Annotated in this window: 105 protein-coding genes, 1 pseudogene and 3 riboswitches (1 of these 109 only partly in view); of the genes and pseudogenes, 61 read left to right on the forward strand and 45 right to left on the reverse strand. The window is 72.6% G+C overall.

All coding sequences use genetic code 11. From position 1 onward, the window contains the following. Positions 1–317: biotin/lipoyl-containing protein (locus tag ACPA54_RS18985; RefSeq protein WP_423531314.1), on the reverse strand; the 317-nt coding region annotated here is incomplete at its 3' end. Between the two features lie 51 nt (positions 318–368). Next, the gene (lpdA, locus tag ACPA54_RS18990; RefSeq protein WP_345674627.1) at positions 369–1,757 is read right to left on the reverse strand and encodes a dihydrolipoyl dehydrogenase; all 1,389 of its coding nucleotides are present in this window, start codon (positions 1,755–1,757) and stop codon (positions 369–371) included. 204 nt (positions 1,758–1,961) lie between these two features. On the opposite strand from lpdA, the gene ACPA54_RS18995 reads away from it, so the two are divergent. Next, positions 1,962–2,291 carry a hypothetical protein gene (locus ACPA54_RS18995; protein WP_423531316.1) on the forward strand — a complete coding sequence of 110 codons (330 nt, stop codon included), beginning with the start codon at positions 1,962–1,964 and terminating at the stop codon, positions 2,289–2,291. Positions 2,292–2,412: 121 nt separating this feature from the next. On the opposite strand, the gene ACPA54_RS19000 is transcribed toward ACPA54_RS18995, so the two are convergent. The 4 genes from ACPA54_RS19000 to ACPA54_RS19015 form a co-directional block, all read right to left on the reverse strand. Next, a complete protein-coding gene (locus ACPA54_RS19000; RefSeq protein WP_423531318.1) occupies positions 2,413–3,921 on the reverse strand; it encodes a leucyl aminopeptidase in 1,509 nt (502 codons plus the stop codon). Between the two features lie 168 nt (positions 3,922–4,089). Next, the gene (locus ACPA54_RS19005; protein WP_423531320.1) at positions 4,090–4,875 is read right to left on the reverse strand and encodes an adenosylcobinamide-GDP ribazoletransferase; all 786 of its coding nucleotides are present in this window, start codon (positions 4,873–4,875) and stop codon (positions 4,090–4,092) included. Next, complete coding sequence (gene cobT / locus ACPA54_RS19010; protein ID WP_423531322.1) at positions 4,872–6,011, reverse strand: nicotinate-nucleotide--dimethylbenzimidazole phosphoribosyltransferase; 1,140 nt, start codon at positions 6,009–6,011, stop codon at positions 4,872–4,874. Before cobT ends, ACPA54_RS19005 begins: the two co-directional genes overlap by 4 nt. Positions 6,012–6,033: 22 nt before the next feature. Further along, entirely contained in the window at positions 6,034–7,344 is a 1,311-nt protein-coding gene (locus tag ACPA54_RS19015; RefSeq protein WP_423531324.1) for a bifunctional adenosylcobinamide kinase/adenosylcobinamide-phosphate guanylyltransferase, read from the reverse strand. Between the two features lie 187 nt (positions 7,345–7,531). On the opposite strand from ACPA54_RS19015, the gene ACPA54_RS19020 reads away from it, so the two are divergent. After that, positions 7,532–7,735 (forward strand): hypothetical protein, encoded by a 204-nt coding sequence (locus ACPA54_RS19020; protein WP_345674603.1) that lies wholly within the window; start codon positions 7,532–7,534, stop codon positions 7,733–7,735. Positions 7,736–7,859: 124 nt separating this feature from the next. Here ACPA54_RS19020 and ACPA54_RS19025 read toward each other — a convergent pair whose 3' ends face one another. From ACPA54_RS19025 to ACPA54_RS19035, 3 genes are all read right to left on the reverse strand, one after another. Further along, entirely contained in the window at positions 7,860–8,858 is a 999-nt protein-coding gene (locus ACPA54_RS19025; RefSeq protein WP_423531326.1) for an aldo/keto reductase family protein, read from the reverse strand. Positions 8,859–8,888: 30 nt separating this feature from the next. Further along, complete coding sequence (locus tag ACPA54_RS19030) at positions 8,889–9,680, reverse strand: class I SAM-dependent methyltransferase (RefSeq protein WP_423531328.1); 792 nt, start codon at positions 9,678–9,680, stop codon at positions 8,889–8,891. A 63-nt stretch (positions 9,681–9,743) separates the two neighbouring features. Further along, positions 9,744–10,334 (reverse strand): DUF3043 domain-containing protein, encoded by a 591-nt coding sequence (locus ACPA54_RS19035; protein WP_423531330.1) that lies wholly within the window; start codon positions 10,332–10,334, stop codon positions 9,744–9,746. 258 nt (positions 10,335–10,592) lie between these two features. Between ACPA54_RS19035 and ACPA54_RS19040 the strand changes: the two genes are divergently transcribed. Together ACPA54_RS19040 and pspAA are read left to right on the forward strand one after the other, a co-directional pair. Further along, positions 10,593–11,432 (forward strand): PspA/IM30 family protein, encoded by an 840-nt coding sequence (locus tag ACPA54_RS19040; protein ID WP_423531332.1) that lies wholly within the window; start codon positions 10,593–10,595, stop codon positions 11,430–11,432. A gap of 2 nt (positions 11,433–11,434) precedes the next feature. Continuing rightward, positions 11,435–11,713, forward strand: a complete 279-nt coding sequence (gene pspAA, locus ACPA54_RS19045; RefSeq protein WP_423531334.1) for a PspA-associated protein PspAA — start codon at positions 11,435–11,437, stop codon at positions 11,711–11,713. 119 nt (positions 11,714–11,832) lie between these two features. Here pspAA and nadA read toward each other — a convergent pair whose 3' ends face one another. Beyond that, positions 11,833–13,026: a quinolinate synthase NadA gene (nadA, locus tag ACPA54_RS19050; protein WP_423531335.1), complete on the reverse strand. Its 1,194-nt coding sequence runs from the start codon at positions 13,024–13,026 to the stop codon at positions 11,833–11,835. A gap of 230 nt (positions 13,027–13,256) precedes the next feature. Between nadA and ACPA54_RS19055 the strand changes: the two genes are divergently transcribed. Further along, complete coding sequence (locus tag ACPA54_RS19055) at positions 13,257–13,607, forward strand: HesB/IscA family protein (RefSeq protein ID WP_423531337.1); 351 nt, start codon at positions 13,257–13,259, stop codon at positions 13,605–13,607. A 156-nt stretch (positions 13,608–13,763) separates the two neighbouring features. Here the strand turns inward: ACPA54_RS19055 and ACPA54_RS19060 are convergent, their stop codons facing one another. Further along, positions 13,764–13,982 carry a hypothetical protein gene (locus tag ACPA54_RS19060; RefSeq protein WP_423531338.1) on the reverse strand — a complete coding sequence of 73 codons (219 nt, stop codon included), beginning with the start codon at positions 13,980–13,982 and terminating at the stop codon, positions 13,764–13,766. A gap of 241 nt (positions 13,983–14,223) precedes the next feature. Here ACPA54_RS19060 and ACPA54_RS19065 point away from each other — a divergent pair, with 241 nt between their 5' ends. Beyond that, on the forward strand, positions 14,224–15,204 hold the full coding sequence (locus ACPA54_RS19065) for a carbohydrate kinase family protein (protein WP_423531339.1): 981 nt from the start codon (positions 14,224–14,226) through the stop codon (positions 15,202–15,204). Positions 15,205–15,259: 55 nt separating this feature from the next. Here ACPA54_RS19065 and ACPA54_RS19070 read toward each other — a convergent pair whose 3' ends face one another. Further along, positions 15,260–16,672, reverse strand: coding sequence for a cysteine desulfurase/sulfurtransferase TusA family protein (locus ACPA54_RS19070; RefSeq protein WP_423531341.1), 1,413 nt, complete (start codon positions 16,670–16,672; stop codon positions 15,260–15,262). 234 nt (positions 16,673–16,906) lie between these two features. On the opposite strand from ACPA54_RS19070, the gene ctaC reads away from it, so the two are divergent. The 5 genes from ctaC (at position 16,907) to ACPA54_RS19095 (ending at position 22,973) form a co-directional block, all read left to right on the forward strand. Continuing rightward, on the forward strand, positions 16,907–17,794 hold the full coding sequence (ctaC, locus tag ACPA54_RS19075; RefSeq protein ID WP_345674592.1) for an aa3-type cytochrome oxidase subunit II: 888 nt from the start codon (positions 16,907–16,909) through the stop codon (positions 17,792–17,794). After that, the gene (ctaD, locus tag ACPA54_RS19080; protein WP_345674591.1) at positions 17,791–19,503 is read left to right on the forward strand and encodes an aa3-type cytochrome oxidase subunit I; all 1,713 of its coding nucleotides are present in this window, start codon (positions 17,791–17,793) and stop codon (positions 19,501–19,503) included. Before ctaC ends, ctaD begins: the two co-directional genes overlap by 4 nt. Continuing rightward, positions 19,500–19,898 (forward strand): cytochrome c oxidase subunit 4, encoded by a 399-nt coding sequence (locus ACPA54_RS19085; protein ID WP_345674590.1) that lies wholly within the window; start codon positions 19,500–19,502, stop codon positions 19,896–19,898. Before ctaD ends, ACPA54_RS19085 begins: the two co-directional genes overlap by 4 nt. A gap of 308 nt (positions 19,899–20,206) precedes the next feature. Then, entirely contained in the window at positions 20,207–21,493 is a 1,287-nt protein-coding gene (locus tag ACPA54_RS19090) for a L,D-transpeptidase (protein WP_423531344.1), read from the forward strand. A gap of 247 nt (positions 21,494–21,740) precedes the next feature. Continuing rightward, complete coding sequence (locus ACPA54_RS19095; RefSeq protein ID WP_423531346.1) at positions 21,741–22,973, forward strand: L,D-transpeptidase; 1,233 nt, start codon at positions 21,741–21,743, stop codon at positions 22,971–22,973. A gap of 58 nt (positions 22,974–23,031) precedes the next feature. Here the strand turns inward: ACPA54_RS19095 and ACPA54_RS19100 are convergent, their stop codons facing one another. From ACPA54_RS19100 to ctaE, 6 genes are all read right to left on the reverse strand, one after another. Next, positions 23,032–23,574 carry a hypothetical protein gene (locus tag ACPA54_RS19100; protein ID WP_423531348.1) on the reverse strand — a complete coding sequence of 181 codons (543 nt, stop codon included), beginning with the start codon at positions 23,572–23,574 and terminating at the stop codon, positions 23,032–23,034. A gap of 204 nt (positions 23,575–23,778) precedes the next feature. Next, on the reverse strand, positions 23,779–24,357 hold the full coding sequence (locus ACPA54_RS19105; RefSeq protein WP_423531350.1) for an RNA polymerase sigma factor: 579 nt from the start codon (positions 24,355–24,357) through the stop codon (positions 23,779–23,781). A 145-nt stretch (positions 24,358–24,502) separates the two neighbouring features. Next, positions 24,503–26,137 carry a cytochrome bc1 complex cytochrome b subunit gene (gene qcrB, locus ACPA54_RS19110; protein WP_345674585.1) on the reverse strand — a complete coding sequence of 545 codons (1,635 nt, stop codon included), beginning with the start codon at positions 26,135–26,137 and terminating at the stop codon, positions 24,503–24,505. Next, positions 26,137–27,180, reverse strand: a complete 1,044-nt coding sequence (gene qcrA, locus ACPA54_RS19115; protein ID WP_423531353.1) for a cytochrome bc1 complex Rieske iron-sulfur subunit — start codon at positions 27,178–27,180, stop codon at positions 26,137–26,139. Before qcrA ends, qcrB begins: the two co-directional genes overlap by 1 nt. A gap of 14 nt (positions 27,181–27,194) precedes the next feature. Then, the gene (gene qcrC / locus ACPA54_RS19120; RefSeq protein WP_345674583.1) at positions 27,195–27,998 is read right to left on the reverse strand and encodes a cytochrome bc1 complex diheme cytochrome c subunit; all 804 of its coding nucleotides are present in this window, start codon (positions 27,996–27,998) and stop codon (positions 27,195–27,197) included. Between the two features lie 64 nt (positions 27,999–28,062). Further along, the gene (gene ctaE / locus ACPA54_RS19125) at positions 28,063–28,683 is read right to left on the reverse strand and encodes an aa3-type cytochrome oxidase subunit III (protein ID WP_345674582.1); all 621 of its coding nucleotides are present in this window, start codon (positions 28,681–28,683) and stop codon (positions 28,063–28,065) included. A 386-nt stretch (positions 28,684–29,069) separates the two neighbouring features. Between ctaE and ACPA54_RS19130 the strand changes: the two genes are divergently transcribed. The 4 genes from ACPA54_RS19130 (at position 29,070) to ACPA54_RS19145 (ending at position 32,910) form a co-directional block, all read left to right on the forward strand. Beyond that, on the forward strand, positions 29,070–29,480 hold the full coding sequence (locus ACPA54_RS19130; RefSeq protein WP_423531356.1) for a hypothetical protein: 411 nt from the start codon (positions 29,070–29,072) through the stop codon (positions 29,478–29,480). A gap of 131 nt (positions 29,481–29,611) precedes the next feature. Continuing rightward, on the forward strand, positions 29,612–30,031 hold the full coding sequence (locus ACPA54_RS19135; protein WP_345674580.1) for a response regulator: 420 nt from the start codon (positions 29,612–29,614) through the stop codon (positions 30,029–30,031). Positions 30,032–30,157: 126 nt separating this feature from the next. Next, entirely contained in the window at positions 30,158–31,240 is a 1,083-nt protein-coding gene (gene trpD, locus ACPA54_RS19140) for an anthranilate phosphoribosyltransferase (protein ID WP_423531358.1), read from the forward strand. 95 nt (positions 31,241–31,335) lie between these two features. Beyond that, positions 31,336–31,450, forward strand: a riboswitch (SAM riboswitch). A gap of 47 nt (positions 31,451–31,497) precedes the next feature. Next, positions 31,498–32,910 (forward strand): aminotransferase class V-fold PLP-dependent enzyme, encoded by a 1,413-nt coding sequence (locus ACPA54_RS19145; protein ID WP_423531360.1) that lies wholly within the window; start codon positions 31,498–31,500, stop codon positions 32,908–32,910. Positions 32,911–32,969: 59 nt separating this feature from the next. Here the strand turns inward: ACPA54_RS19145 and ACPA54_RS19150 are convergent, their stop codons facing one another. Genes ACPA54_RS19150 through ACPA54_RS19160 form a run of 3 tightly spaced genes read right to left on the reverse strand, consistent with a single transcriptional unit; the run spans position 32,970 to position 34,968 of the window. Beyond that, complete coding sequence (locus ACPA54_RS19150; RefSeq protein ID WP_345674577.1) at positions 32,970–33,257, reverse strand: Lrp/AsnC family transcriptional regulator; 288 nt, start codon at positions 33,255–33,257, stop codon at positions 32,970–32,972. Positions 33,258–33,295: 38 nt separating this feature from the next. After that, positions 33,296–34,162: a rhomboid family intramembrane serine protease gene (locus tag ACPA54_RS19155; RefSeq protein ID WP_423531361.1), complete on the reverse strand. Its 867-nt coding sequence runs from the start codon at positions 34,160–34,162 to the stop codon at positions 33,296–33,298. A 59-nt stretch (positions 34,163–34,221) separates the two neighbouring features. Further along, positions 34,222–34,968: an exonuclease domain-containing protein gene (locus tag ACPA54_RS19160; protein ID WP_423531363.1), complete on the reverse strand. Its 747-nt coding sequence runs from the start codon at positions 34,966–34,968 to the stop codon at positions 34,222–34,224. 137 nt (positions 34,969–35,105) lie between these two features. Between ACPA54_RS19160 and ACPA54_RS19165 the strand changes: the two genes are divergently transcribed. From ACPA54_RS19165 to ACPA54_RS19185, 5 genes and pseudogenes are all read left to right on the forward strand, one after another. Then, a complete protein-coding gene (locus tag ACPA54_RS19165) occupies positions 35,106–35,351 on the forward strand; it encodes a hypothetical protein (RefSeq protein WP_345674574.1) in 246 nt (81 codons plus the stop codon). A gap of 254 nt (positions 35,352–35,605) precedes the next feature. Beyond that, positions 35,606–37,204 (forward strand): NYN domain-containing protein, encoded by a 1,599-nt coding sequence (locus tag ACPA54_RS19170; RefSeq protein WP_423531365.1) that lies wholly within the window; start codon positions 35,606–35,608, stop codon positions 37,202–37,204. Between the two features lie 680 nt (positions 37,205–37,884). Next, positions 37,885–38,042, forward strand: a riboswitch (cyclic di-AMP (ydaO/yuaA leader). Between the two features lie 11 nt (positions 38,043–38,053). Continuing rightward, positions 38,054–39,133 (forward strand): C40 family peptidase, encoded by a 1,080-nt coding sequence (locus ACPA54_RS19175; protein ID WP_423531367.1) that lies wholly within the window; start codon positions 38,054–38,056, stop codon positions 39,131–39,133. Positions 39,134–39,223: 90 nt separating this feature from the next. Continuing rightward, entirely contained in the window at positions 39,224–40,627 is a 1,404-nt protein-coding gene (locus ACPA54_RS19180) for a gluzincin family metallopeptidase (RefSeq protein WP_423531369.1), read from the forward strand. 312 nt (positions 40,628–40,939) lie between these two features. Beyond that, positions 40,940–41,917 (forward strand): annotated as a pseudogene (locus tag ACPA54_RS19185) (M48 family metallopeptidase); the annotation flags it as partial. On the opposite strand, the gene ACPA54_RS19190 reads toward ACPA54_RS19185, so the two are convergent. Beyond that, the gene (locus ACPA54_RS19190) at positions 41,898–43,196 is read right to left on the reverse strand and encodes a glycosyltransferase 87 family protein (RefSeq protein WP_423531371.1); all 1,299 of its coding nucleotides are present in this window, start codon (positions 43,194–43,196) and stop codon (positions 41,898–41,900) included. The pseudogene ACPA54_RS19185 and the gene ACPA54_RS19190 sit on opposite strands and share 20 nt — an antisense overlap. Before the next feature lie 34 nt (positions 43,197–43,230). Here ACPA54_RS19190 and ACPA54_RS19195 point away from each other — a divergent pair, with 34 nt between their 5' ends. Beyond that, the gene (locus ACPA54_RS19195) at positions 43,231–44,397 is read left to right on the forward strand and encodes a glycosyltransferase family 4 protein (RefSeq protein WP_423531373.1); all 1,167 of its coding nucleotides are present in this window, start codon (positions 43,231–43,233) and stop codon (positions 44,395–44,397) included. Positions 44,398–44,424: 27 nt separating this feature from the next. Here ACPA54_RS19195 and ACPA54_RS19200 read toward each other — a convergent pair whose 3' ends face one another. Next, a complete protein-coding gene (locus ACPA54_RS19200; RefSeq protein WP_423531375.1) occupies positions 44,425–46,227 on the reverse strand; it encodes an AMP-dependent synthetase/ligase in 1,803 nt (600 codons plus the stop codon). A gap of 205 nt (positions 46,228–46,432) precedes the next feature. Between ACPA54_RS19200 and ACPA54_RS19205 the strand changes: the two genes are divergently transcribed. The 7 genes from ACPA54_RS19205 to ACPA54_RS19235 all read left to right on the forward strand — a co-directional run bounded on the left by ACPA54_RS19205 (position 46,433) and on the right by ACPA54_RS19235 (position 52,365). Beyond that, the gene (locus ACPA54_RS19205) at positions 46,433–47,203 is read left to right on the forward strand and encodes a metallophosphoesterase family protein (RefSeq protein WP_423531377.1); all 771 of its coding nucleotides are present in this window, start codon (positions 46,433–46,435) and stop codon (positions 47,201–47,203) included. Positions 47,204–47,356: 153 nt separating this feature from the next. Further along, entirely contained in the window at positions 47,357–47,842 is a 486-nt protein-coding gene (locus ACPA54_RS19210) for an SRPBCC family protein (RefSeq protein WP_345674566.1), read from the forward strand. Between the two features lie 25 nt (positions 47,843–47,867). Beyond that, complete coding sequence (locus ACPA54_RS19215; protein WP_423531380.1) at positions 47,868–49,091, forward strand: ArsA family ATPase; 1,224 nt, start codon at positions 47,868–47,870, stop codon at positions 49,089–49,091. 102 nt (positions 49,092–49,193) lie between these two features. Beyond that, entirely contained in the window at positions 49,194–49,844 is a 651-nt protein-coding gene (locus ACPA54_RS19220; RefSeq protein WP_423531382.1) for a DUF5304 family protein, read from the forward strand. A gap of 86 nt (positions 49,845–49,930) precedes the next feature. Beyond that, a complete protein-coding gene (locus tag ACPA54_RS19225; protein ID WP_423531384.1) occupies positions 49,931–50,869 on the forward strand; it encodes an ROK family glucokinase in 939 nt (312 codons plus the stop codon). A gap of 73 nt (positions 50,870–50,942) precedes the next feature. Then, positions 50,943–51,743 carry a class I SAM-dependent methyltransferase gene (locus ACPA54_RS19230; RefSeq protein WP_423531386.1) on the forward strand — a complete coding sequence of 267 codons (801 nt, stop codon included), beginning with the start codon at positions 50,943–50,945 and terminating at the stop codon, positions 51,741–51,743. A gap of 34 nt (positions 51,744–51,777) precedes the next feature. After that, positions 51,778–52,365 (forward strand): TetR/AcrR family transcriptional regulator, encoded by a 588-nt coding sequence (locus ACPA54_RS19235; protein WP_423531388.1) that lies wholly within the window; start codon positions 51,778–51,780, stop codon positions 52,363–52,365. 178 nt (positions 52,366–52,543) lie between these two features. On the opposite strand, the gene ACPA54_RS19240 is transcribed toward ACPA54_RS19235, so the two are convergent. Then, positions 52,544–53,047, reverse strand: a complete 504-nt coding sequence (locus ACPA54_RS19240) for a hypothetical protein (RefSeq protein ID WP_423531390.1) — start codon at positions 53,045–53,047, stop codon at positions 52,544–52,546. A 122-nt stretch (positions 53,048–53,169) separates the two neighbouring features. On the opposite strand from ACPA54_RS19240, the gene ACPA54_RS19245 reads away from it, so the two are divergent. From ACPA54_RS19245 to ACPA54_RS19260, 4 genes are all read left to right on the forward strand, one after another. Beyond that, positions 53,170–54,027 carry a helix-turn-helix domain-containing protein gene (locus tag ACPA54_RS19245; RefSeq protein WP_423531392.1) on the forward strand — a complete coding sequence of 286 codons (858 nt, stop codon included), beginning with the start codon at positions 53,170–53,172 and terminating at the stop codon, positions 54,025–54,027. Continuing rightward, on the forward strand, positions 53,997–54,194 hold the full coding sequence (locus ACPA54_RS19250; protein ID WP_423531394.1) for a DUF397 domain-containing protein: 198 nt from the start codon (positions 53,997–53,999) through the stop codon (positions 54,192–54,194). The genes ACPA54_RS19245 and ACPA54_RS19250 overlap by 31 nt, the downstream gene beginning before the upstream one ends. Before the next feature lie 187 nt (positions 54,195–54,381). Continuing rightward, on the forward strand, positions 54,382–55,095 hold the full coding sequence (locus ACPA54_RS19255) for an endonuclease/exonuclease/phosphatase family protein (RefSeq protein WP_423531396.1): 714 nt from the start codon (positions 54,382–54,384) through the stop codon (positions 55,093–55,095). Between the two features lie 44 nt (positions 55,096–55,139). Further along, positions 55,140–56,135 carry a 2-hydroxyacid dehydrogenase gene (locus ACPA54_RS19260; RefSeq protein ID WP_423531398.1) on the forward strand — a complete coding sequence of 332 codons (996 nt, stop codon included), beginning with the start codon at positions 55,140–55,142 and terminating at the stop codon, positions 56,133–56,135. Positions 56,136–56,151: 16 nt separating this feature from the next. Here ACPA54_RS19260 and ACPA54_RS19265 read toward each other — a convergent pair whose 3' ends face one another. Continuing rightward, positions 56,152–57,045: a hypothetical protein gene (locus tag ACPA54_RS19265; protein WP_423531400.1), complete on the reverse strand. Its 894-nt coding sequence runs from the start codon at positions 57,043–57,045 to the stop codon at positions 56,152–56,154. Positions 57,046–57,047: 2 nt separating this feature from the next. Beyond that, positions 57,048–57,920, reverse strand: a complete 873-nt coding sequence (locus tag ACPA54_RS19270; RefSeq protein WP_423531401.1) for an alpha/beta hydrolase — start codon at positions 57,918–57,920, stop codon at positions 57,048–57,050. Positions 57,921–58,117: 197 nt separating this feature from the next. Here ACPA54_RS19270 and ACPA54_RS19275 point away from each other — a divergent pair, with 197 nt between their 5' ends. The 4 genes from ACPA54_RS19275 (at position 58,118) to ACPA54_RS19290 (ending at position 61,851) form a co-directional block, all read left to right on the forward strand. Next, the gene (locus tag ACPA54_RS19275; RefSeq protein WP_423531403.1) at positions 58,118–59,005 is read left to right on the forward strand and encodes a lysophospholipid acyltransferase family protein; all 888 of its coding nucleotides are present in this window, start codon (positions 58,118–58,120) and stop codon (positions 59,003–59,005) included. 118 nt (positions 59,006–59,123) lie between these two features. Next, positions 59,124–60,278 (forward strand): MacS family sensor histidine kinase, encoded by a 1,155-nt coding sequence (gene macS, locus ACPA54_RS19280; protein WP_423531405.1) that lies wholly within the window; start codon positions 59,124–59,126, stop codon positions 60,276–60,278. 126 nt (positions 60,279–60,404) lie between these two features. Beyond that, on the forward strand, positions 60,405–61,085 hold the full coding sequence (locus ACPA54_RS19285; protein ID WP_423531406.1) for a response regulator: 681 nt from the start codon (positions 60,405–60,407) through the stop codon (positions 61,083–61,085). Positions 61,086–61,242: 157 nt separating this feature from the next. Continuing rightward, on the forward strand, positions 61,243–61,851 hold the full coding sequence (locus ACPA54_RS19290; RefSeq protein WP_423531408.1) for a Uma2 family endonuclease: 609 nt from the start codon (positions 61,243–61,245) through the stop codon (positions 61,849–61,851). Positions 61,852–61,860: 9 nt separating this feature from the next. Here ACPA54_RS19290 and glpK read toward each other — a convergent pair whose 3' ends face one another. Continuing rightward, complete coding sequence (gene glpK, locus ACPA54_RS19295; protein ID WP_423531410.1) at positions 61,861–63,333, reverse strand: glycerol kinase GlpK; 1,473 nt, start codon at positions 63,331–63,333, stop codon at positions 61,861–61,863. 196 nt (positions 63,334–63,529) lie between these two features. Here glpK and ACPA54_RS19300 point away from each other — a divergent pair, with 196 nt between their 5' ends. Beyond that, positions 63,530–64,555, forward strand: a complete 1,026-nt coding sequence (locus ACPA54_RS19300; protein WP_345674549.1) for a 6-phosphofructokinase — start codon at positions 63,530–63,532, stop codon at positions 64,553–64,555. Beyond that, positions 64,555–65,118: a TIGR03086 family metal-binding protein gene (locus tag ACPA54_RS19305; RefSeq protein ID WP_423531412.1), complete on the forward strand. Its 564-nt coding sequence runs from the start codon at positions 64,555–64,557 to the stop codon at positions 65,116–65,118. Before ACPA54_RS19300 ends, ACPA54_RS19305 begins: the two co-directional genes overlap by 1 nt. Positions 65,119–65,210: 92 nt before the next feature. Here ACPA54_RS19305 and ACPA54_RS19310 read toward each other — a convergent pair whose 3' ends face one another. Beyond that, positions 65,211–67,109 (reverse strand): anthranilate synthase family protein, encoded by a 1,899-nt coding sequence (locus tag ACPA54_RS19310; RefSeq protein WP_423531414.1) that lies wholly within the window; start codon positions 67,107–67,109, stop codon positions 65,211–65,213. Between the two features lie 425 nt (positions 67,110–67,534). On the opposite strand from ACPA54_RS19310, the gene ACPA54_RS19315 reads away from it, so the two are divergent. The 3 genes from ACPA54_RS19315 to ACPA54_RS19325 all read left to right on the forward strand — a co-directional run bounded on the left by ACPA54_RS19315 (position 67,535) and on the right by ACPA54_RS19325 (position 71,007). Beyond that, the gene (locus ACPA54_RS19315; protein ID WP_423531416.1) at positions 67,535–68,899 is read left to right on the forward strand and encodes a class II 3-deoxy-7-phosphoheptulonate synthase; all 1,365 of its coding nucleotides are present in this window, start codon (positions 67,535–67,537) and stop codon (positions 68,897–68,899) included. A gap of 93 nt (positions 68,900–68,992) precedes the next feature. Further along, entirely contained in the window at positions 68,993–70,012 is a 1,020-nt protein-coding gene (locus tag ACPA54_RS19320; protein WP_423531418.1) for a threonine aldolase family protein, read from the forward strand. Between the two features lie 239 nt (positions 70,013–70,251). Next, positions 70,252–71,007 (forward strand): polysaccharide deacetylase family protein, encoded by a 756-nt coding sequence (locus ACPA54_RS19325; protein WP_423531420.1) that lies wholly within the window; start codon positions 70,252–70,254, stop codon positions 71,005–71,007. Here ACPA54_RS19325 and ACPA54_RS19330 read toward each other — a convergent pair. Beyond that, positions 71,004–71,324 (reverse strand): (2Fe-2S)-binding protein, encoded by a 321-nt coding sequence (locus ACPA54_RS19330; RefSeq protein ID WP_423531422.1) that lies wholly within the window; start codon positions 71,322–71,324, stop codon positions 71,004–71,006. The two genes, ACPA54_RS19325 and ACPA54_RS19330, sit on opposite strands and share 4 nt — an antisense overlap. A gap of 123 nt (positions 71,325–71,447) precedes the next feature. Next, entirely contained in the window at positions 71,448–71,927 is a 480-nt protein-coding gene (bfr, locus tag ACPA54_RS19335; RefSeq protein ID WP_423531424.1) for a bacterioferritin, read from the reverse strand. 131 nt (positions 71,928–72,058) lie between these two features. Here bfr and ACPA54_RS19340 point away from each other — a divergent pair, with 131 nt between their 5' ends. After that, positions 72,059–72,664 carry a sulfite oxidase-like oxidoreductase gene (locus ACPA54_RS19340; RefSeq protein WP_345674541.1) on the forward strand — a complete coding sequence of 202 codons (606 nt, stop codon included), beginning with the start codon at positions 72,059–72,061 and terminating at the stop codon, positions 72,662–72,664. A 46-nt stretch (positions 72,665–72,710) separates the two neighbouring features. Here the strand turns inward: ACPA54_RS19340 and pknB are convergent, their stop codons facing one another. The 4 genes from pknB to thiO all read right to left on the reverse strand — a co-directional run bounded on the left by pknB (position 72,711) and on the right by thiO (position 77,195). Continuing rightward, positions 72,711–74,777, reverse strand: coding sequence for a Stk1 family PASTA domain-containing Ser/Thr kinase (gene pknB, locus ACPA54_RS19345; RefSeq protein WP_423531792.1), 2,067 nt, complete (start codon positions 74,775–74,777; stop codon positions 72,711–72,713). A gap of 130 nt (positions 74,778–74,907) precedes the next feature. Further along, the gene (locus tag ACPA54_RS19350) at positions 74,908–75,702 is read right to left on the reverse strand and encodes a thiazole synthase (RefSeq protein ID WP_423531426.1); all 795 of its coding nucleotides are present in this window, start codon (positions 75,700–75,702) and stop codon (positions 74,908–74,910) included. Between the two features lie 66 nt (positions 75,703–75,768). Beyond that, the gene (gene thiS, locus ACPA54_RS19355) at positions 75,769–75,987 is read right to left on the reverse strand and encodes a sulfur carrier protein ThiS (protein ID WP_345674539.1); all 219 of its coding nucleotides are present in this window, start codon (positions 75,985–75,987) and stop codon (positions 75,769–75,771) included. Then, positions 75,984–77,195 (reverse strand): glycine oxidase ThiO, encoded by a 1,212-nt coding sequence (gene thiO, locus ACPA54_RS19360; protein ID WP_423531428.1) that lies wholly within the window; start codon positions 77,193–77,195, stop codon positions 75,984–75,986. The genes thiS and thiO overlap by 4 nt, the downstream gene beginning before the upstream one ends. Beyond that, positions 77,194–77,306, reverse strand: a riboswitch (TPP riboswitch). Its footprint overlaps the gene before it by 2 nt. Before the next feature lie 123 nt (positions 77,307–77,429). Between thiO and ACPA54_RS19365 the strand changes: the two genes are divergently transcribed. From ACPA54_RS19365 to ACPA54_RS19395, 7 genes are all read left to right on the forward strand, one after another. Beyond that, complete coding sequence (locus tag ACPA54_RS19365) at positions 77,430–78,635, forward strand: NAD(P)/FAD-dependent oxidoreductase (RefSeq protein WP_423531430.1); 1,206 nt, start codon at positions 77,430–77,432, stop codon at positions 78,633–78,635. Between the two features lie 73 nt (positions 78,636–78,708). Next, a complete protein-coding gene (locus ACPA54_RS19370) occupies positions 78,709–79,074 on the forward strand; it encodes an Rv2175c family DNA-binding protein (RefSeq protein WP_345674536.1) in 366 nt (121 codons plus the stop codon). Beyond that, entirely contained in the window at positions 79,071–79,718 is a 648-nt protein-coding gene (gene thiE, locus ACPA54_RS19375) for a thiamine phosphate synthase (RefSeq protein WP_423531431.1), read from the forward strand. The genes ACPA54_RS19370 and thiE overlap by 4 nt, the downstream gene beginning before the upstream one ends. Before the next feature lie 114 nt (positions 79,719–79,832). After that, the gene (locus tag ACPA54_RS19380; RefSeq protein WP_423531433.1) at positions 79,833–80,354 is read left to right on the forward strand and encodes a guanyl-specific ribonuclease; all 522 of its coding nucleotides are present in this window, start codon (positions 79,833–79,835) and stop codon (positions 80,352–80,354) included. Then, positions 80,351–80,794, forward strand: a complete 444-nt coding sequence (locus ACPA54_RS19385) for a barstar family protein (protein ID WP_423531435.1) — start codon at positions 80,351–80,353, stop codon at positions 80,792–80,794. Before ACPA54_RS19380 ends, ACPA54_RS19385 begins: the two co-directional genes overlap by 4 nt. Next, entirely contained in the window at positions 80,791–81,009 is a 219-nt protein-coding gene (locus tag ACPA54_RS19390; RefSeq protein WP_423531436.1) for a hypothetical protein, read from the forward strand. Before ACPA54_RS19385 ends, ACPA54_RS19390 begins: the two co-directional genes overlap by 4 nt. Beyond that, positions 80,993–82,090, forward strand: coding sequence for a hypothetical protein (locus tag ACPA54_RS19395; RefSeq protein ID WP_423531438.1), 1,098 nt, complete (start codon positions 80,993–80,995; stop codon positions 82,088–82,090). Before ACPA54_RS19390 ends, ACPA54_RS19395 begins: the two co-directional genes overlap by 17 nt. Here ACPA54_RS19395 and ACPA54_RS19400 read toward each other — a convergent pair. Further along, positions 82,026–83,135: a polyprenyl synthetase family protein gene (locus tag ACPA54_RS19400; RefSeq protein ID WP_345674531.1), complete on the reverse strand. Its 1,110-nt coding sequence runs from the start codon at positions 83,133–83,135 to the stop codon at positions 82,026–82,028. The two genes, ACPA54_RS19395 and ACPA54_RS19400, sit on opposite strands and share 65 nt — an antisense overlap. Before the next feature lie 262 nt (positions 83,136–83,397). On the opposite strand from ACPA54_RS19400, the gene metF reads away from it, so the two are divergent. After that, positions 83,398–84,321 (forward strand): methylenetetrahydrofolate reductase [NAD(P)H], encoded by a 924-nt coding sequence (gene metF / locus ACPA54_RS19405; protein WP_423531440.1) that lies wholly within the window; start codon positions 83,398–83,400, stop codon positions 84,319–84,321. Here metF and ACPA54_RS19410 read toward each other — a convergent pair. Then, positions 84,248–84,667 carry a hypothetical protein gene (locus tag ACPA54_RS19410; protein WP_423531442.1) on the reverse strand — a complete coding sequence of 140 codons (420 nt, stop codon included), beginning with the start codon at positions 84,665–84,667 and terminating at the stop codon, positions 84,248–84,250. The genes metF and ACPA54_RS19410 overlap by 74 nt on opposite strands. A 162-nt stretch (positions 84,668–84,829) precedes the next feature. Between ACPA54_RS19410 and ACPA54_RS19415 the strand changes: the two genes are divergently transcribed. Further along, positions 84,830–85,912, forward strand: a complete 1,083-nt coding sequence (locus ACPA54_RS19415) for a hypothetical protein (protein WP_423531444.1) — start codon at positions 84,830–84,832, stop codon at positions 85,910–85,912. 36 nt (positions 85,913–85,948) lie between these two features. Here ACPA54_RS19415 and ACPA54_RS19420 read toward each other — a convergent pair whose 3' ends face one another. The 5 genes from ACPA54_RS19420 to ACPA54_RS19440 all read right to left on the reverse strand — a co-directional run bounded on the left by ACPA54_RS19420 (position 85,949) and on the right by ACPA54_RS19440 (position 92,660). Further along, positions 85,949–87,403, reverse strand: a complete 1,455-nt coding sequence (locus ACPA54_RS19420) for a phytoene desaturase family protein (RefSeq protein WP_423531446.1) — start codon at positions 87,401–87,403, stop codon at positions 85,949–85,951. Positions 87,404–87,526: 123 nt separating this feature from the next. Further along, on the reverse strand, positions 87,527–88,975 hold the full coding sequence (locus tag ACPA54_RS19425; protein ID WP_423531448.1) for a M1 family metallopeptidase: 1,449 nt from the start codon (positions 88,973–88,975) through the stop codon (positions 87,527–87,529). A 68-nt stretch (positions 88,976–89,043) separates the two neighbouring features. Further along, positions 89,044–90,903: an LAGLIDADG family homing endonuclease gene (locus ACPA54_RS19430; protein WP_423531450.1), complete on the reverse strand. Its 1,860-nt coding sequence runs from the start codon at positions 90,901–90,903 to the stop codon at positions 89,044–89,046. Beyond that, a complete protein-coding gene (locus ACPA54_RS19435; protein ID WP_345674524.1) occupies positions 90,900–91,097 on the reverse strand; it encodes a hypothetical protein in 198 nt (65 codons plus the stop codon). Before ACPA54_RS19435 ends, ACPA54_RS19430 begins: the two co-directional genes overlap by 4 nt. Positions 91,098–92,303: 1,206 nt before the next feature. Continuing rightward, positions 92,304–92,660: an arsenate reductase family protein gene (locus tag ACPA54_RS19440; RefSeq protein WP_345674523.1), complete on the reverse strand. Its 357-nt coding sequence runs from the start codon at positions 92,658–92,660 to the stop codon at positions 92,304–92,306. A 377-nt stretch (positions 92,661–93,037) separates the two neighbouring features. Here ACPA54_RS19440 and ACPA54_RS19445 point away from each other — a divergent pair, with 377 nt between their 5' ends. The 6 genes from ACPA54_RS19445 to ACPA54_RS19470 all read left to right on the forward strand — a co-directional run bounded on the left by ACPA54_RS19445 (position 93,038) and on the right by ACPA54_RS19470 (position 102,193). Then, the gene (locus tag ACPA54_RS19445; protein ID WP_423531453.1) at positions 93,038–93,451 is read left to right on the forward strand and encodes a DUF6504 family protein; all 414 of its coding nucleotides are present in this window, start codon (positions 93,038–93,040) and stop codon (positions 93,449–93,451) included. Between the two features lie 1,624 nt (positions 93,452–95,075). After that, positions 95,076–95,498: an SAV_6107 family HEPN domain-containing protein gene (locus ACPA54_RS19450; protein ID WP_423531454.1), complete on the forward strand. Its 423-nt coding sequence runs from the start codon at positions 95,076–95,078 to the stop codon at positions 95,496–95,498. A gap of 182 nt (positions 95,499–95,680) precedes the next feature. Next, entirely contained in the window at positions 95,681–99,310 is a 3,630-nt protein-coding gene (locus tag ACPA54_RS19455; RefSeq protein WP_423531456.1) for a DNA polymerase III subunit alpha, read from the forward strand. A gap of 52 nt (positions 99,311–99,362) precedes the next feature. Further along, positions 99,363–100,094, forward strand: a complete 732-nt coding sequence (locus ACPA54_RS19460; RefSeq protein ID WP_345674520.1) for a methyltransferase — start codon at positions 99,363–99,365, stop codon at positions 100,092–100,094. Positions 100,095–100,219: 125 nt separating this feature from the next. Further along, positions 100,220–101,452, forward strand: a complete 1,233-nt coding sequence (gene dinB / locus ACPA54_RS19465) for a DNA polymerase IV (protein ID WP_423531458.1) — start codon at positions 100,220–100,222, stop codon at positions 101,450–101,452. Between the two features lie 336 nt (positions 101,453–101,788). Next, positions 101,789–102,193: a DUF3040 domain-containing protein gene (locus ACPA54_RS19470; RefSeq protein WP_423531459.1), complete on the forward strand. Its 405-nt coding sequence runs from the start codon at positions 101,789–101,791 to the stop codon at positions 102,191–102,193. A gap of 127 nt (positions 102,194–102,320) precedes the next feature. Here the strand turns inward: ACPA54_RS19470 and ACPA54_RS19475 are convergent, their stop codons facing one another. The 4 genes from ACPA54_RS19475 to ACPA54_RS19490 all read right to left on the reverse strand — a co-directional run bounded on the left by ACPA54_RS19475 (position 102,321) and on the right by ACPA54_RS19490 (position 109,773). After that, positions 102,321–104,639, reverse strand: a complete 2,319-nt coding sequence (locus ACPA54_RS19475; RefSeq protein ID WP_423531461.1) for a hypothetical protein — start codon at positions 104,637–104,639, stop codon at positions 102,321–102,323. 176 nt (positions 104,640–104,815) lie between these two features. Continuing rightward, positions 104,816–107,146: a transglutaminase TgpA family protein gene (locus ACPA54_RS19480; protein ID WP_423531463.1), complete on the reverse strand. Its 2,331-nt coding sequence runs from the start codon at positions 107,144–107,146 to the stop codon at positions 104,816–104,818. Positions 107,147–107,237: 91 nt separating this feature from the next. Further along, positions 107,238–108,554: a DUF58 domain-containing protein gene (locus ACPA54_RS19485; protein WP_423531465.1), complete on the reverse strand. Its 1,317-nt coding sequence runs from the start codon at positions 108,552–108,554 to the stop codon at positions 107,238–107,240. Position 108,555: 1 nt separating this feature from the next. Next, positions 108,556–109,773, reverse strand: coding sequence for an AAA family ATPase (locus ACPA54_RS19490; RefSeq protein WP_423531467.1), 1,218 nt, complete (start codon positions 109,771–109,773; stop codon positions 108,556–108,558). 399 nt (positions 109,774–110,172) lie between these two features. Between ACPA54_RS19490 and mraZ the strand changes: the two genes are divergently transcribed. The 4 genes from mraZ to ACPA54_RS19510 all read left to right on the forward strand — a co-directional run. Further along, positions 110,173–110,601 (forward strand): division/cell wall cluster transcriptional repressor MraZ, encoded by a 429-nt coding sequence (mraZ, locus tag ACPA54_RS19495; RefSeq protein ID WP_425584862.1) that lies wholly within the window; start codon positions 110,173–110,175, stop codon positions 110,599–110,601. A gap of 244 nt (positions 110,602–110,845) precedes the next feature. Continuing rightward, positions 110,846–111,853, forward strand: coding sequence for a 16S rRNA (cytosine(1402)-N(4))-methyltransferase RsmH (gene rsmH / locus ACPA54_RS19500; RefSeq protein WP_423531469.1), 1,008 nt, complete (start codon positions 110,846–110,848; stop codon positions 111,851–111,853). Beyond that, entirely contained in the window at positions 111,850–112,338 is a 489-nt protein-coding gene (gene ftsL, locus ACPA54_RS19505; RefSeq protein ID WP_423531471.1) for a cell division protein FtsL, read from the forward strand. Before rsmH ends, ftsL begins: the two co-directional genes overlap by 4 nt. Positions 112,339–114,142: 1,804 nt before the next feature. Continuing rightward, positions 114,143–114,279: the 5' end (the start) of a peptidoglycan D,D-transpeptidase FtsI family protein gene (locus tag ACPA54_RS19510; protein WP_423531473.1), read on the forward strand. 1,753 nt of this gene lie beyond the right edge of the window; the window shows 137 of its 1,890 coding nt (coding positions 1–137); it begins with the start codon at positions 114,143–114,145; the stop codon falls past the right edge of the window.

Consider the following 114,279-nt stretch of genomic DNA (forward strand, 5'->3'; position numbering starts at 1 on the left):
GCCGGAGCCGGCGCGGCGGCCTGCGCGGGTGCCGCGGCAGGCTCGGCGGCGGGGGCCGCCGGGGCCGGGGCGGCACCGGTGCCGTCGTCGATGATCGCGAGTTCGGCGCCCACCTCGACGGTGTCGTCCTCGGCCGCCTTGATCGACACGAGGATGCCGGAGGCCGGCGCGGGGATCTCGGTGTCGACCTTGTCGGTCGAGACCTCGAGGAGCGGCTCGTCCATCTCGACGCGCTCACCCTCCCGCTTGAGCCAGCGGGTGATGATGCCCTCCTGCACGCTCTCGCCGAGCGCGGGCAGTGTTACAGAGACCGGCATGGGGTCAGTGACTCCTTCGTACGCTTCCGGGCAAGTGACAGCAGGGGCGCGTCAGTCGTGCACGTGCAACGGCTTGCCGGCGAGCGCCAGGTGCGCTTCGCCGATCGCCTCGGACTGGGACGGGTGGGGGTGGATGAGCTGCGCGACCTCGGACGGCAGCGCTTCCCAGTTGTAGATCAGCTGGGCTTCGGCGACCAGCTCGCCCATGCGGGCGCCGACCATGTGGATGCCCACGACCGGGCCGTCCTTGACCGACACGACCTTGACGGAACCCGCCGTCTTGAGGATCTGCGACTTGCCGTTGCCGCCGAGGTTGTAGTCGATCAGGGCGACCTTGTCGGAGCCGTAACGCTCGACGGCCTGCGCCTGGGTCAGACCCACGGACGCGACCTCCGGGTCGCAGTACGTCACGCGCGGCACGCCCGCGTAGTCGATCGGCGCGACCCGCAGGCCCGCGAGGCGCTCGGCGACGAGGATGCCCTCGCCGAAGCCGACGTGCGCGAGCTGCAGGGTCGGGATGAGGTCGCCGACCGCCGAGATGGTGGGCACGTTGGTCTGGCAGTATTCGTCGACCAGGACGTAGCCGCGGTCCATCGCGACGCCGGCCTCTTCGTAGCCGAGCCCGGCCGAGACCGGTCCGCGGCCGACCGCGACGAGCAGCAGCTCCGCCTCGACCTGCTTGCCGTTCTCCAGCGAGACCCGCACGCCGGCGTCGGTGTACTCGACGCCGCTGAACCGCGAGCCCAGCTCGAACTTGATGCCGCGCTTGCGGAACGCGCGCTCCAGCAGCTTGCTGCTGCTCTCGTCCTCGACCGGGACCAGGTGCGGCAGGGCTTCGACGATGGTCACGTCGACACCGAACGACTTCCAGGCGCTGGCGAACTCCACGCCGATGACGCCGCCGCCGAGGATCACCGCGGACGCGGGCACGCGGTCCAGGACCAGCGCGTGCTCGCTGCTGATGATCCGGTTGCCGTCGATCTGCAGGCCGGGCAGCGACTTGGGCACCGAGCCGGTGGCCAGCACCACGTGCCGGCCTTCGTAGCGGACGCCGCCCACCTCGACCGCGGTCGGCGAGACCAGTCGGCCGTCGCCCTCGACCACGGTGATGCCGCGGCTCGCGATGAGTCCGGTCAGGCCCTTGAACAGGCGCGAGACCACGCCGTCCTTGTACTTGTGCACGGCCGCGATGTCGATGCCTTCGAAGACCGACTTCACGCCGAACTGGGCGCTTTCGCGGGTCTGGTCGGCCACCTCGCCGGCGTGCAGGAGGGCCTTGGTCGGGATACAGCCCTGATGGAGGCAAGTCCCGCCCAGCTTGCCCTTCTCGATCAGCGCCACCCGCATGCCGAGTTCGGCGGCCCGGAGGGCGCAGGCATAGCCGCCGCTTCCGCCTCCGAGGATCACTACGTCGAAAACGGCTCCGGCGTCGTTCGCCACTGTCACGTCCTCCTGCTGGATTTGCGTGTGCTCACCCGACGGGTACTGCCGGGTAGCACCCCCTTCTTGTGGAAGGTTCCAAGTGCCGGTACAACATCCTCCCACTTGTTGTCGGGAGGCGGGCACCTCGGGTACGCACGGCACGTTGGTCTGCTGTGTCGACTGCGCCACATGCCCGCCGGCGAAACAGATAGGGGACCGTACGTGGGACTGTTCCGACGCATCTCGCGCGGAGGCGGAGCCGCAGGCCGACGGGGCGCGCGCGGCGAGGCGGCGGCGGCCGCCGACCACCTCGCGGAGTTCGCCCGCAGCCGCCGGGGCGTCGAGGCGTACCTGGAGCCCACCACCACGGTCAGCGGCACCACGGTCGTGCTCGTCGCGGATACCGGCGAATGGACCCGGCGCCGGATCGCCGACGCCGCGGCCGGGGCGTCGCTGGCCCGCAAGCTCGGAATACCGCTGTACGAGGCCGGGATCGTCGGCTACCCGCAGCGGATGCGCGAGTGGACGCAGAAGAACCGCAGCGGAAAATGACCGGGCCGGGGGTGCGGAAAACGCACCCCCGGCCCGCGCATACCGTCAGTCCGGCCGAGCGGCCGGCCCGGGCGACCAAGGCGACCAGGACGACCGCGACGGCTCGGACAGCCGGGACGGCTCAGATGGTGCCGTCCGCCACGTCCGCGGCGACCTGCACGAGCGTGCGCACCGCGCAGCCGGTGCCGCCCTTCGCGGTGTAGCCGGACACCTCGCCCTCGTTGTACGCAGGGCCCGCGATGTCCAGGTGCGCCCACGAGACGCCCTCGGCGACGAACTCGCGCAGGAACACGCCCGCCGACAGCGCGCCGCCCATGCGCTCGCCGATGTTCTTCAGGTCGGCGATCGGCGAGTCCAGCGTGCGGCGCAGCTCGGCCGGGGTCGGCATCGGCCACGACGGCTCGCCGGTGCGCTCGGCGGCGTCGTGCACCGCGGAACGGAACTCGTCGTCGTTGGCGACGATGCCGAAGGTCTTGTTGCCGAGGGCGACCATCATCGCGCCGGTCAGCGTCGCGACGTCGATCAGCTTCTCCGGGCCCTCCTCGCACGCGCGGGTGATCGCGTCGGCGAGGACCAGACGGCCTTCGGCGTCGGTGTTGAGGACCTCGACGGTGCGGCCGCCGTACATGCGCAGCACGTCGCCGGGACGGGTGGCGGTGCCCGACGGCATGTTCTCCGCCAGCGCCAGCCAGCCGGTGACGTTGACCTGGAGGCCCAGGCGGGCGATCGCGATCATCGCGCCGAGGACCGCGCCCGCGCCGGCCATGTCCATCTTCATGGTCTCGTTGGCGCCCGCCGGCTTGAGCGAGATGCCGCCCGAGTCGTAGGTGATGCCCTTGCCGACCAGCGCGATGCTGCGCTTGGCCTTCGGGTGCGTGTAGCCGAGGCGCACCAGGCGCGGGGGCTTCGCGGAGCCCTGGCCGACGCCGAGGATGCCGCCGTAGGCGCCCTTGGCGAGGGCCTTCTCGTCGGTCACCTCGACCTTGAACCCGAAGTTCTTGCCGGCGTCGACCGCGATCGCCGCGAAGGTCTTCGGGTCGAGGTCGTTGGAGGGGGTGTTGACCAGGTCACGGGTCTTGTTGACGCTCTCCGCGACGACCTGGCCGCGCTCGAACGCGGCCTTCACGGCCTTGTCGCGGGCTTTCGCGCCGACCAGCACGAGGTCCTTGACCGGGTCCTTGCGGCCCTCGCGCGAGTTCACGCGGTACGCCTCGAAGGTGTACGCGCCGAGCAGCGCGCCCTGGGCGACGGCCTCGACGTCCTGCGGACCGGCGTACGGCAGCGCGAGGGCGACCTTCTTCAGACCGGCCGCGGCACGGGCCGCGTTGCCGCCCGCCTTGCGCAGCGTCTCGGCGCCGAAGCCCTCCTCGGGCTCCTCGCCCAGGCCGAGCGCGATGACCAGCGGCGCCTTGAGTGCCGCGCCGGCCGCGGGAATCCGGGTCGTCTCGCCCTCCGCGCCGGTCGCGCCCAGCGCGGTGAGGACCGAGGCCAGCGAGCCGTCGAACGCGGCCTCGACGCCGTCGCCGCCCGCGGCGACGACCGGGCCGTCGGCGCCCTTGGCCAGACCGATGACGATGGCGTCGGCGCGGAGCGTCGCCGCCGAGCTGGTGCTCAGGCTCAGTGTGGTCACAAGTGTCCTGTTCTGTTCTCGTCGTAAATTCGCGTCGATGTTCTCGGCGGAATTGCCTGTCCGGAACTGCGGTCCTGCCGGGTGTCGCAGGCGCGCTGAGGCACCGTCAGGGGACGCTGTACGTCCCGGTGTGTGCCCCCAGCATTACATGGGCGGGTTTGCCTTGTCTCAACCCGTGGACAGGACCACGAGCGCGGCCGCGGCGGCCGTCTCCGCAAGCGCGCCGAGCACATCGCCGGTAATGCCGCCGAACCGGCGAACGGTGTGGCGTAGCAAGGCCGTTGCCGCCAGGAGCCCGACCGCGACGGCGAGTGCGGCGCGCAGCGCGCCGAGATCGGTGGCGGCGCCCAGCCCTGCGGCGGCTCCGGTCAGCAGGACGGCGGTGCCCGCCGCCGCGGCCGGCGGCAGCGTCCCGGCGACCATCGCGCCGAGCCCGTCGGGGCGGGCGCTCGGCACCGCGCGCAGGCAGCCGATCCCGATCGCGGCCCGTCCGGTGACCACCGCGATCGCGAGTGCCGCGGCGGCTTCGGCTTGGCCGTGCCCGGCCGCTCGGGTGAGTGCGGCGGCCTGCACGAGCAGGGTGAACACCAAGGCCAGCACGCCGAACGGGCCGATGTCCGAGGCCTTCATGATGCGCAGCGCGTCCGGCGCGGGCTTGCCCGAGCCGAGGCCGTCGGCGACGTCGGCGAGCCCGTCGAGGTGCAGGCCGCGGGTGAGGAGCGCGAGCGACCCGAGCGCGAGCACCGCGGCGAGCAGTGCGCCGGTGCCCGCCCACAGCGCCAAGGCCTGGACGCCCGCGGCGAGTCCGGCCAGCACGGCGCCCACGAGCGGTGCCGCGGCCATCGCCCGACCGGCTACTTGCCGGTCCACATGCGGAAACCGGACGGGCAGGACGGACAGGGTGCCGAACGCCAAACGCAGTGCGTCGCCCGGCCCGGCCTCGCGAGCGGTCATTTCTCCAGCGAGATGTCCGGTGCGGCGGACGGGAGTTCGTCGGCGGCCGGAGCATCGTCGGCGGGCTTGGGCTCGTCCGCCACCGGTTCGGTCACCGGTTCGGCCACCGGCAGTTCTGCGGCGAGCCGGGCCGCGGCCTGGACGATCGGCAGGGCGAGCAGTGCGCCGGTGCCCTCGCCGTAGCGCAGCTTGTAGTCCAGCAGCGGTTCGAGGGCCATCCGGTCGAGGGCCTTGGCATGCGACGGCTCGGGCGTGACATGCCCGGCCAGCCACCAGTCCGGCGTCCGGTACGCCACGCGCTGCACGACCAGGCCGGCCGCCGCACTCGCGACGCCGTCCAGTACCACGGGGGTGCGCCGGATCGCGGCCTGGAGGAGGAAGCCGCTCATGGCGGCGAAGTCCGCGCCGCCGGACACCGCGAGCAGCCGCAGCGGGTCGCCGAGCACCGGTCGGGCCCGCCGCAGCGCGTCGCGGATGGCCGCGCACTTGCGGATCCACGTCGCGTCGTCGATGCCCGACCCGCGGCCGATCGCGGCCGCCGCGTCCGTACCGGTCAGCGCGCCGACGAGCACCGCGGCGACGGTCGTGTTGCCGACCCCGATGTCGCCGAGGAGCAGCAGGTCGGCGCCGCCGTCGATCTCCGCGTCGGCGATCTCCATGCCGGTGCGGAACGCCTGTTCGGCCTCCGCCGGAGTGAGCGCGTCCTGCCGGTCGATGCTGCCGCCGGCCTCCCGGACCCGGTGCTTGGCGACCGCGTCGGGCAGCGTCGCGGCGTCGGCGTCGACGGCCATGTCGACCACGCGCACGCCCGCGCCGAACTGCTCGGCGAGCAGCCCGACCGCGCCGCCGCCCGCCGCGGCGTCGCGCACCGCCTCGGCGGTGTGCCCGTACGGGTACACCGAGACCTCGCGCGCGGCCACCCCGTGGTCGCCCGCGAACACCACGACGCGCGGCCGTGCGATCGCCCGCACGGTCTCGCCGCCCTGGACGCCGGCCAGCCACACGGCGACGTCTTCCAGCCGCCCGAGGGCCCCGGCCGCGCCGGTCTGCTTCGGCAGCCGGGCCTTGAGCCGGGCACGCGCCTCGTCGTCGGGTCGTTCGACGAGCGCGGACAGGGAGTCGAGGTCGAGAGTCATCGCGGGCCAGCGTAGTGCGTGCTCAACTGCGGGCGTGCCGCGCCTTGCGGGGAAGTCCGCGCAAGGTCAGCACCTGGCCCGCGACCACCAGCAGCACCTCGTCGGACTCCTGCGCGATCGCCGCGTTCAACCGGCCGAGTTCGTCGCGGTACCGGCGGCCCGACGCGGTCGCCGGGACCACGCCGCTGCCGACCTCGTTGCTCACCGCGACCAGCGGCATGCGGCAGCCGCGCCACGCCTCGGCCAGCTCGTCGACGCGTTTGCGGACCGCGTCCCGGGCGCCGTTCGCCCAGGCGTCGTCGTCCCACGCGCCGCACTCGTCCATCACCGCGGTCAGCCACAGCGACAGGCAGTCGACCAGGAGCGGGGATTCCGCGGCGGCCAGCACGCCGGGCAGGTCCGTCGACTCGACGGTCGTCCAGCCCGCGGGACGCCGCTCGCGGTGCGTCGTGACGCGGTCGGCCCATTCGGCGTCGCCGTCGCGGGTACCGCCGGTCGCCACGTAGACGACGTCCGGGGCGGTCGCCAACCGCCGTTCGGCTTCGGCGGACTTGCCCGAGCGGGCGCCGCCGAGGACCAGCGTCCGGTGCGGGCGCGGCGGCTGCCGGTCGCTGTCCGTGCCAAGGCGCACCACGCCGCCGTCCGCGACGGCCCGCGCGCCCCACGCGGCGAGACGGCGCTGCAGCTCTTCGCCGGGCGGCGCGTCGTGCGACAGGTGCACGGCCAGGACGTCGGTGGCCTCGGTCACCGCGCCCTCGCGGCGCAGCGCGGCCAGGCGTTCGGGCCAGGTGACCACGTCCAACAGCACGGCGTCGTACGGGCGTCCGTCCGCCCATGCCTGCGCCGCGGCGGCCTCGGGGACCGGCGCCGAAGGTATGTAGAGCAGCCGGGCGCCTTCCGGCCCGGTCACCGCGTACGCCACCCGTCCCGGCGAACCGCCGGGCAGCACCCGCACATGGTGCGCGCCGAGGGTGAACTCCTCGCCGGCCGCCACGGTTTGCCACGGCGGCCCGCCCGCGGTCGGCGCGGGCAGCCCGGGCGGCGGACCCGACGGCGCGGCGACCGCCTCCAGCCCCGCGGCGGGCAACCACGCCAGCGGAGCCGACTCCGCGGGCCCGGTCAGCAGCAGGTGGCGCACGCCGGTCAGCGGCCGCGCCGCCCGCGCCGCGGCATGCGCCGGAGCCGGACCGCAATCGATCAGCAGCGATCCGTCGACGAGCACGGAACTGGGCTCGCGCACCGCGGAACCGGTGCAGCCCAGACAGGACGCACAAGTACAGAACGGCTGGGGCCAGCCCCGCGGGCCGGCCGTGCCGAGGAACGTCAATTCCATGGTGTGCTGCGCTACTCCCGAGCGTGTTGCGTTACGGAATGTCTGGAGGGTCTGTTTGGCCCCTCGGCGTCGTCAGTTGTCGGCTACTGTGCGGACCGTCGCGACGGTGCGGTGCGCGGTGATCCGCTTTGAACGCATCCGATCGGGTCCGCACGAACCCGGCAGGAACTGACTGAGGGAGCCGACGATGATGTGGCAGTGGCGGTACGAGAACGCGGACGGCACCCCGGTCCCCGGCCCCCAATCCGAGGAGTTCTCGAACCAGTCCGACGCGGAGAGCTGGCTCGGCGAGAACTGGCGCGACCTGCTCGACGCGGGCGTCGAACAAGTCAGCCTCCTGGAAGGCGACAACGTCGTCTACGCCGGCATGAGCCTGCGCGCCGCGCTCTGACCCGCGAAGACCACCAGGCCGCGGGACGCACATCGCGGCCCCCGCCGCGCGGACGGGGGCGGCCCGGGACTCCGGACCGCCCCCGCCGCACGCGGACCTTGCGGATCGCCGGGCCCGCGCGAGCCTACGGCCGCTCCGCCGGGCTGACCGTCCGCGCCGGGTCGCGCTGGACGAACGGCTCCAGGATCACGTCGATCTTGGACAGCAGCTCCTCCTCCAGCTTCACGCCCGCCGCCTTCACGTTCTCCGCGACCTGCTCCGGCCGCGACGCGCCGATGATCGCCGCCGACACGTTCGGGTTCTGCAGCACCCACGCGACCGCCAACTGCGCCATGGTCAGGCCCGCGTCGTCGGCCAGCGGACGCAGCGACTGCACCGCCGTCAGCAGGTCGTCGCCCATCATCCGGGAGATGAAGTCCTGGCCGCCCTTGGCGTCCGTGGCCCGCGAACCGGCCGGCGGCGGGTGCCCCGGACGGTACTTGCCGGACAGCACGCCCTGCGCGATCGGCGACCACACGATCTGCCCGAGCCCGAGCTCCTCCGACGCCGGCACGACCTCGGCCTCGATGACCCGCCACAGCATCGAGTACTGCGGCTGGTTCGAGATGAACGGGATCCGCAGCTCGCGCGCCAGGTCGGCACCTGCCCGGATCTGCTCCGCGTTCCACTCCGACACGCCGATGTACAGCGCCTTGCCCGACCGCACCACGTCGGCGAACGCCAGCATGGTCTCCTCGATCGGCGTCGAGTGGTCGAACCGGTGCGCCTGGTACAGGTCCACGTAGTCGGTGCCCAGCCGACGCAGCGACCCGTCGATCGACTCCATGATGTGCTTGCGCGACAGACCCCGGTCGTTGCGGCCCGGCCCGGTCGGCCAGTAGACCTTCGTGAAGATCTCCAGGCCCTCGCGCCGCTCGCCCTTCAGCGCCCGGCCCATCACCGACTCGGCACGCGTCTCCGCGTACACGTCGGCGGTGTCGAAAGTCGTGATGCCCGCGTCGAGGGCGGCACGCACGCACGCGAGCGCGGCCTCCTCCTCGACCTGGGAGCCGTGGGTCAGCCAGTTGCCGTACGCGATCTCGCTGATGACCAGACCGCTGCGGCCGAGGTGTCGGAATTCCATGCGCCCACCCTATGCCGGGCGGGCCGGAGTTCAGCGCACGGTCTTCTCGCCCACGACGTGCAGGACGCCCGCGATGGCCCGGTACGGGTCCGTGCGGCCGGCCTCTTCCTCGACCGCGATCAGGTTCTGCCACGCCTTGCCCTTGCGCGGCGGCGCCGGGTCGTCCGGACGCAGCGCGCTGAACACGCCGACGCCGTACCACGCCAGCATCGGCGCGCCGAGGTCGGCGAGCATCGTGGACAGGCCCTCGACGCTGTCCGTGCGGTTGCCTTCCGCGTTCCCCGAAGCGTTCGCGGCGACGGTGCGCGCGGCCAGCGCCTTGCGGGTCGCCGTCCACTCGCCCGCACTGCCCGGCCGCATCGGCGCGGCGGCACCGTTCGACGCGGTCACCGACAGCAGCCCGCCCGGATTCAGGATGCGGGCGAGCGCCGCGAGCATCCCGTCCGGCTCGGCCAGCCCGTCCACCACGCCGTGGCACAGCGCCAAGTCGAAGCTCCCCGGCGGGAAGTGCCGGCCGGCCTCGCTGCCGTCGCCTTCGACGAGCCGCAGCCGCGCCCGGACGTCGTCGGAGTCCGCGGCCATCTCGTCGTGCAGCGCGGTCAGCTGCAAGGTGTCCGTGCTGACCGCGGTCACCAGGTGTCCGGCACGCGCCAGCAGCAGCGACGGCGTGGCGGGCCCGCAGCCCACGTCGAGGACCTTCAGCGGGCCGCGCTCACGCAGCCGGACCAAGTGCTCGGCGAGCTGCCGCGAGGCGATCTCGCGCTGCACCTGGGTGTGCAGATCCATGGGCCAGGTGGTCGCCTCGTGCAGGGCGGTGGACATGCTGCTCCGTTGTCGGGGGACGGGGGACACAGCGGAGCCGCGCGGGACCGGCGCGGCTGCGCGTCAGGGCTTCTCGCCCCGGGCCACCTGCGGCTTGGGCAGGCGCAGGCGGCGCATCTGCAGCGACCGCATCAGCGCGTACGGCGTGCAGCCCTTCAGGTTCGCGTCCGGGAAGCGCTCGCGCAGCTGCTTCTTGAGCGTGTAGTTCAGCCGGATCGAGTCCAGGACGATCAGCGCGATCGCCGCGGCCCACCCGAGCAGCGACACGTTCTTCAGCGTCGTGCTCGGCATGATGCTCAGGATCAGGATCAGCACGGCCGACGGCAGGAAGAACTCGGCGGCGGTGAACCGCGAGTCGACGAAGTCGCGGCAGAACCGGCGCAGCGGGCCCTTGTCGCGCAGCGGCAGGCCCCTCTCGTCGCCGGTGATCAGCGCCTGGCGCTGCGCCTCGCGGTCCTCGCGGGCCCGCTGCCGGGCGACCCGGGTGGCCTCTTTGCGGCCCTTGGGCGGGGTGACGCGCGTCTTGCGGTTGGCCTGGGCCTCGCTGCGCTTGGGCGTGGGGCGGCCCTTCGGGGCCTCGGGTCCGCGGACATCCTCGACGGACTCGGCCGTCTCTTCGGGTGCGGACTCTGCCTGGGAACGACGTCTGAACACGCCTCCAGCCTACGTGCTGGGGCAAGCGGCCCGGACCGGCCCCGGCCCTGTGCAGCCGGGCCGGTCTTCCGGGGGTGCGGGGGCGGGTCGGCGGCGGGTCCGGCGGCACCTTCCGCCGGTCTCGTTCGTTCTCCGACGGAGAAGCGGGCACGGCAGGTGATGGACTGCCCTCCTGCCGGAAGGTCCTTTGGCCATTTAGGCTGGCTACAGCGCATTGGCTTGCCTACGAAGGGGGCGCGCAGGGTCATGACCGGCGTTATGAAGCGGATGGCAATGATCTTCCGCGCAAAAGCCAACAAAACGCTCGACAAGTACGAGGATCCGCGCGAGATGCTGGATTACTCGTACACGAAGCAGCTCGAGCTGCTGCAGAAGGTGCGCCGCGGTGTCGCCGACGTCGCCACCTCCCGCAAGCGGCTGGAGCTGCAGCTCCAGCAACTGGAGCGACAGGCGGCCAAGCACGAGGACCAGGGCCGCAAGGCGCTCTCCCTCGGCCGCGAAGACCTGGCCCGTGAGGCGCTGACCCGGCGCAGCGGCATCCAGCAGCAGATCACCGACCTGCGGGCGCAGTACGAGCAGCTTCAGTCGGAAGAGGAGAAGCTGACGCTCGCGTCGCAGCGGCTCCAGGCCCGGGTGGACGCGTTCCGGATCCGCAAGGAGACCATCAAGGCGACCTACACGGCGTCCGAGGCGCAGGCCAACATCGGCGGCGCGATCGCGGGCATCTCCGAGGAGATGTCCGACGTCGGCCTCGCCATGCAGCGCGCGGAGGACAAGACCGCGCAGATGCAGGCGCGGGCGGGCGCGATCGACGAGCTGCTCGCTTCCGGGGCGCTGGACGACCCGACGGGCATGACCAAGGACGACATCACCGCGGAGCTGGAGCGGCTGTCCAGCGGGTCGGACGTCGAGCTCGAACTCATGCGCATGAAGCAGGAGCTGGGTCAGGGCCCGGCGCCGCAGGCGATCGGCGGAGCACAGCAGGCCCCGGGCGGGCAGCAGGCGCTCGGTCCCGGCCAGTCGGGGCAGGTGCCCGACCCCGGGCAGCAGCAGGCCGACCCCCAGTACCACCCGCGATTCGAGAAGCACGGGGAGTAACCATGATTGTCCGGATCATGGGGGAGGGGCAGTACGAGGTCGCGGACGAGCGGGTCGCCGAGCTGAACAGCTACGACGACCGCATCGAGGCCGCGATCGCCGCGGACGACGAGACCGCGTTCCGGGATGCCCTGGCCGCGCTGCTCGACGCCGTCCGGGCGTCGGGCGCCGCGGTGCCGGACGACGTGATCGAACCGTCGCAGCTCATCCTGCCGCGCCCGGGCGCCGACGTGGACGAAGTGCGCGAGCTGCTGGGGGACGGGGGACTGATCCCGGGCTGACCCCGGTCGGAAAAGCGAACAGCCCGCGTATCCACGCGGGCTGTCGGCTATCTCCGGGGTCTTCGGGACTCTCCGGGCTTTCCGGGGTTCCCGGGTTTCCCGGGTTTTTCAGGGCGCGGTTACGGCAGCGCGAGCATCTGGTCGAGCGCCTGCTTCGCGTACTTCTCGGTGTCCGCGTCGACCTGGATGCGGTTGACGACCGTGCCGTCCACCAGCGACTCCAGCGCCCACACCAGGTGCGGCAGGTCGATGCGGTTCATCGTCGAGCAGAAGCACACGGTCTTGTCGAGGAAGACGATCTGCTTGTCCGGGTGCGCCTTGGCGAGCCGGCGGACCAGGTTCAGCTCGGTGCCGATCGCCCACGCGGAGCCGGGCTCGGCGGCGTCGAGGGCCTTGATGATGTACTCCGTCGACCCGACGTAGTCGGCCGCGGTGACCACCTCGTGCCGGCACTCGGGGTGCACGAGCACGTTGACGCCCGGGATGCGGTTGCGGACGTCCTCGACCGAGGCCAGGTCGAAGCGGCCGTGCACCGAGCAGTGGCCGCGCCACAGGATCATCTTCGCGGCGCGCAGCTGCTCCGCGGTGACCCCGCCGTTCGGCTTGTGCGGGTTGTAGACGACGCAGTCGTCGAGCGAGAAGCCCATCTCCAGCACGGCGGTGTTGCGGCCGAGGTGCTGGTCGGGCATGAACAGGACCTTCTCGCCCTGCTCGAAGGCCCACTCCAGGGCGCGCTTGGCGTTGGAGGAGGTGCATATGGTGCCGTTGTGGCGGCCGGTGAACGCCTTGATGTCGGCGGACGAGTTCATGTACGACACGGGCACGGTCACGTCGGCGACGCCCGCGTCGGCCAGCACGTCCCAGCACTCTTCGACCTGGTCGTAGGTCGCCATGTCGGCCATCGAGCAGCCCGCGGCCAGGTCCGGCAGGATCACCTGCTGGTGGTCCGCGGTGAGGATGTCCGCGCTCTCCGCCATGAAGTGCACGCCGCAGAAGACGATGTAGGGCGCGTCCGGCCGAGCCGCCGCCTCGCGCGCCAGCTTGAACGAGTCGCCGGTCACGTCGGCGAACTGGATGACCTCGTCCCGCTGGTAGTGGTGGCCCAGGATGAAGACCGAGTCGCCGAGCTTCTCCTTGGCCGCGCGGGCGCGCGCGACGAGCGTCGGGTCCGCCGGGCTCGGCAGGTCGCCGGGACATTCCACGCCGCGCTCGCTGTACGGGTCGGATCCGCGGCCGAGCAGCAGCAGGGCGAGCGGGGTCGCTTCGACGCCCGGAGGGAGGTCGAGGTCGTTGGTCGCGGTCACGTCGCACATCCTTTTCGTCTATCTGACGTTATGGATCCTACCTTCATTTCGTCGGATTGACGAGAGTCGGGGTCGGGTACGCGACGTGGGTCACAACGGATCGCCCCGACGGCCCGTCCCGATACGTCCTGCGGTATGCGACCATGAACGAATCGGGCCTGGAATAGAAACCAGGACACCGTTCGTTGCGGACGGTGATAGTCGTATCCAGCACCGAACCACCACGTGGGAGCTTCCAGATGACGGTCAAGGACGAGACCGCGACCACTGGCGTCATCCTCACCGATGAGGCCGCGGGCAAGGTCAAGGCCCTGCTTGAGCAGGAGGGGCGCGACGACCTCGCGCTGCGCGTCCAGGTGCAGCCGGGCGGCTGTTCCGGCATGCGCTACCAGCTGTACTTCGACGAGCGGGCGCTCGACGGCGACAGCGTCCAGGAGTTCGGCGGCGTGCGTGTCGTGACCGACCGCATGAGCGTTCCGTACCTGGGCGGCGCCACCATCGACTTCGTGGACACCATCGAGAAGCAGGGCTTCACGATCGACAACCCGAACGCGGCCGGCTCCTGCGCCTGCGGCGACTCCTTCAGCTGAGCCCGGTCCTACCGGGCCCGCGCGCCGCTCCGGCGGCCGACGCGAACGCCGATGCGGCGGCGACTCGAGAGAGTCGCCGCCGCATCGGCGTGTGTGCGTCCTGTCTGTGCGTCCGCCGCGCTCGGGCCGCGTGTGTGCGCCGGTCCGACGGCCGGGTCAGTCGCCGAATTCGGCGAGGCCCGCGACCAGCGCGGCGCCGCGCGGCGGGACCACGACCGCGGGGGCGGTGGTCGAGAACGGCGTCGTCGGCAGCGGCCTGGTCACATGCGGGGTCGTCCACGACACGTCGATGTGCGTGCAGTCGCCGCGGAGTTCGGCCATCGACTCGGCCTCGCTCCGGGGCGGCAGGAACGAGCGCACGGGGTCTGCGGACACGTCGGACTCCTCGGGACGTTTCGGTTGTTCCGGGCTTCTGGTCCCCACCCTAGGACGTACGCAGGGTGACGGCAGCATCTACCCATCGGTAGTTTCCGGCCACCGGTGTCCCGCCCCGCGCGGGGCGGGTACAAGCACCGGGTACTGCCATCGAGTACAACGAATACCGACAGACATGCCGTCCGCCGGCCGCCTCGCGGCCGCCCGTACGGCACCACCGCTCACCCCAGGAGCCCACGCCGTGCGCATCGCCGTGACGGGGTCGATTGCCACCGACCACCTGATGACCTTCCCCGGCCGCTTTGCGGACCAGCTCCTCCCCGAAGAGCTGCACCGGGTCTCGCTGTCGTTCCTCGTGGACACGCTCGACATCCGCCGCGGCGGATGCGCGCCCAACATCTGCTTCGGCATGGGCGTGCTCGGCCTGCGCCCGATCCTCGTCGGCGCGGCCGGCGCGGACTTCACCGACTACCGGTCCTGGCTCGACCGGCACCGCGTCGACACCCATTCGGTGCACATCTCCGAGACGCACCACACCGCGCGGTTCCTCTGCACCACCGACGAGGACCACAACCAGATCGCCTCCTTCTACACCGGCGCGATGAGCGAGGCCCGCGAGATCGAACTGCGCCCGGTCGCGGAGCGCATCGGCGGCCTCGACCTCGTGGTCATCGCGGCCAACGACCCCGAGGCGATGATCCGGCACAGCGAAGAGTGCCGCGAACGCGGCTACACCTTCGCCGCGGACCCCTCGCAGCAGCTCGCCCGGATGGGCAAGCACGACATCCGCAGCCTCGTCGACGGCGCCGCGTACCTCTTCACCAACGAGTACGAAGCCGCCCTCATCGAGGAGAAGACCGGCTGGTCCAACGAGGAGATCCTGGACCGGGTCGGCATCCGGGTCACCACGCTCGGCGCCGACGGCGTCCGCATCGACCGCCGCGGCGAGGAGACGATCCGGGTCGGCAGTTGCGAGGAGTACCGCAAGGCCGACCCGACCGGCGTCGGCGACGCGTTCCGGGCCGGCTTCCTCGCCGGCCTCACCTGGGACCTCGGCCTCGAGCGCGCCGCGCAGGTGGGCTGCATGCTCGCCACCCTGGTCATCGAGACGGTCGGCACCCAGGAGTACGCGCTGCGCCGCGACCCCTTCCTGGAGCGCTTCGCGAAGGCCTACGGCTTCGAGGCCGCGGAAGAGGTCGGGGCGCACCTCAAGGTCGCCTGACGGCAGAACGGTAGAACGGCAGAACAGCAGAGAAGACCGGGGCGGGCGCCCCGGGTCAGACCCGGCGGACGAGGTACGCGACTCCGCCGGGCTCGCCCGGGCGCTCGCCCAGGTACACATTCCCGGTCATCTCACACCACGCCGGCACGTCCAGCCGGGCCGCCTCGTCGTCGGACACCACCGCGACCACGCCGCCCTCGGGCACCTCGCCGATGTGCTTGGCCAGTTCGATGACCGGGATCGGGCAGCGGCGCCCCAAGGTGTCCAGCACCAGATCCGGCTCGCCCGCCGCCTCGTCGCGCACTCCTTCCGCCGCCGCATGACCGCCCGGGGCGGCCGACGGCACCCCGGTCACCGCGCGCAGGTCGGCGACGATCCCCGGCAGCACCGCGAGGAACCGGTCGACCTCCGCATCCGGCGTCCCCTGCGGCAGCGACACCCGGATGTTGCCCTGCGTCAACACCCCCATCGCCGCCAGGACATGACTGGGCGTCAGAGTCGACGACGTGCACGAGGAGCCGGACGACACGGCGAAACCCGCGCGGTCCAGCGCGTGCAGCAGCGCCTCGCCGTCCACGTACAAACAGGAAAACGTGACGATGTGCGGCAGCCGGTGCACCGGGTCCCCGACCACCTCGACATCCGGCACCGTCTCCGGGACCCGCGTGCGGATCCTGTCGACCAATGCGGACAGCCGCCGGTTCTCCGCGTCGTCGCCGGTGGCCACCGCACCCAGCGCGACCGCCGCGGCGACGATCGCGGGGACGTTCACGAAGCCCGGCACGCGGCGCGCTTCGCGCTCGTCGTACGGCAGCGGCGAGACATACCGGGTGCCCTTGCGCACCACCAGCAGGCCGACGCCGGCCGGGCCACCCCACTTGTGCGCGCTCGCGGCCAGCACCGACCACCCGTCCGGCACCGCGACACGCCCGACCGACTGGGCGGCGTCCACGACCAGCGGGATCCCCGCCGCGGCACACCGCTCCGCGACCTCGGACAGCGGCTGCAGCGTGCCGACTTCATGGTTGGCGCTTTGCACCGCGACGGCCGCGGTGTCGGGCCGCAGCGCCGCGGCGAGCGCCTCGACGTCGACCCGGCCCGTGCGATCGACCGGCGTCCGGGTGACCTCGCCGCCCTTCGCCTCGTGGAGTTCCGCGGCGTGCAGCACCGACGAGTGCTCGACCGCGCTGACTACCGCGTGCGCGCCGACCCGGCGCCGGCCGCCGAGCGTGCCGAGCAGCGCCAACTGGGCGGCCTGGGTACCCGATCCGGTGAACGACACCTCGTCCGGGCGAACCCCCAGCACGCTCGCCACGGTCTCCCGGGCGGCATCCAGAAGCACGCCCGCGCGGCGCCCGTCGTGGTACAGCCGCGCCGGATCGGCCCAGCCCTCGTCCATCGCGCTGAGGAAAGCCGCACGTGCGGCGGGGTGCAGAGGCTCGGCGGAAGCGGCGTCGAAGTAGCTCACACAAGCGACGTTAATGCGCCGCGGCATGGTGCCGAGCACCGGCGCCTTCACCCGTTCGGACGGTGTGTCACATTCCCGTTCTCCGCGACACCCGACCTCGGCGCGCGACCCGAATACCGCTCCAGTAGGGTTGCCCCGCAGAAACATCCAAACGTGCCTGTACGACGGTCGGCATCGGGGCGAAGTTCCCCCGCAGTGACCGCCTTATGGGCGAGACATTCGGGAAGGCGCTACGTGAGTCCCTACGGCTCCGACCGCTCGCCGCGGCGCTGGATGCGGCGCAGGGTGCCGCTGCTGCTGGCTCTGGGCCTCGTCACCGCGACCGCCACCGGCTGCTCCGTCGACTCCAAGGATCTGCCCAGACTGGGTCTGCCGTCGCCTGCCACCGAGCAGGGACACCGGGTTCTCTCCCTCTGGCAGGGCTCGTGGATCGCAGCACTGGCTGTCGGCGCTGTGGTGTGGGGGCTCATCCTGTGGAGCGTCGTGTTCCACCGCCGCAGTCGTACGAAGCAGGAGATCCCGCCGCAGACCCGGTACAACCTCCCCCTGGAGGTCCTGTACACGGTGATCCCCGGCATCATCATCGCGGTCTTCTTCTACTTCACCGCGCGTGACGAGACCAAGCTGCAAGAGACGACGAAGAAGACGGACCCGGCGTACACGCAGGTCAACGTCATCGAGGTCGTCGGTTACCAGTGGCAGTGGGCGTTCAACTACAAGGACGGCCCGATGAACAAGACCGGCGCGGTCTACGACATCGGTTCGACCAAGAACATTCCCACGCTCTGGCTTCCGCAGGGCCAGAAGGTTCAGTTCGAACTGAACTCGCCCGACGTGATCCACTCGTTCTGGGTGCCGGCGTTCCTCTACAAGCAGGACATCATCCCCGGCAAGACGAACAAGTTCGAAATCACGCCGGAGGTCCTCGGCGAGTACGACGGCAAGTGCGCGGAACTGTGCGGCGCCGACCACTCCCGGATGCTCTTCAAGGTGAAGATCGTGACGCCGGAGGAGTACCAGAAGCACCTGGCCGAGCTGAAGGTGGCCGGTCAGGACGGGGCGGTGCGCAGCAAGATCAACATGCCTGCCATCCCCGAGCACACCCCGGGAAGTGAGAAGTGACCATCCTCAACGAGCCGCAGGCCGCGGCGGTCGGCACAGCAGGGGTGCGTCGCAAGTCCCCCGGCAACGCCGTGGTCAAGTGGATGACGACCACCGACCACAAGACCATCGGCAGCCTGTACCTCATCACGTCGTTCGTCTTCTTCTGCATCGGCGGTGTGCTGGCGCTCTTCATGCGCGCCGAGCTGGCCCGTCCGGGTACGCAGATCATGTCGAACGAGCAGTTCAACCAAGCGTTCACGATGCACGGCACGATCATGCTGCTGATGTTCGCGACGCCGCTGTTCGCCGGTTTCACGAACTGGATCATGCCGCTGCAGATCGGCGCGCCCGACGTGGCGTTCCCGCGGCTGAACATGTTCGCCTACTGGCTCTACCTGTTCGGCTCGATCATCGCGGTGGCCGGCTTCCTCACCCCGCAGGGTGCGGCGGACTTCGGCTGGTTCGCGTACGCCCCGCTGTCGGACTCGGTCCGCTCGCCGGGCATCGGCGCCGACATGTGGATCATGGGCCTGGCGATGTCGGGCTTCGGCACCATCCTCGGTGCGGTCAACTTCATCACGACGATCATCGCGATGCGGGCGCCCGGCCTGACGATGTTCCGCATGTCGATCTTCTGCTGGAACGTCCTGCTGACCTCGATCCTGGTCCTCATGGCGTTCCCGGTCCTCGCGGCCGCGCTGTTCGCCCTGGAGGCGGACCGGAAGTTCGGCACCCATATCTTCGATCCGGCAAACGGCGGACCGATTTTGTGGCAGCACCTCTTCTGGTTCTTCGGCCATCCAGAGGTGTACATCATCGCCCTGCCGTTCTTCGGCATCGTCTCGGAAGTCATCCCGGTCTTCGCCCGCAAGCCGATGTTCGGCTACAAGGGTCTGATCGGCGCGACGATCGCGATCGCCGGCCTCTCGGTGACGGTGTGGGCGCACCACATGTTCGTGACCGGTTCGGTGATGCTGCCGTTCTTCTCGTTCATGACGTTCCTCATCGCGGTGCCCACCGGTGTGAAGTTCTTCAACTGGATCGGCACGATGTGGCGAGGGTCGCTGTCCTTCGAGACACCGATGCTCTGGACGATCGGCTTCCTGGTCACCTTCGTCTTCGGTGGTCTGACCGGCGTCATCCTCGCGTCGCCGCCGCTGGACTTCCACGTGTCCGACTCGTACTTCGTGGTGGCGCACTTCCACTACGTGGTGTTCGGCACCGTCGTGTTCGCGATGTTCGCCGGCTTCCACTTCTGGTGGCCGAAGTTCACCGGCAAGATGCTCGACGAGCGCCTCGGCAAGATCACGTTCTGGACGCTGTTCATCGGCTTCCACACGACGTTCCTCGTCCAGCACTGGCTGGGTGCCGAGGGCATGCCGCGCCGCTACGCCGACTACCTCGCGTCGGACGGCTTCACGTCGCTGAACATGGTCTCGACGATCGGCTCGTTCCTGCTCGGCCTGTCGATCCTGCCCTTCCTGTACAACGTGTGGAAGACGCACAAGTACGGCAAGAAGGTCACGGTGGACGACCCGTGGGGCTACGGCCGTTCGCTCGAATGGGCGACGTCCTGCCCGCCGCCGCGGCACAACTTCACCTCGATGCCGCGCATCCGTTCGGAATCCCCGGCGTTCGACCTCCACCACCCGGAGATCGCGGCCCTGGACTACCTGGGTGCCGAGCCGCAGGCCGCCGTGCAGGCGGGCAAGGAGAGTGAGCGGTGAAGTTCACCGGTGCACTGATGACGCTGGTCGCGCTCTTCCTTCTCCCGGTGACCATCATCTACTGGGTGCTGTCGGAAGACCCGACCGGAACGACCGCGCTGGCGCTGGCGTTCGGTCTGTCGATCATGATCGGCTACTACCTCTGGTTCACCGCGCGGCGTAGTGATCTGCTCCCGCAGGACAACGAGGACGGCGACGTCGCGGACGACGCCGGGGAACTGGGCTTCTTCAGCCCGCACAGCTGGGCTCCGCTGCAGCTCGCGGTCGGCGGCTCGCTGTTCTTCCTGGGCATCATCTTCGGCTGGTGGCTCTGCTTCTTCGCCGCGCCGCTCGTGGCCATCGGGCTCTTCGCCTGGGTCTTCGAGTACTACCGGGGCGAGAACCAGAACCAGTGACTCCGCGGGTCCCGCACCGCACGGTGCGGGACGCCGCAGCAGTTCGGCGAAGGCCGGTCACCCATGTGGGTGGCCGGCCTTCGGCGTTCGGGTCATTCTTGGACACATCGGACCTTGCCGCCGGGCTGCCGCCCGGCCGGAAGGCGGTGTGCCCGCGGGAGTTCCCGCCCAGGTCACAGACCATGCAGCCTGGTGTCACCGTTCTGTGACTGCGGAGGGATTCCTGCAACCTCTCTCGCTGACGCGACGTCAGAGAGAGTGCATAGGGAACGCAGCAGGTCTGCGCACGGGGAAGAGGGAGGGATCGCGTGCCCCGCATCACTGGAGCATCGCGTACAGGGGCCGCCAAATGGGCCGCGGGACTGCTGGTCGTGCCCCTGGTTCTGCTCACCGGATGTTCGTCCGGGGGCGGCAACGGGGGTTCGTCGGGCGGGGGCGGCGCGGCCGGGGGCTCGGGCGGTGACGGCAAGGGCGGGAAGGCGGCGCCGGCGGCGCTGAGCATCGCCCCGGCGGACGGCGCCAAGGCGGTCGAGACCGACGGCGCACTGACCGTCTCGGCGACCGCGGGCAAGGTGACGTCCGTGACGGTCACCGACCCGAAGGGCAAGGCGATCGAGGGTGCCACGTCGCCCGACGGCACCAAGTGGACGCCGAAGATCCCGCTGGAGAACGCCACCAAGTACAGCGTCGCGGCCAAGGCGGCCAACGCCGACGGGGCCGAGGTCACCGCGAACAGCAGCTTCACCACGATCTCGGCGGACAAGACCTTCGAGTACTCGTACCGGCCGGACACGGACGACGGCGGCAAGCTCGGTGTCGGCACCATCATCTCGATCAAGTTCAACAAGGCCATCAAGGACAAGGCCGCGGTCGAGAAGCACTTGAGCGTCACCGCCGAGCCCGCGGTCGAGGGCTCGTGGAGCTGGCTCGAAGACCTCGACGGCAGCATGCGCGTCGACTACCGGCCGAAGGAGTACTGGAAGCCGGGCACCAAGGTGACGTGGCGCGCGGACCTGGACGGCGCCAAGTCCGGTGACGGCACCTACGGCACGCAGAACCGCGGCGGCGAGTTCACCATCGGCGACTCGATCGTCGCCACCGCCGACCTGGCCGACAAGCACATGACGGTCAAGAAGAACGGCGAGGTGCTGTACAACCTCCCGATCTCCGCGGGCAGCAGCGAGAACCCGACGTGGACCGGCACCATGGTCGTCATGGACAAGGTCGACGGCATCGACATGAACTCCGAGACCGTCGGCCTGGGCAAGGCCTACATGATGACGGCCGTCCGGTACGCGGTGCACCTCACCACGTCCGGCACCTACACGCACGCCGCGCCGTGGAACGACGGCAAGTTCGGCAAGGTCAACGGCAGCCACGGCTGCGTCGGCATGAGCACCGAGGACGCCGGCAAGTTCTTCAAGGCCGTCGGCTTCGGCGATGTCGTCGAGGTCATCAACGGCACGGAGAAGAAGGTCAAGGCCGGCAACGGCTTCGGTGGCTGGAGCGTGGACTGGGACACCTGGGTCAAGGGCAGCGCGCTGAACGCCGCGGGCCCGGCGGGCGCGCCCAGCGCGGCGCCGGCCGCTCAGTAGGGCAGCAGCTCGGTCAGGCAGCAGCCGGGTCCCGTGGACGGGGCTCGAAGGCGGGGCCGTTCCCTTCGGGGAGCGGCCCTTCCGCTTGTTCCGGGTATGCCGGTTTTCCGGGCCCGGCGCAACCGCTCCCGCGCAATAGTGTGATTTTTCCGCCCGGACGGCCGCATCGGACGCTCACGCGCGGCGCCCCGGGGCGAAGCTGGTCGGGTCAACGACCGCGCAGCAAACCCCCCGTGGGAGGTCCACGATGCGCAGGACGAAGGGCGGCCCACCCGCCCACGCGATAGCCGCCACCGCACTTGCCGCGGCCGCGGCCCTGGTGCTCGCCTCGTGCGGGTCGGGCGACGAGCCTGCGCCCAAGCCGACCGTCAGCACCGCCCGCCTCGGCATGACCCCCGGGGACGGCGCCGACGCGGTCGCCCCGGACAAGCCCGTCACGATCACGGTGGCCGGCGGCATCGTGGCGACCGCCACGGTCACCGCCGAGGACGGCTCGACGGTGACCGGCGCCTACCAGCCCGGCGGAGCCACCTGGACCACGACGGCGCCGCTCAAGTACGGCACCAAGTACACGGTCCAGGCCACCGGCGTGGACGCCCACGGGCTGCCGAGCCGCGGCACCGAGACCTTCACGACCCTCACCCCACAGAGCCTGGTGGCGGCCTCCAAGGTCACCCCCGGCAAGGGCGACACGGTCGGCGTCGGGATGCCGATCAGCATCGAGCTGGACCACGCCGTCGACGACCCCGCGGTCCGCGCGGCCGTCGAACGGCGGCTCTCCGTCAGCGCCTCGGTGCCGATCGAGGGCGCGTGGGGGTGGGTGGACGCCAAGACCGTCCGCTTCCGGCCCAAGGACTACTGGCCCGCCGGGACCAAGGTGAGCGTGTCCGGGAACCTGTACGGCGTGTCGTTCGGCAACGGCGCCTACGGCGCGGCCGGGACCACCACCGACTTCACCGTCGGCTCGGCGCTCGTCGCCACGGTGGACTCCGCGGCGCACGAGATGACCGTCGTGAAGGACGGCGAAGTCGTGCGCACGGTGCCGGTGACCACCGGCAAGCCCGGCTTCACCACGCGGGCCGGGACCAAGGTCATCCTCGACAAGGAAGAACACGTGCTGATGGACGGCACGACCGTCGGCATCGCCGAAGGCAGCTCGGACGCGTACCGCTTGGACGTGTACTGGGCCACCCGGGTGACGTGGAGCGGCGAGTACCTGCACGCCGCGCCGTGGTCGGTCTCCTCGCAGGGCAGCGAGAACGTGAGCCACGGTTGCGTGGGCATGAGCACCGACAACGCGAAGTGGTTCTTCGGGATCTCGAACGTCGGCGACGTGGTCAAGGTCGTCAACACGGGCAGCGACAAGACGATGGAACTGAGCGGCAACGGCTACGGCGAGTGGAACTACTCGTGGGACGAGTGGCTCAAGACCAGCACCGTCGGCACGGTGACGACGGGAGCGCTCCCGGCGGCCGCGTGAGCCGGTTGGCGACGCCGCGGCCCCGTCCCTCGCAGGAGGGACGGGGCCGCGGCGCGTGTCAGGGGGCGGTCGGGAGGCCCTCGGGAGACTTCGTGGGGGTGACCGTGCCGACAGGGGTGGGCGCAGCGCCTGCGGGGGAGTCGTCGGCGCAGGCGGTGGCTGGGGAGCCGAGCGGGATCCCCGGCGGCAGCGACGCCATCGTGGGCGGGGCGGCCTTCGTGGGGGTGGAGGTCGGACTCGGCGGCGTGGACGAGGGCGGCGCGGAGGCCGAGGACAGCGAGGGCTTCGGTCCGTCGGGGAAGGTGGCCGGTGAGGACGCACCGGGCGACGGCTTGGACTCCGGCGCGCACCAGGTGACGGAAGAGGGCGTCGGGCTGCCTGGAGTCACGTGCGCGGCCCCGCGGTCGGGGCCCGCGGCCCACGCGAGGCTCGCCGCGGTGGCGGCGACGCCGGCCACCACGGCGGTGCCGACCGCGATCCGCGTGCGCCGCCGCAACCGCGCACCGCGGGCCCGGGTTTCGTGCGCGGGGGAGAGGACGACGGCGCGGTCGACGTCGTCGACGAGACCGCGCAACCGGCGGTCGAGGTCGTCATCGGACATGGCGGTCTCCGGAGAGTCGGGCGGCGGGCGGACGGGCTGGGTGGGAGCGGTCGGCGGTCCGGGGCTGGTGGACGGCGGGGCGTGGCCACGGGTGGAGGCGTGGGGGCGGTTCGGGCTCGAGCTTGAGGCCGCCTCCGTGTCGCGCACCGGCGCGCGTGCCCGGACCCGAGGCCTGCGGGCTGCCCGGGGACACCCGTGGCGGCCTCACAGCGTCGTCCCGGCGCCGTTGCGGGGCGCAACCGCCACCGGCGGTGGGACGGTGTCCGCCAGGTGTTCGGCGAGGGCCTTGCGGGCGCGGGTGAGGCGGGTGCGGAGGGCGCCGGGCGTGCAGCCGAGTTCGCGGGCGACGGTTTCGGCGGGGAGGTCGTACAGGTGGAACAGGACGAGCACGCGGCGTTGGTCCTTGGGGAGCTTCTGGAGGGCGGCGACCAAGGCGACGTGGTCGGGGCCGAGTCCCGGGGCGGCGTCGGGTGCGCCATGGCGCCGGTGGGCGCGCAGGCGGTTGCGGGCCTTGCGCCACGCGCTGACCGCGAGGCGCTGGGCGACCACCCGGACCCACGCGGCCGGGTCGCCGCCCGCCACCACCGACGGCCACTTCGCCCACGCTCGCGCGTACGCCTCGTGTACGGCGTCCTCGGCGTCCGCCAGGTTGCCGGTCAGCGCGTACACCACCGCCACCAGGCGGCGGGCCGTCGCCGCGTAGAAGGCATCGAAATCGGCCTGCGGGTCGTTGCGTTCCCGCGACGGCGGGGCCGATCCGGCGCCGTCGGCGTGCTCCTGCATGCGGTCCCTGCCCCCTCGGCGATCCGTTGTCGTCGTATGCACGTGCGGGGGAGGGGGAGTGTTACATGCCAAAAGCCCGAGGGCCCCGCCGGATTCCGGCGGGGCCCTCGGGTCTGCTGATGTGGCGTCAGCGCGGTGGGGTTACTCAGTGATGGCCGTGGCCGCTGGTGATCTCCCGGTATTCCTCGGCGGTCGGCTTCTCGATCTGCTCCGAGAAGTACCAGCGCGACAGGCGCACCCGCAGCTTCTCGCCGACCTTGAGCTTGCGCGCAACGCCGTTCTCGTCGACGGCCGGCGGCAGCTCCGCGGGGGTGTGCTGCTCGTGCGCGGTGAGCACGTGCAGCTTCTCCGCGTCGAGCGGCTCGTGGACCTCGATGAACTCGCCGTGCGGCAGCTTCTTGATGACACCGGTCTCGCGGCCGTGCAGCACCTTGTCGCGGTCCCGGCGCTGGAGCGCCATCGCGATCCGGCGCGCCACCACGAAGGCGACGACCGGGGCGACGAAGAACAGCACGCGCATCGTCCACGTGATCGAGTTGATCGACAGGTGGAAGTGCGTGGCGATGATGTCGTTGCCACCACCGATCCACAGCACCGCGTACATCGCGATCCACGCCGCACCGAGGCCGGTGCGCACCGGCACGTTGCGCGGCCGGTCGAGGATGTGGTGCTCGCGCTTGTCGCCGGTCACCCAGGCTTCCAGCCACGGGTAGGCGGCGATGAACGTGAACATCACACCCGGCACCACGAGGGACGGGATCAGCACGTTCCAGCTGATCGTGTGGCCCCAGAGGTTGGTCTCCCAGTTCGGCATGATGCGCAGGGAGCCTTCGAGGAAGCCGATATACCAGTCGGGCTGGGAGCCCGCGGTGATCTGCCCCGGGTTGTATGGACCGTACGACCAGATCGGGTTGATCTGCACCAGGCCGCCGAGCAGCGCCGTGATGCCGAAGACCACGAAGAAGAAGCCGCCCGCCTTCGCGGTGTAGACCGGCAGCAGCGGCAGGCCGACCACGTTCTTGTTGGTGCGGCCGGCACCCGGGAACTGCGTGTGCTTCTGGTAGAAGACCAGGATCAGGTGGACCGTCACCAGGCCGACCATGATGGCCGGGACCAGCAGCACGTGGATGGTGAACAGCCGCGGCACGATGTCGTGGCCGGGGAACTGCCCGCCGAACAGGAAGAACTGCAGGTAGGTGCCGACCAGCGGGATCGCCAGGACCACGCCTTCCGCGATGCGCAGACCCGTACCGGACAGCAGGTCGTCCGGGAGCGAGTAGCCGGTGAAGCCGTTCACCATCGCGAGAACCAGCAGCAGGAAGCCGAACAGCCAGTTCATTTCACGCGGCTTGCGGAACGCGCCGGTGAAGAAGATGCGGAACATGTGGACGAAGAGGGCCGACACGAAGATCAGCGCCGCCCAGTGGTGGATCTGGCGGATCGCCAGGCCACCCCGGATGTCGAAGCTGATGTCCAGGGTCGACGCGTATGCCTCGGACATGTGAATGCCCTGCAGCGGGACGTACGACCCGGCGTAGACGACCTCTTCCATGCTGGGCTTGAAGAACAGCGTCAGCCAGACGCCGGTCAGCAGCAGGATGATGAAGCTGTAGAGCGCAACCTCACCCAGCATGAAGGACCAGTGGTCCGGGAAGACCTTGCGCAGGTTCTTCTTCGCGGCGCCGTAGATGCCCAGGCGCTCGTCGAAGTAGTCCACGGTCTTGGTGGCGGCGTTGTCCGGGATCTCCTCGGACGCCGCGCTGCTTGCGTGCACAGCCATCAGCCACGCTCCCAGAAGCTCGGGCCGACCGGCTCGGCGAAGTCACCGACGGCTTCGAGGAAGCCGGTGCGTTCGTTGACCGTGATCTTCAGCTGCGGCAGCGAACGCGCGGCCGGGCCGAAGACCACCGCACCGTCGTCGGCGAGGTCGAAGGTCGACTGGTGGCACGGGCAGAGCAGGTGGTGCGTCTGCTGCTCGTACAGGCCGATCGGGCAGCCCACGTGGGTGCAGATCTTCGAGTACGCCACGATGCCGTTGTACGACCACTCGAGCTGCTTCTTGGACTTGATCTCGTCCGGCTCGAGGCGCACCAGGAGGATGGCGGCCTTGCCCATCTCCTCCAGGTACTCGTGGTTGTCCTGGTCGAGACCCTCCGGCTTGCCCATGACGAGCGAGCCCTTGGTGATGTGCTCCGGACGGAGCGGCTTGCCGGTGTTCTCGTTGATGATCGTCGTGAGGCCGCTCTTGCCGTGCCGGCCCCAGAAGGTGTGGCGCAGCGCCACGCCCGGCAGCGGGCCGAGGTCGCGCAGCAGCACCACGCCGGACAGCGGGACCAGCGCCATGGCGCCGATCATCGTCCGGCGGATCAGCGGCCGACGGCCGATGACCGAGTCCGCGGCACCCTGCTGGAATTCGCGGATGGCCGCCTCGCGGTCCTCCGGGGAGGACTTCAGCTCGTGGCGCTCCTGGACGATCTCCTCGTCCGTCATCAGCGTGCGCGCCCAGTGGATCGCGCCGGCGCCGATGCAGAACAACGCGACACCGAGCGTGCAGCCCAGGGCCAGGTTGAGGGCGCCCACCTTCCCGAAGAAGAAGATGTCGATGATCTTGTACTTGTCGATGCTCACGTACGAGGCGATGAAGCCCGCAGTGGCCAGCATCGAGATCACGAACAGCAACGACACCTGGCGCTCGGCGCGCTTGGCGGCCTTCTCGTCGATGTCGGTGCGCCGCGGCTCGTGCGCCGGGAGGCCCGGGTCGGCGAACGGGTCGAGAGCCGCGGCCGAGGCGTGCGTGGCCTCCGGCAGCTTGTCCTCTGACATGTCCTGGTGGCTACTCACTTGTTCCTGGCCTTGGGGGTACGGGCGGCGATCCAGATGGCGGCGGCGATCACGATGCCGAGCCCGAACGTCCACACGAACAGACCTTCGGAGACCGGGCCGAGGCGGCCGAGACCGAGGCCGCCCGGGTTCGGCTCGTCCTTCGTCACGCCGGTGATGTAGGTGACGATGTCCTTCTTCTGCTCCGGCGGCATGATCTGGTCGTTGAAGGACGGCATGTTCTGCGGGCCGGTCAGCATGGCCTCGTAGATGTGCTTGGGGTCGACGTCCTTCAGCGGCGGAGCGAACTTGCCCTCGGGCAGCGCGCCGCCCTCACCGGAGAAGTTGTGGCACTGCGAGCAGTTGGTGCGGAAAAGCTCGCCGCCCGCGGGGACGTTCCCGTTGAGCGCGTACTCTTCCGGCTTCGGCACCGCCGGGCCCGCGCCCAGCGACGCGATGAACGCGCCGATCTGGTCGGACTGGGCCTGGGTGTACGCAGTGGGCTTGCGGACGGCCTGGGGGCCCTGCTGCTGCAGCGGCATGCGGCCGGTCATGACCTGGAAGTCGACCGAAGCAGCACCCACGCCCACCAGGGACGGGCCGTCGCTCGTGCCCTGGCCGTTGAGGCCGTGGCAGCTGGAACAGCCGCTCAGGTACAGCTTCTTGCCCTCTTCGACGGCGATCGAGGAAGGGGCGTCCTCGGCCTGCGCCGACTTGGCGGGCGCGAACGCGGCGTACAGCCCCCCGGTCGCCGCGAGCGCGAAGAGTAGGACGACGATCGCCGCCAGGGGGTGGCGCCGTCGTGCGGAGAGCTTCTTCACCAAAAACCTCGGTTGGGTTCGTCGTTCTAGTCGGTCGGACCGGCGGGCCCGGAAACGCCTACGTCTACTTGATGAGGTAGATCGTGGCGAACAGCCCGATCCACACCACGTCGACGAAGTGCCAGTAGTACGAGACGACGATCGCGCTCGTGGCCTGCTGGTGCGTGAACCGCTTGGCCGCATACGTCCGCCCGAGAACGAGCAGGAACGCGATGAGGCCGCCGGTCACGTGCATGCCGTGGAAGCCGGTCGTCATGTAGAAGACCGAGCCGTAGGCGGCCGACGAGAGCGTCAGGCCTTCCTTGACCAGCTCGGTGTACTCGTACACCTGGCCACCGATGAAGATCGCGCCCATGATGAACGTGATCACGAACCACATGCGCAGCTTCTTGACATCGCCGCGTTCGGCCGCGAAGACGCCCAGCTGGCAGGTCAGGGAGGAGAGCACCAGGATCGTGGTGTTCACCGACGAGAACGGGACGTTCAAGAGCGAGCTGCTCTGATCCCATACCTCGGGTCCCTGGACCGATCGGATCGTGAAGTACATCGCGAACAGGGCCGCGAAGAACATCAGCTCCGACGCCAACCAGACGATCGTGCCGATGCTGACCAAGTTGGGGCGGTCGACCGCCCCGTGGGGCGCATGCCCGGTTTCTACTGCTGTTGCTGTCGCCACGGCCGCCATTATTGCGGTCGCCGGATCTGCCCGCGCTTCGGGGGGCATCCTTCGCTGAACGTGTCTGACGGCGGGTGCTGTTCCCGGGCGGCGAGATTCGTCCGAACGGGTGGCGAAGCCCTCCCTATAAGAGCGACGTCGTCCCCTGGTCGGGCGCGGTTCCGGCCGGCAGCGGGCGCCGGAACCGCAGGTCCGGGGGGTCCGCGCGGGAATTCCTTGATCCGTTCCGAGATCGTTCGCCGGCAATTCGGCGCGTCGAGTTGACGGAGTGTGCGAGGGCGTCGGCAAATCCGTCGGTCACGCTGGGTGAATCTCGATCGAGTGAATCCCGCATCGGCACCGCCAGGGTTCGCCCGAACGAGGGAGGCGGGTGCCGAGGCCGGTAGCGTCGCGGCATGGGCATGGCAGGAATCGGGCGGATGTTCCGCCGCCGGCGCGTGGACGCCGCAACCCCGCTCGTCGACGACGGCACGCTCGTCGTGGTCGGCGAGAGCTTCGACCCGGCGCGCGCGGACTCGGCGGTGCTCGCGGACCTGGCCGAAAAGGGCGTACGGGTCGAAGGCCGCGAACTGATCCTCCGTCACGTCCTGCGGCTGCCGGACGCCGCCGCGGCCGGCGAGGCGGCCCGCCTGCTGGCCCCGGACGGCTGGGCGCTCGCGCCCGGCCCGGACGGGACGACGCACGCCGACCGGCAGCAGAAGGTCACCGCCCTCGAACTCGCGCGCGAACGCACCCGCATGGCCGGCCTCGCCCAGCGGCTCGGGGGGGACGCGGAAGGGTGGCGGCTGCTCGGCCCGCCGTCCTGATGTCGATCACGTGCTTGGAGTCCGTGATCCGCGAGGGGTAGCATCCGCGGTGTTGTAACGCGGATCACAGCGGGACCGCATCCGGGCTCCGGGCGGCGGACGCCGGCGGACGACGACCAGGGCAGGTGGCTATGGCGCACAGCGGCGACACCATGACCGTCCTCGTGTACAGCGACGACCGCAACACTCGGCAGAAGGTCATGCTCGCGCTCGGCCGGCGCCCCGCGGCGGACGTGCCGCGGCTGGAGTACTACGAGTGCGCGACCGAACCCGCGGTCATCGCCCGGATGGACAAGGGCGGCTACGACTTGGTGGTCCTCGACGGCGAGGCCGCGCCCGCCGGCGGGATGGGCATCTGCCGCCAGCTCAAGGACGAGGTCTACAACTGCCCGCCGGTGCTCGTGCTGGTCGGCCGCCCGCAGGACGCGTGGCTGGCGACCTGGTGCCGCGCCGACGCGGTGGTGTCGCACCCGCTCGACCCGGTCACCCTCGCGGCGTCCGCGGCGGGCCTGCTGCGGACCCGTGCCGCGGCCCGCACGCGCGCTTCCTGACCGGCCGACGCGCCTCGGGCATGTCCGAGGCGCGCGCCGACCATCCTGCGGACACGCCGGAATGCGCTTGCCGCGCGCGGCTACGCTGAGTCCGACCTGATCGGACACGTCACGCGGGAGCGGACCATGAGCGCCTCGGCCTCGGCAGCGGTGAAGAGCACCAACCCCGGGCAGGGCCGGTCCTGGCCGGACGTTCTCACGGCGCTGATGCACGGCGAGGACCTCGACGCGCCGACCACCGCCTGGGCGATGGACCGCATCATGTCGGGCGAGGCGACGCCGGTGCAGATCGCCGGGTTCGTCGTGGCACTGCGCGCCAAGGGCGAGACCGTCGACGAGGTCACCGGCCTCGTCGACGCGATGTACGGGCACGCGGTCACCATCGAGGTGCCCGGTCCGATCGTCGACATCGTCGGCACCGGCGGCGACCGGGCCCGGACCGTCAACATCTCCACGATGTCCGCGATCGTGGTCGCCGGGACCGGCGCCACGGTCGTCAAGCACGGCAACCGGTCGGCGTCCTCCGCGAGCGGCGCCGCCGACGTCCTCGAAGCCCTCGGCGTGCGGCTGGACCTGACGCCCGAGCAGGTGGTGCGCACCGCCGTCGACGCCGGGGTCACGCTGTGCTTCGCGCAGCGCTTCCACCCGTCGCTGCGGCACGCGGCGCAGGCTCGCAGCGAACTCGGCGTGCAGACGACGTTCAACATCCTGGGCCCGCTGACCAACCCGGCGCGCGCTCCGCACGCCGCGGTCGGGGTGGCGGACCCGCGCATGGCGCCGCTGATGGCGGGTGTGTTCGCCCGGCGCGGCGCGTCGGCGCTGGTGTTCCGCGGCGACGACGGCCTCGACGAGCTGACCATCACCACCACGTCCAAGGTGTGGATCGCCCGCGACGGCGAGGTCCGCGAAGACCGGGTCGACCCGCGCGACTTCGGCATCGCGCAGGTGCCGATCGAGGCGCTGCGCGGCGGCGACGCGGCGCACAACGCCGGGGTCGTGCGGCAGCTGCTCGCGGGTGAGCGCGGCCCCGTCCGGGATGCCGTGCTGCTCAACTCCGCGGCGGCGCTGGCCGCCCTGCACCCGGCCGACGACACGCCGCTCGCCGATCGGCTCGCGGACGGCATCGCCCGCGCGGCGGACGCCATCGATTCGGGCAAGGCCCAAGCGGCGCTCGACCGGTGGGTCGAGACCACGCGCTCCTTCGACTGAACCCCGTTCCACACGCCGGTATCGGCCGTCTCGCGATGCGGGACGGCCGATATCCGTGTTGAGCCGCAGCCGCTGATGCGGTAATAATCCTTCCAGGTCACGAGTGACAGCGTTTTGGCCCCGGCTTGCTGTCCGGCAACCCTCCTCCGCGGCGGGGTGCCCCGGGTGATGACCAGGCCGGACGCAGCAGCGCTCCGGCAAGCGCGGACCCTCTCGACGCACTGGCATTCCGGGGTCCTCGACCCTGGAGGCTCGCCATGTCCGCTGTCGCTTTCGTTGCCGAATCTTCCGTTTTCTCCGCTTCGGTCGACGGTGTGCTGCCCGTGCCGCTGCCGGTCGTCGGGCGCGACGTGCGGGTCCCGCTGGTCACCGGCGGCGACGCCGAATACGCGGCCCTCGACTACGCGGCCAGCGCGCCGTGTCTCCAGCGGGTGTGGGACGACGTGGCCGCCTACCTGCCGTACTACGGCAGCGTGCACCGCGGTGCCGGCTACCTGTCGCAGCTGTCCACGGACCTGTACGAGCAGAGCCGCGCCACCGTCGCCGGCTACCTGGACGCCCGCGCCGACGATGTCGTGCTGTTCACCCGCGGCACCACCGACTCCCTCAACCTGCTCGCCGCCGCGCTCCCGGCCGGCACCCGGGTGTTCGTGTTCGAGACCGAGCACCACGCGGCGCTGCTGCCGTGGCGCCGCACCGCCGACGTCACCCAGCTGCCCGCGCCCGGCAGCCACGCCGAAGCGGTCGCCGCGCTGGACGCCGCCCTCGCCGCGAGCGACCCGGGCACGCCGCGGCTGGTGTGCGTGACCGGCGCGTCCAACGTCACCGGCGAGCTGTTCCCGGTCGCCGAACTCGCCGCCACCGCGCACCGGCACGGCGCGCGCATCGTGCTGGACGCCGCGCAGCTCGCGCCGCACCACAAGGTGTCGCTCGCCGGGCTCGACGTGGACTGGGTCGCCTTTTCCGGGCACAAGCTGTACGCGCCGTTCGGCGCGGGCGTGCTGGCCGGGCGCGGCGACTGGCTCGCGGAGGCCGAGCCGTACCTGGCGGGCGGCGGCGCGAGCAAGACCGTGACCGCGGACGCCGTGGAGTGGAACGGCGGTTCGGCCCGGCACGAGGCCGGTTCGCCGAACGTCGTCGGTGCCTACGCGATCGCGTCGGCGTGCCGCGCGCTCGACGAGGCCGGCCTGGAGGCGCTCGCCGCGCGCGAGGAAGCGCTGCTGGCGCGGCTGCGCGCGGGGCTCGCGGACATTCCGGAGGTGCGCACGCTCGACCTGTTCGGTCCCGAGTCGGCGCGCGTCTCGGTGCTGTCGTTCGTGGTGGAGGGGTGGAACAGCTCGCGGTTCGCCGCCGCACTGTCCGCGGAGTACGGCATCGGCGTCCGCGACGGCCTGTTCTGCGCGCACCCGCTGGTGCGCAAGCTCCTCGGCGGCCGCTCGGACGCGCCCACCGAGTGCGGTGCGCCGGACGCGCCCGCGGGGGAGCAGAACCTCAACGCGATCCGGGTGAGCTTCGGAGCGGGTACGCCGGAGGAGCACCTCGACCGGTTCGTCGCCGCGGTGCGCGAACTGGTCGCGCGTGGGGCGCGGTGGACGTACCGCACGGACGGCGGGCGCTGCGTGCCCGAGGCCGACCCGCGGGGCCCGGTGTCCGCGGCGGCGCTGGGCTGAAATCCGGGCGCCGCCGGGCCGGTCGGCCGGGTTGGGTCGGTCGGGTTGGGCCGGTCGGGCTAGAAGCCGTCGTCGAGACCGATGGCGAAGGCCGCTTCCAGGTCGTGCTTGGAGTAGGTGCGGAACGCGATGTGCGTTTCGGTGTGCACGACGCCCGGCACCTTGTTCAGGCGCCCCGGGATGACGTCCGCCAGTTCGTCGTGCTCGCGCACCCGCACCATCGCGACCAGGTCGAACTCGCCGGTCACCGAGTACACCTCGCTGACGCCGTCGATCGCGGCGATCGCCTCGGCGATCTCCGGAATGCGGTCGACGCCTGCCTTGACGTGCACGATCGCGGTGATCACAGCGGCGGCCTCTCGTGGGACGGAACGGGAGTACGAGCCTACCGGGGCGGATCACCCGGCCGGATGACCGGCGCGGCAGGCAGGGTGGGCGCCCCCGCGAACGAGCTTTCGTGCACGACCGGGACGCGTTTGCCGCGGTCGGGATGCCGGTCGCGGTGGTACAGCGCCCACGCATAGCAGAAACCCGCGGCGAAGCCGACCAGGTGCGCGGCATAGGCCACGTTGCCTTCGCCGTTCACACCGATGCCCCGGAAGTACAGCCACTGCAGCACGAAGTAGAAGCCCAGCACGAGCCACGCCGGGAACCGCAGCGGAAGGAAGAGGAGCAGCGGCACCAGGCTCGTGACGCGCGCCTTCGGATAGAGATAGAGGTAGGCGCCGAGTACTGCGGACACCGCGCCGGACGCGCCCACCAGCGGCTGGTGCGAGCCGGGATTGAGTAACGCGAAGCCGTACGTGGCGAGATATCCGGCCACCAGATAGAAGATCGCGAAGTGCGCCCGCCCCATCCGGTCTTCGACGTTGTTGCCGAAGACGTAGAGATAGAGCATGTTGCCGATGAGGTGCACCCAGCCGCCGTGCATGAACATCGCGAACAACACCGTCAGTGCCGGGATCTTGTCCGGATCCGCGCCGTCCCGGCAGGTGATCGGGCCGTGGTCGGTGGAGACGGTCGTGGGCGGGGCGACGATGCGTCCGTCGCCGACGAGTTCGCTCGGCACCGCGCCGTACTCGTAGTAGTAGCGGCTCTCCGCACACACCTGCGCCTCGGGGCTGCCGAACCGGGCGCCGCCGAACCCGGACAGCGGGCTCATGAGGAAGATCAGGGCGTTCAGTGCGATCAGCGCGTAGGTGACCACCGGGGTCCGGCGGGCCGGAAGCTGGTCGTGCACAGGGATGAGCATGAGCCTATCGTCAGGTATTGATAGGTATTGCCCTGTTATGCCCCGGCGGGGGAAGGGGCTCAGACCAGGCCAGGTTCACCCGGATGGCCGGTGCATTGGAGCAGACCCGACAGATCGTGCACGCCCGCGCGCCGCAACCGGTCGATCAGCGCCCGCAGGATGTGCGCCGTCGCACGCGCGTCGCCGATCGCCCGGTGGTCGGCGGGCGACGGAGCCTCGAAGAGGCGTGCCAGCGTGCCGAGTTTGTAGCTGCCCACTTCGCCGCGCGACACCAGCGTGCGGGCCAGCTCCAAGGTGTCCACCACGACCAAATGCGGCCACGGCTCCCCGCACGACGCGCAGGCCGCCCGCAGGAAGCCCACGTCGAACGGCGCGTTGTGGGCGACCAACACCGCGTCCCGGGCGAACTCCCGGAACGCGGGCAGCACGTGCTTCAGCGGCGGGGCCCCGGTGACCATCGCGTCGGATATCCCGGTCAGCGACGTGATGAACGCCGGGACCGGCACGCCGGGCGCGACCAGCGTCGCGAACTCGGCCAGCACGTCCCCGCCGCGCAGCCGCACCGCGGCGATCTCGGTGATCCGGTCCGACTCCGGGTCCAGCCCCGTCGTCTCCAGGTCCACCACCACGAACACCTGGCGTTCGAGCGGCGCGTCGGGATCCCACCCGGCGGACGTTTTTCGCACCGGGCGCGCCGGAACGGTAACCTCCCGCGCGGGCCCGCCGGACCACGGCGGCGCCGCATCACGCGACCCGGGCAGCGACACGGACTGCGGCACGAAGGGGTCGGGCACCTGGCTGCTCATGCCTCGGACGGTACGGATCCGCCCTGACACGGGCGCAGGCACCCCTCCCGAACGACGCGCCGGTCCGGCCGCGCGGGATGATGGTGTGCGAGACCCCGATTGGGATCAGACCCGATTCAGATCTGAGAGGAACGTGCATGTCGGTCCCGGCCCCCACCGAGGCGACCCGGTGGCGCTGCTCGCTGTGCGGCAACCTGACGAGGTTCGACGTGACCCGGACGACCCGGGCGGTGGAATTCGTCCACCTCGACCTGGCGGGTGAGCCCCGGGTCGACGAGCGCGAGGTGCTCGAGGACACGATCGAGTCCGTGCGCTGCCGGTGGTGCAACGCCACCGACTCCGTGCAGCTGGTCCCGCGGCCGGGAACCGACGAGAAGAGCTGATCCCGACCGGACCGGTGCCGGGCGCTCCGGCTTGTGCATCGGTTCGGCATCGGCACGGGGAGGCGTGTCCGCCCGCGATGGCGGGCACGCCATGATCAGGAGCACGTTCGAGCCGACCCGGGGCGGGGAGACCGGGCGGAGACGCAACCGGAGGACCAGTGGGCGAGTCGGACACACGCGCGGACTACACAGCCCGCCCCTCCGCCGAGCCCTGGCCCGCCGCCGATGTCACCCCGCCGGGCCACGGTGGGGGCATGCACTCCGCACCCAACGGCGCAGCCCGGCCGCCGCATGCCGCCGCGCCGTCGGCCGAGGCTCCGGGGTACGCGAGCGGAGGCCGCGCGGCTGCCGAGGCAGCCCCCGGCGGCCACGACGGCGGTCCCCGGCACGGGCGTTCCGGTGCGCAAGGTGCGGAGCCCACTCCGACTCCCGATGCGGCTCGCGGCGCCGACGCGGCCGAGACCGGCGGCCCGGAGCCCCGGTCCGCTGCCAAGGCCTCCGGCGGTCCGGGCCCCGACGGCTCCCGCGGATCGCGTTCCGAGGCGGAAGCCCCCCACGGCCCCCTTCCCGACGGTGTCCGACAGCGGGTCATCGCGTTGGCCGCGGACGGCCTCGGGGCCATGCCGCCCGACGAGATCCCCGTCCCGCTGCGGCAGTTCGCGCGGTTCACCCCCAGCAGGCGCGCCAAGCTGGCCGCCACCCCGCTGGCGGGCGTGCTCGAGAACGACCCCGTCTTCCGGCAGCGGATAGCGGAACGCCTGCGCCGCGCGCTGCCCGACCTCGCCGCCGCGCTGGAATCCGGGCGGCCCCCGGCCGCCGCCGACCCGCTCGACGTCGCCGCCGCCGCGTACCTGCTACGGCCGCCCGGGTGGGTCACCCTGCTCGACACCGCCGGCCAAGCCGCCGAGAAGGCGGCACACGACCGGGCCGGCGCCGAACAGGCCGCCGTCGTCGCGCGTCTGGAATCCGAACTGGCCGCCCTGCGCGCGTCCACGAAGTCCGAGCACGACAAGGTCCGCGCCGAACTCGACGAGGCCCGCAAGGAGACCGAGCAACTGCGCCGCCAAGTCCGGGGCCTGCAAGGCGCCGCGAAGCACGCCGAGAAAGAGGCCAAGCACGCGAAGTCCGAACTGGACGCGGTACGCGCCGAAGCCCAGGCCTCGGTGGCCGCCGCGGACAAGGAGGCCCGGCGGCTGCGCGGCCGGGTGTCCGAGGCCGAGTCGGCGCTGGAAGCCAGCCGCCGCGCCGCGCGTGAAGGCCGCAGCATGGAGGACACCCGGGTCCGCCTGCTCCTCGACACCGTGCTCGAAGCCGCCCAGGGCCTGCGCCGCGAACTCGCGCTGCCGCCGGTCGGCATCCGGCCCGCGGACACCGTCGACGCGGTCGAGCCCGAGGCATCCGGTACGAAAGACATTGCCCAGCGTGCTTTGGAAGGCGACGACCCGGCACTTCTTGATCAACTCCTTGCATTGCCGCAGGCGCATTTGGTCATCGACGGCTACAACGTGACCAAGACCGGTTATCCCTCGCTCGCATTGTCCGAGCAGCGGGTGCGCCTGCTCGGCGGACTCGCGGTGATCGCCGCGCAGACCGGCTGCGAGATCACCTGCGTTTTCGACGGCGCACAGCTCGACGCGCCGGTGCTGCTCGCCCCGCCGCGCGGCGTCCGGGTGCGGTTCAGCAAGGCCGGCGAGACGGCGGACGAATTGATCCGCCGCCTGGTCCGCGCCGAGCCGCCGGGCCGCCCGGTGGTCGTGGTGTCGTCCGACCGCGAGGTCGCGGACGGCGTGCGCCGGGCGGGCGCGCGGCCGGTGCCCTCGACGATGCTGCTGCGCCGGCTCGCCCGCGGCTGACCCCGCCCCCGCGGGCGCCCCTCCGCCCGCGGATTGCCGCCCGAACGTGGTCGACCTGTGACGTTGTGTCGGTCACCCTCCCTACCGTGGGTGCGGAAGGTGCTTTTCGGAACGCAACGGGAGGGGTGGCCGACCATGCGGATCTGCTGCCGTACGTGCCGTGCCCGCGGACCGGCGTGCGGAGAATGCGTTATATCGACATTTCTTCGCACGCCCGAGGAAAAGTCGGACTTTTCGCACGTTTCTTCGGAATCCGACGGCGGCTGCCCGCGCCCGCCACGCGGAAATACATCCGGTTTCGACCGGTGTGTCGACCTTGACGAAGAATCCCTGGACGCCCTCGCGGTGCTCGCCGACGCGGGCCTGAGCCCTCCGCTCCGGTACCGGGACCGCCGCCCGAAACGACGCTCCGGCAGTCGGGAAAACCGCACGTCCGACGGCGTTTCGGGGGCTCGTGGAGAGTCCGGGGCCGGGGTTTCCGGGCCTTCCGGAACACACCCGAATGCGTCCGGAAAATATGAACAGATGGTCGCCTTGTGATCACCATCCGTGGATCTCGCCGAGTTAATCCCGGGAGATCCGGTAAAACTTTGCGGATTGATTTGAATACGGGCTTGCGCAGTCACTAATGTCTCGGGCTGGGTGACCGCCGAGTCGTCTGCCTTGACCGGGGCGGGCAGCGGACACCCCCGCCGAATCCGGCGAGGTCTCTTCCGGACCGACCCGGAGCCGGGGAACCACCATTCCCTGGGGTGAATCGGCGCGGTCCGCCGCGCTGTAGGGCCCACTTCCGGCCCGAACCCGTCAGCTCACCCGGTAGGCGGCGACGGAAGAAGGAGTCCGCCCCTCGTGGCGTCCCACCGACGGCCCAAGAAACCTGGCAAAGCGCGCGTCGGCGTCATCACCGCCGCCGCCGCGACCGCGGTAGCCCTGTCCCCGGGAATGAGCCACGCCGACCCGGCACCGTCCAAGGACCAGGTCAAGGCGCAGATCAACGACCTTCAGCACCAGGCGGAGATCGCCACCGAGGAGCTGAACGGTTTCCAGGAGAAGACCGAGCGGCTGCAGGGCCAGGTCGGGCAGATCCAGGAGCGCATCGCCCAGGAGCAGTCGGACCTCATCTCGCTGCAGGACAGCATGGGCGCGGTCGCCAGCGCGCAGTACAAGAACGCGGGCATCGACCCGACGATCGCGCTGCTGCTGTCCGAGAAGCCCGACGACTACCTGCGCAAGGCGTCGCAGCTCGACCAGATCACGGCGCACCAGGCCGACTCGATCCAGGCGATCCAGGCCAAGAAGCGCTCGCTCGACCAGGAGCGCAGCGAGGCGTCGCAGAAGCTCGGCGAGCTGGAGCAGACCCGCAAGAGCCTCACGACCAAGAAGTCCGAGGTCGAGGAGAAGCTGCAGAAGGCGCAGCAGCTCCTCAACACGCTGAGCGAGGCCGAGCGCGCCGCGATGCTCGCGGACGACGGCCACGGCGACGACGCCCGCGCGTCGCGCGACGACTCCCGCGCGCCGAGCACGCCGACGGCCAAGGCGACGCAGAAGGAAACGCCGCCGGCCAACATCCCGGCGGTCAGCGGCCGGGCCGGCGCGGCGATCGCCGCGGCCTACGCCCAGATCGGCAAGCCGTACGTGTACGGCGCCACCGGCCCCAGCTCCTTCGACTGCTCGGGCCTCACCGGCTGGGCCTGGCGCCAGGCCGGCGTCTCGCTGCCGCGCACCTCGCAGGGCCAGGCCGGGATCGGCCCGAACATCCCCAAGAGCCAGGTGCAGCCGGGCGACCTGATCATCTACTACAGCGGCTACTCGCACGTCGCGATCTACATCGGCAACGGGCAGATCATCCACGCGCCGAAGCCGGGCACCAACGTGCGCGTCGCGCCGTGGGACTCGATGCAGATCACCAAGATCGTCCGCCCCTCCTGACCCGTGCGGCCGACCGGTTCGCCGGTCGGCCGTTCCCTCGTCCGCCGGACTCGGCAGGTGCGGCCCCCGCCGGTCTCGTACGATCGGTCCGTGGACGACCGGAGCCTGTGGCTGCGACGGATCCCGCGGTGGCTCCTGGTACTCGTGGCGGTGACCGCCGCGATCCTGATAGGCGTCACCCTGGGACTCGTCGGCATGGGCCCGGGCCGCGGAACGGCCCACCCGCCCGCCGCCCCGGCCGCGCCGAGCGTGCCGGCCCAGGCCGAAGCCCGCGGTGCGGGGCACCCGGCCGGGCAGGAGGAACGGGCCGACGCCCGCCGCAACGACGTCGGGCATCTGCTCGACCGCCGGGCCGCCGCGATACGTGCGCACGACCGCGCCGCGTTCCTGGCCACGGTCGATCCGCGCGCCACGCAGTTCCGGGACCGCCAGGCGGCCCTCTTCGACAATCTGGCACAGGTGCCGCTGGCGTCGTGGGATTACCAGGTCGTGGCGCCCGATGTGTTCACCCTGACCCCGGCGCGGCAGGCGGAGCTGGGCGCCGACCAGACGTACGCCGCGCAGGTCGATCTGACGTACCGCCTCGCGGACCTGGACGGCACGCCGATGCGCAGCCCGCAGTACCAGACCTTCGTCAAGCGCGACAACGCCTGGTACGTCGCGGCCGACACCGACGGCGCCGCCGCCGACCTCACCTCGGGCGTCAGCCTGTGGGACCTGGGCCCGGTGACGGTGCTCAAGAGCGGCGCGGGGATCGTGCTCGGCATCGGCAACAAGAACGACCTCAAGGCCTACCAGCACGACATCGAGACCGCGGTGCCCGACGTGACCAAGGTCTGGGGCAGCTCTTGGGCGAGCAACTCCGTCGTCGTGGTGCCCGCGGACGAGGCGCAGATGGCGCGCCTGCTGGGGGCCGAGCCGCAGAAGTACGCGCGCATCGCCGCGGTGACCACCGGCGAGCGCGGCGCGGCGGCGGGTGCGGCGCCCGCGGACCGGGTCATCGTCAATCCGGAGGCGTTCCGCGAGCTGGGCGCCGTCGAGCGGCGCGTCGTCATGACGCACGAGATCACCCACGTGGCCAGCCGGGCGTACACCCGCAACTGGACGCCGACGTGGCTGTCCGAGGGCTTCGCCGACTACATCGGCTACCTGGACTCCGGGCAGCCGGTCCGGAACGCCGCGCCGGAGCTGCGGCGCGACGTGCGGGACGGCAAGATCCCGACCGGGCTGCCGACCGACGAGCAGTTCGAGACCACGCAGGACGAGCTGCCGCAGGCCTACGAGATGGGCTGGCTGGCGTGCCGCATGATCGCCGAGCGGTGGGGCCAGGACAAACTGGTCGCGTTCTACCGCGCGGTCGGCGAGCCCGCGCCGGACGGCGCGAAGGTCGACCAGGACAGCCGCTTGTCCGGCGCGATGGTGTCGGTGCTGGGCATGGGGCCGGACGAGTTCACCAAGACGTGGGTGCAGTACCTGCGGATGCAGCTGAAGTGACGTGCCGAGTGACCGGTGCCGAGACCGGTGCGGGGACCTGCTCGACGACCTGCTCGACGACCTGCGGGGTGACCCTGACGTGAGGATGCCCGGGGGAGGGAAGCGATGAGCGGGCAGCGGATCCTGGTGGTCTGCCTTGCCGTCACCGCGGTGGTGCTGCTGGTGGCGCTCGTCGTCACCACGCCGTGGCGGCCGCTGCCGAGCGTGCCGGGCGGCGCGGTGCATCCCGACGCGGCGCGGGACTTCTCCGCGGCGGAGATCGCCCGCGGACAGGCGTTGGCACGCGAGGCGCGGCCGCCCGCTTACCTGTCGATGGCCGCGTCGCTGGTGGCCACGCTGCTGCTCGGGCTGACCCCGCTGGGCGCCCGGATCGTCACGGGCGTGGCCCGCCCCTTCGGCGGCGGATGGGTGTGGCAGGTCGTGGTCGGCGGGCTCGTGCTGCTGCTGATCGGCCGGGCGGTGGCGCTGCCGTTCGACCTGCGCCTGGAATCCGTGCGCCGCCGCCACGGGCTGTCGGTGCAGACGTGGGGCGGGTGGTGGCTCGACGCCGCGAAGGGCTTCGCGATGTCGGCGGGCGTCCTGCTGGCCGTGCTGGTGGCGCTGTTCGCGCTGCTGCGGCACTGGCCGCGCGCCGCGTGGCCGATCGCCGCCGGGGCGGGCGCGCTGCTCGTGGTGGCGATGTCGTTCCTGTACCCGCTGCTGGTCGAGCCCGCGTTCAACCGCTTCCACTCCATGCCCGAGGGCGAACTGCGCACCTCGCTCCTGCAATTGGCGGAGAAGGACGGCGTGCCGGTGCAGGACGTCCTGGTCGCCGACGCGTCCCGCCGTACGACCGCGCTCAACGCCTATGTCTCCGGCTTCGGTTCGACCCGGCGCATCGTGGTCTACGACACGACGTTGCAGTCCGCCACGCCGCGCGAGATCGAACTCGTCGCCGCCCACGAACTCGGGCACGCCAAACGCCACGACGTCCTCTACGGCACCCTCATCGGCGCCGCGGGCGCCGCCGCGGGCCTGTGCCTGACCGGGCTGCTCATGGGCCGGCGTCCGCTGCTGCGCCGGGCAGGCGCGGACGCGGCCGCCGACCCGCGCGCGCTCGCGCTGCTGCTGGCCGTGGTGGCGGTGATCGCGACGTTGTCCGGGCCGGTGCAGATGCTGGTCAGCCGCCGTATGGAAGCGCGTGCCGACGTGCACGCGCTCGACCTGACCCGCGACCCCGACGGCTTCATCGCGATGCAGAAGCGGCTCGCGCTGGCGAACCGCTCCAACCTCACACCGAATCCGGTTCTGCAGATCCTGTTCGGGTCGCATCCGGCGACGGCTGAGCGGATCGCGCTGGCGCGGGACTGGGCAAAGCTGCATGGGGTTCCGGAGGGGGCCACGCCGCCGCGCTGAGCCCCGCCGGCCGGGCCGCGCGCCACAGCCGCATCGCCGACCACACGGCGGCGACGACCAGCAGGAAGTTCCGCAGCATCAGCACCGCGACCGCTTCCGGTTCGCCCGCCATCACCCAGCCGAACCACATCGGGAACTCCCATGTGGTGAACGGCACCGCGAGCAGGATCAGCGCGGCCACCGGCCGCTGCGTGGTCTCCCGGCGGGTCAGGCACACCGCGGCCAGGCCGACCAGCCACACCATGTACTGCGGGCTGAGGACCCGGCTGGTCACCACGAACAGCAGGACCGCGGTGAGCGCCGCGTCGTACGGCGTCGCCTCGGTCCACCTGCGTGCCTTGACCCGCCACAGCAGCAGCCACGCGAACGACAGCGCGCTCGCGATCAGGCTGAGCGTGGAGAGGAGGCCGACGTACGGGCCGAGGAACTCGATCGACCCGTAGTTGAACTCGACCCGGCCCGACCAGCCGTGCAACCGGGCGATGTGCAGCGGCATCGCGAACACCGACTCGATCTCGATGCCGCGGTCGCGCTGCGCGGTGAGGAAGTCGAACGCCCCGGGCATCGCCGCGGCGAAGCCGAACACCACGACGGCACCGCCGAACAGCGTCCAGACCACCGCGTCACGGGTGCGGCGGCCGCGCGGCGTGCCGAGCAGCAGCAGGACCGGCCACACCTTCACCGCCGCGGCGACGCCGGCGAGCACGCCCGCGGTGCGGGTGCGTGTGGTCAGCAGCATGAGCGCGGCGACCGCGAGGGCGGTGACGAACAGGTCGTACCGGGACAGGATCGTCGGCCCCAGCAGCGGAACGCCGACGACCCACAGCATGGCGCCGTAGGCGGACTTGCCGCGCAGAAGGAACGCGAACGCGACCGCGTCGGCGACGACCATCAGCACGAAGAACGCATGCGTGTACGACCACCAGGACATCAGCCCCGGCAGCATCAGCACGCCCGCCGCGCCCGGCGGGTACTGCCACATCGTGTCGTCGACCGGGAACGTGCCGGTCTTGAGGACTTCGAACCACGAGAAGTAGGTGATCGACACGTCCTGCGTGACGATCGGATACGGGTTGTAGAGCACGCCGAGCGTGACCAGCAGCAGCCAGGCGCGCGACACCGCCCAAGCGGCGACGATGCTCCACTTGATCTCGCGGGCCATCTTGCGGGCCATGCTCTCCTCGGTCGCGTGAAATCATCGGGTCCTGATGGAACTGACGGAAACTGTGCGCACCACCCGGACCCTGATCGTCACGAACGACTTCCCGCCGCGTCCGGGCGGCATCCAGTCGTTCGTCCATTCGATGGCGTTGCGCCTGCCGCGGGACAGTGTGGTGGTCTACACGTCGTCCTGGAAAGACAACCGGGAAGTCCGGGTGTTCGACGCCGCCCAGCCGTTCCCCGTGGTGCGCGCCGCCACGCACATGATGGTGCCCAATCCTCGGGTGTTCGGCCGCGCAAAGGACATCGCACGCGCGGAAAAGTGCGACGCCGTGTGGTTCGGCGCCGCGGCGCCGCTCGGGCTGATGGGTGTCGGGCTCCGTGCGGCAGGGGCCGCGCGGCTGGTGGCGACCACGCACGGGCACGAAGCCGGGTGGGCGCAACTGCCGGTGGCGCGGCGGCTGCTGCGGCGGATCGGCGACAGTGTCGACACGCTGACGTACCTCGGCGACTACACGCGGTCGAAGATCGCCCCGGTGCTGGCGCCGGACGCGGCCGCGCGCATGGTGCAGTTGCCGCCCGGCGTCGACGAGACGGTGTTCCGGCCCGGCGTGGGCGGGGCCGAGGTGCGGGAACGCCTCGGGCTGGCCGGCCGTCCGGTCGTGGTGTGCGTGTCGCGGCTGGTCAAGCGCAAAGGCCAGGATGTGCTCGTCCAGGCCATGCCGGAGATCCTGCGCGCGGTTCCGGACGCGGCGCTGCTGATCGTGGGCGACGGGCCGTACCGCGGCGACCTGGAGAAGCTGGTCGACCGCGTCGGGGTGCGCAAGGCGGTGACGTTCACCGGCCCGGTGCCCTGGTCGGAGCTGCCCGCGCACCACGAGGCCGGCGATGTGTTCGCGATGCCGTGCCGGACCCGCCGCGGCGGGTTGGACGTCGAAGGCCTCGGCATCGTCTACCTGGAGGCGTCCGCGACCGGCCGCCCGGTGGTCGCCGGGCGTTCCGGCGGCGCGCCGGACGCGGTGCTGGACGGCGAGACCGGGTACGTCGTGGACGGACGCTCCCCGGAGCAGGTGGCCCGCCGGGTGAGCGAGCTGCTGCTCGACCCGGTGGCCGCGAAAGCGATGGGCGAACGCGGCCGCCGGTGGGTCGAGGAGGCGTGGCGGTGGGACCTGCTGGCCGGACGGCTGCGCGGGCTCCTGGGATATCCGGAGTAGTTCCCCGGCGCCGTGCGGCACGGCGGTTCAGCTGTAGATACCCTCGACGTCTTCCGCGAAGTCCTTCATGACCAGGTTGCGCTTGAGCTTGAGCGACGGCGTCAGGTGGCCGCTCTCCTCGGTGAAGTTGATCGCGAGGATGCGGAACTTCTTGACGCCCTCGGCACGCGACACGGCCTTGTTGCCCTCGTCGATTGCTTCCTGCACCGAGGCGACCAGGTCCGGGTCGTCGGCCAGTTCGGCGACGGTCGCGCCGGCGGGCTTGCCGTGCAGCTCCTTCCAGCGCGGGAAGGTCTCCGGGTCGATCGTCACCAGCGCGGCGACGAACGGGCGGGCGTCGCCGACCACCATGGCCTCGCTGATCAGCGAGTGCGCGCGGATGCGGTCCTCGATGACCGCCGGGGCGACGTTCTTGCCGCCCGCGGTCACCAGGATCTCCTTCTTGCGGCCGGTCACCGTCAGGTAGCCGTCGTCGTCGAGCTGCCCGAGGTCGCCGGTGCGGAACCAGCCGTCCTCGAACGCGTCCGCCGAGGCCGCCTCGTTGTGCCAGTAGCCGCCGAAGACGTTGACGCCCTTCAGCAGGATCTCGCCGTCGTCGGCGATCTTCACCGCGGAGTCCGGGATCGGGATGCCCACCGAGCCGACCCGCACCGCGGTCGTCGGGTTGAGCGTGGTGGCCGCGGTCGACTCGGTGAGGCCGTAGCCCTCCAGGATGGTCAGGCCGATGCCGCGGTAGAAGTGGCCGAGCCGGGCACCGAGCGGCGCGCCGCCGGACACCGAGAACTCGCAGCGGCCGCCGAGCGCGGCGCGGAGCTTGCCGTAGACGAGCTTGTCGAACATCGCGTGCTTGACGCGCAGGCCGAAGCCCGGGCCGCTCTTGTCGAGCGACTCGCTGTACGCGATCGCGGTGTCCACGGCCTTGTGGAAGATCTTGCCCTTGCCGTCCGCCTCGGCCTTCGCCGTCGCGGTGTTGTAGACCTTCTCGAACACGCGCGGCACGGCCAGCACGAACGTCGGCTTGAACTCGGCGAGTTCGCCGGTGAGCTGGCGGATGTCCGGACAGTGCCCGGTGCGCACCCGGGCCTGCATGCAGATGACGTGCAGTTCGCGGCCGAGCACGTGGGCCAGCGGCAGGAACAGCAGGCACGACGGGTCCTCGACGCTGAACAGGTCGTCCAGCAGCGCGATCAGGTTGGTGGACGCGCCGTAGAAGTTGCGGTGCGTCAGGATGCAGCCCTTGGGGCGCCCGGTCGTACCCGACGTGTAGATCAGCGTCGCCGGCGACTCGCCGGTCAGCGTCGCGCAGCGGTCCTCCACCGCGGAATCCGGCAGCTCCACGCCCGCCGCCGCCAGCGCGGCCTCCGCCGCCGGGCCGTCGCCCTCGTCCATCCGCCACACGTGCGCGAGGTCCGGCACCCGCTCGCGCACCGACGCGACCGTCGCCTCGTGCTGCGCCGACTCGACGATGCAGCCGACCGCGCCCGAGTCGGTGAGGATCCACTCGACCTGCTCGGCGGACGACGTCTCGTAGATCGGCACGGTGATCGCGCCCGCGCACCAGATCGCGAAGTCGAACAGGCACCACTCGTAGCGGGTCCGCGACATCAGGGCCACCCGGTCGCCGGGCTCGATGCCGGACGCGATGAGGCCCTTCGCCGCCGCGTACACCTGCGCGAGGAACTCCACCGACGTGACGTCCTGCCACCGGCCGTCCACCTTGCGGGCGAGCACCGCGGCCTGCGGGGCCTCGGCCGCGTTCGTCCGGAGGATGTCGGTCAGGTTGCCGTCGGCGGGTACCTCGGCCAGGGCGGGGACGCTGAACTCGCGCACGGACTGCTCCTTGTTGGCGGGTTGCCAGTGGTCGGGCAGACGTTACTGGCAAGTAGGGTCGGAGTGACAGGGGTCTTTCCGATCCTGTGCGGTGTGTCACCCCGGTGGTCCCGGCCTCGCCGCGCGTTTCGTCTTTCCGTGCTCCCGAGAGTAGGGCACCCGACGCGCGTCCCGGCCGTCCGGCGCCCGCCGGTACGCTGCGAGGATGCGGGTCCATGTGGTGAGCGACGTACACGGCGAGGCCGAAGCACTCGCCCGGGCGGGGGACGGCGCCGACGCGCTCGTGTGCCTGGGCGACCTCATCCTGTTCATCGACTACCACGACCTGACCCAGGGGATCTTCCCCGAGCTCTTCGGCCGCGACAACGCCGAGCACCTGGTCGGCCTGCGCACCGCGCGGCGCTTCGACGAGGCCCGGACCTTCTCCCGCGCGCTGTGGGCGTCGCTCGACAGCGACCCGCAGGAAGCCATCGAGCGCGCGGTGCGCCGCCAGTACAGCGACCTGTTCGCGGCGTTCCCCGACCCCACCTATCTGACGTACGGCAACGTCGACCTCCCCGCGCTGTGGAAGGACTACGTGCGGGACGGCGTCACCGTCCTCGACGGGCAGACCGCGGACATCGGCGGACGCCGCTTCGGCTTCGTCGGCGGCGGGCTGCGCACGCCGATGCACACGCCGTACGAGATCTCCGACGAGGACTACGCGGCCAAGGTCGCCGCGCTCGGCGAGGTCGACGTGCTCTGCTGCCACATTCCGCCGGCCGTGCCCGAACTGACGTACGACGTGGTCGCGCGCCGCTTCGAACGTGGCAGCGAAGCCGTCCTGGAGGCCATCCGGGCGACCCAGCCGGACTACATGCTGTTCGGACACGTGCACCAGCCGCTCGCCCGCCGGATGCGGATCGGGAAGACCGAGTGCATCAATGTGGGGCACTTCCAGGCCACCGGGCGGCCGTTCGCACTCGCCTGGGACTGACGCCGCGCGGGGCCGCGGCGTACCCCGGCCCCGCGCCGCGCGGGCGGCCGCCGCCACAGGACAAGCTCGGCGCAGTAGGCTGCGGACGGAAACCGCAGCGTCCCCACCCGGAGCGGCGCGCAGGGTTGAAGGCTTCCCGGAGGGCTGCTGACGATGGCGGAACGGACCAGATCGACGATCACGATCGACGCCACCCCGGCCGAGGTCATGGCCGTCATCGCGGGCTTCGCCGAGTACCCGGACTGGACCGGCGAGGTCAAGAAGGCGGAAGTCCTGGAGAAGGACGACGCGATCGGCCGCGGCACCCGCGTCCGGTTCCTCCTCGACGCCGGCCCGATCAAGGACGAGCACGTGCTCGCCTACACGTGGGACGGCGACCGCGAGGTGCGCTGGACGCTGGTGACCAGCCAGATGCTCACGTCCCTGGACGGCTGCTACGCGCTCGCCCCGCACGGCACCGGCACCGAGGTCACCTACGAGCTCCGCGTCGACGTCAAGATCCCGATGCTCGGCATGATCAAGCGCAAGGCCGAGAAGGTCATCATCGACCGGGCCCTGTCCGGGCTGAAGAAGCGCGTGGAGCAGGTGCCGCCGGCGGCGGGGTCGGGTTCGGGCAACGCGTCGGGCAAGACGCTCTGACGGAGCGGTCGGGGGTGTGGGCGGTATGACCCGCGTAGTGCTGGTGACCGGCCTCGGCGGCGCCGGCCGGACGACGGTGGCCGCGGCCACCGCCCTCGCCGAGGCGTGGTCCGGCGCCCGCGTGCTGCTGCTGGCCGCGGACGGCACCGCGGACGCCGACACGGTCCTCGGCACCGGGCTCGGCGACGTGCCGCGGGAGATCGCCCTGGACGGCGAACCCGACGCGGCATCGGCGCTTTTTGCCGCACGCGTGGACGTCCAGGACGAATTCCAGCGCGAGTTCCTCGCCGTGCAGGACACCGTGGGCGGCCTGCTCGGCCTTATCGGCGTCGATCCGCTCGACCCGGAGGAGATCGTCGCGGTGCCGGGCGCGGTCGACGCGCTCGCTCTGCGGGTGCTGGCCCGGCATGCGGAATCCGATGCGTGGGACACCATCGTCGTCGACCTGCCGCCGGTGGACCGTGCGGCGGTCGCGCTCGCGTTGCCGGAGGCCCTGTCCCGCTATGTCGACCGGCTGCTGCCGGTGGAACGCCAGGCCGCGCGAGCCCTGCGGCCGATGCTGGCCGCGGTGGCGGGCGTGCCGATGCCCGACGACTGGGTGTACGCGACCGCCCGCCGGGTGGTCGCGGAACTCGACGCGGTCCGGGCGCTGTTGGACGCGCCGGGGACCGGGATCCGGTTCGTCACCCGGGCGGGTGCGGTGGCCGCGGCGTCCGACCGGCGCGCGGCGGCGGCGCTGGCGCTGTTCGGGCGGCGGGTGGAGGACGTGGTCGTGAACGGCGTGCGGGAAGCGGCAGACGGCGGCGGCTCGGCAGGGTCCGCCTCGTCGCCGGGCGAGCGTGTGACGGCGTTGCGCGGGCTGTACCCCGAAGCCGCCGTGCACAGCTTGGCCGCATCGGCCGACGAGCCGATCGGCCCCGGGCGGCTGGCCGCACTCGGCGTGCCGGGAGTGCGGGCGGTCGCCGAGCCGGGCGCGGACGACCTGCCGCCCGGCGCGGTTCGCGACGTGTTCGAGGTGGAGACGGACGGCGAGTACTTCGTCCTGGTGGTGCCGCTGCCGGGTGCCGAACGCGGTGACCTCGACCTGCTGCGGCGCGGCGACGAACTGGTGGTCACGGTCGGCGCGGTCCGGCGGCTCATCCCGCTGCCGTCGGCGCTGCGGCGCTGCACGGTGCAGGGGGCGGGGCTGCGCGGCGGGACGCTGCGGGTGCGGTTCCTGCCCGATCCGGCCGTGTGGATGCGGTCGTAGGGTGCCGCGGCGGGGGCCGTTCGCAGCCGTTTGCGGGGCTCTCGCCTGCGGTGTTCGACCTTCCGGGGCGGGCACGGGAGAATACGACGGGTGGAGCCTTCGATGAGGACGCCGGACGGAAACGACGGAGACCACGGCCCGGAGGGGCGTGGGGCGGACGAGGCGCGTGAGACCCCGGGTGCTGCGGTGGGCGGCGACGTGTGGGCGGACGTGGCCGACGCGGTCGCGGACCCGCTCGGCCCGCGGGCCGGGGGGTCGGCGCCGGGCGACGCGGCCGACGGTGGCGACGACGCGGGGGTGGACGCGGGGGTGAAGGCCCCCGGCGCCGCGGGTGCGCGCGCCGACGCCGGAGCGGGTGACGACTCCGGCGGCGACGCGGCGCCGGGTCCCGGCGCGGACGCCGCAGGGGAGTCCTCCCGTTCCGGCCGTTCCGACCAGTCCGACCACGCCGACCAGTCCGACCACGCCGACCAGTCCGACTATGCCGACCAGTCCGACCATGCCGAACGTGCCGACTCCGCCGAGCGGCTGGCCGAGGAGGCGCGGCGGTTGGCCGAAGCCGTGGCCGGGAAGCTGGGCGGTGTGCGGCAGCGCGTCGTCGATCCGCTGCTCGAACGGCACCCGGAGGCGGCCGCGCACCTGTCCGCGGCGGGGTCGGAACTGCTGGCCGCGTACCGGGCGTTCGTGACCGACAAGGAACGCCGCTGGGCCTCCCGCCCGGCGCCGACGCAGCGCGTCGACCTGGACGACTGACCGCGCGTGGCGCGCGCACGTCGGGCCCGTTTCTCCCTGCCCTCTTCCAGATCCCTCCCCGACCACTTCCCGAGGACGAGCAGCACATGGCATTGACGATCGGCATCGACATCGGCGGCACCAAGATCCTCGCGGGCGTCGTCGACATGGGCGGCATCGTCCTGGACCAGGTCAAGGTGCCGACGCCGGGCGACCCCGACGCGATGGCCGAGGCGATCGGCGGCGTCATCCGCCGACTCCGCGACCAGCACGACGTGACCGCGGTCGGCATCGGCGCGGCCGGATTCATCCATGCGGACCGGGCGACGGTGATCTTCTCCGCGAACGTCGCCGCGTGGGTGAACGAGCCGCTGCGCGACCGCATCGAGGCGCTCGCGGGCCTGCCGGTCGTGGTGGAGAACGACGCGAACACCGCGGCGTGGGCGGAGGTCCGGTTCGGTGCCGCGTCCGGGCACGAGGACGTGGTGTGCCTGACCGTCGGCACCGGGATCGGCGGCGCGATCGTGCAGGGCGGCAACCTGGTCCGCGGCCGCCACGGGATCGCGGGGGAACCCGGCCACATGCGGGTCGTCCCGGACGGCCTGCCGTGCGGGTGCGGCAACAACGGCTGCTGGGAGCAGTACGCGAGCGGCAACGCGCTCACCCGCTACGCGCGCGAACGCGCCGCGGGCGAGCCGGAGGCCGCCGAGAAGCTCCTCGCTCTCGGCGACGGCACCGCGGACGGCATCCACGGCCCGCACGTCACCCAGGCCGCGCGGCTCGGCGACCCGGTGGCGTTGGCAGCGTTCACCGACGTCGGCGAATGGCTCGGCCAGGGCATGGCCGACCTGGCCGCGATGCTCGACCCGAGCGCGTTCGTGCTGGGCGGCGGGGTGTCCGAGGCCGGGGAACTGCTGCTGCGGCCGACGCTGACGGCCTACCACCGCGTCCTGACGCGGGGGCACCGCCCGGCGGCGGACATCCTGGTGGCGACCCTGGGCCCGGAGGCGGGCCTGGTGGGGGCGGCGGACTTGGCGCGGCGGTAGGACGCCCCTTCACGCGTTCGGTCGGCGGGCGGCAGCCCTGGTCGAGTGGGCGGATGCCCACTAGGGTGGGCGGATGCCCACTTCTGCTTCGCGCCCGGAATCGCACCAGGCCCGACGGATCGCCGAGTCGTTCGGCGCCGACGCGCGGCGCTACGACGAGGCTCGGCCCGCCTATCCCGACGCCCTGGTGGAGCGGATCCTGGCCGGTTCCGTGGCCGACATCCTCGACGTCGGCTGCGGGACCGGGATCGCGGCCCGGCAGTTCCAGGCGGCCGGATGCGCGGTGCTCGGCGTCGATCCCGATGCGCGGATGGCCGCGTTCGCGCGCGGCCGCGGGCTGCCGGTCGAGGTGGGGGCGTTCGAGACGTGGGATCCGGCCGGGCGGACGTTCGACGTGGTGATCGCCGCTCAATCGTGGCACTGGGTGGACCCCGCGGTCGGCGCGGCCAAGGCGGCGCGGGTGCTGCGGCCGGGCGGCCGGCTGGCGATCTTCGGGCACGTGTACGAGCCTCCGGAGCCGATCGCCGAAGCATTCGCGGCGGCTTACGCGCGTGCGGTGCCGGACTCGCCGTTCGCCGGCCAGCCGGCCCGTCGCCCGATCGAGGCCTACGAGGCGGCGTACACCGCGTTCGGCGACGGCATCGCCGCCGCCGGACAGTTCGCCGCGCCCGAGCGGTGGCGGTTCGACTGGGAACAGACCTACACCCGCGACCAATGGCTGAACCTGCTGCCCACCACGGGCGGGCTCACCGGACTGGCGCCCGCCGTGCTCGCCGGGATCCTGGCCGCCGTCGGCGCCGCCATCGACTCCCTGGGCGGGCGCTTCACCCTCGAACACACCACCCTTGCGACCACCGCGCTGCGGGCGACCTGAACAATGGGGGCCGACCGTACGAAAGGACCCTCCGGTGCCGACTGGCGTGCATCTCCGCGACGCGCGGCAGCAGTTGTTCGACGCTGCCGAGCGCGTCCTGCTGCGGGACGGGCCGAAGGCGCTGACCAGCCGCGCGGTCACCGACGAGGCGGGCTGCGCGAAGGGCGTCCTGCACCGCCACTTCGCCGACTTCGACGACTTCCTCGCGGCGCTCGTCCTCGACCGCGCGGCCGGACTCGACACCCAGGCGGCAGACCTGCGCGCCGCAGTCGGCACCGGGACCGTCGCGGACAACCTCACCGCCGCCCTCACCGGCCTCTTCGGGCCCGTGCCGCTCGCGATCATCCCGCTGATCACCTTCCGCGACGAACTCCGCACCCGGCTCCGCGCCTCGACGCCGGGCGGCGGCATGGCGATCCTCGGCCAGGCGACCGCCGCGATCACCGCCTACCTCACCGGCGAACGCACCACGGGTCGTATCGCTCCGGACACCGACATCGACTCCCTCACGCTGTCGTTGGTCGGCGGCGGGCATCTCCTGCTCGCCTCCGCATCGGACGCGTCACCGGCCGCCATCCACAAGTTTGTGAGCGCCACCATCGGCCCGATGCTGCGCACCTGACGTGGTCGGGCCGACCTGGCGAGGGGTGCGGCCACGAGCGTCGTGACGTCACACGCGGATCGGCGCGTGAGCGGGCTTGCCCACAAGGCCTTGGCGCAGCCCTGGCCCCGTCGGTCGTCGGCCCCAGGGTGTTCCGGGATTCGCTTTGCAGATAGCGATTCGGCGCGGGGGAGGCTGATCAGCGGTCGTTGTCCCCGGCGCCGCCGACCCCGGGGGCAGGGGCGCCGTCGGGGTGCGACTCGCGGTGCGCCGCGGCTTCCGCTGCCCACCGCGCGCGGACGGCGCCGGCGGCGCGTTCGAAGTCATCGGGTGAGATGGCGAAGTGGGGGACGATCCACCAGGCTTGTCCGTAATCGACCTCCCGCCGGGCGCAGCGCCGCCGTGCCGTGTCGACGAGCGGTGCGGCGGACAGGACAGTTCCGTAGCTGGCCAGTCGGCCGAGCACGATGAAGCCGGACGCCCGCGCGTATTCGTCGGCGCGCTGCAAGGCGATGCCGGCGTGACGGGCGTCGACTCCCCACGCGACGATGCGTACTTTGACGGTGTAGCTGACGGTGTGGAGGCCGGCCGGGTGGGCGCCCGCTTCCACGACGGGGGTCAGGTCGATGTACGGCCTTACGAGCGGCGCCGGTTCGGCCGCCGAGACCTGTGTTTCCGGGCCGCTGCTTGTTGTTGCTGCCACGTCGGTACCTTCCGCTGCGAGTCGGTTGATCACGTTCCGTGCTCACACACTGACCGGATGGCCCTACTCTTGGGAGTGACGCACCTGTACCAGGGAGGCTTGGTAATGGCGGAGGCGATCAAGTGCAGTTCCAGGCAAGCGCGTTAACCCCGGGGCTTTCGCCGCGCCACGCCTACGGCGCGATGATCCGATTGCATCGGGAAGCCGCGAACATGTCCCCGGCGGCACTCGGCGACATCATCGGCTACAGCCGTGTCCAGGTCTCGCGCTTGGAGACCGCACAGCGCAGCATTCCCCCGGACCTGCCGCCCAAGTTGGACGCCGCGTTCGGCACCGGCGGGCTCTTCGTGATGCTGTACGAGCTGGTCAAGAACGATGTCTTCCCTGACTTCGTCCGTCGGTTCATGGACCTTGAGGCGAAGGCCGTTCGCATGCGCAAGTACGTGGCGGCGACCGTGCCCGGGCTGCTGCAGACCCGCGCCTACGCCCATGCGGCACTGACAGCGGGACAGGCAACCGCCACGGACGAGAAGATCAACGAAGACGTGGCAGCCCGTCTGAATCGACAGACAATCCTGAAGCGGGAGTTGCCGCCCCACCTGCTGATCGTCCTCGACGAAGCGGTACTGCGTCGGCCCGTCGGCGGCCCCGCAATCATGGCTGAGCAACTGAAGCACCTGCTGGCCATGAGCCGGTCCCCGCGATTGCTGGTGCAGGTTGTGCCGTTCGCCCATGGTGCGCACGCGGTGATGGGTGGGTCCTTGACGTTGCTGACCATGGAAGACAGCCGCCAGTACGCCTACTTGGAGGGCAGCCACACTGGGCAGCTGATCGAAGACGTAGCGACGGCGGCCGAGTACGAGCTGACATACGATCTGGTCCGCGCCCACGCCCTCTCCCGGGAGGCGTCGGCGGCCATGATCCGTGCGGCTCTTGAGGAGTACGAAGCATGCGTAGCGCCCCCGATCCGAACGCCGTGAAGTGGCGCAAGTCGTCGTACAGCAACAACGTTGGCGGCGACTGCGTCGAGGTCGCCGACGGTGTTCCCGGCGCAGTCCCGGTGCGTGACAGCAAGAACGTGCGGCGTGGATGCCTGACCGTCCCGTTGTCGTCGTGGACGGCACTCACCGCCGCGCTCAAGTACTGACCGACCCTCTGCCGAGCGCGGCGCCGCCCGTCGGCGGCGCCGCGCGACGCGTCGGATCGTCTCGCTCCACCGACAGCGATCCGGCGCCGAAGGGGTCTACCGGCCGTGGTCGAGGCGCCTGTCGATTCCCGTCTTCCCTCCGCGCGTCCCTGGTCCGCTCCCGCGCCTCGCGCGGCACCATGGCTCCATGGCCACCCCACCCTCCGTCGAGTTGCGGGTCCTCTCCTACAACGTCAGGTCGCTGCGGGACGACCGGCGGCTGCTGGCGCGCATTGTGCGGTGGTGTGCGGCGGATGTGGTGCTGGTTCAGGAGGCGCCGCGGTTTCTGCTGCCGAAGACGCAGGCGGCGTGGTTGGCGCGGGCCTGCGGGCTGCATGTGGTCGGCGGCGGGGCCGCCGCGACCGGACCGCTGATCCTGGCGACGCTCGGGGTGAAGGTGCTCGAGACGCGGAACGTGCTGCTGCCGCGCACACCCGGCTACCACCAGCGCGGGATTGCGCTGGCCCGGCTGCAGGTCGACGGGGTGCGGTTCGCCGTGGGGAGCACGCATCTCAGCCTCGACGGGGACGAGCGGCGGAGGCAGGCCGACTTGGTGCTCACTCATCTGGCCGATCTCGGGGAGGAGCACCGCATCCTCGCCGGGGACATGAACGAGCACCCCGGCCACCCGGCCTGGGACCACCTCGCCGCCCGTCTCGACGACGCCTACGCCGCCGCCCCCTGGGGCCGCGAGTTCACCTCGCCGCACCGGAATCCGTGGCGGCGGATCGACGGCATCTTCGTGTCGTCGGAGATCGAGGTGGTGCGGTGCGGCGTCCCGGACGCCTTCACCGACGCCGAGTACGAGGCCGCCACCGACCACCGCCCCGTGCTTGCCGTCCTGCGCCTTCCCGCCGGATAACCGACCATAGGCGGACCGGATAAAACCACCGAAAGGCCCGCCGCATGGAGATCCTCGCCTACGGTGTCGCCAGCTATGAGCGTCCCCTGCTCGCCAAGGTGTTCGACCGCCGGCACGACCTGCGGTGCCTCGACGTCGACCTCGACGCCGACACCGCCGTCCTCGCCGACGGCCACGAGATCGTCTCCACCAACGTCAACTGCCGCGTCGACGCCGACGTCCTGCGCCGGATCGCGGACGGCGGCACCAAGCTGGTCACCCAGCGCTCCACCGGCTTCAACAACATCGACCTCGACGCCGCCGCCCGCCGCGGCATCACCGTCATGCGCGTCGCGCACTACTCGCCGCACTCCGTCGCCGAGTTCGCCTGGGCTCTCGCCCAAGCCGTCAACCGCCGCATCCCGCGCGCCGTCATCCGCACCCGCGACTTCGACTTCCGGCTCGACGGGCTCCTCGGCCGCGACATGCACGGCAAGACCGTCGGCGTCGTCGGCACCGGCAAGATCGGCGAGGTCTTCACACGGATCGCGCACGGCCACGGCTGCCGCCTCGTCGGCTGGGACATCGCCGAGAACCCCGCCTGCCGCGCGCTCGGCATGGAGTACGTCGACTTCCCCGACCTGCTGGCGCAGTCCGACGTGGTCAGCCTGCACGTCCCGCTCAGCCCCGACACCCACCACCTCGTCGACGGCGCCGCACTCGACCTCATGCGCGAGGAAGCGCTGCTGGTCAACACCAGCCGCGGCGGCCTGATCGACAGCTTCGCGCTGGTCGCCGCGCTGCGCCGCGGGCTGCTCGGCGGGGTCGCGCTGGACGTCTACGAGGAGGAAGAGCACTTCTTCTACCGCGACCTGTCCGACCGGGTCGTCACCGACGACGTGCTCGCCCGGCTCATGACCTACCCGAACGTCCTGGTCACGTCGCACCAGGCGTTCTTCACCCGAGAAGCGGTCGACCAGATCCTGGGCACGACCGTGCGCAACGTCGACGACTACCTCGCGGGGAAGACCACCGAGAACACGCTGGCCGGGCCCCGCTGACCGAGCCCCGCGGCTCTCACACCACCGCGCCGTCGTCCGGGTCGTCCTCGTCGTGGTCCCGGCGCAGCCGCGAGACCAGGGCGATGAAGCCCGCGCCGCAGGTGGCGATGGCCAGGAACGTCGTCCACTCGCCGATCGGCCGGCCGAGCATGACCACCGCGATCAGGAACAGCGGCCCGCCGAGCAGCGCGACCCACGCGACCTTGGTCGCCAGGTCGGTCTTGGGCAGCGGCGGCGGGGGCGGCGGGACGAAGTGCTCTTCCGGGTCCTCGTCGAGTTCCTCCGGTTCGGCGTCCTCGGGCTTCTCGTCGGCCGGGGACCAGTCACGCGGGCCAGGTGTCGCCAAGCCGACCCGGAACGAGCCGTCGCCGCCGCGCGTCACCTTGCTCTGCTTGCGGCCGGTGTCGCCCGGGTCGACGTCCTCGGCCACCGGCCAGCGCGGCACCGGATCGGCGACCTCGGTGTCGAATCCGGCGACGATCTGCGCCCAGAGTTCGTCCTCGTCGGGACCGGCGTCGGGGGAGCGGGGGGCGTCGGGAGCCGTCTCGGCCGCTTTGGCCTCGCCGTCCGCCGTGTCGTCGCCCTCGGTCCGGGACGGACCGGACGCGCCCGGCGCACCGGAAACACCGGAGCCGCCCGAGGCACTCGCCGCGCTTGCGGCGCCCGCGGTCCCGGCCGCCTCCTCCAGCTCCGCGGCCTCGCGGCGGGCCCGCAGCAGCGCGCGTGCCCGCGACGTCGCCGCCGCGTCGACCCACAGCCGCAGGAGCTCCGGCTCGTCGTCGAGCGGCGTGACGTACGCCGCGACGCCCTCGGCCCGCAACGCGCCGAGCATGTCCTCGGCGAACTCCGGCGAGAGGTCGGTCAGGGGCTTGTACGACTCCGCGTCGAGCCCGTTGCCGCGTCCTGGCACTCTCAGTCCTTCGCGTCGTCCCTGCCGTCGCCTGCGGTGGCCGTGCCGGACGGTTCCGGCGCACCGGAACGCCCGGCGTCGTCCGGGGCGTCTCCGCCCTCCGCGCCGGCATTGCCGTCCGAGCTGTCCAACGCGGTGAGACGGCGGACGAATTCCAGGCTGCCCGAGAAGATCCGCTCGGCGTCGTTGTCCAGCGTGGCCACGTGGTAGCTGTCCGCCAGCACCTCGGTGGTCACATCCGTGGACGATATGCGCGCCAGCACGGTTTCCGCGTTGGCCGGCGCCACGACGTGGTCCTGCGGGCTGCGGAACAGCAGCACCGGCTGCGTCACCTGCGGGAGCCCGGCCAGCACCAGCGGCCACAGCTTCGCCAGCGAGTGCAGCGGCTTCAGCGGCATCCGCGGATACGCCAGCTCGGTGACGCCTTCCTTGCGGATGTCCGACCCGATGCCGGGCAGCGACGCCACCAGGTGCTTGAGCACCGGCAGCGCCTTCAACCGCGGATCGTCCGCGTGCACGGACGGGTTCACCAGCACCAGCCCGGCGATGTCCGCGCCGCGCTGCTCGGCCAGCCGCAGCGCGAGCGTGCCGCCCATCGACAGGCCGCCGACGAACACGTGGTCGCAGCGGGCGCGCAGGGCGTCGAACGCGCGGTCGAGTTCCGCGTACCAGTCCGGCCAGGTGGTCAGCTGCATGTCCTGCCAGCGTGTGCCGTGCCCGGGGAGCAGCGGCACCGACACGGTCAGTCCGGCCTCCGCGAGGTACTCGGCCCACGGGCGCATCGACTGCGGCGTCCCGGTGAAGCCGTGGCTCAACAGGAAGCCGATACGGCCTCCGTCGTGCCGATACGGCTCGGCGCCAGGCAGGATCGACACCGGGCGGCTCCTTCCGCTTCCCACAGGACTTCCCACAGGACTTCCCACCGGACGGTTTGTGGACGTGCTCATCAGGGCCGGGCCCACGGGCATGGTCCCACGCGCGTGCGCACACCGTACAGCCGCGTACGCCCGGCCAGGCGACGCACGACCGGGGAGTGCCTTAGGGTTCGACTCGGTTCCCGAGGAGGTCACGGTTGTTCTACCGGCTGATGAAGGCCATCATCGGCCCCCTGCTGCGGATTTTCTTCCGCCCCGACGTCCAGGGGCGCGAGAACGTACCGGAGCGCGGGCCGGCGATCCTGGCGAGCAACCACCTGTCCTTCTCGGACTCCTTCTTCCTGCCGGCGATGCTGCCGCGCCGCGTCACCTTCCTCGCGAAGATGGACTACTTCACCGGGCGCGGCGTCAAGGGACGGCTGACCGCGGCGTTCTTCAAGGGCGTCGGTCAGCTGCCCGTGGACCGCACCGGCGGCTCGGCGAGCGAGGCCGCGCTGAACGCCGGGCTGAAGGTGCTCAAGCAGGGGGACCTGCTGGGCATCTACCCGGAGGGCACGCGCTCGCCCGACGGCCGCCTGTACCGCGGCAAGACCGGCATCGCGCGGATGGCGCTGGAGTCCGGCGCCCCGGTCGTCCCGGTCGTCATGATCGACACCGAGAAGATCCAGCCGCCCGGCAAGGTCATCCCGAAGATCATGCGCGTCGGCATCAAGATCGGTGAGCCGCTCGACTTCTCGCGCTACGAGGGCATGGAGGACGACCGGTTCATCCTGCGCTCGATCACCGACGAGATCGTCTACGCGCTGATGGAACTGTCCGGCCAGGAGTACGTCGACGTGTACGCGGCCGACGCCAAGAAGGCCGCCACGGAAGCCCGCAAGCAGGTCGCCGCCGCGGAGAAGGCCGAACGCGCCGAAGAGAAGGCCGAACGCGCCGAAGTCCAGCGCATAGAGGCGGAGATCGCGGCGGAGAAAGCCGCGCAGGAAGCGCAGGCCGCGCAGGAAGAGCCGGCGGAGGACGCCGAGCCCGCGCGCCGCGGGATCTTCGCCAAGCTGCGCCGCCGCCGCACCGACGGCTCCGACTGAGACGGCTCCGACCGAGACGGCTCCGACCCGGGCCGGCGTCCCGGTCTGAGACGCCTCTGCCCGACCGCGCCGCGGCCTCGTACCATCGACGCGCCGGACAGGCCGGGGGAGGTACGCAGTGTCGATCGAACAGCCTTTGTGGCGCGCGTTGTCGGTGTTCCGGTTCCTCGCGCTCGGATACGCCTTCGCGCAGTTCATCGGCGTCTCCGGCCAATACCGCTACCCGCTCGGCGGCTGGGCGGTCCTCACCGTGCTGCTGCTGTGGACGGCCTTCACCGCCTATGCCTTCGAGAAGCCCGAGATGCGCGGCTGGCCGATCCTCGGCATCGACCTCGCGCTGGCCGTCGGCAGCGTGCTGGCCACCCGGTGGCTCGACGACATAGCGCGCGTCCACGAAGGGTCGCTGACCCTGCCGACGGTGTGGTCGTCCGCGCCCGTCCTCGCGTGGGCGGTCAAGGGCGGCTGGCCGACGGGGGCGATCGCGGCGCTGGCCACCGGGGCCGCGAACATCGCGGAGCGCGGTGCCATAGCGCAGAGCAACGCGCACAACATCGTGCTGATGATGCTCGCCGCCACCGCGATCGGCTACGTCGTCGAACTCGCCCGCGCCAGCGAACGCGCCCTCGCCCGGGCCCTCCAGCTCGAAGCCGCCACCCGCGAACGCGAACGCCTGGCCCGCGACATCCACGACAGCGTGCTGCAGGTGCTCGCCCTCGTGCAGCGGCGCGGCGCGGAAATCGGCGGCGAAGCCGCCGAACTCGGACGGCTCGCCGGTGAGCAGGAAGTCGCCCTGCGGCAGCTCATTTCCGACGCGCCCGCCGAACTCGAAGACGTCGACCTGCCGGGCTCCGGTGCGGGCGGCGAGGCGGCGCGCGCGGACCTGCGCACGCTGATCGGCCGGTTCGCGGGCGCCCGCGTCACCGTGGCGTCGCCCGGGACCCCGGTGCTGCTGCCCATGCCGGTGGCGCGGGAGATCGCGGCGGCGACATCGGCGGCGCTGGACAACGTGTGGCGGCACGCGGGCGACGAGGCGCGGGCGTGGATCCTGCTCGAGGACGAACCCGACGAGATCATCGTCAGCGTGCGCGACGACGGGCCGGGCATCCCCGCCGGACGGCTGGAAGAAGCACGCGCCGCCGGGCGGTTGGGCGTCTCGCAGTCCATCGAAGGCCGGTTGCGCGACGTCGGCGGGACGGCGTTCCTGACCTCGGTCCCCGGGCAGGGCACCGAGGTCGAACTGCGGCTGCCGCGCCCGGCGGCCGCCGTACGGTAGCCGGTTCCGCTAGGTTCTTCGCGGGCCCAACTGCCTTGACGATGCGTCAGCATCCGTCGCTGTGAGAAGACTTCCGACCGGTCGGCGGCCGTGCCGACCGCAACGCATCCCGCGAGGTGTCCCGCGATGACCGAGACCGCACCGGACAAGCCCCCGATCCGGGTGCTCGTGGTCGACGACCACCCGATGTGGCGCGACTCGGTGGCCCGCGACCTCGCCGCGGCCGGATACGACGTCGTCGCCACCGCGGGCGACGGGCCCGAGGCGATCCGCCGCGCCAAGGCGACCGCGCCCAACGTCGTCGTTTTGGACCTCAACCTGCCCAAGCTCAGCGGCGACGAGGTGGCGCGGGAACTGGTCAAGAACGACCCGTCCGTGCGGATCCTCGTGCTGTCCGCGAGCGGCGAGCAGGAAGACGTCCTCGAAGCCGTCAAAGCGGGCGCGACCGGCTACCTCGTCAAGTCCGCCAGCGCTGCCGAACTCCTCGACGCCGTGGCCCGCACCGCCCAAGGCGACGCCGTCTTCACCCCCGGCCTCGCCGGCCTCGTCCTCGGCGAATTCCGCCGCATCGCCACCCACCCCGCCCCGGCCGGCACCCGCGAACCCGCCGCCCCGCGGCTCACCGACCGCGAAACCGAAGTCCTCCGCCTGGTCGCCAAGGGCCTGTCCTACAAGCAGATCGCGGAGCGCCTGGTGCTGTCCCACCGGACCGTCCAGAACCACGTGCAGAACACGCTGAACAAGCTGCAGCTGCACAACCGCGTGGAGCTGGTGCGCTACGCGATCGAGCGGGGCTTGGACGAGTAGTTGTTCTTCGAACGCGCGTGTTATCGAACTGTGAAGCACTCTGTAGTGTGACGGTCACGGAAAGCCGCCACGCCTCGGGTAGATCCGCGGAATCGTCTGTCTCGTCCGAAGCGCGTGCGATGCTGGAACACCGGATCGGAGGGTGCAGGTGAGTGTCATGACCGCAAGCAAGGCAAGCGATGCCCAGGCCCGCGGTAAGGCTCTCGGGGATCACGATGGTCCGTGGACCGTCGACGATCTCCTTGATCACGACCAGCACGAGGAGCGCTCCCGCATCGAGCTGGTAGGCGGTGCCCTGATCGTGTCTCCTTCCCCGTCGTGGTCGCATCAGAAGGCTTCGTATCGCCTGATGGGTCAGCTTGAGTCGGCCATCAATGGGTCCGACGCACCCTTCGACGTTGTCGAAGCGTTCAACGTGCGGACGGCGGATGAACTGTTCATCCCCGCCCTTGTGGTGGCCGATTATGAGGCCGTCAAAAATGGCGCGATCGCTGTGTCCATGGAAGACGTGTTGCTCCTCGTGGAGATCGTCTCGCCCGGCAATGCCCGGATGGACCGGCAACTGAAGCCGACCGCCTATGCCGAACTCGGCCTTGAGCACTATTGGCGTCTGGAACCTGCCGCCGCGACCCCGGAGTTGATCGTGCACACACTCGCAGGCGGCGAGTACAAGGAGACCGTTCGGGTGACCGGCACCGCGAAGGTTCCGGTCGGCGACCACTTCGTTGTGGACGTCGACGTTCCCGCACTCTTCCGCCGCCGCTGACGCAAGCTGTCAGGCCGCCCACCCCTTCGCCTTCTCCACCGCCAAACGCCACTTGTCGTAGGCGTGGTCGTCGCGGGGGCCAGGGGTGAACTCCGCGTCGAGTTGCCAGGTGGTGGCGAGTTCGTCGGGGGTAGACCACAGGCCCGTGCCGAGGCCGGCGAGGAAGGCGGCGCCGAGGGCGGTGGTTTCGCGGACCTTGGGGCGGGCGACGACCGCGCCGAGCTGGTCGGCTTGCATGCGGCACAGCAGGTCGTTCTCGGAGGCGCCGCCGTCGACTTTGAGGCACAGCAGGTCGAGGCCCGCGTCGGAGGTCATGACGTCGACGACGTCCCGGACTTCGAAGGCGATGGCTTCGAGAGTGGCCCGGACCAGGTGGGCCCGGGTGGTGCCGCGGGTGATGCCGAGGATGGTGCCGCGGGCCGTCGGGTCCCAGTCGGGGGCGCCCAGACCGGTGAGGGCCGGGACGAAGACGACGCCCCCGGAGTCGGGAACGGTGCGGGCGATCGGCTCGGTCTCGGACGCCTTGCCGATGATGCCCAAGCCGTCGCGCAGCCACTGCACGGCCGCGCCGGTCACGAAGATCGAGCCTTCGAGGGCGTAGGTCAGCGTCCCGTCGGGCGCGCCCCACGCCACCGTGGTCAGCAGCCCCGCGGACGAACGCACCGGCTCCGCGCCGGTGTTGATCAGTACGAACGAACCGGTGCCGTAGGTGCACTTCACATCGCCCGCCGCATGGCACGCCTGCCCGAACAGCGCCGCCTGCTGGTCGCCCGCGATGCCCGCGATCGGCAGGTCCAAGCCGAGGAACGTATCCGGGTCGGTCCGGGCGACCGTCCCGTACGACGGCACGACGCGCGGCAGCGCCGCCATCGGCACGCCGAACAGCGCGCACAGTTCCTCGGACCACGCCCCCGCGGTGATGTCGAACAGCAGCGTCCGCGAGGCGTTCGACGCGTCGGTGACGTGCTCGCGGCCCGCCGTCATCCGCGCCACCAGGTAGGAGTCGACGGTGCCCACCGCGACCCGCCCGGCCTCGACCTCCCGCCACACCGCCGGATCGTGCTCGGCCAGCCACGCCAGCTTCGTCGCGGTGAAGTACGGGTCCAGCCGCAGCCCGGTCAGCTCCGCCACCCGCGGCTCGTGACCCTGCCCGGCCAGCGTGCGGCACACCTCCGCCGACCGCCGGTCCTGCCACACGATCGCCCGCCGCGGCGACGCCAGGGTGCGCCGGTTCCACAGCACCGCGGTCTCGCGCTGGTTGGTGATGCCGACCGCGGTCGGCCGCCGCCCCGCCCCCGCGAGCGCCTCGCGGCACGCCTGGAGCGCGGCCTGCCAGATCTCCTCCGGCTGGTGCTCGACCCGGCCCGGCTCGGGGAAGTGCTGCTGGAACTCCTGGTACCCGCGTGCCAGAACCCCGCCGTCCTCGGCCACCACCAGGGCCGTCACCCCGGTGGTTCCGGCATCGATCGCAAGCACAGTCATAGCCAGCACCTTAGGGGCGGCAGGCCTCCGGCACAGCCCGCCGCAAGCCGCCCGGAAGACACCCTTTCGAGTGGGCCCGAACGGGATCGCGGCGGCCCGGTGTGGCGTGCGTCACGCGGTAGGTTGGGGTGGTGGCCGTTTCGGGCTTGTGTCCGGGCGTGCCCGTTCCGTCCTCGGCAAGACGAAGGGGAGCTGTATGCGCGTCGGCGTTCTCACCGGTGGGGGCGACTGCCCCGGCCTCAACGCGGTGATCCGGGCGGTGGTCCGCAAGGGCGTCACGGATTACGGCTACGACTTCGTGGGCTTCCGGGACGGCTGGCGCGGCCCCCTCGAAGCCGACACCCAGACCCTCGACATCCCCGCGGTCCGCGGAATCCTGCCGCGCGGTGGCACCATCCTCGGCTCGTCGCGCACCAACCCGATGAAGATCGAGGGCGGCGTCGAGAAGATCCGGGAGAACCTCGCCAAGCTGGAGGTCGACGCGCTGGTCGCGATCGGCGGCGAGGACACCCTGGGTGTCGCGACCCGGCTGCACGAGCACGGCGTGCAGGTCGTCGGGGTGCCCAAGACGATCGACAACGACCTCGGCGCGACCGACTACACGTTCGGCTTCGACACGGCGGTCAACATCGCCACCGAGGCCATCGACCGCCTGCACACCACCGCCGAATCGCACCGCCGGGTGCTCATCGTCGAGGTCATGGGCCGGCACGCGGGCTGGATCGCCATCCACTCGGGCATGGCGGGCGGCGCGAACGTCATCCTCATCCCCGAGCAGCAGTTCGACATCGAGCAGGTGTGCGGCTGGGTGGAGAGCCGGTTCCGCACCAACTACGCGCCGATCGTCGTGGTCGCCGAAGGCGCCGTCCCGCTGGACGGGCAGATGGTCACCAAGGACCAGAGCCTCGACGCGTTCGGGCACGTCAAGCTGTCCGGCATCGGCGACTGGCTGGCCGCCGAGATCGAACGCCGCACCGGCCACGAAGCCCGCACCACCGTCCTCGGCCACGTGCAGCGCGGCGGCACCCCGACCGCGTTCGACCGCTGGCTCGCCACCCGGTTCGGCTTCCACGCCATCGACGCCGTGCACGACGGCGCATGGGGGCAGATGGTCGCGCTGCGCGGCGTCGACGTGGTCACCGTGCCGCTGCAGGAGGCGACGCGGGAGCTGAAGACCGTGCCGCCGTCGCTGTACGACGAAGCGAAGACGCTGTTCGGCTGATGGACATCCTCGACGCCTTCGACCGGGCCATGCGCGAGTTCGACTCGCGCGTCCACCAGGTCGCCCCCGACCAGTGGGGGTCGGACACACCGTGCACGGACTGGTCCGTGCGCGACCTCGTCAACCACGTGACAGCCGAACACCTGTGGGCCCCCGAGCTGTTCGCCGGCAAGACGCTCGCCGAGGTCGGCGACCGCTTCGACGGCGACGTGCTCGGCGACAACCCGGTCCGCACCTGGGAGCGCGCCGCGGAGGAATCACGTGCGGCGTTCCACGCCGACGGGGCGCTCGACCGCGCCGTGCACACCAGCGCCGGACTGACCCCGGCACCCGAGTACGCCTGGCAGATGATCAGCGATCTGACCGTGCACGCCTGGGACTTGGCCCGCGGCATCGGCGCCGACGACGGCGTCGACCCGGGCCTCGCCCAGGCCGTCTACGACGCGATGTCCCCGCACGTCGCCTCCTGGCAGGGCTACGGCATCTTCGCCCCGCCGGTGCCGGTACCGGACGACGCGCCGGTGCAGGACCGCCTGGTCGGACTGCTCGGCCGACGCCCCTAGCCAGGCCGTGTCCGGCCCTCCCCAGCGGCACGGCAGTCCCCGGAGTCCCCGGATCCCCTCGCGGGATCCGGGGACACGGCCGTCGCGGCCCGTCACAGCGCGCCCAGCACCTCCCGCACGATGGTGATCCCGTTCGCGGTGAGCACCGATTCGGGGTGGAACTGCACGCCGGCGACCCGCAGCCCCTTCGCCCGCATGGCGTGGATCTGCCCGGACTCCGGGTCGGCGGCGAACTCCAGCCCGAAGGGCGCGCGCCGCGGCTCGACCGCGCTGAACGTGTTGTAGAAACCGACCTTCTCCTCCCGGCCGAAGAAGTCGATCTCCACCTGCTTGCCCTGGTACGGGGTGTCCTTGCGTACCAGCTCCAGGCCCAGTTCCGCGGCGATCAGCTGGTGGCCGAGGCACACGCCCAGCATCGGGCCGCCCGCGTCCAGGCGCCGCCGCACCGCGGCGCCCATCGTGCGCATCTTGCGGTCCAGGACGTGCCGCGGGTCGCCCGGGCCCGGGCCGACGAGCAGCAGTTCGGCCTCGGTGACGCGGCGTGCGGACACCTCGTCGTACGGCATCAGGTCCACCCGCAGCCCGAGCGTGCGGAGCAGGTGCGCGAGCATCGCGGTGAAGGTGTCCTCGCCGTCGATCACCAGGACCTGGCGCCCGGCCAGCTCCGGGGCCCGCAGCGCGTCGTCGTCGCGCGCCGTGAGCCAGAACGGGGCCAGCCCGGCATTACGGGCGGCCAGCAGCCGGGCGATCTCGGGGTCGTCGGCGAACCGCACCGGCGCGCCGTCGGCGGCCGGGCGCCGCGAGGCGGGGACGACGCCGAGCGCGGCCAGCACTCCGGCGGCCTTGGCGTGCGTCTCGGCGACCTCGTTGGCGGGGTCCGAGTGCCGCACCAGCGTTGCCCCGGCCGGGACGCGCAGCGAGCCGTCCGGCGCCAGGTAGACGGTGCGGATCAGGATCGGCGCGTCGAGGGTCTGGCGGCCTTCGGCGTCGCGGCCGATCAGCGCGACGACTCCCGAGTAGTAGCCGCGGCCGGTCGGCTCGTGGCGGCGAATCACCCGGCACGCGTTCTCCAGCGGCGAGCCGGTGACCGTGGGCGCGAACATCGTGCCGCGGAGCACCGCCCGCACGTCCAGCGAACTGCGGCCACGCAGCACGTACTCGGTGTGCGCGAGGTGGCCCATCTCCTTCAGGTACGGGCCGAGCACCCGGCCGCCGAGGTCGCACACCTCGCTCATCATCTTCAGCTCTTCGTCGACGACCATGAACAACTCGTCGACCTCCTTGCCGTCGCGCAGGAACGTCAGCAGGCCGTCCTTGTCCGGCCCGGCGGCCGGGTAGCGGTAGGTGCCGCTGATCGGGTTCATGACGACGTCGCCGCCGATGGCGCTCACGTGCCGCTCGGGGCTGGCGCCGACCAACGTGACGCCGCCGGTGCCGGTGTGGATCAGATACGTCCAGTACGCGCCGGACTCGCGGGTCAGCAGCCGGCGCAGCAGCGTGCCGGGGGTGGCGGGCGCGTAGTCGGCGATGCGGTCGCGGTAGTCGCGGCGGATGACGAAGTTCGCGCCTTCGCCGCGGCCGATCTCGTCGGCGATGACGCGTTCGACGATCCCCGCGTACGTCGCGTCGTCCACGTCGAAGCCGCCGCCGGCCAGGGTCACCGGGGTGTCGGGGAGGGCGGCGAGGACGTCGTCGTAGGCCAGCGCGTGCTGCTCGGCGATGCGCAGGCACAGCAGCGGGGTGCCGTCGTCGTCGGCTTCGAAACCGCGCTCGCGGATCTGCCGGTACGGGATCAGGGCGAGCACGTCGTGCCGCGGCCCGTGCGCGGGCGCGCCGTCGGGCAGCGGGATCGCGTCGAGCGACGGCGCTTCGACCACGTCGCCGAGCAGCAGGTCCACGGTGTCGGAGCCCTCGCGGCGGATCAGCGCGAAGGGCGGCGGCGCGGCGGCGAAGAGCGGGGCGAGCAGGGCGGCGGCGGAGGGGGACGTCACAGCGGGTACTCCCGAGAGTCGGGGCCACCCGCCGGGCCCCGCCGCACCCCCCGGACCAGGTCCGGAAACGCCGACGGCCGCCCTTGCGGGCGGCCGTCGGATCGAAGCTTCAGCGATCGCGCAGGACAGTGGCCGCCGCAGTGCGGGGCCACCACCAGGAACTGAGTCGAGGCGAGATCACGGGAGCACTGTAGCGGGGGGAGGGGGCGGGGGAGAAGTACCGCGGCGTCGACAGGCCGCGCGCCGCGGCCGACGGCCTGTCGGCGCCGCGGCGCGGGAAAGGATCCGCAGGTCACGCCGCAGCGGCCCGCGACGTCCGTCGCACGTGGCCCCGGCATTCCCCCGGGTGGCCCCGCCGCTGCCCGCCCGCCGTCCCGAAACTCCTGCTCAGTGAGCTGCGTCTCGCCTGTCGGGCAAGGTCCTAAATGCCTTGCCCGATTGTTTATCTTGGGTGGGTGACTGCGAACGAGATCCAGACCTGGCGGACCCTCCCGGCTGCGCAGCAGCCCGAGTGGCCGGACACCGAGGCCCTGCGTGCTGCGCTCGCGGACCTCGAGTCCTATCCGCCGCTGGTGTTCGCGGGCGAGTGCGACCAGCTTCGCGGCCGGCTGGCCGCGGTCGCGCGCGGCGAGGCGTTCCTGCTCCAGGGCGGCGACTGCGCCGAGACGTTCGCGGGCAACACCGCCGACGCGATCCGCAACAAGCTCAAGACCCTGCTGCAGATGGCCGTCGTCCTCACTTACGCGGCGTCCGTGCCGGTCGTGAAGGTCGGCCGCATGGCGGGGCAGTACTCCAAGCCCCGCTCGCAGCCGATCGAGACGCGCGACGGCGTCACGCTGCCGACGTACCGCGGCGACGCGGTCAACGACCTGGCGTTCACCGAAACGGCCCGCGTCCCGGACCCGGAGCGGCTCAAGCGCATGTACCACGCGTCGTCCGCGACGCTGAACCTGGTGCGCGCCTTCACCACCGGCGGCTACGCCGACCTGCGCCAGGTGCACGCCTGGAACCAGGACTTCGTGGCCCTGTCCCCGTCCGGCGAGCGCTACGAGCGCCTGGCAGCGGAGATCGACGGCGCGCTGCGCTTCATGCACGCCTGCGGTGTCGACCCGGAGGAGTTCCGCACCGTCGAGTTCTTCGCGTCGCACGAGGCGCTGATCCTCGACTACGAGTCGGCGCTGACCCGCGTCGACTCGCGCACCGGCGACCTGTACGACGTGTCCGGCCACATGGTGTGGATCGGCGAGCGCACCCGGCAACTGGACGGCGCGCACGTCGAGTTCGCGTCCCGGATCCGCAACCCGATCGGCGTCAAGCTGGGCCCGACGACCACGCCGGAAGACGCCCTCGCGCTGATCGACAAGGTCGACCCGGAGCGCGAGCCCGGCCGGCTGACGTTCATCGTCCGCATGGGCGCGGGCAAGGTCCGCGACGTGCTGCCGACCCTCGTGGAGAAGGTCACCGCGTCCGGCGCGCAGGTCGCGTGGGTGTGCGACCCGATGCACGGCAACACGTTCGAGGCGTCGAGCGGCCACAAGACCCGCCGCTTCGACGACGTCCTCGACGAGGTCAAGGGCTTCTTCGAGGTGCACCGCGGCCTCGGCACCCACCCGGGCGGCATCCACGTCGAGCTGACCGGCGACGACGTCACCGAGTGCGTGGGCGGCGGCGACGAGATCTTCGTCGACGACCTGCACCAGCGCTACGAGACGGCGTGCGACCCGCGGCTCAACCGCAGCCAGTCGCTCGACCTGGCGTTCCTGGTGGCGGAGATGTACCGCGGCCACTGAGCCGCACGGCGAAGTCCCGGAGAGTTCCGGCGAAGGGGTGTCCGCGGTCGCGCGGGCGCCCCTTCGCCGTGTCCGGATGGCAGGCTGGCCCCTGTGATTGATCTGCGCAGCGACACCGTCACCCGGCCCGCCCCCGCGATGCGCGCCGCCATGGCGGACGCCGAGGTTGGCGACGACGTCTACGGCGAGGACCCCACCGTCCGCGCCCTGGAGAACCGCGTCGCGGCCCTGTTCGGGGGCCGCCACGCCGGCCTGTTCACACCGACCGGCGTGATGGCCAACCAGATCGCGGTGCGGCTGTCCGTCGCCCCGGGCGAGGAACTGGTCCTGGACGCGGACGCGCACATCGTGGCGCACGAGGACGGCGCGGCGGCGTGGCACGGCGGCATCCAGACCCGGACCGCGCTGAGTCCGCGCGGCCTGCTGGAACCGGCGGACGTCGGCAGACTGCTGCGCCCGGGCGACGCGCACACCGTCGGCACGCGCGCGGTCGCCGTCGAGCAGACCCACAACCGCGGCGGCGGCTCGGTGTATCCGATCGAGCAGCTGCGGGCGATCCGCGAGCTGACCGCGGACGCCGGTGTCGCCCTGCACTGCGACGGGGCCCGCATCTGGCATGCGCACGTCGCCACCGGCACGCCGCTGCCCGCGTACGGCGAACTCTTCGACACCCTGGCCGTCTGCCTGTCGAAGGGCCTCGGCGCCCCGGCCGGGTCGGTGGTGCTGCTGCCCGCCGACCGGATGGCGGAGGCGCGCCGGATGCGGCACCGCATGGGCGGGGCGATGCGGCAGGCGGGCATCCTCGCCGCGGGCGGCCTCTATGCGCTCGACCACCACATCGCCCGACTCGCCGACGACCACGTGCACGCACGCCTGATCGCGGACGCGTTGGCCGACGCGGGTCTGGACGTCGTCGCCCCGGAGACCAATCTGGTGCTGGTGCGGCTGCCCGAGCCGCGGCCGGACGCCGCGACGGTGGCGGAGCGCTGCCGGGCCGCGGGTGTGCTGGTCAGCGTGTTCGGCCCGCGTCTGATCCGCATCGTCGCGCACCTGGACGTCGACGCGTCCGCGGCCGCGAAGGCTGCCGAAGCGGTCGTGGAGGCCGCCGCGTGACGCACGCACGGGGGCGTTTCCGGGGGCTTTTCGGGGGACGGGGGAGCCGGGGGACCGGCTCTGCGGCGTTGCTCGCCGCGGCACTGCTCGTCGCGTCGACCGGGTGTTCCGGGGGCGGTTCGGGCACGCCGAAGGCCGCGGCGCCGAGTCCGGCGTCGGCTGCGCCGGACGGGCCGGGTGCGCACGGGGCTCCCGGTGCGCCGGGCAGCGCTCCGGCGTCCGGCAGTCCGGTCCCGGTCGTGCCGGCCGGGGCGGACGGGATCCCGGGGGCGAAGACGCTGCCGCTCGGCCCGGACGGGCTGCCGGTGGTGTTCGACAACGGTCCGCGGGCCAAGCCGCGGGTGGCGCTGACGTTCGACAGCGACATGACGGCGGGCATGCAGGAGCGGCTGCGGACCGGCAAGACCGCGTCGTACGACAACACGGCGCTGCTGGCGGATCTGCGGCGGTTGAAGGTCCCGGCGACGTTCTTCATGACCGGGCTGTGGATCGACACCTATCCGCAGGAGGCCAAGGGGATCGCGACCGATCCGCTGTTCGAGGTGGCGAGCCATTCGCTGACGCACCGCGGGTTCGCGGGGCAGTGCTACGGGCTCGGGCATGTGCCGGAGAACGAGATGGCGGCGGAGGTGCGGGCGCCGTTCGACCGGCTGAAAGCGGTTCCGGGGGCGCGGACCGTGCCGTACTTCCGCTTCCCGGGCGGCTGTTACGACAAGGCGGCGTTGAAGGCGATCGCGTCGACGGGGGTCACGCCGGTGCAGTGGGACGTCGTCAGCGGCGACGCGGACGGCGCGACCGGCGACAAGATCGCCGCGACGGTGCTGGCGAAGGTGAAGAACGGGTCGGTCGTGGTGATGCACAACTCGCTGGGCCCGGCCGCGCACACCGCGGACGCGCTGCCGAAGATCGTGGCGGGGCTGCGGGCGAAGGGCTTCGAGATCGTCCTGGTATCGGACCTGGTGGGCGCGGCGGCCGGTCAGACGGCGGCCGGCTAGGCGGCGGTGTCGGTCGCCACAATCGTCAGCGGAACGGGGACGACCGGGATCGGGACGCTTACGCTGGTGCGGTCGGCTGCGTCGGCGGCGGCGTGTCCGGGCTTCTCGGCGCGGCACACCTTGCCGCAGCGCGGGGTGCAGCCGCCGCAGGAGCGGCTCTCGTCGCGGGGGATCATCGAGCAGATCGTCTTCACGCAGCGGCCGCAGTCGGTTCCGGCGCGGCAGGACGCGGCGATCTCGCGCATGCTGCGGGCGCCGCTGTCTATCTGGGCGCTGACCTGGCTGTCGGTCACGCCGAAGCAGATGCACACGTACACGGGCCGTCCCCCAAGGGTGAGGTTACTAAGGTAAGGGTAACCTCACCCCCGGCGGCAGGTGAAGAGAGGTGTGCGTCACGTCCCCCAAGCGCCCCGCGGCGCGGGTCCGGGGACGCGGCCGGATCAGCTTTCGGGCTGCTCGATGAGCTGCGCGATGTAGAGCGGCTCGCCGAGCTTCTTCAGCAGGTCGAGCTGGGTCTCCAGGTAGTCCACGTGCTCTTCCTCGTCGGCGAGGATGTCCTCGAAGATGTTCGCCGAGGTCGCGTCGCCCTTCTCGCGCATCACGAGGATGCCGGAGCGCAGGCGCTCGATCGCCTCCATCTCGACGGCGAGGTCGGCGCGGAACATCTCCTCCAGCGTCTGGCCGATGCGCAGCGCGTTCAGCCGCTGGTAGTTCGGAAGGCCCTCGAGGAAGAGGATCCGGTCGGTGAGCTTCTCGGCGTGCTTCATCTCGTCGAAGGACTCGTGCCGGGTCCAGTGCGCGAGCTTGGTGTAGCCCCAGTGCTCCTGGAGTTTCGCGTGCAGGAAGTACTGGTTGATGGCGGTCAGCTCGGCGGTCAACTGCTCGTTGAGCAGTTCGAGGATCTGCGGGTCGCCGTGCATCGCAAGTCACCTTCCGACGGAAACGAATGGGGTTTATGTGAATCCTGTCACCCCATGAGGCTTTGATTCCACGAAGGGAAGGCTTGCCTTCCATCAGCCCGCGTCGTGGGCGGGGCGGGCGGTCTGGGAGCATGGACGCCATGGACCCCCGACTGCCCCCCGGCCAGCGCCTTCAGCGGGGTTGGCCGGTCCTGCACTACGGCCCGGTGCCCCGCTTCAAGCCCGACACCTGGGATTTCCGGGTGTTCGGCGCCACCGCGTCGGGCGACAAGCACTGCTGGAACTACGAGGAGTTCTCCGCGCTGCCGCGCACCACCGTGGTCGCGGACTTCCACTGTGTCACCAAGTTCAGCATGCTCGGCAACGAGTGGGGCGGTGTCGCCGCCGAAACCTTCCTCGAGATAGCCCCGCCCGCCCCCGAAGTCACGCACGTGATGGTGTGGGCCGAATACGGATTCAGCTCCAACCTGCGCATCACCGACGTCGCCACCGAGCGCGCCATGTTCGCCACGCACCACGACGGCGAGCCGCTGACCGCCGAACACGGCTTCCCGGTCCGGCTGATCGTGCCGCACCTGTATGCCTGGAAGGGCCCCAAGTGGGTCCGCGGCATCGAGTACATGGTGGTCGACAAGCGCGGGTTCTGGGAGGAACGCGGCTACCACAACATCGGCGACCCGTGGCAGGAGCAGCGCTACTCCTACCAGGAACGCGAAGGCGACGGACCCGAACTCTGACGGGCCCGCCGCCCCCGGCGGTACACGGCGCGCGGTCGCCCGCGCGTCAGAAGATGTTGATGGTGACCTTCGATCCGCGCGGCGCCATGTTGTTGCCGCCCGGGCTCATGCTGGTGACCTTCTTCGGGCCCAGCGGGAACACCGTGTTGGACTCGACCTGGAACCCGGCCGCGGTCAGCGTGGCCTTGGCTTCGTCCTCGCTCATCCCGTCGACCTTCGGCACCAGGACCAAGTCCTGGCCCTTGGAGATCTGCACGGTCACGGTCGCCCCCGGATAGACGGGGCTGCCCTGCGGCGGCGTCTGCGACACGATGCGCCCGGCCGGCACGTCGTTCGAGAACACCTGGTTCGGGTCGACGACCAGCTGGATGCCGCTCGGCGTCAGCGCGTCGCGGGCCTCCTGCTCGGTACGCCCGGTCAGCACCGGCAGCGCCACCGGCAGGCCGCGGCTGACCGTCAGGTCCACCGTCGTCCCCGGCGAGACCAGCGTGCCGAAGCCCGGCGACGCGGACACCACCTGCCCGGGCGGCCGCGCGTCGTCCTGCTGCACGACCTTCCCGACCACGAGCTTGGCGTCGGTGATGGCCTGCCGCGCCTGGTCGACGGACTGCCCGTCGACCTGCGGCACCGCATAGCGCTCCGGCCCGCGCGAAATGCGCAGCAGCACCGTCGAGCCCTTGTCCACCGACCGGCCCGCCTGCGGATCGGTCGCGATGACCGCACCCGACGCGACCGTCTCGCTGAACTCCTCCTCGACGCGGAACTTGAGGCCGCTGTTCTTGAGCTTGCGCTGCGCATCCGCGGCCTGCTCGTTCACCACCGCGGGCACCTTCGCCGACTGCCCGGCGCCCAGCTTCCACGCCACGACGCCGATCGTCGCGGCGACCGCGAGGACGACCAGCAGCGCGATCACGCCGCGGCCGGGCCCGCGGCGGCGCCTGCGGCCGGGAGCGCCGCCCTTGGCGTCGTAGGCGTCGGGGATGCCATCGGGCGGGGTGGCGTAGCCGTCGTCGTCGTAGCCGTGATGGCCGCCGTAAGGGTGCTCGTCCAGGATCGACTCGGTCGACAGGCCCAACGGTCCCAGGTCCAGCGGGATCTCCACCTGCCGGGTGAGGTTCGCGTCGGCCGGCTCGGGTTCCGGGCCCGCGGGCGGGCCCGGCGTGTAGGCGGGCTGGTGGAGGGCGACCGGCTCGGGCTCCGGCGCGTACGTTTTCGGCGGGGGCGGCGGCAGGACGCGCTCGGCCGCGCCGAAGTCGAGTTCCGTCTCGGTCATCGCGTGTTGCCGGGTGCGGCGCACCAGCGCGAGGAACTCGTCGGCGTCCGCGGGCCGGTGCCGGGGGTCCCGGTCGGTGGCCGCGGCGACCAGCCCGTCCAGTGCGGGCGGCAGGCCCGGCACCGCTATCGACGGCGGCGGGACGTCCTCGTGCACGTGCTTGTAGATGATCTCGACCGCGGAGCGCCCCTGATACGGCTGACGGCCCGTCAGCATCTCGTAGAGGAGGATGCCCGCGGCATACACGTCCGACGTCGGCGATGCCGCGCCGCGTTCGATCTGCTCCGGCGCCAGATATGCCACCGTCCCGACCAGGACCTTGCCGGTCGCCGCGGATGCCGCCGTCGCCGTCGCACGCGCCAGTCCGAAGTCGGCGACCTTGATGCCGCCGTCGTCGGAGATCAGCACGTTCTCCGGCTTCACGTCGCGGTGCACGAAGCCGGCGCGGTGCGCCGCGCCGAGCGCGGCCAGCGTCGGTTCGAGTACGCCGAACGCTTCGCGCGGGGTCAGCGTGCCGAGGTCCTGGAGGAGCTCACGCAGCGTGCGGCCTTCGACGTACTCCATCGCGAGGAACACCACGTCGCCGTCGTGTCCTTGGTCGAACACGCCGACCACGTTGGGGTGCGCCAAGCGGGCGGCGGCCTTGGCCTCGCGGATGAACCGGTCGGTGAAGGACGCGTCCGCGGCCATCGCCGGGTGCATCACCTTCACCGCGACCGTGCGGTCCAGACGCATGTCCTCGGCACGGTAGACGGTGGCCATGCCGCCCGCCGCGATCCGGGCCCGGACCCGGTAACGGCCGTCGAGCACGCGCCCGACGATCGGGTCGTCATTCGTCATGTCCACGCCAGGGATTTTACGGTCACGTAGTCCCCGACGAGTGGCAGGACCGTCCGGTTCCGGTCACGGAACGTGGGCCTCGCCATGCCGCGGCGGCCGCGGCCTGCGTCGGAGAGCCGGGGTGTCGGGGTCAGAATGCCGGGATTTCGGCGAGGCCGTCGGTCGGCGACGACGCTTCCGCGTAGTGCCGCATCGGGATCCGCCCGGCCCGGTAGGCGAGCCGCCCGCCGTCGACGGCGCTGCGCATCGCCGCGGCCATCAGCGCCGGGTCCTGGGCGCGCGTCACCGCGGACGCCAGCATGACGGCGTCGCAGCCCAATTCCATGGCGAGGGCGGCGTCGGACGCGGTGCCGATGCCCGCGTCGAGGACGACCGGCACGCTCGCCTGCTCGGTGATCAGCCGGATGTTGTGCGGGTTGCGGATGCCCAGGCCGGAGCCGATCGGCGAGCCGAGCGGCATGACCGCGGCGCAGCCGACCTGTTCCAGGCGGCGGGCGACGACCGGGTCGTCGTTCGTGTAGGCGAGGACGACGAAGCCGTCGTCGACGAGCCGTTCGGCGGCGTCCACGAGTTCCACGGTGTCCGGCAGCAGGGTCCGCTCGTCGGCGACGACCTCCACTTTCACCCAGTCGGTCTCCAGTGCTTCGCGCGCGAGGCGGGCGGTCAGCACGGCTTCGCCGGCGGTGTAGCAGCCGGCGGTGTTCGGCAGGGGCCGGATGCCCAGCTTGCGCAGCAGGTCGAGGACGGAGCCGGTGGTGCGCGGGTTGAGGCGGCGCATCGCGACCGTGGTCATCTCGGTGCCGGACGCGACCAGCGCGGCTTCCAGGATGTCCAGGCTCGGTGCGCCGCCGGTGCCGGTGATCAGCCGGGAGGAGAAGACCTCGCCGCCGAGCTGGAGCTTGTCGTCCGCGGTCGCGTGCGTCATTGCCGTCCTCCTTGGCGTGTGGGTGTGGGGTGTTCCGGGTTGTCCTTCCGACCACCCGTCGGAAGGTCAGCCGCCCTGGACGGCGGTGAGGACCTCGACGCGGTCGCCGGCGTCGAGCAGCGTGGACGCCCATTTGCTGCGCGGCACGACGTCCTCGTTGACCGCGACGGCGACGCCCTTGGTGGCCGAGGTCATGGTCGCGATGAGCGCGGCGACGGTGGTGCCGGCGGCGAGCGGGCGGGGTTCGCCGTTGACGGAGATGGTGTGGGCGGGCTCGACGGTCATGCGTAGGACAGCTCCTTGCCGGTGGTGGCGGTGAAGCGCGCGGGCCCCCAGGGGCGGACGACGTCGGGGACGGTGCCGTCGGCGAGGAGTTCGGCGACGGCGTCGGCGGTGACGGGGGTCAGCAGGATGCCGTGCCGGTAGTGGCCGGTGGCGGCGATCAGGCCGTCGAGGCCGGTGCGGCCGATCAGCGGCGCGTTGTCCGGGGTGCCGGGGCGCAGGCCCGCGTGCGTTTCCACGAGCGGGAGTTCGGTGACGCCGGGGACGAGTTCGCGGGCGTCGCGGAGGAGTTCGTAGACGCAGCCGGCGGTGACCTCGGTGTCGTAGCCGAGGTCGTTCTCGGTGGCGCCGATCACCAGTTCGCCGTCGGCGCGCGGCACCAGGTACATGCTGCCGCCCTTGACGACGCCGCGGACGTTGTGGCTGAGGAACGGCCGGTAGGCGTCCGGGACGTGCAGGCGCAGGATCTCGCCCTTGACCGGGCGGATGGGCGGCAGCAGGCCGGGCGGCAGGCCGTCGACGGCGTTGGACCAGCAGCCGGCCGCGAGGACGACCTGGCCGGCGGACACGTCGGTGCCGTCGTCGAGGCGGGCGCCGGTCGCGCGGTCGCCGGCGGTGAGGAGGGCGGTGGCGCGGGCGGGCCGCAGGGTGATGCCGGGTTCGCGTTCGCAGGCGGCGAGGAGCGCGGCGACGAGGCGGCGGTTGTCGATCTGGTGGTCGCCTTCGACGTGCAGGCCGCCCGCGACGGCGGGGGAGAGCATCGGTTCGAAGCGGCGGCATTCGCGGCTGGTCAGCCAGGTGGAGGCGAGGCCGAGGCGGGACTGGAACGCGTGGAGGTCCTTGAGGACGGCGCGGTCGTCGGCGTCGAGGGCGACGGCGAGGGTGCCGCAGGCGCGGTAGCCGGAGGGGAGTCCGGAGGCGTCCTCGAGTTCGGCGGCGAAGGCGGGGTAGCGGGCCGCGGAGTCCATGTTGAGGCGGAGCAGGGACTCTTCGCCGTACTGGAGTTCGGAGACCGGGGTGAGCATGCCCGCGGCGGCGTGCGAGGCGCCGCGGCCGGGCTGCGGGTCGGCGAGGACGACGGTGAGGCCGCGGCGGGCGGCGCGCCAGGCGATCGAGAGGCCGATGACGCCGGCGCCGACGACGAGGACGTCGGGGGAGGCCGCGGTGGGGGTGGCGGGACGCGCGGCGGGGCTCGGGCTCGCAGAAGCCATGGCTGGTGGACACACTCCCTTGCGCCGGCATGACCCGGATCAGGTTCGGACGGTCGGGGGCTTGCAGCCCCCCTCTCAGCCCGGTCCCACCGGGCTCCCGTGAGGACTCAACCCTACCTCCGGCCGGAATCGTCGGATTGTCGGACTGGGTTCGGAGGTCCCGGTACGTGATCCTTGCCTCAATCAAACTCTTCGTCGTCGGGCGTACACGTGTCGACCCCTAAGGTTCCCCGCATGGAGAACGTGCTTGTCGTGGGTGCCGGCATGGCCGGCCTGCAGACTGTCGTGGGGTTGCGCGAACAGGGCTACACCGGCCGGATCACCCTGCTTGGGGCCGAGCCGCACAAGCCGTACGACCGCCCGCCCCTGTCCAAGGAGGTCCTCGGCGGCAAGACCGACGACTCCACCTTCGAAGCGGACTGGGACGTCCTGGGCGTCGAGCTGCTCCTGGGCCGCGCCGCCACGGGGCTCCGCCCGGCCGACCGCGAGGTCGACACCGACGCGGGCCCGCTCGCCTACGACCGGCTCGTGATCGCGACCGGTTCGCAGGTCGTCAACCTGCCCGGCGCGGCCGACGTCGACGGCGTCCACACCCTGCGCACCCTCGACGACGCGCGCCGCCTCCGCGCCGCCCTCACCCCCGGCGCGCACGTCGTGGTCGTCGGCGCGGGCTGGATCGGTGCCGAAGTCGCCACGTCCGCGGCCGCGCTCGGCTGCCGCACCACCGTCGTCGAGGCACTGCACGCGCCGCTCGCGGGTGCCTTCCCCGACGACATCGGCACGCGCTTCGTCCCGTGGTACGCCGAGGCCGGCGTCGAACTCCTCCTCAACGCCCGCGTCGACCGCCTCGAACCCGGCGCGGTCCACCTCGCCGACGGCACCCGGCTGCCCGCCGACGCCGTCGTGGTCGGCATCGGCGTCCGCCCCGACACCGGGTGGCTCGCCGGCTCCGGCCTGGACCTCGACCCGCGCGGCGCCGTCCTCGTCGACGACCACCTGCGCACGTCGCACCCCGACGTGTACGCGGTCGGCGACTGCGTCGTCTTCCCGTCCGCCCGCTACGGCGCCCGCCTGCGCGTCGAGCACTGGGACAACGCCCTGCACGGGCCCCGCACCGTCGCCGCGAACCTGGCCGGCGGCGACGCGGCGTACGACCCGGTGCCGTACTTCTGGTCCGACCAGTTCGGCCGCATGATCCAGTACGTCGGCCACCACGGCCCCGACGACGAACTCGTGGTCCGCGGCCCCGGCGAGGACGGCAAATGGAGCGCCGGCTGGTTCGCCGGCGACACCCTCGTCGCGCTCATCACCGTCGCCCGGCCGCGCGACCTGGCCCAGGGCCGCAAGCTCGTGCAGACCGGCGCCGCGGTCGACAAGGCCAAGTTCGCCGACATCGGCACCGCGCTCAAGGACGTCCAGCGGGCCGACGGCACGGCCTGAGCCGCCGCGACGCGCGGGGATCCCGTCGGAAAGCACGGGATTCCCCTACGTCGCAGGGCCCTATTCTGGAGCCGTGAGCGAGACCGACACGACCATCGAAAAACTCATCGCCGACTGGCTGACCCTCCCGGACCTCGCCGAGATCTTCGGCGTCGAGGTGACCCGGATCCGGCAGCTCCTCAAGGACCGGCAGATCCTCGCCGTCCGCCGCGGGGAGAACAACAGCCTCCAGGTGCCCGCCGCGTTCATCCAGAACAACGCCACCGTCAAGGGCCTCACCGGGACCTTCACGGTGCTGGAGGACGCGGGCTTCTCCGACCGCGAGATCCTCGAATGGCTCTTCACGCCGGACGAGTCGCTGCCCGGCACCCCCATCGACGCGCTCCGCGGCAACCGCAAGACCGAGGTACGCCGCCGCGCCCAGGCCCTCGCGGTATGACGGACATCCGCGGCCGCCTCGACGCGGCCCGCCTGTACCTGTGCACGGACGCCCGGGAGAAGCAGGGCGACCTGCCCGAGTTCCTGGACGCCGTGCTGGCCGCGGGCGTGGACATCGTCCAGCTGCGGCAGAAGACCGGCCTGGAGGCCAAACAGGAACTGGCCCACCTGGAAGTCTTCGCGGACGCCGCGCGGCGGCACGGCCGGCTCCTTGCCGTCAACGACCGCGCGGACGTCGCGCACGCGGCGGGCTCCGACGTCCTCCACCTCGGGCAGGACGACCTGCCCGTGCCGCACGCCCGCGCGATCCTCGGCGACGAGGTGGTCATCGGGCGGTCCACGCACGCCGAAGCCGAGGTCGACGCCGCGCTCGCCGAGCCCGGTGTCGACTACTTCTGCACCGGCCCGGTCTGGCCGACCCCGACCAAACCGGGCCGCCCGGCACCGGGCCTGGACCTGGTCCGCTACACGGCGTCGCTCCGGCCCGCCCGGCCGTGGTTCGCCATCGGCGGCATCGACCTGGGCAACCTCGACGAGGTCCTCGCCGCGGGGGCCCGCCGGGTCGTCGTGGTCCGCGCGATCACCGAGGCCGAGGACCCGGGAGCCGCGACCCGGGAGTTCGTGCGGCGGTTGGCGGGGGAGTAGGCGACGGCGCGAGGGCGGCCGGGCGGCACCGACGCCCGGCCCGCCCCCACACCGCGCTTCTCCCCGCGTGTCCCATCCACCCCCGCAGCCCCGGTGCGTGCCACCATCCCCGTCATGAACGGGATGTCACGAATGTCGGGCAAGCCCCGCATGGTCCTCGCCGCCGCGCTGCTCGCGGTGGTGGCGGCGATCGCGCTGGTCGTCGGGCTCACCCGGGGCGGCAGCGAGGCCAAGAACCCCGGGGCGGCGAGCGGGACGCCGGCGTCGGCGGCCGCGCCGAATACCGCGCCGCGGGACGCGACGCATTCACCGAGCCCGTTCGGGCCGAGCACGTCGCGTCCGGTGTCCGTGCCGCCGGGCATGGCCACCGTGGCGGCGGCCCAACTGCCGCCCGAAGCCCGGACCACGCTGCAGCGGATCGATGCCGGCGGGCCGTTCCCCTACACCAAGGACGGCACGGTCTTCGGCAATCGCGAAGGGCGCCTGCCGAAGGAGAAGAGCGGCTACTACCGCGAATACACCGTCGACACCCCCGGCTCGGACGACCGCGGCGCCCGGCGGATCATCGCCGGGAACGCGGGGGAGCGCTACTACACGTCCGACCACTACGCCACGTTCCGGGTGATCGTGCCGTGAGCCCCTGGCGCGACGTCAACGCGTGGCACGAGCTGCGCAACGCGACCGCATGGACGTCCGGACTCCTGCCCCCGGACCTCGCCGACGTCCACGACGCCGCCCCGGTCGACGTCCTCACCGCATCGGCCCGCACCCACGGGTGGTCGAGCACCGTCGTCGACCTACGCGACGCGCGGGACAAAGCCGGGGCGATGGACGCGTTCGCCGCCGGACTGTCGCTACCCGCGTATTTCGGCCGCAACTGGGACGCCCTGTGGGACTGCCTCACCGACGACACACTCCTGCCCGAACCCGCACGGCGCGTGATCGTCGTCGACCGGTGGCGCACCTTTGCCGACCGCAACACGGACGACTGGGACCGCATCCGGGAGCTGCTGCGCGACGCGGCCGAGTACTGGGCCGGGACGCGCACGCCGATGGTGGTGCTGGTGCGGTGGTGACCAGGCCGGAGGATCCTCCGGCGCCGTCGGTGATCCCGTTCGGCTCCGCAACCGACAGCCAACCGAACCCGAAGCGTGCGGCAATCGAGCGGCAAACGACAGAAAACGTGCGCCATCCGGGTGGACCCGAGGGTGAATGGTCGCGCGGCATGCGCGATACCCCTGTGATCACGCTTCCGAAGTGGCCAGACTTCGCGCATGAACAGCTCGACTGACCGACGCCGGGCGGGTTCGGCGTACGACAGCATCCTGCTCGCGTCGACCTCGCCGTCCCGCCTCGGCGACACCGTCGTCCCGTCCCCGCGCCTGGTGGCCGTCCCGCTCGGCGAGGCCCCCGCGACCGGGCCGACCGCGGAAGAAGACGGCGCGGCCGACGACGCGCCGGGTGCCTTACCACCGAGACCGATCGTTCCGCCGCCCAGGGACGGCCTTGGGGCCGGTGCGGGGACACAGGAGCGGATTCCGGAATCGGGCGGGGGCACGGGTATGGACGCGAGGGCGAGCGGGGCTCGGGGCGAGGGCGAACGCGGCGGGCTGATGGCACCGCTGATCGCGCTGGGGATCTGCCTCGGGGTGATCTTCCTGATCGGCCGCTTCCCGCCGGAGATGCTGCGGACAGCGGCCGCGGAACCCGCCGAGCCGGTCCGGATGGCGGCGCCGACGGCCGGCGCCGAGGCGAGCGCTCCCGTGCCGGGGGACGGCGGTGCGCCGACGACCGCTCCGGGAGCGGGGCCGGACGCCGGCGACCGGGGCCGCGACGGCGGAGCCGCGGCGGCGGAGCCCACCGGATCCGGGCAGCCGACAGGCACCACGGGCGGACGGAACACGGGAGGCGGGTCCGGCGGCGACGATCGGGCGAACCCACCCGGCAGGACCGCAACGGCGGCGTCCCCGGCACCCGTGCCGGATACGGGGTCGCCGTCGCGAAAGGGCAGTAACGATCCGTCGGGGGCCAAGGCCGGCGCGGGCAGTCCGAACCGGTCGGCGCCGGGACACGGCGCGGCGGCGGAGAAGCCCGGGCCGAGCGTGCCGCCGGTTCCGCCGACCCGGCCCGCGGCGCCGACCGAGGCCGAGGACCGCAACGGCTGCTCCACCTGGACCGTCCGCAGCCGGACCGCCGGTCACACCGTGATCCTCCGCGGATCCGCGGACGGCACGCGGCAGATCGTGGCAGACACAGCAGACACAGCCGCCTCGTCCACCACGGTCGTGCGGGTCGCGCCCGGTCGGCTCACACCCGCCGAACCGTCGCCGCCTCCGCCAACTCGTGCAGCACCGTCCGCGCATCGGCCGTGACCGCCGCGCTGTCGAGGGCCGCCAGCGCCCGCTCGGTAAGCGTGCCGATCATCGCCTCGACCTCGGCCAGTGCGCCGGTACCGGCGATGACGCCCTGGAGGTCCTTGACCCCGGCATCGTCCAGCGCCGGGTCGCCGAGCAGCTCGTCGACGATCCGGCGCTGCGCCGCCGTGCCGCGCTCGGCGGCCAACGCGAGCAGCACCGTGCGCTTGCCTTCACGCAGGTCGTCGCCCGCCGGCTTGCCGGTCTCGGCCGGGTCGCCGAACACCCCGAGGACGTCGTCGCGCAGCTGGAACGCCTCGCCGAGCGGCAGCCCGTACGCCGAGTACGCCACCAGCAGCTCCGGCCCCGCCCCCGCCAGCGCCGCGCCGACGTGCAGCGGCCGCTCGATCGTGTACTTCGCCGACTTGAACCGGATCACCCGCCGCGACCGCTCCACCGAACCGCCGCCCATGGCCTGCTCGAGGACGTCCAGGTACTGCCCGGCCATCACCTCGGTCCGCATCACGTCGAACAGCGGCTTCGCGGCGGCCAGCGCGGCCGGATCCACCCCGCTGCCGGAGAACATCTCGTCCGACCACGACAGGCACAGGTCGCCCAGCAGCACCGCGGCCGCCTCGCCGAAGCCCGCCGCGTTGCTGCACCACCCCGACGCCCGGTGCAGCGCCTCGAACCGCCGGTGCACGGCAGGCTTGCCACGGCGTGTATCGCTGCTGTCCATCAGGTCGTCGTGGATCAGCGCGCTGGCCTGCAGCAACTCCAGCGACGTCGCCGCCCGAACCGCGGCGTCGCCCGCCGGCCCCGCGTCCACGCCGCCCGCGCCGCGCCAGCCCCAGTAGCAGAAGCCGGGGCGCAGCCGCTTGCCGCCGTCCACCAGGAAATCCCGCAGTGCCTCCGCGACCGGCGCCATCCCCTCGCCGACGTCGGCGAGCACCGCCGACTGCCGGTCCATGAACGCCGCCAAGGCGTCGTTGACCCGGCCACGCAGGCCGTCCCGGTCGAGCGGGTGCACTGCGCCGGGTATCGGATGCTGCGAGCGAGTCACGGGGGGTCGTCTTCCAGATCAGACCGGATCAGAGTCGGGCCCAAGCAGCCTAACCGGGCAGTGGGGCTGCGACAGACGGCGGTACACGCGTATGCGCGCGCGGAGAGGGCGGTGGCGGGCCATTCCCGCGGGCCGTTCCGCCCCGGCACAGGCCTGACCTGCTCGGACCCGGTCCCAGGCCCGGCCCCGACCGGCCCCCGACACCGTCTCGCGACCCGGACAGCGGCTCCTCAGCCCGGCCTCCGGCGGCTAACCTCGGCTTATGTCCGTCGAAGTCGCCTCGCCCCGCAACGGTCGCGCGCCCGCCATCCGCGATCTGCTCGCGAGCGGCAAGCAGACGTTTTCGTTCGAATTCTTTCCGCCGAAGACCGACGTCGGCGAGCGGCACCTGTGGGACGCACTGCGCCGGGTCGAGGCGCTCGGCCCGTCGTTCGTGTCGGTGACATACGGCGCGGGCGGGTCGAACCGCGACCGCACGGTCAACATCACCGAGCGCATCGCCACCGAGACGACACTGACCCCGGTCGGCCACTTCACCGCCGTCGGACACTCCCTCGCCGAGCTGCGCAACATCATCGGGCAGTACGCCGACGCGGGCGTCCACAACGTGCTGGCGCTGCGCGGCGACCCCCCGGGCAACCCGCAGGGCGAGTGGGTGGCGCACCCGCAGGGGTTCACCTACGCGGAGGAACTGGTCCGGCTGCTCAAGGAGTCCGGCGACTTCTGCGTGGGCGTCGCGGCGTTCCCCGAGATGCACCCGCGCTCGACCAACTGGGACGACGACATCCGGCACTTCGTCCGCAAGTGCCAGTCGGGCGCGGACTACGCCATCACCCAGATGTTCTTCCACGTCGACGACTACCTGCGGCTGCGCGACCGCGTCGCGGCGGCGGGCTGCGACGTGCCGATCATCCCGGAGATCATGCCGGTCACGAACGTCGGCCAGATCGAACGCTTCGCCCAGCTCAGCAACGCCGATTTCCCGGGGGAGCTGGCCGACCGCGTCCGCGCCGTCGCCGACGACCCCGCCGCCGTCCAGGCGGTCGGCATCGAGTACGGCACGGCGATGAGCGAACGCCTCCTCGCCGAAGGCGCCCCCGGCCTGCACTTCATCACCCTGAACCGGTCGACCGCGACGCTGGAGATCTACCGGAACCTGGGCCTCCACGAGCGCCCGCGGGACTGACACCGGCCGGACGGGGCGGGACGGGGGCGCCACGGCGGCTCCGTCCGTACGCGTCCAGCAACGTTGCGGCCCGCAGCCGCAGTTCGCGCTCGACAAGCCCCGTGACGCGCACCGACACGACGTCCGCGCCGACGGCGACCGCCACGTCGACGTCCAACCGGGCACGGGCGCCCGCGAGCGGATACGCGTACCACCCGCCGGGATCGTCGTCGTCGGTGTGCTCGAGCCCCAGCGCGACGGTGTCCCAATCGGTGTCGTCGAAGGCGTACTCGGCATACCGCGAGAGCAGTTCCAGGAACGGGCGGAGATTGTCCGCCATCACCCATCCGTCGAGCGACTCCGCCACGGTGCCTCCTTGCCGGCCTTGCCCGGCATCCGACAGCGCGGGATACCCGCAGAGCAGGCTGCGCGGGGGCCGTTGCGTTGCCTGCCCCGAGGGCGGTTCCCGGAAACGCGCACAACGAATTAGGGTGAAGCACCGTCATCCGTTCGACTGAAGGGCGAGCCGGTGCAGATGGGCATGCTCGTGCTGTACGTCCTCTTCGTCCCGGTCGGCCTGTGGTTGGTCAGCGAAGCACTGTGGCAGCAGGGAGCGCCGTTCCGGTACCGCGTGCTCGCCCTGCTCGGTTTCGGCGGGGTCGTGGCGGGTGTCGCGCTCGGCAACGGCATCATCGCCGGAGGCGGCGGAGTGTGCTTCCTGGCCGGGCAGTTCCTGGTCACACGCCACGTGCGCAAGGGCCGGCCGATCGGCTGGACGGTCGGATTCGGGCGCAAGCCGGCGCCGCGCCGCGGCCGCCGCCGTCCGGAGACCCAGGCCGCCCCGGCCGCAGCGGCCACCGGAGCCGCCGCCGGCGCGACCGAGGCCGAGACGTTCGTCGACGGCATGGCCCCAGTCGACGCGTTCGCCAAGCACCCCGCGGACGGCGGGCCCGACACCGGCGCACACGCGCTCGGCCAAGTCGGCTTCGACAAGGGGTTCGACGCCCAGTTCGAGGGCGCGTTCGAAGGTGTCTACCTGCCCAACTACGGCCAGGACGACTACGCCAACTCGCCCGCTGCCTACGGCACGGACTACGCCCCCGCCTACGGCGACCCCACCACGGCCGGCGCCTTCCCCGGTTATGCCGACCAGGCTCCCGAGTTCGCCCCCGGCTACGCCGCCGCCCCGGCCTACGGCACCGACCCGGCCGCCCCGGACTACAACCCCGGCTACGACACCAACGCCTACGCCACCGGCCAACTCCCCGGCTACCCGGCCCACGACACCGGCGGTTACGCCGTCCCCGCGACCGGCGGATACGCCGTTCCGGACACCGGCGGCTACGCGGCCCAGGACACCGGCGGCTACGCAGTCCAGGACACCGGCGGCTACACCACCCCCGAGGGCACCTACATCGTCCCCGCAACCGGCGGCTATCCCGCGCAGGCCCCCGGCTTCCCCGTCGACCCGGCGACCGGCGGCTACCCCGTTCCGGGCACCGGCGGTTACGCCGTCCCCGACCCGGCCGCCCCGGCGTACCCGCCCGCGTATCCGCCGCCCCCGGGACTCCCCCCGGTCCCCGACTACCCGCCGACGGCGCCCCCGGCCTGACCCGGATCCACCGCTCCACCGCCGCGGCGAGGCGAACTACCGCCCGATCAACTCCGCCACCAGCGCCGCACCCATCCCCACCCCGATCAGCCCGCCGCCCGGGTGCGCGCCCGCGCCGACCTCGTACAACCCGGCCGTCTTCGAACGGTTGGGCCGTCCGCCGGACACCGGGGACGCCGCCACCCTCCCGCCCGGCGCGCCCGTCGCGCGCTCCACGTCGGCAGGCGTGCGGAGTTCGGACCAGCGCAGCCGGTCGGCCACCGGCAGTCCGCGGCGGGCCAGCGCGTCGACGACCGTCTCGGCGTACTGCTCCCGCACGCCCGGCGCGTCCCAATCCACCGTGCCGCGCTCGCCGCCGCTACCGTGCGGCGGGACCCGGACGTGCACCGTCCACGCCTCGTCGCCCTCCGGCGCACTGCCGTCGTCGCCCGGGGCGGTGACGCACAGCGTCGGATCCGCGGGCGGGCGGCCGTCGGCACCGAACAGCGCCTCCGCCTCGGCCGCCGGATCGTCCGGAAACAGATAGGTGCGGTACGGCTGTTCCGGCGTCCGCCCACGCAACGCCAGGTGCAGCTCGGCGTACCCGGACGCCCGCTCCGTGCCGCTCTTCGCCCGCGGCGCGGCCGCACCGCCGACCGCAAGCGCGTCGCCGCAGCCGTCCGCGACCACGGCGTCCGCGTCGATCCGCGACCCGTCCGCGAGGACCACGCCGTCCACCGTGCCGCCGGGCGCCGACACTTCGGCGACCTCGGTGTGCGCCAGGAACTTCACGCCGCGTTCGAGGCAGCGTTCGAACAGGGCATCCGCGATCAGATGCAGGCCGCCGCGTACCGTCCACAACCCGAAGGTCTGTTCGAGATAGGGGAGCACCGCGACCGTCGCGGGCGCCTGCCGCGGGTCCAGCCCCGCACCCAGCGCGAACCGTTCCGCATGCATCCGCAGCCGCGGGTCCCGCAGGTACGAGCGGGCCAGCGGCCGCAGCGTCCGCCACGGCATCGTGGTCCGGAAGTCCTTGAACCCGCCCGTCGCCCGCCGCGGCTTCGCAGGCTCCGACGGCACCTCGAAGAACCCGGTGCGCATCACGCCCCACATCGCCGCACCGCGGTCCATGAACCGGTTCCAGTCCGCACCCGCACCCGAGCCGAACGCGCCGTCGAACGCCGCCGCGGCGCCCGCCCGCGTCGCGTTCGGCACATCCACGACCGTGGCGCCGCGGTCGAACGAGCACCGCGTCGTCGGATCCACACCGACCAGGTCGACGCACTCCTCCAACGCCGCCCCGGTCTTCAGGAACAAGTCCCGGTACACCGCGGGCAGCGTGAGGACCGTGGCACCACTCGTGAAGGCGAACCCGCCGCGGCGGAACGACCCGAGCATGCCGCCGTGGCCGCCCGAACGCTCGCACAACGTCACCTCGTGACGCTTCACCGCGAGGCGCGCCGCCACCGCGAGCCCGCCCATACCTGCACCGACGACAACGATTCGAGCCACGTCGCCCGAGCGTACGCCACCGCGCGGAGCGGCCGGGGCCGTGGCTCACCCGCTGAGCCCGTGGGCCCGCCGGCCGGGTGCGGCTCCCGGTCGGGCCGGGCGCACGCTCCCGACCGGTCCGGCTCACCAGTCGGGCTTGCCGTCCTCGAACAGCCACGGTTCGAACACCGTCGGACCCAGGTCCTGCCCGCTCAGCCGCGTGCACAGGGCGGTGAAGTCGGCCGTGGTGACCGTGCCGTAGCGGTGCTCGCTCAGCCAGGTGCGCAGGACCGTGAAGAAGACCTCGTCGCCGACCGCCGCGCGGACCTTCTGCAAGGCGAGCGCGCCCCGCTGGTACATCGGCGCCCGCGACACGTTCTCCGGCGAGCCCGGGTCGGCGGGCGGGAACGCCCACATGCCCTGGCCTTCGGCGGGGGACTCGGCGTAGGTCTGCGCCGCGGCCTCGGCGGCCGTCGGGCCGCCGTGGTCCTCCGCCCACAGCCACTCGGCGTAGGTGGCGAAGCCCTCGTTGAGCCACATGTCCTGCCACGTCTTGGGCGTCACCAGGTCGCCGAACCACTCGTGCGCCATCTCGTGGATCACCGTCTCGCCGCCGGGCGACCCGTCGAAGAACGGCCGGGTCTGCGTCTCCAGCGAGTACTCGAGGTCCGGCATGTCGACGACGACCGCACCCGTCGCCCCGAACGGGTAGGGGCCGAACCGGTCGCTCGCCCAGGGGATCATGTTGCCGAGGATCTCCGGCACCGCCTCGGTCTCCGGCGACGCGACCCGCGGATCGACCGCGATGTACGACGGGACGCCGGCGATCGTCCCCTCCGACACGTCGAAATGCCCGATCGCGAGCATCGCCAGATAGCTCGCCATCGGCTCGTCGGCCCGCCAATGGAACGCCGTCCTGCCCTCCGGCGCGGCAGTCTTCTCCACCAGGCGCCCGTTCGACACCGCCACCAGGCCGTCCGGGACGGTGACGGTGATGTCGTACGCCGCCTTGTCGGCCGGCGTGTGGTTCCCCGGGAACCAGCCCGGCCCGCCCGCCGGTTCGCCCAGCGCGACGGCGCCGTCGTGCGTCGTCATCCAGCCTTCGTGCGAACCGTCGGGGTCGACGATGGTGTCCGGAACGCCGTCGTAGACGACCGTCGTGGTGAACGCACGGCCGTCCGCGATTTCCACCGCGGGAGTGACCGTCAGCTCGTCACCCTTGCGGGTGTAACGGGCAGGACCGCCGTCGACGGTGACCGCCTGCACGTCCAGACCGTGCAGGTCGAGGTTGAACGCGGTCAGCCGCTGCGTGGACTTCGCCGTCAGCACCGCCGTGGCGGCGAGGCGGTTGCCGTCCGGCACCCAGTCGAACGTCAGCCCGTAATGCTCCACGTGATAGCCGCCGTTGCCCAGCGACGGGAACAACGGGTCGCCGACCCCGGCCGAGCCGACGTCCGGCACCGTAGGCGCCGGCCGGTCGATCGCCCCGCTGTTGCTCTCCTGCCCGGACGACGACGTACAGCCCACGGCCGGGACCACGAGCAACAACCCCGCGGCGACACGGGCGGCGGACCGGCGGAGACGAGACGGCATGCAGGGATGATCCCGCAGCCGCCCCGCCTCCGACGGCAGGGGCGCGGCGTTTCGTCAGGCGGCGGTGATCAGGCGCCTACCCGGAACCCGTGCGCCGAGCCCAGCCGGGCGAGGCTGTCGTGCCCCGGGATCCCGTCCGCGTCACTCCCGCCGTACCCGAGCCGCCGCTGCCAGGCCGCATATGCACTGATCGTCCTCGTCCCGAACGACCCGTCCACGTACCGCGAATCCAACAGCCCTTCGGCCGCCAACGCGCGCTCCACGACCAACACGCCGTCCCGGTACGCCATCGGCGTCCCGGGCGCCGGCGCGTCCTTCCGCGCCGCCTCCCGCACCCGGGCCAACGACACCACCACAACCTGCGGCTGCCCCCCACCGCTCCCGGTCCCACCCCACGAGGGGTCCGCCGAAACGATGCCGCCCGAGTACGCCGGATACCCGTACGCATACACATACGAATCCCGCCGCGACCGCTTCTTGTAGTAGACCCCGTCCCCTTCGGCGGAGCCGGTGGCGTTGGTGTTGTGGGTGGGCGTGAACCCGTCGGTGATGTAGAGGTGCGAGGGCGCCGAGACGGCGATGCACTGCACCTCGTCGTCGCGGAGGTACTCGACCGAGACGATCCTGCGGTGCCAAGCCCCGTTGCGGGGCCGGAACCGGTCGGCTTTGCGGGGGAGACGGAAAGGGTTGTCGAACGGCATGTTGATGTTCTGGAGGCGGTAGGCAGGAGAGGCCGCCTTGGGCGTCTTCTGGCTCGGCGAGGTGTAGAACACCTTCGTCTTGACGTTGAGCGCCGCGTGGCCGCCGAGCGAACGCACGACTTCCTGGACGTCGAGCGCCAGTTGTCGGGAGCAGCTGGTGAACTCGACGCGGCCGGTGGCGTCGATGGTGCCGTCGGCGTCCAGGAGCCCGCGGAGCAGTTCCAGACGGCCCTTCGCCGAGGCGAGTTTGTAGGTGCCGGGGATGAACTTGTCGTGCGCGGTCTTGGCCCACAGGCCCAGCTCGCGCAGCGCGCCGATGACCTGGTTCCCGGCCTTGCCGCCGGCCCCCGTGATCCGCCAGTTGCCGGGTTGGGCGCTGTCGCCCGCGACATGCGGGACGAGCGCGTGGTCCGCGGGCAGCAACTCGCGTACCGATTCCAGGATCTCCGGATCGGTGTTGGTGAAGTGGAGGCCGCCGCTGGTCGTCCCGCCCTCGCCGATGAGCAGGCCGAGCAGGTACGGCGCGATCGGCAGCAGGTCTTCCGCGAGGTACTCGACCGGCTGGATCTGCGGCACGCGCACCCGCATCGTCGGATTGGCGACCATGCGCGCCAGCTCCAGGGTGGTGACGACGGCGGGCTTGCGTGCGTCGGCCTTCACCTTCCACAGGTGCTCGTCACACGCCTCGACCGTCGACCCGTCCTGGAGCGTCACCCGGTAGACCCGGCGCACGCCCTTCGGGAACACCCCGGTGACGACCGACGGGTGCCCCTCCGGGTCGACGACCGCGTCACCGACCCGGATGTCGCCCATGCGGACGAATCCCCGCGGGGTCAGGACGGCCGAGTCCAGCGACTGGGCGTTCCCCTCCACGCTGAAGATGTAGTTGCTGTCGTAGGCGTAGACGATTCCGGTGTGGGAGCCGCCGCCCGGGCCGTAGAAGACCTGGGCGCCGATGGCGGGGTAGTCGGAGGAGCGGCCGCGGTCGCGGAACCATTGGAGGCCGGTGGCGCAGGAGGCGGTGCGGGGGAAGAGCTCGGCGGCGCCGGCCTGGAGGGCGCACCAGGAGACGAAGGTGGCGCACCAGGGTTGGCCGTCGGACCAGCCGAGGCCGGGGACTTGTTCGCTGTACTTCTGGATGTTGTTCCAGTCGCCGTCCGCGTCGCGGCCTTCGTGGTAGCCGACTTCGGCTTCGGCGACGTTGATGATGTCGTCCGGGTTGCTCACGGCTGCGCTCCTTCCGGGTCGGTGGAGGTCGAGGCGGTGAGCAGGGATTCGTCGAGGATCACATCGGGTTCGCCCGCTTCGGGGAATCGGCCGGTGCTGGGCGGGAGTTCGGCGGCGGCGCCGGGGTTGCCGGCGCTTTCGGCGTAGCGGTCGCCGTTGTGCGGGTCGTCGGGGGTGTGGTCCACGGGTTCCATGGCCGGAGGTCCTTCCTGACGCCGTGTGGGGACGACGGCCGGTGCGGAACCGAACACGGGTGGGCGACTTCGGGCCGTGGTCGGCCTGTTGCCGACACGATCGGTCAATTTGCGTCACCAGCACCGTTATTCGGCCAAACCGGCCTTGTCGGGATTTTAGGGCGCCGACCAACCGCGCCGTGCGGGGTTTCCCGGATCCGCTGTGGAAAACCGGTGGCCGAACGATTCACCACCGGACAGGCGTTCGGGGTATGTTCCCGCCGGTAACAGAAATCCCCGGAGCATCGAGTGCCGCCTTGCCGGGTTTCCGGCCGCCGCACCCGGGCAGTGGGAAACCGCCTGTGCCGGATGCCTGTTCGGTGCACCGCCGGTACTCCGGCGGAAAAAGGCTCGGGGCCCGAGCGCGCCCCCCGCGCTCGGGCCCCGCCTTCCCGTGCCCGCTCCCCACGGCTGCACGGGCCCACCCCCCAGTGGGTCGTCGATGTGTTTGACTCGCGGGCCCCCGGAAGGGTTGTGCGTCTCGCGATATTTTCTGGAAATTCTCTGGCGGCGGGCATCGGCGCCGGGGAGGGGCTTTGGTCCGGCGCCCGAAAAGTGGCTCTGACCTGCGGCGATGCTGATCCGCCCGAGCTCGGGGGCGTGAGGCCGGCGGAAAAATTCGGGGGCGAGCGCGCCGCATGCGCGCCGGGTGCGCGGGTCTGCGCCGCCCGTCTCCGTCCCGCACCCGCCCCGCGCGAAGGGTGCGGATACTCAGCGCGCCCGCGCCCACTCCGCACAAGTACTCGGGTTGGCATCTGAGTACCTGTACGGATACCCGCGCCCCTCCGTCCCGGCAGAGTGGTGCTCGACGGGGAACGCGGTCCGGAGCCGGGGGGCGAAGGGCCGCGAGCACACAGGGGGAGCGGGGCCGCGACTCCGGGGGGAGGGCGCGGCGCCGACAGGGGGGACCACGGGGGATGCGTGGGGGGAACGGGGACCGGGTGCCCCGGACGGCCGCTTACGGGGGAGCGGACGGCCGGGGAGCCCTGCACGAAGCGTCCGGCGGAAGCCGGGCGTGCGGAAACCGCATCCGCACCGCCGGCACGGGGCGGCGGTTCGGATGCTGCCGTCGCCACTGTCACGGGGGCGTGGCGGCATCGAAGCGGGCCATGCCTTCAACGGGGGAGGCATGGCCCGCTTCGCGTTGTCGTCCGGTCCGGAGCGCGGTCAGTCGACCAGCGAGCGGAGGGTTTCCTCGTCGCGGGCGACCACCGCGTGGCCGTCGTCGGCGGTGATGATCGGGCGCTGGATCAGCGACGGGTTCGCGGCGAGGGCGTCGATCCAGCGGTCGCGGTCCGCGTCCGTGCGGCCCCAGCCGGAGATGCCGAGGTCCTTGGCGGCCGGCTCGGCGGTGCGGGTGATGTCCCACGGCTCCAGGCCGAGGCGGCCCAGGACGGCGCGGATCTCGTCCGCCTTCGGCGGGTCCTCGAGGTAACGGCGGACCGTGTACGTGACGCCCGCCTCGTCGAGGAACGCGGCGGCCGTGCGGCATTTCGAACAGCGCGGGTTGAGCCAGATCTCCATGCGCGCAGCTTAGGGACCCGGCCGCGCGGGGCGGGGTGCGCGGGCGGGGATCCGGCGATGTCGGTGCCGCGTGCGACCGTGGAAGTGCCCGGAAAAGCGGGGCGGAGCGGTGTTCGAACCTGGGCACCGGTCTCTCCGTGGATGATCGAAAAGAGTTCGAACAGATGGAGATCGCGGCAATGCGGCGACTCGCGTCTTATGACATTGACTGTCGCTCGGGCGCGAGGTTTACTGGCTGCATCGTTCGAACTTGAGTTCGATGTTGATCGGGGGCTCGGCCCGACGGCCGACTCGGGTTCGGCGGCGGAAACCGCCCCCGGCCGGAGGTGCGAGGGGAAGCGCATCACCGGCCGGGGCACCGCACAGGAGGAGAAGCCATGGCACGACGTCACATCGACCCGGTCGAGGTGCTGCGGAGCGGCGGCGAGCCCGCCCGTTTCCTATGGCACGACCGGCTGTATGTGGTGCGCGAAGTGCTGGACCACTGGATGGAAAACGAGGAGTGGTGGCAGGGCAGGGCGACCGGTGTGACGAGCGCGACCCGTACGGTCGCCCGCACCGCCGTGGCCGGCACCGCCACCGCCGCACCCGCCGGGGCGACCGCGCCCGGCGGCACCACGATGCTCGCCGGAGCACCCGAACCGACGTCCGTGCTCGGCGGCCCCGAGTTCGCCACCGAACGCGAAGTCTGGCGCGTCGAGGCGGCGGCCGGCCGCTGCGCCCCGCTCGGCACCTTCGACCTGCGCCTCGACGCCCACGGCGGGTGGACGCTCGCCCGGACGCTGGACTGAGGCGGCGGCCATGAGCACCACCCGGGAAACCACCGCCGGCCAGCTGATGCTGCCGACCCAGCCGACGGGATCGCCCCGCGGAGAGGCGGGGGACGCCGGCGCGGCCGCGGGCGAACCGCGTGGTGCCCAAGGCCCTGCCGCCGGGATATCCGCCGACCCGGAGAGCCCGCCGGAGCCGTCCCGCCCCGCCGATGGGCGCGGTACGGGGCCGGCCCCGGCGGGCGACCCGGTCGAGAAGTACGAGAAGTGCGAGGAGGACGAAGGGAGCACGGCCGCGGTGACTGCGGCCGTGCTGCCGTTTGCGGGGGAAACGACCGCAAGCCCGGTACGCCTGACGGTGAGCCCGGGGCACGGCGGTCCGGGCCTCGTGGCCGACGGCGAATCGCGTGGCGCCCGGAAGCCTGCCGCCGAGCTGTCCACCGCCCCGGCAACCCTGCCGGGCCGGCCCCGCACCGCCGATGGGCGCGGCGCGGGGCGGGTCCCGGCGAGCGGGTCGGCCGAGAGGAAGGAAGTCGCGAAGCCCGAAAGGAGTGCGGCCACGGTGACTGCGGGCGTGCTGCCGTTTGTGGTGGCCGCTGACCCGGCGGCAAAGGCCGGTGCTTCGGGACCGGACTCCGAGCCGGGCCGGGCGGCTGCCGCGCCGGGTACCGCACACGGGCCCGGCCGGGCCGGGCGGGTCGGCGCCGCGGAGCCGAGTGGCGCCGCGCGCACCGGGACCGGGTGCGCGCGGCCGCGGGCCGCTGCGGAGGCTTCTTTCGACGCCTCGACCGCTCCCGTGCTGCCGTTCGTCGTGGGCGTGGGCGTGGGCGTGGGCGCGGACGTGGACGTGGATCGGGTCGGCGTCGAGGCGGGCGGCGCCGCAGCGGAGCCGAGTGGCGCCGCCGGCCATCGGGCTGCGCCTGGCCGCCCGCGGCTGCGGACCACTGATGATGCCCCGCCCCTCCCTGTGCTGCCGTTCGTCGTGGAGGTGAGCCCGGTCGACCTCGGGACGGGTGGCGCTGCGGTGCTGCCGTTCGAGGGAGAGAGGGCCGGGGAGCTTGCCGACGCGGCCGTGGTCACCGGGCGGCGGAGGCGCCGCCGCGCCGGACGGACAAGGACGGTGCGCAACACCCTCGCGGCGGCGTTGCCCTACGCGGAGGAGGAGGTCTCGGGGCGCGACCTTGCGTGGGCGGCGGCTCCCGCGGCCGACGGGACCCGGATACCCGGGGGCGGCGCGGAACCGGTGGCCGGACGGCGCGGCCTGGCGCCGTGGGCGCCGGGGTGGGGTGCCGTGCCGAGTCCGGGCGGCGGGGCGGGGGCGGCGACCGGATCCGCGGGATCGGGGGTTGCCGAGGCGGTGCGTGTGCCGGGGGCCCGGGCGGAATGGGCAGCTTGGGCCGGCTCGGGGAGCCATGGAGACCCGGGGACCCGCGGCGGCCTCGGTCTCCGGACCGGTTCGGAAGTCCGGACCGCCGGGGGAATCTCCCTGCCCGCCGTGGTCGCCTCCGCCGCCGTGCCGCGCCGGGCGGCCTGGCAGCCGGGGAACGCGGCGTCCGCAGCGGGAGCGGGAACCACCCCCTCCACCGCCCCGAATTCGGTGCAGAGCGGGCGGGAGACTCCGCGCCCCGCGGTCCCCCGTGCCCCCGTGCGGTGGAGCAGCGCCCCGCCCGGGGCATTGGATCTGCTGGGGCATGCGCGGCGGGCGCTGGCCGAGGCCGGCGAGGCGACCGCGCCCAACGAGCGGTACGCCGCCGCGCACTTGGCCGCGCTGCGGACCACCGCCGCGGTCCTCGCCGCCCGGGCCCGGCCGGAGCAGGAGAAGCCCGGACGCCGCCGCGCGCCGCGCAGCGCGTGGCAGCTGCTGCCCGAGGTCGCGCCCGAACTCACCGAATGGGCGGCTTACTTCGCCAGCGGCGCCCGCAAGCGCGCGGCCGCCGAGGCGGGCCTGCCCAACGCCGTCACCGCCCGTGAGGCCGACGACCTGATCCGCGACGTGGAGGTGTTCACCACGCTGGTGATCCGGCTCCTGGGCCTGCCACCACTCACCGTGATGCCCGAGAACGGCTGAGTCCTGGAACGGCTGAGTCCGAGCACGGCTGAGTCCGAGAAGGGCGGCGTCCGGGAAGTCCCGACGCCGGAGCGCCCCCGGGATCCGGAAGCAGCGACCGCCACCGTTCCTTCCCGTCACCGGACCCCATCCCCGCCCCCCGAAGAACCAAGAACCGCCCGCACAACCCCCCACCCCACCCCATGACCCCGCCCTTCACCCACCTCCACACCGCCTCCGCCCACTCCATGCGGTACGGCGCCTCCCACCCCCGTGCCCTCGTCGAGCGTGCCGCCGACCTGGGCATGGACAGCCTTGCCCTCACCGACCGGGACGGCGTCTACGGCGCGGTCGCGTTCGTCAAAGCCTGCGTCGCCGCCGGGATCCGTCCGATCCTCGGCGCCGACCTCGCCCTCCTCCCCGACGCGGAGGGGGAAGCGGCCCGGCCCGACCCCGACGCCCCGACCCGCAAGTCCCCGGTCCGCGGCGGCTCCTTCGTCGACCCCCGGTACCCCCGCGTCACCGTCCTGGCGCGCGGCCGGTCCGGCTGGGCGGCGCTGTGCCGGCTGGTCAGCGACGCCCACCGGCGCGGGCGACTGCTCGGCGGCCCCCGCCCCACCCCGGTCTGCACCCGCGAGTCCCTTCTCGAACACGCCGCCGGACACACCGCCGGACCAGCAGGACACGAAGGACGACCAGGCGACCTGGTGATCCTCCTGGGCCCCGACTCCGACGTCGGCCGCGCCGTGGCCGACCGCTGCCAGGACCGCGCCGCCCACCTGCTCGCCGCTTACCGTGACGCCCTGCCGCCGGACCACGACGCCCTGTTCCTCGAACTGGTCAGCCACTTCGGCCGCCCCGACGGCCCCCTGTCGACCTCGCGCGCCGCCCGCCTGCTGCTGCTCGGGGACGCGTGCGGGGTGCCGTCCGTGATCGCCAACGCGGTGCGGTACGCCGACCGCGACGACGCCCCCGTCGCCGACGTGCTGGACGCCGCGCGGCGGCTCGTCCCGCTGAACCGTCGGCATCTCGACCGGGTCGGCAGCGAGGGCTACCTCAAGTCGTCCAACGACATGCTGCGGGTCGCCGTCGACATCGCCCAGCAGGCCGACCGCGGCACCGCGGGCGCGCTGCTCGGCCGGACCCGGGCGCTGGCCGAGTCGCTGGTGCTGGATCCGCGCGAGGACCTCGGCATGGGCAAGGTGTTCTACCCCGAGCCGGAGGTCGTGGGCGTGCCGTCCGCGCGGGCCGCCGCCGAGCTGCGGGCGCGCTGCGAGGCCGGGCTGGGGCGCCGCGGGATCGCGTCGACGACGGAGGCACTGACCCGGCTCGACGACGAACTCGCGCTGATCGGGCGGCTCGGCCTGGAGTCGTACTTCCTGACCGTGGCGGGCGTCGTCGACCTCGTCCGCGGCATGGGGGTGCGCTGCGCAGCCCGCGGGTCCGGGGCGGGCAGCCTGGTCAACCACCTGATCGGCATCTCCGGCGTGGACCCGCTGCGGTACGGGCTGATCATGGAGCGCTTCGTGTCCGACCGCCGTTCCGCGCTGCCGGACATCGACGTGGACGTGGAGTCGGCCCGCCGCACCGACGTGTACGAGGAGATCCTGGCGACGTTCGGCCCGGAGCGCTGCGCGATGGTGTCGATGACCGAGACCTACCGGGCCCGGCACGCGATCCGGGACGTGGGTGCCGCGCTCGGTCTGCCGCCCGGCGAAATCGACGCGGTCGCCAAGGCGTTCCCGCACATCCGGGCCCGCGACCTGCGCGCCGCGCTGCGCGACCTGCCGGAGCTGCGGGCGTCCGGCATCACCGAGGCGAACTTCGGGATGCTGCTGACCCTCGCCGAGCGCCTCGACGGGCTGCCCCGGCACCTCGCGCTGCACCCGTGCGGCGTGCTGCTGTCCGACACCACCCTGCTGGACCGCACGCCGGTGGAGACCAGCGCGCAGGACTTCCCGATGAGCCAGTTCGGCAAGGACGACGTCGAGGACCTGGGGCTGCTCAAGCTGGACGTGCTGGGGGTGCGCATGCAGTCGGCGATGGCGCACGCGGTCGCGGAGGTCGGGCGCACCGGCGGCGGGCGGGTCGACCTGGACGCGGTGCCCTTCGACGACGAGGCCACGTTCGAGCTGATCCGGTCGACGCGCACCCTGGGCTGCTTCCAGATCGAGTCGCCCGGGCAGCGCGAACTCGTCGGCAAGTTCGCGCCCGAGACGTTCGACGACCTGATCGTGGACATCTCGCTGTTCCGGCCCGGGCCGGTGAAGAGCGACATGGTCACGCCGTTCCTCAACGCCCGGCAGGGCTGGAAGCCGCGCGACGTCCTGCACCCCGACCTGCTGCCCGCGCTCGCCGAGACCGAGGGCGTGGTGGTGTTCCACGAGCAGGTCATCCGCATCATCGCGACGATGACCGGCTGCGACTTCGCCCGCGCGGACGTGGCGCGGCGGGCGCTCGGCAGCATCGACGGGCAGACCGCGGTCCGCGACTGGTTCTGTGTGGAGGCCGACCGGCGGGGCTATCCGCGGCCGGTCGTCGAGCGGGTGTGGGAGGTGCTGAAGGCGTTCGCGTCGTTCGGGTTCTGCAAGGCGCACGCGGCGGCGTTCGCGGTTCCGACGTACCAGTCGGCGTGGCTGAAGGCGCACCACACCGCGGCGTTCGTCGCCGGGGTGCTGACGCACGACCCGGGGATGTACCCCAAGCGGCTGATCCTGGACGACGCGCGCCAGTTCGGCGTGCCGGTGCTGGGCGTGGACGTCAACGTGTCGGACGCGGTGTACCGGGTGGAGCGCACGCCGGACGGGCGCGACGGCATCCGGATCGCGCTGGCCGAGGTCAAGGGCATCAGCGAGACCGAGGTGCGGCGCATCGTGGAAGGCCGCCCGTACACGTCGCTCGCCGACTTCTGGCACCGCACCGGGACGTCCCGCCCGGTCGCGGAGCGGCTGATCCTGGTCGGCGGATTCGACACCGTGCACGGCATCGGCGACGGAAACGGCGGCGGAAACAGCACCGCGGCGGACCACTCCGTCCCGACCCGCCGCGACCTGCTGCTCCAGCTCGGCGACCTGGACCGCTACGGCCGCGAGGCCTCGCCCGCGAAGGGGCGCGCCGACACCCAGCTCGCGTTCGGCCTGGCCGAGCACGAAGTGCCCGCCGCGACCGGCCTGCCCGAAATGACGCCCGCCGAACGGGTCCGCGCCGAACTGGAGATCCTGGGCATGGACGCCGACCGGCACGTCGTCGAGTTCTACACCGACTTCCTCGACGCCCTCGGCACCACCCGCGCCCGCGACCTGCTGTCCTGCCGCTCGCGCAGCGAAATCCTGGTGGCGGGCGTCAAGGTCGCCACCCAGACCCCGCCGGTCCGCTCCGGCCGCCGCGTCGTGTTCCTCACCCTCGACGACGCGACCGGCCCCATCGACGCCACCTTCTTCGAGGACGCGCAGGGCCCCTACGCCGCGACGCTCTTCCACTCCTGGCTCCTGGTCGTCCGCGGCGTGCTGCGCCGCACCGGCCCGCGCGGCGTGTCGCTGCGGGCCACCGGCTGCTGGGAGATGGGGGCGCTGGACGAGGCGTGGCGCGAAGGCGGCCTCGACGCCGTGCACGCCCTGATGTCCGGCCCGGCCGGACTCACCGCCGGACAGGCCGCCGAGGACGCCGTCGAAGGCGCCGCCGCGAGCCGCTCTACGCGCCCGGTCGTGCACCGCGTGCTGGTGCACCCGAGCGGATTCCGGGTGTCCCCGTACGCCGACCTGCGCACGCCCGGCACCCCCGTCAAGGACGCGCCGCGCAAGCTGTGGCACACGAGCCCCGGGAGTTCGGGATGAGCAGCGGGAACGTTCTAGGGTGGAGCCCCGGGCAGATCTCAGGAGGCTCCCCTTGTCCGACCAGATGCGACGGCGCAGCTCGATGCGGACGGCCGTGGTGTGGCAGGTGCTGCGCGACGCGCTGGACCGCCGTGCGGCGGACACCGGCCGTGCCGCGCTCGACGTGCTGGACACCGGCGGCGGCACGGGCAACTTCGCGGTCCCGCTGGCCCGTCTCGGACACCGCGTCACCGTCGTCGACCCCAGCCCCGACGCGCTCGCCGCGCTGGAGCGGCGCGCCGCGGAAGCCGGGGTCACCGACCGGGTCGCCGCGTTCCAGGGCGACGCCCAGGCCCTGTTCGACGTCGTCGAGCCCGGGGCGGCCGACGTCGTGCTGTGCCACGGCGTCCTCGAGGTCGTCGACGAACCCGCCGACGCGCTCGGGACCGTCGCCGCGGCGCTGCGCGACGGCGGCACGCTCAGCCTGCTCGCGGCCAACCGCACCGGCGCCGTGCTGGCCCGCGCGCTCGCCGGCCATTTCGCGCAGGCTTCCGCGGCGCTGGCCGACCCGGCCGCGCTGCCGCGCCGGTTCACCGTCGACGAGCTGGTCGCCATACTCGCCAAGGTCGGCCTCCGGCCGGGCCCGGTGCACGCCGTGCGGGTCTTCTCCGACCTGGTGCCCGGCGTCCTCGTCGACGACCCGGCGTCCTTCGACGCCCTCCTCGACCTGGAGAAGGCGGCCGCCGAACTCCCCGAGTACCGCTCGCTGGCCACGCAGATCCACCTGCTCGCCGACAAGCCCTGAACCCCGCCCCGATGTCGGCCCCGAAACCGGCACAGGAACCGGCACAGGAACCTGCACAGAAACCGGTACAGCAGCCGGCACCGGCACCGGCACTGCCCCGGTAGGCCGCGCCGCCGGGGGGCGCCATGTCTGACATGTCCGCCTCCTCGGCCGGTCCGCCGACCGTCATGCACGTCGACATGGACGCGTTCTACGCGTCCGTGGAGATCCGCCGCCGCCCCGAACTGCGCGGCAAGCCCGTCGTGGTCGGCGCGCTCGGGCCGCGCGGCGTCGTGCTGTCCGCGACCCACGACGTGCGCCCGTACGGGGTCCGGGCCGGCCAGCCCGTCGGCCGGGCCCGCCGGCTCTGCCCGCAGGCCGTGTTCCTGCCGCCCGACCACGACGAGTACGCGACGGTGTCCGCGAACGTCATGGAGGTCTTCCGCGCGGTCACCCCGGTCGTCGAACCGCTGTCCCTCGACGAAGCGTTCCTCGACCTGTCCGGGTCGCTGCGGCGGCTCGGCGGCGACCCCGCGCACATCGGCGAGCAGATCCGCGCCCGGGTCGCCGACGAACAAGGCATCACGTGCTCGGTCGGCGTCGCGTCCACCAAGTTCGTCGCCAAACTCGCCGGAGCGACCGCCAAACCCGACGGGCTGCGCGTCGTCCCGGACGACGAAGTCCTCGAATTCCTCCACCCGCTGCCCGTCGACCGGCTGTGGGGAGTGGGCGAACGCACCGAAGCCGCCCTGACCCGCCTCGGCCTCCACACGGTGGGTGATATCGCCCACACCCCGGCCGCGACCCTGTGCCGCGCGCTCGGCCAAGCCGCCGGCCGGCACCTGCACGCGCTCGCGTGGGGGCGCGACGAACGGCCGGTCGTGCCGTCCGAACCGGAACGCAGCATCGGCACCGAGGAGACGTTCCCCGCCGACGTCGACGACCCCGCCGCGGTGCGCCGCACCCTGCTGCGGCTCGCCGGCCGCACCGGCGCCCGGCTGCGCGCCGCCGGACTGGCCGGGCGCACCGTCACCCTCAAGGTCCGGTTCTCCGACTTCACCACCCTGACCAGGTCGAAAACCCTCCGCGACGCCACCGACGTGGGCCGCGACATCTACGCCACCGCGTGCGCGCTGCACGCCGGGCTCGGCCTGGAACGCGCCCGGCTGCGCCTGGTCGGCGTCCGCGTCGAGCATCTGGTGCCGGGCGACCGGCCGCGCCAGATGGTGCTCGGCGAACGCGCCCGCGGCTGGTCCGAGGTGGAACGCGCCGCCGACGCGGTCCGCGACCGGTTCGGCGGCCGCGCCCTCGCCCCCGCGAGCCTGCTCGCCGATCCGGGGCGCGACGGCCGGTCCCGCGGTCCGGGAACCCGTCGCTGATCCCACGCGTCTGCCCCTGTGGGATCGGGCGCGGACGCATATCATCCAGGGAGCGGCCGGGCACCGGCCGCGCACCACCGCCCGCCCCCGGCACGCAGTGGTCGGCGCGTACGTGATCGACAGACCGACGGACCGCTGACATGACCGCGCGCCGGACAGGGAATGCATCGGACAGGTGGGGGGCCGTCGCCGACGGACCGTCACCCGCGCCACGAGTCGACCAGGCGGCAGTACCGGCCGGGTCGTCTTTCCCGCGGGTGGCTTTCCCGACGGCGGTTGCCTGCCTATCCTGGAAGGGCCGCACCGGTCGCCTCGCGGCCGACGAAGGAGGACGCCGTGCCGCTCTCAGAGCACGAGCAGCGCTTGCTCGAGCAGATGGAGCGAGCGCTGTACGCCGAAGATCCCAAGTTCGCGACAGCGCTCGAGGGTGCCGGCATGCGCACGCATACCCGGCGTCGGACCGGTTGGGCGATCGCCGGCTTCGTCGTCGGCGTCGTTCTGCTCATGACCGGTGTGATGACGCAGATCATCGTGGTCAGTGTGGTCGGGTTCCTGCTGATGCTGGCCGGTGCCGTCATGGCGGTCACCGGGTGGCGCCGCTCGCCCGGGAACGACCGGGCCGCGGGCGGGGGAACCGGGACCGCACGCGGCGGCCGGGCCCAGCGCCAGCCGCGCCGCGCGCGGATGATGAGCCGCATCGAAGACCGCTGGCGTCGCCGCCGCGACGAACAGCAGGGCTGACCGGGCCGGTCCGCCCGCCCCACGCGACAGCCGAGCCGGGGTCCCGCACGCCGCGGGCACCCCGGCTTTCGCATGCCCCGGTGCCGACGGCCCCGGTTCCGCGCGCCCGGGGCCGGGTCGTGGGCGGTCAGTTCGTGCGGGTGTTGTCCAGGTGGTGGCCCAGGTAGCCGACCCAGATGCGGCCGGTGGTGCCGGCCGCGTCGTCGTGGAAGTGCATGCGCGGGGCCGGGTTGCCGATGCCGCGGAGTTTGACGTGGGCCTCCATGAAGACGTGGCCGTCCGGGGAGACGTCGGCGGGGACCGGGAACGTGCGGGCCTTGCGGAACTTGGGGCGGCCGCCGACCGCGTCGGACTCCTTCATGGCGAACTTCTTCGGCGAGATCGCGTACTGGCCGTGCGGCGGGTTGCGGCACCAGTCACGGAAGCCGCCGCGGAACGTGTTGGACGAGCGGGCGGCGGCGTAGGCGTTGAGTGCGCGCAGGGCGTCCCACGCGGCGCCCGCCCATACGCGGGTGTGGCCGGGCTCGGCTTTGTCGAGGAGTGCGGCGCCGGCGTCGAGGGAGTCGGGGAGGTCGACGTAGGGGAGTTGGCCGCGGGCTTTGAGCAGGACGTCGGACAGGCACTCCGGGATCCACACTTCGGACTCGGGTATCTCGTGCGCGCCCGCGGACAGTTCGGCGAGGAGGCCGTCGAGGCGGCGTATGCGGGCCTCGGAGCGGCGGGCTTCGTCGGCCAGCTCCTCGTATTGGAGGGCGAGCGTGCCGTAGTCCTCGCGCAGTTCGGCCAGCTCCGCGGCGAGGGCTTCGGACTCGGCGTCGTCCCCGGGCCCGGCGGCCCGGTCGAAGCGGCTCGCGATCGCCCGCAGTTCCGCGATGAGCGGCCGCAGTTCGCGTAGATCGGCCAGCGCCCGCCGCAGCTCGGCGACGTCCGGCTCGGCCGCGACGCGGCGTGGCAAGTCCGGGTTGAGGAGGCCGCCGTCGCGCAGGGCGACCACGACGCGCTCCGCGACTTCGGCGCCGAGCAAGACGGCGAGCGGGGTGCCGGGGGAATCGTCCGGCGGAGGAGGAGAGGGGGCCGGGGCGAGCCAGGCGGGGGTGGGGCGGGGGAGGGCGGACGGAGATGCCGGGACGGACTTGGCCGGTCGGGTGGCCGGGAGAGCGGCGGCGGGGTGGAGAGCGGGGCCGGGGGACGAGAAGGCTTCGGTGGTCGGGTGGTGCGCGGTTCCGGCCGGGGACGGCGCAGGCCGGGCGTGGTCCGGAGCTGTGTCGCCGGAGCCTCCGGGGGTGTGGCAGAGCGGGCACAAGTCGGGTGCCGCCGCGGGTGTTCCTCCGGCTCCGGGAGGAGCCGCGGCGGTGGTGCCCGGGGCGAGGGGGGCGCGCTGCGGGCGTTTGGCGGCGACGACGGCGGGGGTGACGCGCGGTGCCGCCGGGACGGGCCTGCCCGGCTGGGCGGGCAGGCTGCCGGGCGCGGTCGGCCCCGTGGCGTTCGGCGCCGGTGGGCCGGACTTGCCGCACGCGGGACAGAGGGCCGGAGCGGCGGCCGACCCGCTTGGCGGTGCGTTGCCGGGCCGCGGGCGCCTGGGGTCGGCCGAAGCCGTCGCCGCCCCGCGGCGTTCCGCGGCGTCCCGTCCGCCGTCTCCCCGCGCCGTCCCCCCGTCCAGCACCTCCGCGATCCTGCGCAGGCCGCGGCGTACGTCCGCCGGCAGGGGGCGGCGGATGCCGTCGCCGACGACGCCGGTGACGACCACGTCGAGGGCGCGGACGCCCGCGTCGCGTAACGCGGAGCCGCTGCGGACGGGGTGGCGCAGGGGGTGGTCTTCGGTGGCCGGGGCGAGGCCGGCGAGGTAGGTGCGGAGGGCGCCGCCGTAGACGCCGAAGGCGTCGCCGAGGGCGGCGTTGAGGTGGTCCTGGGTGGGTTTGTCGGCGAGCAGGGCCACGACGGCGGTGCCCGCGGTGGCGCGGGCGAGGGCGGCGGCGTGGCGGGCCGGGCGGGCCGGGTCGCGTTCGTCGACGCTCTGCACGATCACCGGGACGCGGCGCCGGGCGTCGAACAGCCAGCGCAGCAGGCCCCCGACGCCGTCCGCGTCGATCTCGGCGGGCGTGGTCTCCAGCGGGATCGTGCCGTCGAAGGCGCGTTCCGCATCGAGGAGTCCGGCGATCATGTCGACGGCGCGCGCCTGGTCCGCGGCGTCGGGGTCCGGGTCGGCGCCGTCGACGGCGACCACGGCCCACGCGTCGGCGGGTCCGGAGCGGCCCCAGAACGCGGTGACGCGGGCGCTGCCCCGGGCCGCGGCGTAGCGGCCGTAGGCCGGGCCGTCGCCCAGCACCGGCCGCCAGTCGTCCACGGGGTCGTCCGCGGTGCCGAACACCGCGGTGAAGCTGCGCCGCAGCGCGGGGCCCAGGTGGTCGCCCGACCCGCGCAAAAGGGCTTGGTAGACACGAGTCATGGCGTATCCCCCGCTTCGTTCGGCCTCCGTCGTTCCCGTCCGCGGCGCGCCCGGCGGCCGCGCTTCCTGGTTACGGTACGGCGATCACCGGTCGGCGGTGCGTGACTTCCGGAAAACCGGCCGGGCCCGCCGGCCGGTCGCGAGGACCGGCCGGCGGGCCCGGGTGGCGCGTCGGGTCAGGCGGGTTCCGGTTCGGGACCGCCCCGGTCGGACTGCTCCGGTGCCCGGGTGCCGCGGCGGAAGGTCGAGCCGGGCAGGACCGTGGCGCGGAACCGGGTGCCGCGGCCGGCCGCGGCGAGGAGCGCGGCGCGGACCACGCGGACGTCTTCGGCCAAGCCGACGGTCCGCTGCGGTGCTTCGGGCGCGTACAGGATCTGCTCGGCGGCGAGGGCGATGCGCGGGAGGGCGTCGCGGGCGGTGTCCGCGTCGTCCGGGAGCGCGTCGCCGAGCCGGACGGTCAACTGGCGGGGCGTCTCCGAGGTTGGCACGCGGATTCCGAGGTCGCGTGCGGTGTCGAGGATTTCCTGCCAGGCGCCGAGGACCGCGTCGCCCGGATCGCGGGTGACGCCGTCTTCGGCGGCGTCGCGGCCGAGGGCCGCGAGCCTTCGGTGCCGCACGCGCTGCCGCAGCAGCATGGGCATGGCGAGGAGTAGCAGGACCAGCGCTCCCGCGCCGACGCCGATGAGCACGTTGCGGGGCGTGTCGCCGTCGCTGTCGTGCTTGGCGGGCGCGGCCGACGCCGACGGGCTCTTGCTCTCGCACTCGTCGAGCTTGCAGCGGGGGTCCCGGGACGAGGGCGCGGAGCTGGCGGTGGCGGGTGCGGAGGTCGCGGGCTGGGTGGTCGGCGAGACCGGCGCGGCGTCGTCGGTGTAGGCGGGGCTGGTGCCGCGCGACGGGGTGGGTTCGAAGCGGACCCAGCCGACGCCGGCGAAGTACAGCTCGGGCCACGCGTGCGCGTCCCGGCTGCCGACCGTGTAGCTGCCGTCGGCGTTGGCGTGGCCGGGCACGAAGCCGACGGCGACCCGGGACGGGATGTTGAGGATGCGCGCCATCACGGCCATCGCGGACGCGTACTGCTCGCAGTAGCCGACCTTCGCCTGGAGGAAGTTCTCCAGCTGGGAGCGGCCGTTGCCCTTGGGCACCTGCAGGTCGTAGCGGAACTCGCCGGATTCGGTGAACCACTTCTCGATCCGCACGGCCTGGTCGAACGGCGTCCCGTAGCCGGCGACCTTCATCGTGGTGGCCGCCAGGGCCTGCCGTACCGCCGGGGGAAGGCCGCGGTACTTCTCCATCTCCGGCGGGATGCCGCCTGCGGCGCGCAGCTGGTCGGCCGTCGGCTTGATGTCGAGGCTGACGACGCTGTAGTTCAGGCCCTCGGTGGTCTGCCCGGAGTCGCCGAGCAGCAGGCGGCCTTCGTCCTCGTACCGCCAGTTGCCCTTGACCTTGACCTCGGACGCGGCGTACGGCATCGGCAGCGAACCCTGCCGGTAGTTCTTGACCGCCTTGATCTCGGTCGTGACCTTGCCCGCGCTGACGCCCGGGGTGAGGCCGCGCGGCGTGGGCAGCGGCCGGGTGACGTCGGTGAGCGCCTGCTCGGACGGCTGCCACGCGTTGCCGTCGAACACGTCGAGGGCGGCGATGCGCAGGTACATGCCGTCCGGGTCGGGCGCGTCGGTGGTGTAGGTGAGCAGGTCCACGTTCTCGGGACGGTTGAGTTCGTCCTTGAGGTCGACGACCGGGTTGATGGTGGTGATGTGGTCCGACCCGCCCTTGCCGCTGTCGCGGTCGGCGAGCCGGTTGGCGGTCATCGGGACGACGGCGGGCACCAGGACGGCGACCGCGAGGGTGGCCAGGCCGATGCGTCCGCTGCCGCGCACCCACGGCCGCTGCGGTCCCGTGGGCCCGCGGCGCGGGCCGGGTTGGCTGAGCGGGCGGCCCCAGCGCACGAGGCGTTCGCGGCCTTCGGCGATGAGCAGCACCAGGTAGGCGAGAGCGGCGACCAGGAACACGCCCCAGCCCAGGCCGGAGTCGGCGAGAGCGGCGGGAACGCTGTAGAGGGCGAGCAGCGGGAGGCCCGCGGCGGCGGCTTGGCCGTACGTCACCGCGATCACGTCGACGAGGACGGCGACGCCGCCGACGACGGTCACCAGGATCGCGGCCATGCCGTCGGTGTCCGGGACCGGCGGCGCAAAGCCGCGGATGTCGTCGCCGCCCTGGTTCAGCAGGTCGCCGAAGGCGCGCAGCGCGTCCGGGGTGGGGAGCGGCCCGGACGCGTCCGGGACCAGCACGAGCAGCAGGTACGGGATCAGCACGACGAGCTGGATCGTGCCGATGAGCGGCCGCGGCACGGACACGCGCCGGGCGCCTTCGCCGACCGCGGCCACGAACACGACGGCGCCGATGGCCTTCGCGATCCAGTTGCCGTTGTGGACGAGCGGCAGCAGCGACGACGAGGTGAGCACGGTCGCGAACGCCGCGGCGACGGCCATGCGCAGTCGGCCGGTCATAGGGCGAACTCCGGGGGCTCCGGGGCGCGGCGGGACGCGGAAGCGGGCGTCGGCCGTGCGGCGGGCGGGAACGGGGCGGCGGGGAAGCGGGTCACGGGGCGGCCTCCGGGCGGGGCGCGGCGGCGGCCGGGGTGCCGTACATGCGAGGTGCGGCATCGCCTTGCCGGCCCGCGCCGCGCCACAGTTCGGGCAGCCGGGTCGCCGCGGACGCGGCCAGTACCCGCCAGCCGGCCTGCCGCAGCATGTTCGCCGCGACGCCGTGCGGGAGTTGGCCGGGCACGGCGGTCACGTCCCACGCGGCGGTGTCCAGGACGATCGCGAGGCCGCGGCCGCCGGTCGCGCGGGCGCGGGCCAGGCGGCGGATGTCGTCCTCGGTCAGGTTGGCGAGGATCGCCACGGTCATGCCTTCGCCGCCGGGCTGCCGCAGCGCGGACTCGGCCTCGACGAGGGACGCGTGGTGCCGGGCGTCGACCACGGCCAGCGCGTCCAGCAGGAAGCTCTCGGTTTCCGCGGGGGCGACCCGGATGCCTTCCGGCGCGCCCGCGAGGAGCCTGCCGTCGGCGCCGAGCATGCGCGTGGTGTAGCCGCGGCGGCACAGGTGCACGCCGATCGACGCGGCGGTCGAGACCGCCCACTCGAACGACGAGCTGGGCCCGTCGCCGCGGTGCGCGCCGGTGCGGGTGTCCAGCAGCAGGGTGGCCTGGTTCTGCCAGGACTGCTCTTCGCGGCGCACCATGAGTTCGCCGCGGCGGGCGGTGGAGCGCCAGTGCACGCGGCGCACGTCGTCGCCGTGCCGGTACTCGCGCGGCACCACGTCCTCCTCGCCCGAGGAGGCGAGGCTGCGGGCGTGGCCGTCGCCGTAGCCGGTCCACTCGCCGCCCAGGTCGACCGGCGGCAGCGGCTGCACGATCGGCGTGACGATGAGCGTCTCGCGGGCCGCGAACGACCGGGTCAGCTCGCACATCCCGAACGGGTCGGCGAGCCGCAGCCGCAGCGGGCCCACGGTGAACTTGCCGCGCAGGTCGGACCGCACCCGGTAGGCGACCTGGCGGTGGCCGTGCGGCTCGATCTTGTCCAGCACGAACCGCGGCCGCGACCCCAGCACATAGGGCACGTGGTCCTCGAGCATCAGCAACCCGGTGGGGATGCGCGACACGTTGTCCACGCGCAGCCGCACGTGCGCCTCGTGCCCGGCCGCGACCCGGCCCGGGTCCAGCGCGCGCGTGCTGGTCACCAGGTGCCGGGTGCGGGCCACCACGAGCACCGCGAGCAGCGGCAGCGCGGCCAGCAGGAACCCGACCCGCAGCAGGTCGCGTTGGCCCAGCACCAGCGCGCACACGGCCGCGGCGATCCCCGCGGCGAGGAAGGAACGTCCCCGGGTGGTCAGCCCGGACAGGGCGGTGCGCACGTCAGTGCGCCGGCCCGTGGTTGGCGCCGTTCGGGCTGCCGTAGTAGCTGCCGTACGGCTGCGGGTGGCCGCCCTGCTGCGGCTGCCCCGGGTAGGCCTGCGGGTGCTGCGGCTGCTGGTAGCCGTTCTGCGGGTGCACCGGCTGCATGTGCGGACCGGCGACGTGCGGCGGGGCGGACTGCGGCGCCGGCTGCGGCATCGGCTGGGGAGCGACCGGCTGCGCGGCCGGTGCGGAGACCGGCCGGCGGCCGTCCGGCGCGCCCGGCACCGGGACCGTCCGCACCAGGTCCGCGACCACGTGCTCGACGCTGCGCCGCGACATCTGCGCCTCGGCGGTCGGCAGCAGCCGGTGCGCGAGGACCGGCACGGCGAGCGCCTGGATGTCGTCCGGCAGCACGTATCCGCGGTTGTCGAGGGCCGCCGCGGCGCGAGCCGCGCGGACCAGGTGCAGCGTCGCCCGCGGCGACGCGCCCAGCCGCAGCTCCGGCGAGGTGCGGGTGGCGTTGACCAGGTCGACCGCGTACCGCGCGACACCCGGCGACACATGCACCTCGCGCACGGCCCCGGTCAGCTTGACGATGTCGTTCGCGTCCGCGGCCGGCTCCAGCGTGTCCAGCGGCGAACCCGCGCCGTGCACGCCGATCATCTGGAGCTCGGCTTCCGGCGCCGGGTAGCCCATCGACACCCGGGCCATGAACCGGTCGCGCTGCGCCTCGGGCAGCGGGTAGGTGCCCTCCATCTCGACCGGGTTCTGCGTCGCGATGACCATGAACGGCGACTGCAGCTCGTAAGTCGTCCCGTCCACGGTCACCTGGTGCTCGGCCATGCACTCCAGCAGCGCCGACTGGGTCTTCGGCGACGCGCGGTTGATCTCGTCGCCGACCACGATGTTGGCGAAGATCGCGCCTGGCTTGAATTCGAACTCGCGGCGCTCCTGGTCGTAGACGCTGACCCCGGTGATGTCGGAAGGCAGCAGGTCCGGCGTGAACTGCACCCGGCGCACCGAGCAGTCCACCGCGCGGGCGAGCGACTTGGCCAGCATGGTCTTGCCCACACCCGGCACGTCCTCCACCAAGAGGTGCCCCTCGGCGAGCAGCACGGTCAGTGCCAGCTTGACCACCTCGGGTTTGCCTTCGATCACGCGCTCCATGGCCTCCCGGATGCGTGCGGCAGTAGCCGTCAGCTCCTTGAGACCGGCCTGATCGTTGAACGTCGACACCCGTGCCCTCCCTGCCCCATGGTTTCCCGCTGTCAGACGCGGGACCTAGGCCGATTGTCACAGGTGACCGCTCGTCCGTGTCACCCGCGAGAGTGATCGTTTTCGGTCGGCCGGATCTGCGCACGGGCCGCCCTGGGACTTAGGAGGGCGGATTGGCCCCGTTCGGTTGCACGCTGATTGGCCTAGTCCACCGAGGCGTTGCGGAGCACTCGGCCGGGCTCTGCGCGAGGCCGGGGCGCACACAGCGGCGCTGTGCGCCCTCCACTCCGCCCCACCCCCTCCGACCTGCGCTTTTGTGGCCGCTGGGGGGCGTGTGGCGGATCCGCAAAGGGTTGACCGTGGGGTTTGGTGGAGTAGAGTGGCGGGAAGTGGGGCGGTGAAGCTCCAGACGGTGCGGAGGTGCCCGTGTTCCTGGGCACCTATGAGCCCCGATTGGACGAGAAGGGTCGCTTGATCCTTCCGGCGAAGTTCCGTGACGAGCTGGCGGAGGGCCTAGTGATCACCAAGGGGCAGGAGCGCTGCCTCTACGTGTGGCCCCTCCCCGAGTTCCACCGGATCACCGAACAACTGCGCGAAGCCCCGCTGACCTCCAAGTCGCACCGGGACTACCTGCGGGTGTTCTTCGCCGGCGCCTCCGACGAGGTGCCGGACAAGCAGGGCCGCGTGCTGGTCCCGCCGGCACTGCGCACGTACGCGGGACTCGGCCGCGACTGCGTCGTCATCGGCGCCGGCGCCCGGGTCGAGATCTGGGATGCCGAGGCGTGGCGGGTCTACCTGGCCGAACAGGAAGACTCCTTCGCCGAGCTGTCCGAGGAGGTGCTGTCCTGACGGACGTGCCGTGAGGCCTCCACCCGCTCCGAGCTTTCTGGCGCTCCTTCCCCGGCGCCAGACGGTCACTTCCCCAAGCGGGCGGGCGGGGACCTGGCGGCATGGACGTACCGGACACCCTCCCCGGACGGATCGGCCCCCGGCGCTGCCGGGCGAGCGCGCACAACCGTGGGAGTCTTGTCCGCGGTATTTCCCCTGCGCGCACCACCCGCCGCATGCCGGCGGCTGCACCGAAAGGGTCGACATGAACGCGACCAAGCCCGACCGCTCCGCCGATCCCGCGGGCGGCGAATCGGGGGAGGTCCACGCCCACGTCCCGGTGCTCCTGCGCCGGTGCCTCGACCTGCTCGCCCCCGCGCTCGAAGCGCGGTCGGGCGCGGTCGTCGTCGACGCCACACTCGGCATGGGCGGGCACAGCGAAGCCCTGCTGCGCCGGTTCCCCGACGCCCGGCTCGTCGGCCTCGACCGGGACCCCGAGGCCCTCGCCCGCTCCGGCCGGCGCCTCGCACCGTTCGGCGACCGGGCGACCCTCGTGCACGCGGTGTACGACGAACTCCCCGAGGTGCTGGCCCGGCTCGGCATCCCGCGCATCGACGGCATCCTGTTCGACCTCGGCGTCTCCTCGCTGCAACTCGACGAGGCCGGGCGCGGGTTCGCCTACGCACAGGACGCCCCCCTGGACATGCGGATGGACCCGACGCGGGGGATCACCGCCGCCGAGGTGCTCAACACCTACCCGCCCGGGGACCTGGTGCGGATCCTGCGCGAGTACGGCGAGGAGCGCTTCGCCAAGCGGGTCGTCGACGCGGTCGTCCGGGAACGAACGCGGGAGCCGTTCACCGACAGCGCCCGGCTCGTCGAGCTGGTGCGCAACGCGATCCCGGCGGCGACCCGGCGCACCGGCGGCAACCCGGCCAAGCGCACGTTCCAGGCGCTGCGGATCGAGGTCAACCAGGAACTCGCGGTGCTGGAGCGGGCGCTGCCGGCGGCGGTCGGCGCGCTGGCGGTCGGTGGGCGGATCGTCGTGCTGTCCTACCACTCGCTGGAGGACCGCATGACGAAGCGAGCCCTCGCGGTCGGTGCGACCAGCAAGGCGCCGCCGGACCTGCCGGTGGTCCCCGACGAACTGAAGCCCACGCTCAAGCTGCTCACGCGCGCGTCGGAGGGCGCGACGGACGAGGAGATCGCGGAGAACCCGCGCGCGGCGTCGGCCCGGCTGCGGGCCGCCGAACGGGTGCGGGAGGACGCGTGACGACGGTCAAACGCCGCACCCCGACGTCCAAGACGCCGTTCGTGCTGCTGATGGTGCTGCTCCTCGGCGGGGGCCTGCTCGGGCTGCTGCTGCTCAACACCGCGCTCAACCAGGGCTCGTTCGAGGAGTCCCGGCTGGACAAGCAGAACGCCAAGCTGAGCGACCAGGAACAGGAACTTCGGCGCGAACTCGACCGGCTGTCCGCACCCGGGGAACTGGCGCGGCGGGCGGCCGAACTCGGCATGATTCCCGGGGGCGCGCCGGCGTTCCTCGACCCGGTGACCGGCGACGTGTACGGGTCGCCGAAGCCCGCGACGCCCAAGCCGGTGCCGACGACGGCCGCGCCGTCGCTGCCGCCGGGGACACCGGTGCCGCCCGGGATCCCGGTGGTGCCGGGAACGCCCGTGGTGCCCGGGCAGACGGCGCCGCCGGCCGGGGCACCGGCGACGGCCGCGCCGCCGGTGACGCAGGCCCCGCCCCGCTGAACTCGCGGTGCCGCGGTGCCCATGCGGCTTTTGTAGACCCCACCGGCCCCGTGCTCGGGGCGGGGCCGGTGGTCGGGGGCCGGGTGTGCGGGCCCGTACCCCCGGCTTCGGCCGCCCCGGCGTGGCGTGTCGGGCCGCGGCGGGCGTTTCGGCCAGGCTGGACGGGTCGCGGTGCCGGGGCGGGATCGGGCGGCCGCGGGGCGACGGCCGGGCCTCGGGCACGGCGTCGACCGCCCGGCCTGCGGCATGCGGCCGCGGGGCCGGGCGGGTGAGCGGCCGTGCGGGCCGCAACCCGCAAGGGGTGCGGCGGCGTGATGGCAGACAAGGCGGCGGCCGGGACCGGTGACGGGTTCCGCGGCCGGGAGGCCGCCGGTGTTGGCGTGACGGGTGGCGCGTCCGGTGGACGGGTCCGGGCTGTGGAGGTGCGGAGTTGTCGGAACGTCCCGGAACGGGCTCGGGTGGCGGCGCGGGGCGCGGCGGCTCGGACGGGAACGACGCGGAGGGACCCCGGCGCGGTGAGCCGCGCGACCGGCGCGCGACACCGGACGGCGGAGGCCCGGGCCGGCCGCGGCCGGGCTCCGGAGACGACGCGGGACGAGGGCGCCCGGCCCGGCCGGGGCCGGGCTCGGGCGATCCGGGGCGCGGCGGCGCGGACGGCGCGGGACGTTCCGGCGGAGGTGCGCGCGACGGCGGGCGGGGGCGGTTCCTGCGGCTGATCGAGGGCGGACGCGGCGGTGACGGGGCGTCGGGCGCCGGTGGTGGCCGCGCCGGCGGCACGGCCGCGGGGCGCGGCTCCGCGGCGGGCGCCGACGGCAGGCGGCCTCGGCCGGACCGCTCGGGAAGCGACGGCCGTGGGGCACGCGACGGCCGTGGGGCAAGCGACGGCCGTGGGGGAGAGGACCGGCGGGGGACACGCCGCGACAGCGCCGGGGAACGACCCGACGCGGGGGGCTCGGGCGGTGCGGACCGGCGCTCCGGAACGGCCGGCCGTGATGCCGGCGTTCCCCGACGGGCACCCTCGCGCGACGGCCGGCCGCCGCGGCGGGAGAACGCGGAACGCGACACCTCCGGATCCCGCTCCGGCGACCCGCGCGACCGCGCCGGAGCCGCGCGTGGGGCGTCCGGCCGCGACGACCGACCGGCCCGGCGAGGGGGCGCGGACGGCGGCGAGGGACCACGCCGGCACCCGGGGCGCCCCGGTTCGGGGCCCTCCAGGGGCGACGCCCCCCGGCCACGTCCGGGCAACGCCCGCGACGACGAACGTCTCGCACGCGAAGGCCGACGCGCCGGCCGGGACGCCGACGACGTCCGCGCCGACGACGCGCGCCGGGCGGCTTCGCGCGACGGGGCCGGAACGCCCCGCTCGGGCGACGACGGCGGCCCCCGCGACGGAATCCGCGCGCGCCTGCGCGGGGCCGCGGGCGGCGACCGGCCCCGGCGGCGGGAGGGCACCGACCGCGACGGTCCGCGCCCGCGCACCGGCCGCCCCGCCCCCGGCTCCGCCCAGGGCGACCGGGCGATCCCGCGCGACCGGGGTACCGACCACGACGGCGCCCGGCGGCGCGTCCGCGGCCAAGACGACCGCGAGCACGGCCGTCCCGCCGGATTCCGGTGGCCCGCCGACGGCCAGGGCGCCCGGGACCGCGACGAACGCCTCCGCCGCCCTGGCGACGCCGCACGCCCGCACGGCCCCCGCCGGCCCGCCGATGCTCACGACGACGGCCTTCACGACGACGCCCTCCACGAGGACGCCCCCCGCCCCACCCCCCGCCGCACCCTCCGCAACGACGCCGCGCCCCGAGGCGTGGCCCGGCCCGTCGCCCGCGCCGGCGACCCGGCCCAGCGCCGGTTCGTGCGGGCGGCAGCGGCGCAGGGCGGGCCCCGCGAGGTGCGGCGCGGGCCGCACCGCGTGCGGACCCTGCGGCTCGGCGACCCCAAGCG

The organism is Uniformispora flossi (assembly GCF_049534875.1).
GTDB classification, from domain to species: Bacteria; Actinomycetota; Actinomycetes; order Streptomycetales; family Streptomycetaceae; genus Yinghuangia; species Yinghuangia aomiensis.

Excerpts from the sequence above, each read along its gene's own strand:
- ACPA54_RS19005 (WP_423531320.1), bottom strand. The coding sequence starts at position 4,875 with ATGACCGCTCGCGAGGCCGGGCCGGGCGACGCACTGCGTTTGGCGTTC.
- cobT (WP_423531322.1), bottom strand. The coding sequence starts at position 6,011 with ATGACTCTCGACCTCGACTCCCTGTCCGCGCTCGTCGAACGACCCGAC.
- ACPA54_RS19015 (WP_423531324.1), bottom strand. The coding sequence starts at position 7,344 with ATGGAATTGACGTTCCTCGGCACGGCCGGCCCGCGGGGCTGGCCCCAG.
- ACPA54_RS19020 (WP_345674603.1), top strand. The coding sequence starts at position 7,532 with ATGATGTGGCAGTGGCGGTACGAGAACGCGGACGGCACCCCGGTCCCC.
- ACPA54_RS19025 (WP_423531326.1), bottom strand. The coding sequence starts at position 8,858 with ATGGAATTCCGACACCTCGGCCGCAGCGGTCTGGTCATCAGCGAGATC.
- ACPA54_RS19030 (WP_423531328.1), bottom strand. The coding sequence starts at position 9,680 with ATGTCCACCGCCCTGCACGAGGCGACCACCTGGCCCATGGATCTGCAC.
- ACPA54_RS19040 (WP_423531332.1), top strand. The coding sequence starts at position 10,593 with ATGAAGCGGATGGCAATGATCTTCCGCGCAAAAGCCAACAAAACGCTC.
- pspAA (WP_423531334.1), top strand. The coding sequence starts at position 11,435 with ATGATTGTCCGGATCATGGGGGAGGGGCAGTACGAGGTCGCGGACGAG.
- nadA (WP_423531335.1), bottom strand. The coding sequence starts at position 13,026 with ATGTGCGACGTGACCGCGACCAACGACCTCGACCTCCCTCCGGGCGTC.
- ACPA54_RS19055 (WP_423531337.1), top strand. The coding sequence starts at position 13,257 with ATGACGGTCAAGGACGAGACCGCGACCACTGGCGTCATCCTCACCGAT.
- ACPA54_RS19095 (WP_423531346.1), top strand. The coding sequence starts at position 21,741 with ATGCGCAGGACGAAGGGCGGCCCACCCGCCCACGCGATAGCCGCCACC.
- ACPA54_RS19100 (WP_423531348.1), bottom strand. The coding sequence starts at position 23,574 with ATGTCCGATGACGACCTCGACCGCCGGTTGCGCGGTCTCGTCGACGAC.
- ACPA54_RS19105 (WP_423531350.1), bottom strand. The coding sequence starts at position 24,357 with ATGCAGGAGCACGCCGACGGCGCCGGATCGGCCCCGCCGTCGCGGGAA.
- qcrB (WP_345674585.1), bottom strand. The coding sequence starts at position 26,137 with ATGGCTGTGCACGCAAGCAGCGCGGCGTCCGAGGAGATCCCGGACAAC.
- qcrA (WP_423531353.1), bottom strand. The coding sequence starts at position 27,180 with ATGTCAGAGGACAAGCTGCCGGAGGCCACGCACGCCTCGGCCGCGGCT.
- ctaE (WP_345674582.1), bottom strand. The coding sequence starts at position 28,683 with ATGGCGGCCGTGGCGACAGCAACAGCAGTAGAAACCGGGCATGCGCCC.
- ACPA54_RS19130 (WP_423531356.1), top strand. The coding sequence starts at position 29,070 with ATGGGCATGGCAGGAATCGGGCGGATGTTCCGCCGCCGGCGCGTGGAC.
- ACPA54_RS19135 (WP_345674580.1), top strand. The coding sequence starts at position 29,612 with ATGGCGCACAGCGGCGACACCATGACCGTCCTCGTGTACAGCGACGAC.
- trpD (WP_423531358.1), top strand. The coding sequence starts at position 30,158 with ATGAGCGCCTCGGCCTCGGCAGCGGTGAAGAGCACCAACCCCGGGCAG.
- ACPA54_RS19145 (WP_423531360.1), top strand. The coding sequence starts at position 31,498 with ATGTCCGCTGTCGCTTTCGTTGCCGAATCTTCCGTTTTCTCCGCTTCG.
- ACPA54_RS19155 (WP_423531361.1), bottom strand. The coding sequence starts at position 34,162 with ATGCTCATCCCTGTGCACGACCAGCTTCCGGCCCGCCGGACCCCGGTG.
- ACPA54_RS19160 (WP_423531363.1), bottom strand. The coding sequence starts at position 34,968 with ATGAGCAGCCAGGTGCCCGACCCCTTCGTGCCGCAGTCCGTGTCGCTG.
- ACPA54_RS19165 (WP_345674574.1), top strand. The coding sequence starts at position 35,106 with ATGTCGGTCCCGGCCCCCACCGAGGCGACCCGGTGGCGCTGCTCGCTG.
- ACPA54_RS19170 (WP_423531365.1), top strand. The coding sequence starts at position 35,606 with ATGCACTCCGCACCCAACGGCGCAGCCCGGCCGCCGCATGCCGCCGCG.
- ACPA54_RS19190 (WP_423531371.1), bottom strand. The coding sequence starts at position 43,196 with ATGGCCCGCAAGATGGCCCGCGAGATCAAGTGGAGCATCGTCGCCGCT.
- ACPA54_RS19195 (WP_423531373.1), top strand. The coding sequence starts at position 43,231 with ATGGAACTGACGGAAACTGTGCGCACCACCCGGACCCTGATCGTCACG.
- ACPA54_RS19205 (WP_423531377.1), top strand. The coding sequence starts at position 46,433 with ATGCGGGTCCATGTGGTGAGCGACGTACACGGCGAGGCCGAAGCACTC.
- ACPA54_RS19210 (WP_345674566.1), top strand. The coding sequence starts at position 47,357 with ATGGCGGAACGGACCAGATCGACGATCACGATCGACGCCACCCCGGCC.
- ACPA54_RS19215 (WP_423531380.1), top strand. The coding sequence starts at position 47,868 with ATGACCCGCGTAGTGCTGGTGACCGGCCTCGGCGGCGCCGGCCGGACG.
- ACPA54_RS19220 (WP_423531382.1), top strand. The coding sequence starts at position 49,194 with ATGAGGACGCCGGACGGAAACGACGGAGACCACGGCCCGGAGGGGCGT.
- ACPA54_RS19225 (WP_423531384.1), top strand. The coding sequence starts at position 49,931 with ATGGCATTGACGATCGGCATCGACATCGGCGGCACCAAGATCCTCGCG.
- ACPA54_RS19230 (WP_423531386.1), top strand. The coding sequence starts at position 50,943 with ATGCCCACTTCTGCTTCGCGCCCGGAATCGCACCAGGCCCGACGGATC.
- ACPA54_RS19250 (WP_423531394.1), top strand. The coding sequence starts at position 53,997 with ATGCGTAGCGCCCCCGATCCGAACGCCGTGAAGTGGCGCAAGTCGTCG.
- ACPA54_RS19255 (WP_423531396.1), top strand. The coding sequence starts at position 54,382 with ATGGCCACCCCACCCTCCGTCGAGTTGCGGGTCCTCTCCTACAACGTC.
- ACPA54_RS19260 (WP_423531398.1), top strand. The coding sequence starts at position 55,140 with ATGGAGATCCTCGCCTACGGTGTCGCCAGCTATGAGCGTCCCCTGCTC.
- ACPA54_RS19285 (WP_423531406.1), top strand. The coding sequence starts at position 60,405 with ATGACCGAGACCGCACCGGACAAGCCCCCGATCCGGGTGCTCGTGGTC.
- ACPA54_RS19290 (WP_423531408.1), top strand. The coding sequence starts at position 61,243 with ATGACCGCAAGCAAGGCAAGCGATGCCCAGGCCCGCGGTAAGGCTCTC.
- glpK (WP_423531410.1), bottom strand. The coding sequence starts at position 63,333 with ATGACTGTGCTTGCGATCGATGCCGGAACCACCGGGGTGACGGCCCTG.
- ACPA54_RS19300 (WP_345674549.1), top strand. The coding sequence starts at position 63,530 with ATGCGCGTCGGCGTTCTCACCGGTGGGGGCGACTGCCCCGGCCTCAAC.
- ACPA54_RS19305 (WP_423531412.1), top strand. The coding sequence starts at position 64,555 with ATGGACATCCTCGACGCCTTCGACCGGGCCATGCGCGAGTTCGACTCG.
- ACPA54_RS19315 (WP_423531416.1), top strand. The coding sequence starts at position 67,535 with ATGCCTTGCCCGATTGTTTATCTTGGGTGGGTGACTGCGAACGAGATC.
- bfr (WP_423531424.1), bottom strand. The coding sequence starts at position 71,927 with ATGCACGGCGACCCGCAGATCCTCGAACTGCTCAACGAGCAGTTGACC.
- ACPA54_RS19340 (WP_345674541.1), top strand. The coding sequence starts at position 72,059 with ATGGACGCCATGGACCCCCGACTGCCCCCCGGCCAGCGCCTTCAGCGG.
- pknB (WP_423531792.1), bottom strand. The coding sequence starts at position 74,777 with ATGACGAATGACGACCCGATCGTCGGGCGCGTGCTCGACGGCCGTTAC.
- ACPA54_RS19350 (WP_423531426.1), bottom strand. The coding sequence starts at position 75,702 with ATGACGCACGCGACCGCGGACGACAAGCTCCAGCTCGGCGGCGAGGTC.
- thiS (WP_345674539.1), bottom strand. The coding sequence starts at position 75,987 with ATGACCGTCGAGCCCGCCCACACCATCTCCGTCAACGGCGAACCCCGC.
- thiO (WP_423531428.1), bottom strand. The coding sequence starts at position 77,195 with ATGGCTTCTGCGAGCCCGAGCCCCGCCGCGCGTCCCGCCACCCCCACC.
- ACPA54_RS19365 (WP_423531430.1), top strand. The coding sequence starts at position 77,430 with ATGGAGAACGTGCTTGTCGTGGGTGCCGGCATGGCCGGCCTGCAGACT.
- thiE (WP_423531431.1), top strand. The coding sequence starts at position 79,071 with ATGACGGACATCCGCGGCCGCCTCGACGCGGCCCGCCTGTACCTGTGC.
- ACPA54_RS19380 (WP_423531433.1), top strand. The coding sequence starts at position 79,833 with ATGAACGGGATGTCACGAATGTCGGGCAAGCCCCGCATGGTCCTCGCC.
- ACPA54_RS19395 (WP_423531438.1), top strand. The coding sequence starts at position 80,993 with ATGAACAGCTCGACTGACCGACGCCGGGCGGGTTCGGCGTACGACAGC.
- metF (WP_423531440.1), top strand. The coding sequence starts at position 83,398 with ATGTCCGTCGAAGTCGCCTCGCCCCGCAACGGTCGCGCGCCCGCCATC.
- ACPA54_RS19425 (WP_423531448.1), bottom strand. The coding sequence starts at position 88,975 with ATGCCGTCTCGTCTCCGCCGGTCCGCCGCCCGTGTCGCCGCGGGGTTG.
- ACPA54_RS19435 (WP_345674524.1), bottom strand. The coding sequence starts at position 91,097 with ATGGAACCCGTGGACCACACCCCCGACGACCCGCACAACGGCGACCGC.
- ACPA54_RS19440 (WP_345674523.1), bottom strand. The coding sequence starts at position 92,660 with ATGGAGATCTGGCTCAACCCGCGCTGTTCGAAATGCCGCACGGCCGCC.
- ACPA54_RS19445 (WP_423531453.1), top strand. The coding sequence starts at position 93,038 with ATGGCACGACGTCACATCGACCCGGTCGAGGTGCTGCGGAGCGGCGGC.
- ACPA54_RS19455 (WP_423531456.1), top strand. The coding sequence starts at position 95,681 with ATGACCCCGCCCTTCACCCACCTCCACACCGCCTCCGCCCACTCCATG.
- dinB (WP_423531458.1), top strand. The coding sequence starts at position 100,220 with ATGTCTGACATGTCCGCCTCCTCGGCCGGTCCGCCGACCGTCATGCAC.
- ACPA54_RS19475 (WP_423531461.1), bottom strand. The coding sequence starts at position 104,639 with ATGACTCGTGTCTACCAAGCCCTTTTGCGCGGGTCGGGCGACCACCTG.
- ACPA54_RS19480 (WP_423531463.1), bottom strand. The coding sequence starts at position 107,146 with ATGACCGGCCGACTGCGCATGGCCGTCGCCGCGGCGTTCGCGACCGTG.
- rsmH (WP_423531469.1), top strand. The coding sequence starts at position 110,846 with ATGAACGCGACCAAGCCCGACCGCTCCGCCGATCCCGCGGGCGGCGAA.